The sequence below is a fragment of the Arthrobacter sp. APC 3897 genome (assembly GCF_030407495.1).
Taxonomy (GTDB): Bacteria; Actinomycetota; Actinomycetes; order Actinomycetales; family Micrococcaceae; genus Arthrobacter_B.
In genome coordinates, this window is the sequence record NZ_JASDDG010000001.1 from 1 (window position 1) to 115,343 (window position 115,343).

Annotated in this window: 95 protein-coding genes and 1 pseudogene (1 of these 96 running past the window's edge); 56 read left to right on the top strand and 40 right to left on the bottom strand. The window is 64.5% G+C overall.

All coding sequences use genetic code 11. The features are described 5' to 3' along the window. Both QMA10_RS00005 and QMA10_RS00010 read left to right on the top strand, forming a co-directional pair. Nucleotides 1–1,983 (top strand): beta-galactosidase (locus tag QMA10_RS00005; protein ID WP_356833015.1); only part of this gene is annotated, 1,983 nt, incomplete at its 5' end. 94 nt (nt 1,984–2,077) lie between these two features. Beyond that, the gene (locus QMA10_RS00010; RefSeq protein ID WP_290164906.1) at nt 2,078–2,968 is read left to right on the top strand and encodes a DUF3626 domain-containing protein; all 891 of its coding nucleotides are present in this window, start codon (nt 2,078–2,080) and stop codon (nt 2,966–2,968) included. Between the two features lie 27 nt (nt 2,969–2,995). Here the strand turns inward: QMA10_RS00010 and QMA10_RS00015 are convergent, their stop codons facing one another. Genes QMA10_RS00015 through QMA10_RS00045 form a run of 7 tightly spaced genes read right to left on the bottom strand, consistent with a single transcriptional unit; the run spans nt 2,996 to nt 10,286 of the window. After that, nucleotides 2,996–4,084, bottom strand: a complete 1,089-nt coding sequence (locus QMA10_RS00015) for a Gfo/Idh/MocA family oxidoreductase (protein WP_290165290.1) — start codon at nt 4,082–4,084, stop codon at nt 2,996–2,998. A 38-nt stretch (nt 4,085–4,122) separates the two neighbouring features. After that, on the bottom strand, nt 4,123–4,824 hold the full coding sequence (locus QMA10_RS00020) for a ThuA domain-containing protein (RefSeq protein ID WP_290164908.1): 702 nt from the start codon (nt 4,822–4,824) through the stop codon (nt 4,123–4,125). Between the two features lie 13 nt (nt 4,825–4,837). Then, the gene (locus QMA10_RS00025) at nt 4,838–5,842 is read right to left on the bottom strand and encodes a sugar phosphate isomerase/epimerase family protein (RefSeq protein WP_290164910.1); all 1,005 of its coding nucleotides are present in this window, start codon (nt 5,840–5,842) and stop codon (nt 4,838–4,840) included. Further along, the gene (locus tag QMA10_RS00030) at nt 5,839–7,083 is read right to left on the bottom strand and encodes a Gfo/Idh/MocA family oxidoreductase (RefSeq protein WP_290164912.1); all 1,245 of its coding nucleotides are present in this window, start codon (nt 7,081–7,083) and stop codon (nt 5,839–5,841) included. Before QMA10_RS00030 ends, QMA10_RS00025 begins: the two co-directional genes overlap by 4 nt. 44 nt (nt 7,084–7,127) lie before the next feature. Next, a complete protein-coding gene (locus tag QMA10_RS00035) occupies nt 7,128–8,018 on the bottom strand; it encodes a carbohydrate ABC transporter permease (protein ID WP_290164914.1) in 891 nt (296 codons plus the stop codon). A gap of 1 nt (nt 8,019) precedes the next feature. Then, a complete protein-coding gene (locus QMA10_RS00040) occupies nt 8,020–8,964 on the bottom strand; it encodes a sugar ABC transporter permease (protein ID WP_290164916.1) in 945 nt (314 codons plus the stop codon). Then, nucleotides 8,961–10,286 carry an extracellular solute-binding protein gene (locus tag QMA10_RS00045; protein ID WP_290164918.1) on the bottom strand — a complete coding sequence of 442 codons (1,326 nt, stop codon included), beginning with the start codon at nt 10,284–10,286 and terminating at the stop codon, nt 8,961–8,963. Before QMA10_RS00045 ends, QMA10_RS00040 begins: the two co-directional genes overlap by 4 nt. A gap of 235 nt (nt 10,287–10,521) precedes the next feature. On the opposite strand from QMA10_RS00045, the gene QMA10_RS00050 reads away from it, so the two are divergent. The 5 genes from QMA10_RS00050 (at nt 10,522) to QMA10_RS00070 (ending at nt 15,350) form a co-directional block, all read left to right on the top strand. Further along, nucleotides 10,522–11,565 carry a substrate-binding domain-containing protein gene (locus QMA10_RS00050; protein WP_290164920.1) on the top strand — a complete coding sequence of 348 codons (1,044 nt, stop codon included), beginning with the start codon at nt 10,522–10,524 and terminating at the stop codon, nt 11,563–11,565. A gap of 63 nt (nt 11,566–11,628) precedes the next feature. After that, the gene (locus tag QMA10_RS00055; RefSeq protein WP_290165291.1) at nt 11,629–12,777 is read left to right on the top strand and encodes a zinc-dependent alcohol dehydrogenase; all 1,149 of its coding nucleotides are present in this window, start codon (nt 11,629–11,631) and stop codon (nt 12,775–12,777) included. A gap of 14 nt (nt 12,778–12,791) precedes the next feature. Continuing rightward, nucleotides 12,792–13,391: a hypothetical protein gene (locus QMA10_RS00060; RefSeq protein ID WP_290164923.1), complete on the top strand. Its 600-nt coding sequence runs from the start codon at nt 12,792–12,794 to the stop codon at nt 13,389–13,391. A gap of 35 nt (nt 13,392–13,426) precedes the next feature. Further along, the gene (locus QMA10_RS00065; RefSeq protein ID WP_290164924.1) at nt 13,427–14,161 is read left to right on the top strand and encodes an AAA family ATPase; all 735 of its coding nucleotides are present in this window, start codon (nt 13,427–13,429) and stop codon (nt 14,159–14,161) included. Between the two features lie 124 nt (nt 14,162–14,285). Then, on the top strand, nt 14,286–15,350 hold the full coding sequence (locus QMA10_RS00070) for a tartrate dehydrogenase (RefSeq protein WP_290164926.1): 1,065 nt from the start codon (nt 14,286–14,288) through the stop codon (nt 15,348–15,350). Nucleotides 15,351–15,366: 16 nt separating this feature from the next. Here QMA10_RS00070 and QMA10_RS00075 read toward each other — a convergent pair whose 3' ends face one another. Beyond that, nucleotides 15,367–16,500 (bottom strand): tartrate dehydrogenase, encoded by a 1,134-nt coding sequence (locus tag QMA10_RS00075; RefSeq protein ID WP_290164940.1) that lies wholly within the window; start codon nt 16,498–16,500, stop codon nt 15,367–15,369. A 107-nt stretch (nt 16,501–16,607) separates the two neighbouring features. Here QMA10_RS00075 and QMA10_RS00080 point away from each other — a divergent pair, with 107 nt between their 5' ends. After that, nucleotides 16,608–18,236: a DASS family sodium-coupled anion symporter gene (locus tag QMA10_RS00080; RefSeq protein WP_290164942.1), complete on the top strand. Its 1,629-nt coding sequence runs from the start codon at nt 16,608–16,610 to the stop codon at nt 18,234–18,236. A 162-nt stretch (nt 18,237–18,398) separates the two neighbouring features. Then, nucleotides 18,399–19,241, top strand: a complete 843-nt coding sequence (locus QMA10_RS00085) for an alpha/beta hydrolase (protein WP_290164945.1) — start codon at nt 18,399–18,401, stop codon at nt 19,239–19,241. Between the two features lie 34 nt (nt 19,242–19,275). Here QMA10_RS00085 and QMA10_RS00090 read toward each other — a convergent pair whose 3' ends face one another. Then, the gene (locus tag QMA10_RS00090; RefSeq protein ID WP_290164947.1) at nt 19,276–20,085 is read right to left on the bottom strand and encodes a lysophospholipid acyltransferase family protein; all 810 of its coding nucleotides are present in this window, start codon (nt 20,083–20,085) and stop codon (nt 19,276–19,278) included. Nucleotides 20,086–20,228: 143 nt separating this feature from the next. On the opposite strand from QMA10_RS00090, the gene QMA10_RS00095 reads away from it, so the two are divergent. Further along, nucleotides 20,229–21,173 carry an alpha/beta hydrolase gene (locus tag QMA10_RS00095; protein ID WP_290164949.1) on the top strand — a complete coding sequence of 315 codons (945 nt, stop codon included), beginning with the start codon at nt 20,229–20,231 and terminating at the stop codon, nt 21,171–21,173. On the opposite strand, the gene QMA10_RS00100 is transcribed toward QMA10_RS00095, so the two are convergent. The 3 genes from QMA10_RS00100 to aztA form a co-directional block, all read right to left on the bottom strand. Beyond that, a complete protein-coding gene (locus QMA10_RS00100) occupies nt 21,155–21,928 on the bottom strand; it encodes a glycosyltransferase family 2 protein (RefSeq protein ID WP_290164951.1) in 774 nt (257 codons plus the stop codon). The two genes, QMA10_RS00095 and QMA10_RS00100, sit on opposite strands and share 19 nt — an antisense overlap. 102 nt (nt 21,929–22,030) lie before the next feature. Continuing rightward, nucleotides 22,031–23,386: a Na+/H+ antiporter NhaA gene (gene nhaA / locus QMA10_RS00105; RefSeq protein WP_290164953.1), complete on the bottom strand. Its 1,356-nt coding sequence runs from the start codon at nt 23,384–23,386 to the stop codon at nt 22,031–22,033. A gap of 70 nt (nt 23,387–23,456) precedes the next feature. Then, the gene (aztA, locus tag QMA10_RS00110; RefSeq protein WP_290164955.1) at nt 23,457–24,152 is read right to left on the bottom strand and encodes a zinc ABC transporter ATP-binding protein AztA; all 696 of its coding nucleotides are present in this window, start codon (nt 24,150–24,152) and stop codon (nt 23,457–23,459) included. 73 nt (nt 24,153–24,225) lie between these two features. Between aztA and aztB the strand changes: the two genes are divergently transcribed. The 4 genes from aztB (at nt 24,226) to aztD (ending at nt 28,735) form a co-directional block, all read left to right on the top strand. Continuing rightward, nucleotides 24,226–25,110, top strand: coding sequence for a zinc ABC transporter permease AztB (aztB, locus tag QMA10_RS00115; RefSeq protein WP_290164957.1), 885 nt, complete (start codon nt 24,226–24,228; stop codon nt 25,108–25,110). 62 nt (nt 25,111–25,172) lie between these two features. Then, nucleotides 25,173–26,411, top strand: coding sequence for a hypothetical protein (locus tag QMA10_RS00120; RefSeq protein ID WP_290164959.1), 1,239 nt, complete (start codon nt 25,173–25,175; stop codon nt 26,409–26,411). Next, entirely contained in the window at nt 26,408–27,358 is a 951-nt protein-coding gene (gene aztC, locus QMA10_RS00125; RefSeq protein ID WP_290164960.1) for a zinc ABC transporter substrate-binding protein AztC, read from the top strand. Before QMA10_RS00120 ends, aztC begins: the two co-directional genes overlap by 4 nt. Nucleotides 27,359–27,421: 63 nt before the next feature. Continuing rightward, complete coding sequence (gene aztD, locus QMA10_RS00130; RefSeq protein ID WP_290164962.1) at nt 27,422–28,735, top strand: zinc metallochaperone AztD; 1,314 nt, start codon at nt 27,422–27,424, stop codon at nt 28,733–28,735. Nucleotides 28,736–28,758: 23 nt separating this feature from the next. Here the strand turns inward: aztD and ligD are convergent, their stop codons facing one another. Continuing rightward, nucleotides 28,759–29,781 (bottom strand): non-homologous end-joining DNA ligase, encoded by a 1,023-nt coding sequence (gene ligD, locus QMA10_RS00135; RefSeq protein ID WP_290164964.1) that lies wholly within the window; start codon nt 29,779–29,781, stop codon nt 28,759–28,761. Between the two features lie 166 nt (nt 29,782–29,947). Between ligD and QMA10_RS00140 the strand changes: the two genes are divergently transcribed. After that, nucleotides 29,948–31,663, top strand: a complete 1,716-nt coding sequence (locus QMA10_RS00140; protein WP_290164966.1) for an alpha-glucosidase — start codon at nt 29,948–29,950, stop codon at nt 31,661–31,663. Here the strand turns inward: QMA10_RS00140 and QMA10_RS00145 are convergent. Beyond that, complete coding sequence (locus QMA10_RS00145; protein WP_290164968.1) at nt 31,650–32,291, bottom strand: response regulator transcription factor; 642 nt, start codon at nt 32,289–32,291, stop codon at nt 31,650–31,652. The genes QMA10_RS00140 and QMA10_RS00145 overlap by 14 nt on opposite strands. Then, complete coding sequence (locus tag QMA10_RS00150; RefSeq protein WP_290164970.1) at nt 32,288–33,607, bottom strand: sensor histidine kinase; 1,320 nt, start codon at nt 33,605–33,607, stop codon at nt 32,288–32,290. The genes QMA10_RS00145 and QMA10_RS00150 overlap by 4 nt, the downstream gene beginning before the upstream one ends. Nucleotides 33,608–33,785: 178 nt before the next feature. Here QMA10_RS00150 and QMA10_RS00155 point away from each other — a divergent pair, with 178 nt between their 5' ends. The 8 genes from QMA10_RS00155 (at nt 33,786) to QMA10_RS00190 (ending at nt 43,115) form a co-directional block, all read left to right on the top strand. Further along, the gene (locus tag QMA10_RS00155; protein ID WP_290164972.1) at nt 33,786–34,874 is read left to right on the top strand and encodes an ABC transporter permease; all 1,089 of its coding nucleotides are present in this window, start codon (nt 33,786–33,788) and stop codon (nt 34,872–34,874) included. 41 nt (nt 34,875–34,915) lie between these two features. Further along, nucleotides 34,916–35,641: an ABC transporter ATP-binding protein gene (locus QMA10_RS00160; RefSeq protein WP_290164973.1), complete on the top strand. Its 726-nt coding sequence runs from the start codon at nt 34,916–34,918 to the stop codon at nt 35,639–35,641. A gap of 70 nt (nt 35,642–35,711) precedes the next feature. Continuing rightward, nucleotides 35,712–36,623 (top strand): aldose-1-epimerase, encoded by a 912-nt coding sequence (locus tag QMA10_RS00165; RefSeq protein WP_290164975.1) that lies wholly within the window; start codon nt 35,712–35,714, stop codon nt 36,621–36,623. A 124-nt stretch (nt 36,624–36,747) separates the two neighbouring features. Continuing rightward, complete coding sequence (locus tag QMA10_RS00170) at nt 36,748–37,740, top strand: LacI family DNA-binding transcriptional regulator (RefSeq protein WP_290164977.1); 993 nt, start codon at nt 36,748–36,750, stop codon at nt 37,738–37,740. A gap of 109 nt (nt 37,741–37,849) precedes the next feature. Continuing rightward, a complete protein-coding gene (araB, locus tag QMA10_RS00175) occupies nt 37,850–39,565 on the top strand; it encodes a ribulokinase (protein ID WP_290164978.1) in 1,716 nt (571 codons plus the stop codon). After that, the gene (locus tag QMA10_RS00180) at nt 39,562–40,239 is read left to right on the top strand and encodes an L-ribulose-5-phosphate 4-epimerase (protein WP_290164980.1); all 678 of its coding nucleotides are present in this window, start codon (nt 39,562–39,564) and stop codon (nt 40,237–40,239) included. The genes araB and QMA10_RS00180 overlap by 4 nt, the downstream gene beginning before the upstream one ends. Nucleotides 40,240–40,277: 38 nt before the next feature. Further along, nucleotides 40,278–41,789, top strand: coding sequence for an L-arabinose isomerase (araA, locus tag QMA10_RS00185; protein WP_290164982.1), 1,512 nt, complete (start codon nt 40,278–40,280; stop codon nt 41,787–41,789). 69 nt (nt 41,790–41,858) lie between these two features. Then, nucleotides 41,859–43,115 (top strand): FAD-binding protein, encoded by a 1,257-nt coding sequence (locus QMA10_RS00190; RefSeq protein ID WP_290164984.1) that lies wholly within the window; start codon nt 41,859–41,861, stop codon nt 43,113–43,115. Nucleotides 43,116–43,117: 2 nt separating this feature from the next. Here the strand turns inward: QMA10_RS00190 and QMA10_RS00195 are convergent, their stop codons facing one another. The 3 genes from QMA10_RS00195 to QMA10_RS00205 all read right to left on the bottom strand — a co-directional run bounded on the left by QMA10_RS00195 (nt 43,118) and on the right by QMA10_RS00205 (nt 46,118). Then, nucleotides 43,118–43,384, bottom strand: a complete 267-nt coding sequence (locus QMA10_RS00195; RefSeq protein ID WP_290164986.1) for a GlsB/YeaQ/YmgE family stress response membrane protein — start codon at nt 43,382–43,384, stop codon at nt 43,118–43,120. A 51-nt stretch (nt 43,385–43,435) separates the two neighbouring features. Next, nucleotides 43,436–43,645, bottom strand: coding sequence for a hypothetical protein (locus QMA10_RS00200; RefSeq protein WP_290164988.1), 210 nt, complete (start codon nt 43,643–43,645; stop codon nt 43,436–43,438). A 136-nt stretch (nt 43,646–43,781) separates the two neighbouring features. Continuing rightward, the gene (locus QMA10_RS00205) at nt 43,782–46,118 is read right to left on the bottom strand and encodes a transglycosylase domain-containing protein (RefSeq protein ID WP_290164990.1); all 2,337 of its coding nucleotides are present in this window, start codon (nt 46,116–46,118) and stop codon (nt 43,782–43,784) included. A gap of 200 nt (nt 46,119–46,318) precedes the next feature. On the opposite strand from QMA10_RS00205, the gene QMA10_RS00210 reads away from it, so the two are divergent. The 3 genes from QMA10_RS00210 (at nt 46,319) to QMA10_RS00220 (ending at nt 49,595) form a co-directional block, all read left to right on the top strand. After that, nucleotides 46,319–47,038: a TetR/AcrR family transcriptional regulator C-terminal domain-containing protein gene (locus QMA10_RS00210; protein ID WP_290164992.1), complete on the top strand. Its 720-nt coding sequence runs from the start codon at nt 46,319–46,321 to the stop codon at nt 47,036–47,038. A 12-nt stretch (nt 47,039–47,050) separates the two neighbouring features. Beyond that, on the top strand, nt 47,051–47,800 hold the full coding sequence (locus QMA10_RS00215; protein ID WP_290164994.1) for an SDR family oxidoreductase: 750 nt from the start codon (nt 47,051–47,053) through the stop codon (nt 47,798–47,800). A gap of 205 nt (nt 47,801–48,005) precedes the next feature. Next, nucleotides 48,006–49,595, top strand: a complete 1,590-nt coding sequence (locus QMA10_RS00220) for an HNH endonuclease signature motif containing protein (protein ID WP_290164996.1) — start codon at nt 48,006–48,008, stop codon at nt 49,593–49,595. Nucleotides 49,596–49,701: 106 nt separating this feature from the next. Here QMA10_RS00220 and QMA10_RS00225 read toward each other — a convergent pair whose 3' ends face one another. Further along, a complete protein-coding gene (locus QMA10_RS00225; protein ID WP_290164997.1) occupies nt 49,702–50,511 on the bottom strand; it encodes an SDR family oxidoreductase in 810 nt (269 codons plus the stop codon). Between the two features lie 55 nt (nt 50,512–50,566). Further along, entirely contained in the window at nt 50,567–52,150 is a 1,584-nt protein-coding gene (locus QMA10_RS00230) for a fatty acyl-CoA synthetase (protein ID WP_290164999.1), read from the bottom strand. A gap of 165 nt (nt 52,151–52,315) precedes the next feature. Here QMA10_RS00230 and QMA10_RS00235 point away from each other — a divergent pair, with 165 nt between their 5' ends. Then, nucleotides 52,316–53,086 carry an enoyl-CoA hydratase/isomerase family protein gene (locus tag QMA10_RS00235; protein WP_290165001.1) on the top strand — a complete coding sequence of 257 codons (771 nt, stop codon included), beginning with the start codon at nt 52,316–52,318 and terminating at the stop codon, nt 53,084–53,086. A 53-nt stretch (nt 53,087–53,139) separates the two neighbouring features. Here QMA10_RS00235 and QMA10_RS00240 read toward each other — a convergent pair whose 3' ends face one another. Together QMA10_RS00240 and QMA10_RS00245 are read right to left on the bottom strand one after the other, a co-directional pair. Continuing rightward, the gene (locus QMA10_RS00240) at nt 53,140–53,367 is read right to left on the bottom strand and encodes a sulfurtransferase TusA family protein (protein ID WP_104054125.1); all 228 of its coding nucleotides are present in this window, start codon (nt 53,365–53,367) and stop codon (nt 53,140–53,142) included. Between the two features lie 67 nt (nt 53,368–53,434). After that, on the bottom strand, nt 53,435–54,505 hold the full coding sequence (locus QMA10_RS00245; RefSeq protein WP_290165003.1) for a YeeE/YedE family protein: 1,071 nt from the start codon (nt 54,503–54,505) through the stop codon (nt 53,435–53,437). 421 nt (nt 54,506–54,926) lie between these two features. On the opposite strand from QMA10_RS00245, the gene QMA10_RS00250 reads away from it, so the two are divergent. The 9 genes from QMA10_RS00250 (at nt 54,927) to QMA10_RS00290 (ending at nt 65,180) form a co-directional block, all read left to right on the top strand. Then, nucleotides 54,927–56,063 carry an acyl-CoA dehydrogenase family protein gene (locus QMA10_RS00250; protein ID WP_290165293.1) on the top strand — a complete coding sequence of 379 codons (1,137 nt, stop codon included), beginning with the start codon at nt 54,927–54,929 and terminating at the stop codon, nt 56,061–56,063. 1 nt (nt 56,064) lies between these two features. Further along, the gene (locus tag QMA10_RS00255) at nt 56,065–57,186 is read left to right on the top strand and encodes an enoyl-CoA hydratase/isomerase family protein (RefSeq protein ID WP_290165004.1); all 1,122 of its coding nucleotides are present in this window, start codon (nt 56,065–56,067) and stop codon (nt 57,184–57,186) included. Further along, entirely contained in the window at nt 57,183–58,208 is a 1,026-nt protein-coding gene (gene mmsB / locus QMA10_RS00260; protein WP_290165006.1) for a 3-hydroxyisobutyrate dehydrogenase, read from the top strand. Before QMA10_RS00255 ends, mmsB begins: the two co-directional genes overlap by 4 nt. Then, nucleotides 58,205–58,981, top strand: coding sequence for an enoyl-CoA hydratase (locus tag QMA10_RS00265; RefSeq protein WP_290165008.1), 777 nt, complete (start codon nt 58,205–58,207; stop codon nt 58,979–58,981). Before mmsB ends, QMA10_RS00265 begins: the two co-directional genes overlap by 4 nt. 102 nt (nt 58,982–59,083) lie before the next feature. Then, entirely contained in the window at nt 59,084–60,607 is a 1,524-nt protein-coding gene (locus QMA10_RS00270; protein ID WP_290165010.1) for an aldehyde dehydrogenase family protein, read from the top strand. A 27-nt stretch (nt 60,608–60,634) separates the two neighbouring features. Next, nucleotides 60,635–61,483: an enoyl-CoA hydratase/isomerase family protein gene (locus QMA10_RS00275; RefSeq protein ID WP_290165011.1), complete on the top strand. Its 849-nt coding sequence runs from the start codon at nt 60,635–60,637 to the stop codon at nt 61,481–61,483. Beyond that, a complete protein-coding gene (locus QMA10_RS00280) occupies nt 61,480–63,192 on the top strand; it encodes an AMP-binding protein (protein ID WP_290165012.1) in 1,713 nt (570 codons plus the stop codon). Before QMA10_RS00275 ends, QMA10_RS00280 begins: the two co-directional genes overlap by 4 nt. Continuing rightward, a complete protein-coding gene (locus QMA10_RS00285) occupies nt 63,189–63,698 on the top strand; it encodes a MarR family transcriptional regulator (RefSeq protein ID WP_290165013.1) in 510 nt (169 codons plus the stop codon). Before QMA10_RS00280 ends, QMA10_RS00285 begins: the two co-directional genes overlap by 4 nt. Nucleotides 63,699–63,755: 57 nt before the next feature. Then, the gene (locus tag QMA10_RS00290) at nt 63,756–65,180 is read left to right on the top strand and encodes a deoxyribodipyrimidine photo-lyase (RefSeq protein ID WP_290165295.1); all 1,425 of its coding nucleotides are present in this window, start codon (nt 63,756–63,758) and stop codon (nt 65,178–65,180) included. Nucleotides 65,181–65,240: 60 nt separating this feature from the next. On the opposite strand, the gene QMA10_RS00295 is transcribed toward QMA10_RS00290, so the two are convergent. The 4 genes from QMA10_RS00295 to QMA10_RS00310 all read right to left on the bottom strand — a co-directional run bounded on the left by QMA10_RS00295 (nt 65,241) and on the right by QMA10_RS00310 (nt 67,986). Continuing rightward, complete coding sequence (locus QMA10_RS00295; protein ID WP_290165014.1) at nt 65,241–65,795, bottom strand: hypothetical protein; 555 nt, start codon at nt 65,793–65,795, stop codon at nt 65,241–65,243. A 172-nt stretch (nt 65,796–65,967) separates the two neighbouring features. Beyond that, a complete protein-coding gene (locus tag QMA10_RS00300) occupies nt 65,968–66,279 on the bottom strand; it encodes a putative quinol monooxygenase (protein ID WP_290165015.1) in 312 nt (103 codons plus the stop codon). Then, the gene (locus tag QMA10_RS00305; protein ID WP_290165016.1) at nt 66,276–66,941 is read right to left on the bottom strand and encodes an SDR family oxidoreductase; all 666 of its coding nucleotides are present in this window, start codon (nt 66,939–66,941) and stop codon (nt 66,276–66,278) included. Before QMA10_RS00305 ends, QMA10_RS00300 begins: the two co-directional genes overlap by 4 nt. Before the next feature lie 151 nt (nt 66,942–67,092). Beyond that, the gene (locus QMA10_RS00310) at nt 67,093–67,986 is read right to left on the bottom strand and encodes an arginase family protein (protein ID WP_290165017.1); all 894 of its coding nucleotides are present in this window, start codon (nt 67,984–67,986) and stop codon (nt 67,093–67,095) included. A 117-nt stretch (nt 67,987–68,103) separates the two neighbouring features. Here QMA10_RS00310 and QMA10_RS00315 point away from each other — a divergent pair, with 117 nt between their 5' ends. The 5 genes from QMA10_RS00315 to lpdA all read left to right on the top strand — a co-directional run bounded on the left by QMA10_RS00315 (nt 68,104) and on the right by lpdA (nt 74,541). Beyond that, the gene (locus QMA10_RS00315) at nt 68,104–69,741 is read left to right on the top strand and encodes an ABC-F family ATP-binding cassette domain-containing protein (protein ID WP_290165018.1); all 1,638 of its coding nucleotides are present in this window, start codon (nt 68,104–68,106) and stop codon (nt 69,739–69,741) included. A gap of 146 nt (nt 69,742–69,887) precedes the next feature. Further along, nucleotides 69,888–70,112 (top strand): hypothetical protein, encoded by a 225-nt coding sequence (locus QMA10_RS00320; RefSeq protein WP_290165019.1) that lies wholly within the window; start codon nt 69,888–69,890, stop codon nt 70,110–70,112. A gap of 79 nt (nt 70,113–70,191) precedes the next feature. Next, nucleotides 70,192–71,361 carry a N(5)-(carboxyethyl)ornithine synthase gene (locus tag QMA10_RS00325; RefSeq protein ID WP_290165020.1) on the top strand — a complete coding sequence of 390 codons (1,170 nt, stop codon included), beginning with the start codon at nt 70,192–70,194 and terminating at the stop codon, nt 71,359–71,361. Nucleotides 71,362–71,534: 173 nt separating this feature from the next. Further along, nucleotides 71,535–73,052: a carboxylesterase/lipase family protein gene (locus tag QMA10_RS00330; protein WP_290165021.1), complete on the top strand. Its 1,518-nt coding sequence runs from the start codon at nt 71,535–71,537 to the stop codon at nt 73,050–73,052. An 88-nt stretch (nt 73,053–73,140) separates the two neighbouring features. Further along, entirely contained in the window at nt 73,141–74,541 is a 1,401-nt protein-coding gene (gene lpdA / locus QMA10_RS00335) for a dihydrolipoyl dehydrogenase (RefSeq protein ID WP_290165023.1), read from the top strand. Nucleotides 74,542–74,587: 46 nt separating this feature from the next. On the opposite strand, the gene QMA10_RS00340 is transcribed toward lpdA, so the two are convergent. Next, the gene (locus tag QMA10_RS00340; RefSeq protein ID WP_290165025.1) at nt 74,588–74,950 is read right to left on the bottom strand and encodes a VOC family protein; all 363 of its coding nucleotides are present in this window, start codon (nt 74,948–74,950) and stop codon (nt 74,588–74,590) included. A 288-nt stretch (nt 74,951–75,238) separates the two neighbouring features. Between QMA10_RS00340 and QMA10_RS00345 the strand changes: the two genes are divergently transcribed. After that, nucleotides 75,239–75,670: a hotdog domain-containing protein gene (locus tag QMA10_RS00345; protein WP_290165027.1), complete on the top strand. Its 432-nt coding sequence runs from the start codon at nt 75,239–75,241 to the stop codon at nt 75,668–75,670. Between the two features lie 397 nt (nt 75,671–76,067). Further along, nucleotides 76,068–76,918: pseudogene (locus QMA10_RS00350) on the top strand (SDR family NAD(P)-dependent oxidoreductase). Between the two features lie 31 nt (nt 76,919–76,949). On the opposite strand, the gene QMA10_RS00355 reads toward QMA10_RS00350, so the two are convergent. Then, nucleotides 76,950–79,343 carry a glycoside hydrolase family 3 C-terminal domain-containing protein gene (locus tag QMA10_RS00355; RefSeq protein ID WP_290165029.1) on the bottom strand — a complete coding sequence of 798 codons (2,394 nt, stop codon included), beginning with the start codon at nt 79,341–79,343 and terminating at the stop codon, nt 76,950–76,952. 153 nt (nt 79,344–79,496) lie between these two features. Between QMA10_RS00355 and QMA10_RS00360 the strand changes: the two genes are divergently transcribed. Continuing rightward, nucleotides 79,497–81,158 (top strand): AarF/ABC1/UbiB kinase family protein, encoded by a 1,662-nt coding sequence (locus QMA10_RS00360; RefSeq protein WP_290165031.1) that lies wholly within the window; start codon nt 79,497–79,499, stop codon nt 81,156–81,158. On the opposite strand, the gene QMA10_RS00365 is transcribed toward QMA10_RS00360, so the two are convergent. Then, the gene (locus tag QMA10_RS00365; RefSeq protein WP_290165032.1) at nt 81,152–82,474 is read right to left on the bottom strand and encodes an MFS transporter; all 1,323 of its coding nucleotides are present in this window, start codon (nt 82,472–82,474) and stop codon (nt 81,152–81,154) included. The two genes, QMA10_RS00360 and QMA10_RS00365, sit on opposite strands and share 7 nt — an antisense overlap. Nucleotides 82,475–82,638: 164 nt before the next feature. On the opposite strand from QMA10_RS00365, the gene QMA10_RS00370 reads away from it, so the two are divergent. Genes QMA10_RS00370 through QMA10_RS00380 form a run of 3 tightly spaced genes read left to right on the top strand, consistent with a single transcriptional unit; the run spans nt 82,639 to nt 86,192 of the window. Beyond that, nucleotides 82,639–83,520 (top strand): shikimate dehydrogenase, encoded by an 882-nt coding sequence (locus QMA10_RS00370; RefSeq protein ID WP_290165034.1) that lies wholly within the window; start codon nt 82,639–82,641, stop codon nt 83,518–83,520. 10 nt (nt 83,521–83,530) lie between these two features. Next, a complete protein-coding gene (locus QMA10_RS00375; RefSeq protein ID WP_290165036.1) occupies nt 83,531–85,438 on the top strand; it encodes a sugar phosphate isomerase/epimerase and 4-hydroxyphenylpyruvate domain-containing protein in 1,908 nt (635 codons plus the stop codon). Continuing rightward, nucleotides 85,428–86,192, top strand: coding sequence for an IclR family transcriptional regulator C-terminal domain-containing protein (locus QMA10_RS00380; protein ID WP_290165038.1), 765 nt, complete (start codon nt 85,428–85,430; stop codon nt 86,190–86,192). The genes QMA10_RS00375 and QMA10_RS00380 overlap by 11 nt, the downstream gene beginning before the upstream one ends. A gap of 16 nt (nt 86,193–86,208) precedes the next feature. Here QMA10_RS00380 and glsA read toward each other — a convergent pair whose 3' ends face one another. Genes glsA through QMA10_RS00395 form a run of 3 tightly spaced genes read right to left on the bottom strand, consistent with a single transcriptional unit; the run spans nt 86,209 to nt 90,320 of the window. Continuing rightward, nucleotides 86,209–87,159, bottom strand: coding sequence for a glutaminase A (glsA, locus tag QMA10_RS00385; protein ID WP_290165040.1), 951 nt, complete (start codon nt 87,157–87,159; stop codon nt 86,209–86,211). After that, a complete protein-coding gene (gene gadC, locus QMA10_RS00390; protein ID WP_290165041.1) occupies nt 87,156–88,919 on the bottom strand; it encodes a putative glutamine/gamma-aminobutyrate antiporter GadC in 1,764 nt (587 codons plus the stop codon). The genes glsA and gadC overlap by 4 nt, the downstream gene beginning before the upstream one ends. 18 nt (nt 88,920–88,937) lie before the next feature. Further along, nucleotides 88,938–90,320 (bottom strand): glutamate decarboxylase, encoded by a 1,383-nt coding sequence (locus QMA10_RS00395; protein ID WP_290165044.1) that lies wholly within the window; start codon nt 90,318–90,320, stop codon nt 88,938–88,940. A 288-nt stretch (nt 90,321–90,608) separates the two neighbouring features. Between QMA10_RS00395 and QMA10_RS00400 the strand changes: the two genes are divergently transcribed. The 4 genes from QMA10_RS00400 to QMA10_RS00415 all read left to right on the top strand — a co-directional run bounded on the left by QMA10_RS00400 (nt 90,609) and on the right by QMA10_RS00415 (nt 94,782). Next, nucleotides 90,609–91,019 carry an Hsp20/alpha crystallin family protein gene (locus QMA10_RS00400; protein WP_290165046.1) on the top strand — a complete coding sequence of 137 codons (411 nt, stop codon included), beginning with the start codon at nt 90,609–90,611 and terminating at the stop codon, nt 91,017–91,019. A gap of 9 nt (nt 91,020–91,028) precedes the next feature. Then, entirely contained in the window at nt 91,029–93,056 is a 2,028-nt protein-coding gene (locus QMA10_RS00405; RefSeq protein ID WP_290165048.1) for an MFS transporter, read from the top strand. A gap of 242 nt (nt 93,057–93,298) precedes the next feature. Then, entirely contained in the window at nt 93,299–94,543 is a 1,245-nt protein-coding gene (locus tag QMA10_RS00410; RefSeq protein ID WP_290165050.1) for an inorganic phosphate transporter, read from the top strand. Then, nucleotides 94,540–94,782: a hypothetical protein gene (locus QMA10_RS00415; RefSeq protein WP_290165052.1), complete on the top strand. Its 243-nt coding sequence runs from the start codon at nt 94,540–94,542 to the stop codon at nt 94,780–94,782. The genes QMA10_RS00410 and QMA10_RS00415 overlap by 4 nt, the downstream gene beginning before the upstream one ends. Nucleotides 94,783–94,863: 81 nt before the next feature. On the opposite strand, the gene QMA10_RS00420 is transcribed toward QMA10_RS00415, so the two are convergent. Continuing rightward, entirely contained in the window at nt 94,864–95,943 is a 1,080-nt protein-coding gene (locus tag QMA10_RS00420) for an alkene reductase (RefSeq protein WP_290165054.1), read from the bottom strand. 219 nt (nt 95,944–96,162) lie between these two features. Here QMA10_RS00420 and QMA10_RS00425 point away from each other — a divergent pair, with 219 nt between their 5' ends. Continuing rightward, the gene (locus QMA10_RS00425; RefSeq protein ID WP_290165056.1) at nt 96,163–96,765 is read left to right on the top strand and encodes a dihydrofolate reductase family protein; all 603 of its coding nucleotides are present in this window, start codon (nt 96,163–96,165) and stop codon (nt 96,763–96,765) included. Nucleotides 96,766–96,877: 112 nt separating this feature from the next. On the opposite strand, the gene QMA10_RS00430 is transcribed toward QMA10_RS00425, so the two are convergent. Beyond that, entirely contained in the window at nt 96,878–97,366 is a 489-nt protein-coding gene (locus QMA10_RS00430) for a hotdog fold thioesterase (protein ID WP_290165058.1), read from the bottom strand. Nucleotides 97,367–97,556: 190 nt separating this feature from the next. Here QMA10_RS00430 and polA point away from each other — a divergent pair, with 190 nt between their 5' ends. The 3 genes from polA (at nt 97,557) to rpsA (ending at nt 103,242) form a co-directional block, all read left to right on the top strand. Then, nucleotides 97,557–100,190, top strand: a complete 2,634-nt coding sequence (gene polA / locus QMA10_RS00435) for a DNA polymerase I (protein WP_290165297.1) — start codon at nt 97,557–97,559, stop codon at nt 100,188–100,190. A gap of 33 nt (nt 100,191–100,223) precedes the next feature. Next, nucleotides 100,224–101,549 (top strand): GNAT family N-acetyltransferase, encoded by a 1,326-nt coding sequence (locus QMA10_RS00440; RefSeq protein WP_290165060.1) that lies wholly within the window; start codon nt 100,224–100,226, stop codon nt 101,547–101,549. A 220-nt stretch (nt 101,550–101,769) separates the two neighbouring features. Beyond that, nucleotides 101,770–103,242: a 30S ribosomal protein S1 gene (gene rpsA, locus QMA10_RS00445; RefSeq protein WP_104054165.1), complete on the top strand. Its 1,473-nt coding sequence runs from the start codon at nt 101,770–101,772 to the stop codon at nt 103,240–103,242. A 120-nt stretch (nt 103,243–103,362) separates the two neighbouring features. On the opposite strand, the gene QMA10_RS00450 is transcribed toward rpsA, so the two are convergent. From QMA10_RS00450 to QMA10_RS00475, 6 genes are all read right to left on the bottom strand, one after another. Next, the gene (locus QMA10_RS00450) at nt 103,363–104,451 is read right to left on the bottom strand and encodes a Gfo/Idh/MocA family oxidoreductase (protein WP_290165299.1); all 1,089 of its coding nucleotides are present in this window, start codon (nt 104,449–104,451) and stop codon (nt 103,363–103,365) included. A 59-nt stretch (nt 104,452–104,510) separates the two neighbouring features. Then, a complete protein-coding gene (locus QMA10_RS00455; protein WP_290165301.1) occupies nt 104,511–105,485 on the bottom strand; it encodes a LacI family DNA-binding transcriptional regulator in 975 nt (324 codons plus the stop codon). A 114-nt stretch (nt 105,486–105,599) separates the two neighbouring features. After that, entirely contained in the window at nt 105,600–107,048 is a 1,449-nt protein-coding gene (locus QMA10_RS00460; RefSeq protein ID WP_290165063.1) for a GH1 family beta-glucosidase, read from the bottom strand. Continuing rightward, nucleotides 107,048–107,956: a carbohydrate ABC transporter permease gene (locus QMA10_RS00465; protein WP_290165064.1), complete on the bottom strand. Its 909-nt coding sequence runs from the start codon at nt 107,954–107,956 to the stop codon at nt 107,048–107,050. The genes QMA10_RS00460 and QMA10_RS00465 overlap by 1 nt, the downstream gene beginning before the upstream one ends. Beyond that, nucleotides 107,953–108,960, bottom strand: a complete 1,008-nt coding sequence (locus QMA10_RS00470) for a sugar ABC transporter permease (RefSeq protein ID WP_290165066.1) — start codon at nt 108,958–108,960, stop codon at nt 107,953–107,955. The genes QMA10_RS00465 and QMA10_RS00470 overlap by 4 nt, the downstream gene beginning before the upstream one ends. A 62-nt stretch (nt 108,961–109,022) precedes the next feature. Next, on the bottom strand, nt 109,023–110,336 hold the full coding sequence (locus QMA10_RS00475; protein ID WP_290165068.1) for an extracellular solute-binding protein: 1,314 nt from the start codon (nt 110,334–110,336) through the stop codon (nt 109,023–109,025). A gap of 400 nt (nt 110,337–110,736) precedes the next feature. Here QMA10_RS00475 and pulA point away from each other — a divergent pair, with 400 nt between their 5' ends. Beyond that, nucleotides 110,737–115,343 carry the 5' portion of a pullulanase-type alpha-1,6-glucosidase gene (gene pulA, locus QMA10_RS00480; RefSeq protein WP_356833134.1) on the top strand. The gene runs 1,585 nt beyond the window's last position, so only the first 4,607 of its 6,192 coding nucleotides appear in the window; it begins with the start codon at nt 110,737–110,739; its stop codon lies beyond the right edge, outside the window.

Genomic DNA, 115,343 nt, shown 5'->3' on the forward strand with positions numbered 1-115,343 from the left:
CGCTTGGCATACGGTGCCGACTACAACCCGGAGCAGTGGCCGCGGGAGACCTGGGACGAGGACGTGCGGCTCATGCGGGAGGCCGGCGTCAATGTAGTGTCCCTGGCCATCTTTTCCTGGGCCCGCCTGCAGCCCGCCCGCGGTGCCTGGGATTTCGCGTGGCTGGACGAAGTGATTGACCTGCTCCACGAAAACGGCATTGCCGTGGACCTGGCCACTGCCACCGCATCCCCTCCGCCCTGGCTGACCACTGAGCATCCGGAAATCCTGCCCGTCACCGCCTCCGGCGGAATCCTCTGGCCGGGCGCCCGGCAGCACTGGCGTCCCACCAGCCCGGTCTTCCGCGAACACGCGCTGAAACTCGTGACTGCCATGGCCGAGCGCTATAAGGACCACCCGGCAGTCTGTGCCTGGCATATTTCCAATGAGCTTGGCTGCCACAACATTTACGACTACTCCGACGACGCCGCCCGGGCCTTCCGCGGCTGGCTCGCGGAACGCTACGGCAGCATCGATGTTCTCAATGATGCGTGGGGTACGGACTTCTGGTCCCAGCGGTACACGGACTTTCAGCAGATTCTGCCGCCGCGCCAGGCCGCCTCACACGCAAACCCCACCCAGCAGCTGGACTTCAAGCGGTTCTCCTCGGACGCGCTCAAGCAGTACCTGCGTGAAGAACGGGACATTCTCAACGTCATCACTCCTGATATTCCTGTTACGACCAACTTCATGGTGATGGGCGAAACCAAGGGAATGGACTACGCAGACTGGGCCGGGGAGGTGGATTTCGTCGCCAACGACCACTACTTCGTCCCGGGACCGCAGGGCGTGGACGAGCTTTCCTTCTCTGCCAACCTCACCGGCAACATCGCCGGCGGCAATCCCTGGTTCCTCATGGAACACTCCACCAGCGCTGTCAACTGGCAACCCGTCAACACACCGAAAAAGCCGGGTGCGCTGCGCCGCGACTCTCTGACCCATGTTGCGCACGGAGCGGACGCCGTCTGTTATTTCCAGTGGCGGCAGTCCAGGGCCGGGGCCGAGAAGTTTCATTCAGCGATGGTTCCGCACGCCGGTGAAGACAGTCCCATCTTCCGCAGCGTGGCCGGCCTGGGCAGGGAGCTTGAGTCCCTGTCGGATGTTGCGGGGTCGCACCGCAGCCCGGCGTCTGCCGCAATCCTCTTCGACTGGAATTCTTGGTGGGCATCGGAGCAGGACTCCCATCCCTCGGACCGGCTGCGCTACAAGCAGGAGGCCCTGGACTGGTATTCAGCGTTCCTTGCCCTGGGCCTCCGCGTTGATGTGGTTCCCTCTGCGGCGGATCTGTCCGGCTACGCACTCGTCGTCGCCCCCATTCTCCATGCCGTTCCGGCGGCGCTGAAGGGACGCCTTGAGGACTATGTGCAGAACGGCGGGCACTTCGTCACCGGGTACTTCAGCGGGATTGCGGACGAGAATGACCACATCTGGCTCGGCGGCTATCCCGGAGCCTTCGCAGACCTGCTGGGGGTGCGCGTTGACGAGTTCGGGCCGCTGCTGGACGGTGAGAGCATTCAGCTGGACAACGGGGCGACAGCAACGCTGTGGGCGGACCGGGTGCAGCCTTCCGGTCATGACGTTGAGATACTCGCGCGCTACACCACGGGTGAGCACTCCGGTGATGCAGCCGTGACGCGCCGCGCCGTCGGCAACGGGAGCGCCGCATACATGGGGGCACGCCTCGGAGCGCCGGGGCTTGCACCTGTGCTCGCAGATCTGGCCGCGAGCGCGGGACTCAGCAGCGAACTTCCTGCCGAGCTGCGCGGCGCCGTTGAAATGGTGGTGCGCACCGACGGCCGTACCGACTATGTTTTCCTCATCAACCGCACCGACACAGCGGTGGACGTCACCGGTGTTGAGGGTGCCCCGCTGCCGGGCTGGGAGTCCAAGCTTGATCCGCGCTCCGTGTCAGTGCTGACAAGACGGGCAGCGGCTACGGGCTAAGGATCGTGTCGGAGCGCTCCGGGTACTGCGCCGTGCAGTGCCCGGAGCGCTCTTTCGGATGTACGTTCGGGCAGGAAGCCGTAGGGTGTGGGCCATGGCAGGACCAATGGCAGTTCTTCCGCGCCCCTGGCAACGCGCCGTCAGCTATGTCAGCAGCCGGACAGCGGGACCCCCGCTTGATCTGTCCCTGGACGTCACCGTTCATTTCCATCCTGACGCGCCGGTCAATGATTCCTGCCTGCTGGAATGCCTGGTGAAGGACGGGCTCTACCGGTCACAGTTTGAGACCGGCACAGGGAACGGCGGACTCACGGCATGGCCCGGCGGCGAGCGCTGGCGCTGGGAACAGCGCATGTTCGGCGGGGCGTATGACAGGGCCCCGGCAGCCGAGCGGCCAAAATACGGGTCGCTCAACTATCGCAGGCTCCCTGTGGGCGGTTCCGTTCGGTTTGGTTCCTCCCACTTCAGGCTCAAGCGCTCGGAATACGGGCGGCTAACGTTCTGCTTTCCGGACAGCAGCACCGAGCCGGAGCATTTTGGCACCCTGAACCGGATGCCGTTGGTCGGCATGGCGGCAAAGTACTCAGAGCAGTCCGGGCTCGATGTGCTGGATGACCATATCGAAGCGCACATCCACGGTCCGCTCCAACTCAGCAGCCACATCGCAGCGGTGGTGCTGGACCCTTCCTTCCGCGGTACGGAAATCGAGGCGGCAGCCCGCCGGCTGCCGTGCCCCCTCGAGTGGCATGAGGGCTTCCGCCTCAGCACCCGTGAACTGGACAGCCACACGGACTACCGGGGCCCGGCTGTCGTCTCCGCCGGTCGAAGCATCGCTGAAGACGGCTGGCTTGATCCCCGCATTATCGGCCGGGCCGTCAGGGAGCAGCGCTTCGACCGGCAGACACTGAAACGGGTCTGGCACTGCGTGGCGAGGTTCGGATACAACTGGGGTGCAGTTCCCCCCTCACCCCGCCGCTGCAGCTAATAGAACACGTGTTCGAATATGCTGTTTCTATGAACCGGAGACTGCCTCCACTCCCCCGGTCAGGGACAGTGCGACGGCGGGCGGGCGCTCGCAGGTGCTGCCGATCGGCAGCGCGGTTCCGGCTTCTGCGGATGCAAGGACTGCCTCCATGACCTCGAGAACGTGGAAGCCCATTTCCCCGCTGGCCCGGGGAAGTTCCCCTTCCGGCGTCCGGGCCAGGTCCTGGAGTCCGATCCCCCGTGCGGCGTCCCGGTAACCGGCGGATACAGGCAGGACCTCCCAGTCCTCGCCGTCGAGGCGGCGCACCTGGACTTCTCCGTCGAACCGGTTGGGGTCCGGCACCGCCAGTGAACCGGTTTCCCCGTGGATCTCGATGTTGGCGGCACGCGTTGCCACCGCGTCGAAACTCATCACCAGTGTGGACAGCGCACCGGAGGCATGGATAAGTACCCCCGTTACGTGCGTGGGTGTACTGACCGGAATCTCTTCCCCCGTCCGCGGACCGGAGCCAATGATGCGGGTACTGCGGGTACTGCTGGAGGCGCCGACGACGGAGGTTACCGGACCGAGCAGCGTCACCAGTGCGGAGACGTAGTACGGACCCATGTCCAGCAGGGGCCCTCCGCCGGGAACGTAATAGAAGTCGGGGTTCGGATGCCACCGCTCATGCCCCGGTGTCACCATGGTGGCAGTGGCCGAAATCGGTTTGCCGATCAGCCCGTCATCAATGGCTTTGCGTGCTGTCTGGGTTCCCGTGCCAAGCACCGTGTCCGGGGCTGAACCCAGGATGACACCGGCGGCCTGTGCAGCGTCCAGCATGGACTGCCCCTCTGCTGTGCCGGCAGCCAGCGGCTTCTCCCCGTACACGTGCTTTCCGGCCGCAATGGCCTTAAGGGCTACTTCTGCGTGGGCGGCAGGGATGGTGAGGTTCAGGACCAGGTCCACTGCGTCATCCGACAACAGCTCATCCACGGTGAGGGCACGGACACCCGGGAAATCTTCGGCGACCGCCCGTGCCCGGTCCATGTCCAGATCTGCGACAGCGGTCAGCGCCACCGCATCGAGCCTGGGAAAGGTCTCCAGGTACGCTGCACTGATGTTTCCGCAGCCCACCATGCCGATCCGCAGCGGAGCTGCACCCGGTGAAGCGCTGTTTAGCGGCTGGCCCACAGCATTCCCCTTTCGATGAGGGTGGAGACGTTTTCATCCTTCAGGATGTCCACGGAGTGACCCGGAGTGGCGACGAAGATCCGTCCTTTGCCCCATTGCCGCGTCCACACTGCCGGACAGGTGACGGGGCGGTTCCAGGCATCCCATTCCCGTGCCGGAAGCGTGGTGGCGGCAAGGACGTCAATGTAGTCATCCGTCAGGACCCAGTACTGCTCGGTGCGCAGGTTGAAATCGGAGAGCCCGGCGGTAACGGGGTGATCGGCGGCAGCCGGCAGCATGTTCACCGTGTAATCGATGAAGTTGTCAGATGCGTCTCCAGCGCGCTCGTCCGGATGCTTGCCGGGATGGCAGGCGAACTGCCCGCCGATCAGATGCAGGTAATCCGAATTGTTGCGGTAGGAATCGGCAATGCCGCCGTGCCAGCCGGCCATTCCCGTCCCCGCCTCGATGGCGGCGCGCAGCCCCTCGAACTCTTCCTGCTCAATGGTGTTCATGGTGTTGCATTGGACGATCAGGTCCACCCCGTCCATGTAAGAGGCGTCGGCGTAGATCTTGGTGGATTCCTCAATGCGGATGTCGAATCCGCTGTCCCTGAGGTGGGGCAAAAAAAGCTCGGTGGCTTCAACGGGCTGATGTCCGTCCCAGCCGCCCCGGACAACCAGGGCCTGACGTGTGGTGGTGCTCATGAAGGATGGTCCTTTACTTGGTTGCAAAAGCTGAGTCGAAGGCTGTGTCCGGCGGGTCGATCTGTGCCAGGGATTTCACCAGTGCCAGGGCGGAAGGACCGCCCACCAACCGGTTCATGCCGGCGTCCTCCCATTCCACGCTCGTCGGGCCTTTGTAGCCGATGGCGTTTAGCATGCGGAAAATGCGGTTCCACGGAACCTCACCCTGGCCTGCCGTAACAAAATCCCAGCCGCGGCGCGGATCACCCCACGGCAGGTGTGATCCCAGCCGTCCGTTGCGGCCGTCCAGCTGCGTCACTGATTCCTTGATGTGGACGTGGTAGATCCGGTCACGGAAGTCGTAGAGGAAAGCTGCCGGGTCAATGTCCTGCCAGATGAAATGGGAGGGATCAAAGTTCAACCCGAAGCCTTCCCGGTGGCCGATGGCTTCCAGGGTCCGGTGCGCCGTCCAATAGTCATAAGCAATCTCGGAGGGGTGGACCTCGAGGGCAAAGCGGACGCCTACCTCATCAAAAACATCAATAATGGGATTCCAGCGGTCGGCAAAGTCCTGATATCCGCGGTCGATCATGCCTTCAGGCACCGGCGGGAACATCGCCACCGTCTTCCAGATGGCCGATCCGGTAAAGCCCGTCACGGTTTTTGCTCCGAGGCGCGCTGCGGCCCGCGCCGTCATCTTCAGTTCTTCAGCGGCGCGGGTGCGCACACCTTCGGGCTCCCCGTCTCCCCAGACCCGGGCCGAAACAATCCCCTGATGCCGTTCATCAATTGGATCGTCACAGACAGCCTGTCCGTTGAGGTGGTTCGAGATGGCATAGACACTCAGATTGTTGCGCTTGAGGATGTCGAGGCGGTTCTGCAGGTATTCGTCATCCTCGACCGTCCGCCAAACATCCAGGTGGTCTCCCCAGCAGGCGATTTCCAGGCCGTCAAAGCCCCACTCGCCGGCCAGCCGGGCCACTTCTTCGAACGGAAGGTCGGCCCACTGGCCGGTAAACAGTGTGATGGGGCGTGTCATCGGATCTCCTCTGCTGTAGTTTTCACGGCGGCACCGCTGGAGTGCGCCGCGGCGTCCACCATTGTCCAGCGGCTTTCATCAGCTGCACTTTCTTCGACGGCGGCGAGAACCCGCTGGACCTGAAGGGCTTCGGCGAACGACGGCGTGGGCTGTGTACCGGCGGCGAGCGCCCCCACCAGGTCCGCCGCCTGGTGCGTGAAACCGTGCTCATAGCCCAGCCCGTGGCCCGTGGGCCACCAGTTGCCGACATAGGGGTGTTCCGGTTCCGTGACCATGATCCGGTGAAAACCCTGTTCCCCCGGGCGGTCGGTTCCGTCGTAGTACTGGAGGAAGTTCATGTCCTCGAAGTCGAAGGCCAGGGAACCCCGGGATCCGTTCACTTCCAGGCGCATGGCGTTCTTGCGCCCCAGTGCCGCACGGGTGGCCTCGAAGACGCCGATTGGACCGCCGTCGAAACGGGCGGTGAAGATGGCGGCGTCATCCACTGTCACGTCCCCCATGGGCTGGTCCTCTCCGACGGCGCCGTGGCCGCCGAGCCCAACGAAGTCACCGCCCGCCGGACGGCGCCGGGTAAAGGTTTCCATCAGGGCGGAGACCCCCGTGATCTGCTGCCCGGTAACAAACTGCGCTGCATCGATGATGTGCGCACCAATATCGCCCAGTGCGCCGGAACCCGAGACCTTCCGGTCCAGCCGCCAGGTCAGGGGTGCGTTTTCATCGCTGAGCCAGTCCTGAAGGTACTGGGCTCGCACCTGGCGGATCTTGCCCAGCCGGCCGTCGTCGGCCATGCGCCTGGCCAGCGCCAGCGCGGGCGTGCGGCGGTAGGAATAGCCGCACATGGCGAACACGCCGTTGCGTGCCGCTTCGTGTGCGGCAGCGGTCATCTCCTCCGCCTCGGCCACCGTATTGGCGAGCGGCTTTTCGCACAGTACGTGCTTGCCTGCCCGCAGGGCTGCAACGGCTATTTCGGCATGGGTGTTGCCGGGCGAACAGATGTCGATCAGGTCGATGTCATCCCGTTCGAGGAGTGCCCGCCAATCAGTTTCCGTGGAAGCCCAGCCCATGCGGGCTGCAGCTTCCCCGACAGCCGCTGCGTTACGGCCGGCCACTGCGGTGAGCTGCGGAGTCAGCGGCAGGTCGAAGAAACGGTGGGCCGTGCGCCATGCATGGGAATGGGCTGCTCCCATAAACGCGTAGCCGACCATTCCAATACGGAGCGGGGCAGGTTGTGCCTGGGGCATGGAACTTCCTTTCAGAGACTTTGTTGTTCGGAGGTGGAGTGCTGTCATTTGCTGAATCCGGCGGTCAGTCCGCTCAGCAGCTGCCGGCGTCCCACGATGTAGAGCACCAGGATGGGCAGCGTGGTGAGGACCACGGAGGCCAGCACTGCGGGGATATTGACGCTGTACTGTCCCTGGAAACTCCACAGTGCAAGGGGCAGGACGCGAAGGTCCGGGCTCTGTGTGAGGATCAGCGGAAGCAGGAAGCCGTTCCAGACCCCCAGGGCGTTGTAGATGCTTACCGTGACGATGGCGGGTTTGGTCAGCGGCAGAGCCAGGCGCCACATGGTCTGCCACTCACTGCAGCCGTCAAGGCGCATTGATTCGAACAGCTCGTTTGGCACGTCTCGGATGAAGTTGGACAGGATGAGGACTGTGAGCGGTATGGAGAACGCGATGGACGGCAGGACCAGCGCCAGCAGCGTGTCGTAGAGGTTCAGCCGGATGATCATCAGGTAGATCGGGATGATTGTGGCCTGCAGCGGAATGGCCAGGCCCAGCAGGAACAGGCCGTTGGAGAAACGGAGGAACCTGCTGTTGCCGCGCACAATGGCGAAGGACGCCATGAACGATACGGCTACCGCCGGCACGACGGCGCCGAGGGTGATGATGGCACTGTTCAGGAAGTACTTGGCGAAGTCCGCTTCAAGCACCATCCGGTAGTTTTCCAGCGTGGGCGAGGAGGGTACGGCCAACGGGTTCTGGGAGAAATACCCGGCTGAGGTCTTCAGGCTGGTGATCACCACGTAGTAAACCGGGATGATAATGATGGCCAGCCAGACCCAGCCTGCCAGTCCCCCTGCATAGTTCAGTTTCCGCCATCGTTTCCCCCGGCCGGAGGGGGTGGAGGCACGGGCCGGTACGGGAGCCTCCGGCTTGGTTGCTGTTGCTGTCATCTCACAGGCCTTCCAGTTGGCTGCCGCTGGAACCCTTGCCGCCCAGCCGCTGCAGCGCCAGCGCCAGCGCCAGTCCAATGAGCACCAGGATCACGGCAAGGACGCTGGCCGGTCCCATGAGGTTCGCCCGGAAACCGGTGAGGTACATGTCCAGTGCCAGGATGCGGGTGGAGTTGCCCGGCCCGCCCGCGGTCAGCACAAAGATGAGATCAAAGTAGGTCAGGGACCCCACCACCATCAGGGTGGAGGAGGTGATGATGGTGTATTTCAGCTGCGGCAGGGTGATGTGGAAGAACTGCTTCACCTTGCCGGCACCGTCAATTTCCGCGGCCTCGTAGAGTGACTTTGGTATCTGCCGCACGCCGCCCTGGTAAATCAGCGTGTGGAAGGGAACGAACTGCCACGCGATCACAAAGATGACGACGAAGAGCACCAGCTGCGGACGCCCCAGCCAGTCCTGTGCCAGGAAGGGCAGTCCCAGGCCTTCGGCGAGACCGAAGTTCGGATCGAGCAACGCCTTGAACGCAATGGCAATCGCCGCCGAAGACAACAGCAAAGGCACAAAATACAGAACGGCGAGGACAGCCCGGTACTTTTGGCTGCCGGCGGTAAAGACCCCCAGGAGCAGGCTCAGGGGTGTCTGGACCAGCCAGGAGACAATCATGATGACAAAGGTCAGCCGCAGGGCATTGTGCATCACGGGGTCACCCAGCACCGACAGCCAGTTTCCGATCCCTGCCACCGAGATGGCGCCGATTCCGTCCCAGTTGGCAAAGCTCAGGACAAAGACGCCAATGAGGGGAACGACGGCGAAGACCAGGAAGAAGAACAGGGCAGGCAGCACCAGCCACCACAGGGAACCGGTCCTGCCCCGGCTGACGCCCCGGACCGCGTTCCCGGAACCGCGGTCCGCCGGCAGCGCAGCAGGGGGAACGGCGGCGATCATGTACCCAGCGTCGCGTTCATGTTGTCGGCGAACTCCTCAGGGGTGATCGACAGCAGGAACAGCTGGTCGATATTGCTCAGGAGTGCTTCGGCTGCGGTGGGGCTGAGCGCCTGGTCCCATGACTGCTGGAAGTTGGGTGCATTCTTGGTCAGTTCATACTGGAACGTCAGGAATTCACTGTCGTCGGACTGCGCCAGCTTGTCCTCGATGTCCTTCACGATCGGAACCGACCCGGTTTCGATGTACGCATCGATTTCGGTGTCGGTAAGCAGCCCGTCCTTGAAGTACTTCTTGGCTGCCTCTTTTTCGCTCTCGCTGGCCTTGGAGGAGATGGACTGGTAGCCGGCAGGATTGCCCACAGTGTTGGCGGGATCGCCCGTTCCGCCTTCCACGGTGGGGAAATTGACCCAGCCGAGCTTTCCATCTTCAACGAAGCCGGCGCCGTCGTTCTTCATCCCGCCGTAGGTCCAGCCCCCGTGCAGCATCATGGCGGCTTTGTTGGTGTACAGCAGTGCCTGGTCCGCGTTGCTGTCGGCGGTGATGGAGGTGAAGCCCTTGATAAAGCCATTGGCTTTGACCAGGTCCTGGATCATGGTGGTGGCCTGGATGGCGGCGGGGTTGGACCAGGCATCGGGCTCGCCGTTATAGATGGCGGTAAAGACCTCGGGTCCGCCCACCCGGTCATACAGGTACTCCAGCCACATCATCGAGGTCCAGCGGGACTGGCCGCCCAGTGACAGCGGCGCAACCCCCATGTCGTTGAACGTTTTGGTCAGGGACATCAGGTCATCCCAGGTGGCGGGCGGCTCGGCCCCGGCCTGATCGAACAGCTCCTTGTTGTAGTAGAAGATGATCGGCGTGACCGTCTGGGTGGGAATGGCGTAAATCTTGCCGTCGATCGTGGCTGCACCGAATGTTGAGTCGAGCAGCCGGTCTTTGACGTCCGGATTCTCCTCGAACCAGGACGTCAGATCGTCCACCTGACCGGCCTCGGCGTAAGTGCGCAGCGTCCCGCCGCCCCACCCGTAAATGATGGTGGGTGCCTGTCCGGCTCCAATGGCTGTCTTGATCTTGGTCTTGTAGGCATCATTCTGGAAGTACGTGATCTTGATCCGGCTGTCCGAGTTAGCCTCGTTGAAGGTGTCCACGGTGGCCTGCCGGATCCCCTCGTCAGGCTGACCGCTCAGCGACCAAATGCTGGCCCCGCCGGCGGACGTGTCCCCGGGGCCGGAGGAGCCGCAGGCAGTGAGTGTGTAGGCAGCGATGGGCACCAGCGCAGCCAGCGAAAGGAAAGACCGGCGTGTTGCGAGCTTCTGTTCCATTCTTATCTCCATTGAAAAGAGCCGCGTCGCTGCGGCAGGGAATTTATTCAGCACGCACTGTGAGCGAAAACTTTCGAAATATTGGCGGGTGCTCTCCGCGTGTTGCCCTGTAAGCTACTGTGATCGCCATCACCCGTCAAGGGGTTTTGTCTTTTAGAATCATCCACTCTCGACACTCACTAAACTTTCCCGGAGGCATGTGGATGGTCGAAAACTTTCGCAAAGGAGCAGTGCCATGAACCGGGTCCACGCCAAGAAGCCCACCCTGGCTCAGGTGGCCGAACTGGCCGGGGTCTCAGTTCCCACCGTCTCCAAAGTCATTTACGGCCGTGATGATGTAGCCGGCCCCACCCGTGAACGGGTGCAGGCGGCTCTCAGCCGTGTGGGCTATGAGTCGCCTGTCCGGCGCCGGCTCCGCAGCAGCGCGCCGGGCCTGGTGGATCTGGTGTTCGACGGGCTCAATACGTCCTATTCGCTTGCGGTCCTGACGGGCATCACCGGTGCGGCTGCAACCGAGAATGTTGAGGTGGTGCTCAGTACGGTCACACCGGGGAAGCTCAAGAGCACGGACCATCGCCAGTGGTCCTCCCGCTTGGCTGCTTCGGGGCGCCGTGGACTCATTCTCGTGACCTCGGAGGTCACCACCGAGCAGCTGGAAGCTTTTGCACGGCGCCGCATCCCCGTGGTGGTGATCGATCCCCTGAATCCGCCGCCGTCCGGATTCGTGAGCATCGGCGCTACCAATTGGGCAGGGGGAAAATCGGCAGCTGAGCACCTGATTGAGCTTGGGCACCGGCGCATCGCCTATGTGGGGGGGCCGGACGCCGCCGAGTGCAGTGTTGCCCGGCTGCACGGTTATCTGGCAGCGCTGCGGGCGCACGGGATCGAGGTCCCGGATGAGTACATTGTCAGCGGGGCCTTTAACCGGAACTCAGGTGTCCGCGGAGCCGCACTGCTGATGTCGCTTCCCGAACCGCCCACCGCCATTTTCGCCGCCAGCGACCTCACGGCCCTGGGCGTGCTGGATGAAGCGCGCCGCCGCGGCATCCGGGTCCCGGAGGAACTCAGCCTGGTGGGTTTTGACGGAACCGACCTCACGGAGCAGTCCGTTCCGCGTCTGACATCGGTGAGCCAGCCGCTGCAGGAAATGGGACGCTCTGCGTTGCGCAGTGTCCTGCGCCTGGCCAACGGCGAAGAGCTGGAATCATCCCACGTGGAGCTTGCCACTTCACTGGTGGTGCGGGATTCCACCGCTCCGCCGCCCGTGAGCAGCCCTTGACGGCTGCGAGTCCCGGCAGGCAGGGTGGGAAATCCATCAGTATGCTTGCTAAAAGGGGAAATGATGCGCTCCATGGTGTACCGCGGGCCGTATAAGGTCCGTGTCGAGGAAAAGGACATGCCGGTCATCGAGCACCCGAATGACGCCATTGTCCGGGTGACGGCAGCGGCCATCTGCGGTTCCGACCTGCACCTGTATCACGGGATGATGCCCGATACCCGGGTGGGAACAACCTTCGGGCACGAGTTTGTGGGTGTGGTCCACGAGATGGGCCCCTCGGTGGAAAACCTGAAGGCGGGTGACCGCGTCATGGTCCCCTTCAATATCTACTGCGGTTCCTGCTACTTCTGCAGCCGCGGGTTGTACTCCAACTGCCACAACGTCAATCCCAACGCGACGGCGGTGGGCGGCATCTACGGCTATTCCCACACGTGCGGCGGGTACGACGGCGGCCAGGCTGAATTTGTCCGCGTCCCCTTCGCCGACGTGGGCCCGAGCCTAATCCCGGATTGGATGGACGAAGAGGACGCCGTCCTGCTCACGGATGCCCTGGCCACCGGATACTTCGGTGCGCAGCTCGGGGATATCCGTGAAGGCGACACAGTCATTGTGTTCGGTGCCGGACCGGTGGGGCTTTTTGCCGCCCGGTCCTCCTGGCTGATGGGAGCCGGCCGCGTCATCGTCGTCGACCATCTTGACTACCGGCTCGCGAAGGCCCGGACGTTTGCGCACGCCGAAACGTACAACTTCGCCGAGTACGAGGACATTGTGGTGGAGATGAAAAAGACCACTGACTACCTCGGAGCGGATGTGGTGATCGACGCCGCCGGTGCGGAAGCAGGCGGGAGTTTCCTCCAGAACGTGACCGCCTCCCAGCTCAAGCTCCAGGGCGGGTCACCGGTGGCACTGAACTGGGCCATCGATTCGGTGCGCAAGGCAGGAACCGTGTCCGTGGTCGGAGCCTACGGGCCCATTTTCAGTGCGGTGAAGTTCGGGGACGCCCTGAACAAGGGCCTCACACTGCGGATGAACCAGTGCCCGGCCAAGCGTCAATGGCCGCGGTTGTTCGAGCACATCCGCAACGGCTACCTCAAGCCCAGTGACGTCATCACACACCGGATACCCCTGGAGCACATCGCCGAGGGCTACCATATGTTCTCGGCGAAGCTCGATGACTGCATCAAACCGCTGATCATTCCCAACGCGTCTTGAAAGGCACCCGAACCATGTCATCCACAGCGAGCGCTGCCTCCCCGAACACGCCGTACGTTGCCGGCGTACCGCGCAGGATCCCGGCCGGGGAACTGCGGGCCCGCATCCCCGGATGGGGCGCAGACCTTGATCCTGCCGACCGGCCCTCGGTGCCCCGGGAACGGACCGACCTCAGCACCGGGGCACACTGGGTTTTCCCGGAGCAGCAGCCCGAACATCAGCCGCGGGAACGCTCTGTTGAGCATGCCTTCCTTACTCCGGTCTTTGGCAGTTCGGTGCCGCTGAAGGGGATCTCCGGTGCCATGCGCAGGTACGCGTACCGGTACAGCGAGGCCCGGGCGGCCCACTGGCTCATCCTGATGGCCGCCGACCGCGTGGATGCCGGAGGCAGCCACCTGCGTTCCCTCCTGACACCGCATCCGGATAACCCGGTGACGGAGACAGGTGTCCTGAGCGAGTTCAGCCGGCACGGGCTTTCCTCCCGCCTGGGCAGGAACCGGGCGGATGTGAAGGAACAGGCCGTGGTTCCCTTTGTTGCCGCGGGCCCTTGGGTCATGGCCGGCGTCGGCGGGTACGCGGTCTTCCGCGCGGTCCGGCGTGCGGTGGGGCGCTAAGCGGCTTTCCTCCGGCCGGGTGTCAGAATAAGGCCATGCAGGCAACCCGAGATGTGGACGATCAGCGGCTGATCCGCGAGATCCGCCCCCGCAAGGGAGCCGATGTTCCGCCGGACCGCTGGCCCGCCTCGATCCCCGCGGTCGCAGCCGTCCTCGCCGATGGTCTGGTCCTCCCGCCCGGCGTCACTTTCCTGGTCGGCGAGAACGGCAGCGGTAAATCCACCTTGGTGGAGGCAGTTGCAGCTGCGTACGGCCTGGGACCGGAGGGCGGCACTGTGCATTCGGCCCACACCACGCACGGCACCGAGTCCCCGCTTAGCGAGTGGATTACCCTGGTACGCCGGCCCGGAGCTGAAAAATGGGGATTCTTCCTGCGGGCGGAAACCATGCACGGGTACTACACGTTCCAGGACCAGGTTGGAGGCGGGCAGGATTTCCACTCCATGAGCCACGGAGAGTCCTTTCTTGCCCTCACCGAAACGTACCTGGACACCCGGGGCTTCTACTGTCTGGATGAACCCGAAGCAGCACTGTCCTTCGGCTCCACCCTGGCCATGATTGGAATCCTGGCTGATCTCGCTGCCAATGGCTCCCGGATCCTCTGCGCAACGCACTCCCCCGTGCTGGCGTCACTGCCCGGCGCCACCATTTACGAGACAGGTGAGCACGGCATAGCCCGCCGCGAGTGGGACGAACTGGACCTGGTCACACACTGGCGCTCCTACCTGAACGAGCCGGGCCGCTACCTACGTCACATCCTGGATCGCTGAGTTCCGCCGGCAAGCGCAGGCACCGCCGTCGCCCGCCGGTGCCGGGCGTGATGTGTCCCCCATGCCCTCCTCTTCCCTGACCGCCCGCTTTGACATAGGGGGCCGCTTACCGTGGGATTGCACCATGACCCAGACCTACCGCATTGCACTCATTCCCGGCGACGGCATCGGCCACGAGGTACTGCCGCCCGCGCGCGCCGTCCTCGACGCCGTCGCGCCCCGGCATGGAATCAACCTCACCTATGATGAGTTTGACTGGTCCTGCCGCCGGTATCTGGAAACCGGCGCCATGATGCCGGCCGACGGGTTGGACCAGATCCGTGGTCATGACTCGATTCTGCTGGGCGCCGTGGGCTGGCCCGGAGTGCCGGACCATGTGAGCCTGTGGGGGCTGCTGATTCCGATCCGCCGCGAATTCCGGCAGTACGTCAATGTGCGCCCCATCCGCGTTCTCAAGGGCGTTCCGAGTCCCCTGCGCGCTGACCTGACCGACCCGGGGGTGGACTTTGTAGTGGTGCGTGAAAACAATGAAGGCGAGTACTCGGAAATCGGCGGCCGCCTGAACCGCGGCCTGCCATCCGAAATGGCGATCCAGGAATCAGTTTTTACGCGTGAAGGTGTCACCCGCATCCTGGACTATGCCTTTGACCTCGCCGGCCGGCGGCGGGGTGTGCTGACATCCGCCACCAAGTCCAACGGCATCATCCACACCATGCCCTTCTGGGACGAACTGGTGGCAGAACGCTCCGCCGGCTATCCCCAGGTGCAGTGGACCTCCGAACACATTGACGCCCTTGCCGCGAAGGTGGTGCTGAATCCTTCCCGCTTTGACGTGATTGTCGGCTCCAACCTGTTCGGGGACATCCTGAGCGACTTGGCGGCAGCCATTGCCGGCAGCATCGGCATTGCCCCCTCCGCCAACCTCAACCCTGAACGGGAATTCCCCTCCATGTTCGAGCCCGTGCACGGCTCCGCTCCGGACATCTATGGTCAGGGCGCGGCCAATCCGCTGGGAGCCATCTGGTCCGCGTCCATGATGCTGGACCACCTCGGTCATCCCGAGGCCGGCGCAGAAGTGCTCGAAGCCGTCTTTGGCGTGCTTGCGGAGTCGCCGGTGCGGACCCGGGACCTGGGCGGCACCGCCGGAACAGAAGAATTCACCCGGGAGATCCTCGCCCGCATCGGCTAGCCAGGAGCCTGACCGGTCAGCCCGGCACCGGATCCGGCAGCTGCAGGCGGCCAAGTTCCTCAATCACCGCTGACGCCACCTCTTCCGTACCCGCGGATCCCCCGACGTCGCGGGTGCGGATGCCGGCGGCCGTCACCGCAGCCACGGCCGCTTCCAGTCTCCGGGCCGCCGCGGGCACGCCCAGATGGTCCAGCATCAAAGCGGCACTCAGGATGGCCCCCACAGGATTGCTGGTCCCGCGGCCGGCGATATCCGGAGCAGACCCGTGCACCGGCTCAAACATGGAAGGGAACCTCCGCTCCGGATTGAGGTTGGCGCTCGCCGCCAGGCCCAGGCTGCCGGCGAGCGCCGAGCCAAGGTCCGAGAGGATGTCGGCGAACAGGTTGGACGCCACCACCACTGACAGGTCCTCCGGCTGCAGGACAAATTTGGCACTCATGGCGTCCACCAGGACGCTCTCGGTCTGCACGTCCGGATACTCCGGCGCCACGCGCTTGAACACGTCGTCCCAGAGCACCGAGCCGTACTGCTGTGCATTGGATTTGGTGACGCTGGAAACCTTGCGCACCGTTCGGGTGCGGGCGAGGTCAAAGGCGAAGCGGATAATGCGCTCACAGCCCTTCTCCGTAAACAGCGCAGTCTGTACGGCCACTTCGTTGCCCGGCCCCCGGCCGGAGAGATTCCGCCCTCCCAGCCCCGCGTATTCACCTTCGCTGTTCTCCCGTACCACCACCCAGTCCAGCGGAGTCCGGTCCGCCTTGCGCAGCGGGGACTCGACACCCGGCAGGAACGTCACCGGCCGGACATTGGCCCACTGGTCAAAGTTCTGGGTGATATTCAGCCGAAGCCCCCAGAGGCTCACATGGTCCGGAACGTTTTCCCACCCCACAGCACCGAAATAGATGGCGTCGAAGCCCTGCAGCAGCGCAAGCCCGTCAGAATCCATCATGCGGCCGTGCTTAGCGTAATAGTCGGATCCCCACTGGAATTCCTCCCAGTCAAAGCCGAAGGACCTCCCGGCGCCCCCGCCCGGGCTTTCCCGGGACTGCTCTGCCAGGGCATCCAGGACCCGCCGGCCTGCGGCAATCACTTCCTTTCCCACTCCGTCGGCGGGAATGGCCGCTATTCGAAAGCATTTTTCTACCGGCATGATGTGCTCCTTTTGCATCTCTCGTCAAGAAAGTGCATATCAGGTTCTGGACGCAGCACAAGGTCCTCAGCCATAGTGAACGCATTCAACGAGGAAGGACCCCGATTGTGTATACGCAACAGCCGGCTCCAACCGAGGACCCGGGTGCCCCGCAGCCCACAGACGTCCGCGCAGCGCTTTTGGGAGGCACCACCTTCCGCAGTCTCAGCGAACAAACGCTTTCTCCCCGCGAGGAGAAGTTTGAACGCACCCGTCAGACGATAGGCCTGTTCCTCGCCCCCGTCGTCGCCGTCGTTTTTGCTCTGCTCCCCCTCAACCTGGATCTGCAGCAGCACATGCTCGCAGCCATCCTGCTGGGCGTCATTGTCCTGTGGATCTGCGAACCCGTGCCCATTCCGGTCGGCGGGCTCATCGGCGTAGCGGCGATTGTGATCCTGGGGGTTGCGCCGGCCAGTGCCGTCCTGGCCCCGTTCGGGTCCACCACCATCTTCACCTTCATTGGCGCCTTCATCCTGGCGCAGGCGATGCTCAAGCACGGCATCGCCCAGCGCCTGGCCCTTGCCGTGCTGTCCACTCCGGGCGTGGGTAAGTCCACCTACCGGGTGGTCATCGCCTTCGGCGTCATTACCTGCATACTTTCAGCCTTCGTTTCCAACACCGCCACCGTCGCCATGCTGATGCCCACCGCGCTGGGCGTACTGGTGGTCATCGCCAAACTGATGCAGGACCGCGGGATCGTCAAGGCGGACTTTGATCCGCTGCGGATGCGCGTGGGCGCCGCACTGCTCCTGATGCTGGCCTACGGCGCCAGCGTGGGCGGACTGCTCACTCCCGTCGGTTCACCGCCGAACCTCATTGGCCGCGGACTGATCGAGGAGGCCACCGGGGTACGCATATCGTTCGCACAATGGATGGCCATCGCCGCTCCCATCTGCCTGGCCATGTTCGTGGTGCTGGCCCTGGTCATGCTGCTGCTCAACAAACCCGAAATCCGCCGCCTCGAAGGCGTTGAAGAGTATGTCAGGGAACAGCGTGAAGCGCAGGGAAAGATGTCCCGGGCAGAGATCAACACGCTGATCGCCTTCGGAGTGACCGTCACCCTGTGGCTGGCCCCCGCGGTCGCAAGCCTGATCGGGGGCACGGAATCAGAGGCGTACATCTTCCTGGATGACCGGCTGGATGAGGGAATTGTGGCCGTACTGGGGGCTTCTCTGCTGTTCATCCTGCCGGTGAACTGGAAGCAGCGGCAGGCCACCCTGACCTGGTCCGACGCAGCCAAGATTGACTGGGGCACCATTCTGCTCTTCGGGACGGGCATCATTTTCGGTGCCCTGCTGGCCTCCACCGGACTTGCCGAGACGATCGGCCAGGGCGCGTCGGACAACCTGAACATCACCAACATTGTGGCCATCACGGCTTTCTCCGCCGTCCTGGCCATTCTGATCTCGGAAACCACGTCCAACACTGCTTCCGCGGCGGTGATCGTGCCCATCGTGATACCCCTGTGCCAGGCTATCGGCGTCGATCCGTTTGTTCCGGCGCTGGCGGCCACCTTTGCAGCATCGTTCGGTTTCATGCTGCCGGTGTCCACCCCACAGAATGCCATCGTCTACGGGACCGGAGCCGTGCCCATCACCCGGATGATCCGCACCGGGCTGCTCTTCGACATTCTGGGAGCCGTCCTGATCATCACCATCGTGCCCGTAATGATCTCCGTCGTCGGGATTGGAGGTTAGTTCCCGGGGCGGGCCGCGCCTTTTGCTGCGCCGGCAAGCCCTCACAGGATGCCGGGCTGCGGGTCCTGCCGACTCGCCGCCGCTGCCGGACGATGCTCTTGTGTGCGCCGGGGCACAGGGGAAATAATCGCTCCCACTCGTCAGTCCCCGAAAGGAACCGTCATGCCCCATGTCACTGTTGGAATCGAAAACACCGGAGACATCAATCTCCACTATCAGGACCAGGGGACCGGCAGGCCTGTCCTGCTGATCCACGGGTACCCCCTGGACGGTGACTCGTGGGAGCGGCAGACCCGGGCGCTTCTGGGCGGCGGCTACCGGGTGATTACATACGACCGGCGCGGATTCGGCCGGTCAAGCCACCCCAATTCCGGCTATGACTACGACACGTTCGCCGATGACCTGTCCACGGTCATCAATGAACTGGACCTGCGGGACGTGGTACTGGTGGGCTTCTCGATGGGCACCGGGGAGCTCGCCCGGTACATTGGCCGGCACGGGTCCGGACGGATCAGCGGGCTGGCGTTCCTGGCCTCGCTGGAGCCGTTCCTGCTGCAAACGGAAGACAATCCTGCGGGTGTACCGGCCGAGGTGTTTGAGGGCATCGCAGCTGCCGCGCAGGCAGACCGCTTTGCCTGGTTCAGCAGCTTCTTCTCCGACTTTTACAATCTTCCCGAAAACCTGGGTTCGCGCATCAGTGAGGAGGCCGTCCGCGGCAGCTGGAACGTGGCAGCAGGCAGTGCCCCCAGAGCCGCTTACGCGGTGGTGCCGTCCTGGCTTACGGACTTCCGGGACGACGTCGTGAAGGTCCGCGAATCAGGGCTCCCGGTCCTCATCCTGCACGGCACCGAGGACAATATCCTGCCCATCGACGCAACCGGGCGCCCGTTCGCGGAAGCGCTGCCGGACGCCCGCTATGTGGAGGTTGAGGGCGCCCCGCACGGTTTGCTCTGGACCCATGCCGATGAGGTGAACGCTGCGCTCCTGGACTTTTTGGAGAGCTGAGCAGGTGCCGCCCCGAGCTGCCGCTTCCCGCTGATTAGCCGGTGATCTTGTATTTTTCGCGGTCCTGTTCATCCAGGATGATCTGTTCTTCGACAGTCATGGCGCCGCCGCCCCGGCTGACGGGCATCCACCATGCGCCCGGCTCCGGCTTTACCGGATACGTGTCGATGCAGTGATCCATTCCGGCCTGCAGAGTCTTTTGCAGCAGTTCGGTTTGTTCAGGCACAGAGGCGTCCGGGGCAACGTGCATCATCGGGCTGACGTGGATGCGCACCGGATTCTTCCACAGAGTTTTCAGGCTGAGTCCGTGGCCGCCGCGGGTGAGCATGCGGTGGCTGCCCCACACGGAGACAGGGATGATAGGCACCCCGGCCTCGGCGGCCATGCGGACCGCACCGGTCTTGAGCTTACGCACGCCGAAACTGCGGCTGACGCCGGCTTCGGGAAGCACTGCCAGGTATTCGCCGCGGCGCAGGGCTTCCACAGACTCGGCGTACGCGGCCGCGCCGTTGGAGCGGTCCACGATGATGTGTTCGCACATCTCGCAAACAGCTTTGACAAAGGGCTTGCGGGCAGCCTTTTTGGTGACCAGGAAACGCATGTGTGCCCTAAGCTTCTTCCACACCAGATACTCGGCGAAAACAAAATCCAGATAGCCAAAGTGGGTGATGGCCACCACCGCCCCCTTGCCGGGAACTGCTGTCCGGGTAAGTCCGCGGATTTCTTCATCGCGCGGCAGGTTTTCCAGGCCGGAGGGCAGGACGGGCATCCGGAAGACTTTGGTTGCGGCGATCCCGGTCAAAACGATGCTGCGGTAGACGTACTTGTTGGGGGGAAACTTCAACGTCATCTCCTCGTGGATTATCCGGGCAGGACAACGATTCTATCTGCTTCAGAGCCGCACTCCCGAACGCGGTACTGCCGGTCACAGCGGACTTTTGGCCGCCCGCCCTGCCCCCGGGACAGGCTCCGTGGTTACTGTGGCGTATGGCATGGCGAAACCTGGCACGGGTGCGCGGAGGCAGGGGTGCCCTGAAAGCACACCCTGTGCTCCTCGACGAGGCCCAGCGGCTCGATGCCCGGCTGGGCGAAATCAACTGGGTTGTCCCTCCGGAAGGATCTGTTGACAGCACGTTTTCAGCGCCGAGCGGAACCCTGGCCATGCGGACCATGGGTGCAGCCACCGATCCCCCCGTAGTCCTGGTGCCCGGCGCGATGGGGTCCAAGGAGGATTTTTCCCTCATGATGCCGATACTGGCCGCTGCGGGATACTACGTGGTCAGCTTTGACCTGGCCGGGCAATATGAGTCAGCCGGAGCAGGGCCGGAGAACCTGAGGCCGCCGCAGATCCACTACGACTATGACCTGTTCGTGAATGACGAACTCGCAGTCCTGGATTCCCTCCGCGGTCCGGCACACGTGCTGGGTTATTCCTTTGCCGGCATAGTGTCCCAGATTGCCCTCGCCCGCCGCCCCGAGCTCTTCCGTTCCCTGTGCCTGCTGAGCTGTCCGCCGGTCCCCGGCCAGAGTTTCCGCACGGTGAGCCGGGTGGGCAGGTTCAGTCCCCTGGTAAACGACAAGATGCACGCCGGACTCATTGTCTGGGGAATCCGCAAGAACTTCGTCAGGGTCCCGGCGTCCCGCATGGACTTCATCCGTCACCGTTTCGAGTACACGCGCAATGACTCACTCCGGGACATCGTGGCCCTGATGAAGAAGTCACCGGACCTGCGGGCGGCGCTCAAGGCTCTTCCGCAGCCCAAGCTCGTAGCTGTGGGGCGCGCGGACGTGTGGCCGCAGTACCTGCACCATGCATTCGCGGAAGCCATCGGTGCCCGCTTCGCCGCCTACGGGGCCGGGCACGGTCCGTGCGAGGACGCGCCGCACCAGCTCAGCCGCGATCTCTTGGCGCTCTACGCTTCTGCCGGCTGATCCGGCGGAACCGTTCCCCGGGTCTGCAGGCGGGCACGACGGCGGGCGCGGCGGCGTGCCCGCGGAGACTCGCTGCGGAAATCCAGGTCAAAGGTCTGCCAGGCCATGACCAATCGGCGCTTGAGCCCGCTCCAACTGTCGAACGGACGGGCTGACACCCCCACCCGAAGGGCCGGGTCATACAGCACTGACATCCAGGGCCGGATCTGGTAACTCAGGTCCAGGTCATCATGGACCTCGTGCAGGTCCCGGTGGACCAGCGGCCGCAGCTGCGCCCACATTGAAGCGGACATGCCAAAGTTGGATCCGAAGAGCGGCGGGTGCCCCAGGAACGCTCCCACCACACGGATATAACCCGCAATGTAGATGTTCTGGCCTATCCAGCGGGTGAGCCGGTTTCCGCCGTAAAAGTCCCCCGGACCGGTCACCGCAGTCATCGGGCCCTGGACACTCAGGATCCGCTCCAAGCGTTCCACCCAGTCCGGCGGCGGGACCGAGTCCGCGTCCAACCGGCCCAACAGGTCTCCGGAAGCTGCGTCAAAGCCCGCCGCCGTTGCCCCGGCGATTCCGGGAACCGAGAGGAACAGGCGCCGAACTCCGGCAGCCTCACATACGGCGGCGGTGTCATCGGTGCTGCCGTTGTCCACCACCACCACTTCGTCGGGCATCCGGGTTTGCCGCTGCAGTGCGGCCAGGCAGGCAGCGAGCATGGGGGCGTCGTTGCGGGACGGAATAACCACTGAGAATGTCGTCATGGTGCTCCGACTGTAGCGGCGTCCGTCCCGGGCGGATACGCCCCGGCCCGTCGACTGCGGCCGTATCCGCAATTTTTCGGGCCGGGAGGGGTCCTGCCTGCCTTACCGGTCCTGCTGGTAGACGTCGGGGACGCCGTCGGCATCCGCGTCGACCTTTTCCTCTGCCTCCACGGCGCGGTAGTGGCGGTTGCGCGGAGTCAGTACCAGAGCAGCGAGAATCGCGGCCAGGAACGAGGCAACCAGGATGCCCACCTTGGCGTGGTCATTGGGAATGGTGCCGTGGCCGAAGCTCAGGTCGGCGACCAGCAGTGAAACGGTGAAGCCGATCCCTGCCAGCACTGCAACGCCGAGGAGATCGATCCATTTGAACGAGGTGTCCAGAGTGGCGCGGGTGACTTTGGTGATCAGCCAGGTGGTGCCCAGGATGCCGATCGGCTTGCCCAGCACCAGGCCCGCAATGATCCCCAGGGAAATGGGATCGGTCAGCGAGGAGACAAAGCCGTCCCATCCGCCCACGGCAACGCCGGCAGAGAAGAAGGCGAACACGGGAACCGCAAAACCGGCGGACAGGGGACGGAAACGGTGTTCGAAAATCTCGGAGAGCCCGGGACCGGCGTCGGGTCCGCCGCTGGCCTTGCTGCGGATGACCGGAACGGCAAAGCCCAGCAGGACGCCGGCAACGGTGGCGTGGATGCCCGAGGCATGTACCAGTGCCCAGACGACGACGCCGATCGGCAGCAGGATGAACCATGCAGCAGAGGCCTTAAGGCCGAAGAAACGGCGGTATTTCTGCGCGAGGAAGGTGTAGAGCGCCAGTCCGGCCAGTGCCAGCAGCAACGGGGTGATCTCGAGGTCTTCGGTGTAGAACACGGCGATGATGGTGATGGCCAGCAGGTCATCAACCACGGCCAGGGTGAGCAGGAAGATCCGCAGTGCGGACGGCAGATGCGAGCCGATGATCGCGAGAACGGCCACGGCAAAGGCAATATCGGTGGCCGTGGGGATGGCCCACCCGTCGAGGGTCTCCGGACTGCTCAGATTGATGACGGCGTAAATCGCTGCCGGAACCGCCACGCCGCCCACTGCCGCTGCCACCGGAACAATGGCTTTGCTGACATTGCGCAGGTCTCCCGCGACGAATTCACGCTTGAGTTCCAGGCCCACGAGGAAGAAGAAGACGGCGAGCAGGCCGTCGGCGGCCCAGGCGCCCAGGCTGAGCTGCAGGTGCCATGGCTCGTAGCCGATTTCGAAGTCGCGCAGGGCGAAGTAGCTGTCGGAAAGCGGTGAGTTGGCCCAGATCAGGGCAATAACTGCTGCTGCGACCAGCAGCATGCCTCCGACGGTTTCCTTGCGCAGGATTTCGCCGATGCGGACTTTTTCGCTGTAACTTCCGCGGCTGAAAACGCGCGGGCGGTTCGATGGGGTGGAAGCTGGTTCCGGGGACTTGCTGGACGGCACGGATGACTCCTGAAAAAGCGGTCGACAATGTTATTGCCGACCAGACTTCCCGGCGCACCTTCGTTCCACCTTACGGGAAATCCGGGCTCTGCTCGAACCGAATACCGTTGCCGGCCGACACATTCCGCGGATTTCCGTGCTCCGAAGCCTGGCCGCCGGCCAGCAGCAGGCAGTGCTCCGCAGCGCGTGCCCGGACCAGATCATGGGTGGCCTGGACCACCGTCACGCCCCGCGCCGCTTCGATCCGCAGCACTTCGGTGATGAGCTCCCGGGCGTACTGGTCCAGGCCGGCGTCCGGCTCGTCCAGCAGGAGGATCCGCGCTTCCTGTGCCAGCCCCTGGGCAACCAGTGCCCGCTGGCGCTGGCCTCCGGAGAGCTCCCCCAGCGGGTGGGCAGCAAGGGAGCGGATGTCCATTCTGTCCATCGCCCGCTCCACCGCCCGCCGGTCGCTGCGGGACAGCGGCCGAACCAGCCCTGCCCTTCCCCAGCGGCCCATGGACACTGCACCCCGCACTGTGACGGGAAAGGCAGCAGCGGCAGCCGATTGCTGCACCACCAGGGCCGGCCTGTCCGGCAAATGCGCCCGTACCCGGCCGGCGTGCGGCTTCTCGATTCCCGCCAGCAGGGACAGCAGCGTTGACTTCCCCGACCCGTTGTTTCCCACCAGTGCGGTCACGCCGGAGCGGTGGATGGTGAGGGAGAGGTCCCGGAACACCGGGCGGCCCGGATAGCCGAAAGCCACTGAATCTAGGGTGTACGCCTGCATTTTCCGCCTCCACTAAGATCTTGTGTGCTTATTGCAACTGATTCTCATTATCTATTGTAGGGTTTCATCCGTGATGACTTGGTTGCTTGAACCGTTCGCGGTCCTTTTTGTCCAGCGTGCCCTGCTTGCCGGTGTGCTGGCCGCCGCACTGTGCGCCGTCGCCGGCACCTGGATAGTTCTCCGCGGCATGGCGTTCCTCGGTGACGCGATGTCGCACGGGATGCTTCCCGGCGTCGCCGTCGCGGCACTCCTGGGCATCAATCCCCTGATTGGTGCTGCCGTCAGCGCCGCGGCCATGGCCGGTGGAATCAGTGCCGCGGGCCGCAGCCGCCGGTTGTCCCAGGACACGGCGATCGGCCTGCTGTTTGCCGGCATGCTGGCGCTGGGGGTCATTATCATTTCCCGGTCCGGCTCCTTTGCCGTTGACCTGACCGGCATCCTCTTCGGCGACATCCTGGCGGTGCGCCCGCGGGACCTGGCCGTCCTCGCAGCCGCGCTGCTGGTGACCTGCGTCCTGGCCGGGCTCTTCCACCGTGCCTTCACCGCTGCTGCCTTCGACGTGCGGAAAGCCGCGACCCTGGGGCTGCGCCCGAAACTCGCGCACGGGGTCCTCATGGCCATGATGATCGCCGCCATCTCGGCATCCTTCCAAGTCGTCGGAACCCTGCTGGTCTTCGGCCTGCTGATTGCCCCTGCCGCGGCCTCCCGGCTGTGGACCAGCACGGTGCCGGCAATGATGCTCGGTGCCGCCGCCATTGGTTCGTTCTGCGTGGCTGCCGGACTCCTCATCTCCTGGCATGCCTCCACAGCCGCCGGCGCAACCATCACCGCCGTCGCCGTCCTGGTCTTTTTCCTCTCCTCGGCATCACAGCCGCTGCTTGAGCGGGTGCGCCGCCGGGACCGGCGGCGGCCCGTGCCAACCTCTCCCCTGCCACTCTCCCCCACTACAAGGAGCTAGAACCGATGTCCCCTTCCTGCGTTCCCGTTCGGCGGGCCCCCGCGATACCCCGAACCGTGAGGATGATATGCACCGTCTCGGCTGCAGCCCTGCTGCTCACGGCCTGCGGCACCGGTCCGGAAGCCGGTACTTCGCCGGCGGAATCAGCCGCTGCCGAGACGGCTTCCGGCGGGCCCGGTGGAACGGAACCCCACGGTTACGTTCCCGGAGCCGAAGAAGCCGCCGAACCACAGGCACGGCTCACAGCTGTGGGTCCCGGCGGCGAGGTCACCGTCACCGATCCGGTCAGCGGAACCGTAACCGCCGTCGGCACGTTTCCCGGCACGGCCTCTGCCGCCGGAAGCGACCGGTTCGTTTTCCTCGGCAACCCCCGGCAGGATGCCGTGGTCATCGTGGATTCCGGAGGTTGGACCGTGCCGCACGGAGACCACAAGCACTATTACTCGGCGCCTCCCTCCGTTGTGGGAACCATCACCGGAGAGAACCCCGGCGCCGTTGTCACCAACGGCGGATCCACCGCCGTCTTTTTTGGCGACGGCACCGTGACGGCCGTGGATCACGCGGATTTGGCGGAGGGAACAATTGCCCCCACCAGCTTCAAGGTCGGCGCCCACCGCGGTGCAGCTATGCCGTTCGAGGGAAGTTATTTGGTGTCCCGCGCCGAACCGGGAGCGGAACTTGCATCCGGCGTCGGACTGTATGGTGCCGACGGCAAAGAACTGCCGCTGTCCGGAGCCGACTGCGCGGAACTCGAAGGCTACGCCGTGACCCGCACCGGAGTGGTGTTCGGATGCGCGGACGGCGCTCTGCTGGTGACGTCCGACGCCGGCCGGATCACGGCCGCGCATTTGCCTTACCCCACAACCGGAGTGCCGGCGGACGCCGGACGGGCTCACTCCTTTGACGCCCGCCCCGGCTCCACCGAGGTGGCAGCTGTGGCCGGGACGGCCGGCGCCTGGCATCTGGACACGGCCACCGGAACCTGGCGGCTGCTCGCCACTGATGAACCGCTCGCTGCCGCCGCGGCCGCGGGCGACGGCGCACGCGTCCTGGCGCTGGCGAACAGCGGATCCATGCTGTCCCTCCTGGTTGCCGGCGGCGCGCTTGAAGCCAGTACGGCACCGCTGACCGGTCCGTCCGCCGACACCTCGGCACCGGCACTGGAGATCAATCCCGAACGCGCTTACGTCCTCAACGAGGCAGCCGCCGTCCTGGAGATCGACTATGCGGACGGGCTGCGCACGGCACGGGAACTCGACACGGATGTGTCCGCCCGGCTGCTGGTGGAGACCGGACGATGAGGCTTCCACACAGCTCAGCGCACCTGCGCGCGGCCGCCCTTGCCCTGGCTGCCGGAACAGTGCTCAGCGGATGCGCAGTGCTGTCCGGAACCGGGGAGCCGCGGGCCACCGTCGTTGTCAGCACCAACATCCTTGGTGACGTGGTGGAGAACGTGGTCGGGGACGATGCCGATGTCGTCGTGCTCATGGAAGCCGGCAGTGATCCCCACTCCTTCGGTATCTCGGCCCGGCAGGCCGCGGAACTGGAGTCTGCGGAGCTGATTATTACCAACGGCCTGGGTCTCGAAGAGGGAGTGCTGCGGCATGTTGACGCCGCGGCGGACCAGGGTGTGCCGGTGCTTGAGGCGGCCGCGTCGCTGGATCCGCTGCCGTTCACGGCCGCTGGAACGGCAGCAGGAACTCCTGATCCGCATTTCTGGACCGATCCTCAGCGGGTGGGAGGCGCCGTGGACCTGATTGCCGCGGCCGTGAGCGAAAACGTGCCCGCGGCGGATGCAGCTGCGGTGCGCGGCCGGGCCGACGCGTACCGGACTCAGATTGAGGAACTGGACGCCTGGATGGAGACCGAATTCGCTGCCGTTCCCGTTGAGCGGCGCAGCCTTGTCACCAACCACCATGTTTTTGGCTACCTCGCGTCCCGCTTCGGGTTCACCGTGACCGGAGCCATCATTCCCGGGGGCAGCACGCTTGCTTCGCCCAGCTCCGCCGACTTGGAAGATCTGGCCGGCACGATCCGCACGGCTGCGGTTCCGGCCATCTTTACCGATTCCTCCCAGCCGGACCGCCTGGCCCGGGTGCTCGCCGAAGAGGCCGGATTGGATGTAGCCGTCGTCGGGCTGTTCACCGAGTCGCTGGGCGTCGAGGGATCCGGCGCCGAAACCTACGAGCAGATGATGCGCACCAACACCGAACGCATCGTTGCTGCGCTTACCCGCGACGTGCCCTGACACCCCGCGGGTTTCCACCAGCTTTTCCACCGAAAGCACCATCCCCAACCGAAAGAAGGACCCATGTCCCTGCCGGCCTTTTTCCTGCCCCGCGCTGTCCCCCGCATTGTCCCCCGTACCCTGCCCACACTGGCTGCACTCTCCGTCGCGGCGCTCCTGCTCGCCGGCTGCGGCTCCGGCCAGAATCCTTCCGCACAACCGGCGTCCGGCCAGGCGTCCGGCCAGCCGTCGTCGTCGGACGCTGAAGAGTCCCCCCATGCTGAACCCCGCCTTGTCACCACCTACGACGGCGGTGTCCAGGTACTGGACGGAGAAACCCTGCAGGTCCTGGCCGACTTCGAAATGACGGGATTCAACCGGATTAATCCCGCCGGCGACGGCCGGCACGTCATCATCTCCACCGCCAATGCCTTCAAGGTCCTGGACACCGGAGCATGGACCGACAGCGACGGAAAGCACCGGGTTGCGGAACCCGCACTGACCGGTCTTGAGTTCGCAGCCAACAAGCCCGGACACGTGGTGCACCACGCGGGACGCACCGTCCTGTTCAGCGACGGGACGGGAGTGGTGGAGTCGTTCGACACTGCCGACCTCACCGCTTCGAAGGACGGGGAAAAGCCGGAAACCGACATCCATACGGCGGCGGAAGCCCATCACGGCGTGGCGGTGGAACTGTCCACGGGCGAGCTGGTGCTGACCCTCGGCAATGACGGGGAACGCCCCGGCATAACCGTCCTCGACGCGGACCGCGGGGAGATCCTCCGCAACGAGGACTGCCCCGGTGTGCACGGTGAAGCCACGGCAGCGGACGAAGCGGTCGTCATTGGCTGCGAGACAGGCGTGCTGGTCTATTCCGACGGTGTCATTACCAAAATTGACAGCCCGGATTCGTACGGGCGAATCGGAAACCAGGCCGGCTCCGAAGAGTCGGCTGTGACACTTGGCGATTACAAGTCGGACCCGGACGCCGAGCTGGAACGTCCGGAACGGATTTCCCTGATCAACACCGCCACCAAGCAGCTGCAGCTGGTGGATCTGGGCACCAGCTACAGCTTCCGTTCGCTGGCCCGCGGACCTCACGGCGAAGCGCTGGTCCTGGGAACCGACGGCGCACTGCACACCATCGACCCGGACAGCGGGGCCATCACCGCGAGCACTCCGGTCCTCAGCCCCTGGGAAGAGCCGCTCGAGTGGCAGCAGCCCCGTCCCACACTGACCGTCGTGGACCACACCGCGTACATCACGGATCCGTCCGCAAACACGGTCACCGCCGTGGACATCGAGTCCGGCACCGTCACCGCCACCGGGGAGCTGGAACACACCCCCAATGAGCTGACCGGGGTCCCGGGAGTGCTGGAGGGCCACTCGCACAGCTAGCCTGCCGGCACGGGCCGGTGCGGTCAGTCCTTCTTCCGGGCCCTGCTGGGTTGGACGCGCATCGGCTCGCCGGGCATCTTGGGATAGTCCGGCGGGAAGGGCATCTCACCGAGCCCATTGTCCAGGTCCCGCTGCCACCACTGCAGCAGCACCCCGATGCTCCCCGGATTGGAGCCCATGTCCGCCCAGGGATCCCCCGATGTCCGCAGCCGCTCGGGAACCGTGAGGATGGTGAAGTCCCGCGGATCAGCTCCTTCGAGTTCGTCCCACGTCAGCGGGGCGGACACCGGCGCGTGCGGCAGTGCACGCGGACTGTAGGCACCGGCGATGGTCCGGTCCCGGTTCGCCTGGTTGAAGTCCACGAAGATTCTCTCCCCGCGTTCCTCCTTCCACCACGCGGTGGTGACCCGCTCCGGCATCCTGCGCTCCAGTTCACGGGCGGCGGCTATGACGGCATGGCGGACATCGAGGAACTCATGATCGGGGGTGATGGGTGCATAGACATGCAGCCCCCGGTTTCCCGACGTTTTGATGAACGCCTCGAGGCCTGCTTCGGCCAGGACGCTGCGGAGCTCGACGGCGGCGGGTACGGCGTCGTCGAAATCTGTGCCCGGCTGGGGATCCAGGTCAATGCGCAGCTGGTCCGGGTTGTCCGTGTTTTCGGCGCGGGAGGGCCAGGGGTGGAAGACCACCGTGTTCATCTGGACGGCCCACACTGCGGCTGCCGGTTCATCGAGGATCAGTTGGGGATGAGCGCGTGCACTTGGATAGGTCACGGTGACGGCGCGGATAAAGTCCGGCGCTCCCTTGGGCGGGTTCTTCGAAAAGAATTGTTCGCCCTCGATCCCTTCCGGGAACCTCTGCAGCGACACCGGCCGGTCTCCGTTGGCGGAGATGAAGGCCCCGCCAACTTCCACCAAATACTGTGCCAGGTCAAGCTTGGTCAGCCCCATATCAGGCCAAAGCACGCGGTCCGGGCTGGAAATCCGCATCTCGCGCTCGCCGTGGGGGCCAGGGACAGTCAGGGTGGTTGCTTTGCCGGCCATGGCCATAACCTACCCGCAAATGCCGGTGCCGTCACGAGCGGGGTCCGCCGGCCAACCGCGGGTTTTCTTCGTGCTCCGGACCCGGCCGCGCCCTCTCGCCCTGTTCTGACGACCGTGCCGGAATTAGGCTTTTAGACAATCCGGTTTGGGAAAGGACTGCCTCCGCATGAGGAACCCGTATCAGCCGGCGTGGTGGACCAACGCCGTCGTTTATCAGATCTACACGCGGAGTTTCGCGGACACCACCGGGGACGGGATCGGGGACATCCCCGGGGTCATTGAACATCTTGACCACCTCAGCGACTTGGGTGTGGACGTCATCTGGCTTTCCCCCATCCATGAGTCCCCCCAGCAGGACAACGGGTACGACATCTCCAATTACCGGCGCATCGATGAGTTGTACGGCACCGAGGAAGAGTTTGACCTCCTGCTGGCCGAAGTGCACCGGCGCGGGATGAAGCTGATTATGGACCTGGTGGTGAACCACACCTCGGACGAGCACTCCGCCTTTGTAGTCTCCTCATCCTCACTCATGAACGTTTCCCGGGACTCCTACTTCTGGCGCAATCCCCGGCGCGGGTTCTCACCTGATGAGCCCGGCGCCGAGCCGAACAATTGGGGCTCCATCTTCGGCGGCAGCGCCTGGACTTACCATCCGGGCACTAAGCAGTACTACCTGCACCTGTTTAGTCCGCACCAGCCTGACCTGAACTGGGAAAGCAGCCGCGTGCGCAGCGGCGTCTACGACATGATGAACTGGTGGCTGGACCGCGGCATTGACGGGTTCCGCATGGACGCCATCAATTTCATCTCCAAGCGGGCCTCCCTGCCGGACAGCCCGGTGGCAGGCGGCGGAATGTACGCCAACGGCGCTCCGTCCTATGTGTCCGGTCCGAGGGTCCATGAGTTCATCCAGGAGATGATGAGGGCCGTCTTCGGCTACCGGACCCGTGACTACCTGGTGGTGGGCGAGACCGACGGCGTGACGGTTGAGGAAGCCCTGCTGTTCACCGATTCCCTGCGCGGGGAACTGGATATGGTCTTCCAGTTTGAGCATATGCGGTTGGACTACGGCCCGGGCGGCAAATGGGATCACCTGCAGATGAACCTGTGTGATTTCAAGACGATCACGAACCGTTGGCAGCACTCACTGGCTGACCGCGGCTGGAACAGTCTGTATCTGGGAAATCACGACCAGCCCCGGTCCGTGTCGCGATTCGGCGATGACGCAGAGTACCGGTACGAATCAGCCACCCTGTGGGCGACAGTGATGTACCTGCAGCGCGGAACACCCTTCATTTTCCAGGGCGAGGAGATCGGCATGACCAATGCCGGCTTCACGTCCCTGGACCAGTACCGGGACCTGGAGTCGCTGGCATTCTACGAATATGCGCTGCGCAGGGGCATGGACGATGAGAATGCACTGGCCGCTCTGGGGAAGGCCAGCAGAGACAACGCCCGCACTCCCATGCAGTGGGATGACTCGCCCTACGCGGGATTCAGCACGGATAAACCCTGGATTGACGTCAATCCCAACTACCGCTCCATCAATGTTGCAGCGGACAGGGCCGCCGAAAAATCCGTGTTCCGCTACTACCGGCGGCTCATCAAGCTTCGGCATCAATCGGCAGTGGTTGCCCTTGGCGAATTTGAAATGCTGGCGCCTGAAGACACACGGCTTTTTGCGTTCCGGCGCACCTTGGGCGGGGAATCGCTGGGCATCATCTGCAATGTCTCCGGCGACATGCTTCCGGTGCCCCTGTCTTTCCGTGATCCCGATATGGAGCTGGTCCTGGGCAACTACAGCGACTCCGGTGACCGGGAGGTGCTGAGGCCCTGGGAGGCAAGAGTCCATGACCTCCGCGGTGTCAGCGCCGGATAATCCGCCTCTTCCGGGACTCATTGACGGCTGCCGTACGGTTGTCAACGCCCAGCTTCCCGTAGATGTGGACCAGGTGTGTTTTGACGGTGGCCTCGGAGATAAAGAGCTTCCGGGCTATGGCCCGGTTGGCTAATCCGTCGGCAAGCAGTTCCAGCAGTTCCAGTTCCCGCGGGCTCAGCGTGGTCTCGGGGCTGCGCAGCTGCCCGAGCAGGCGTCCGGCCACCTGTGGAGCCAACGCCGTTCGCCCCTGCGCAGCTGCTGCCACTGCAGAGCTGATGTCCTCCGGCTCCGCGTCCTTGAGCATATAGCCGGCGGCGCCGGCATCCACTGCCGCAAGGATGTCCGCGTCGCTGTCATAGGTCGTGAGAATGAGAACCGGCGGGCCGCAGGCAGCACGGATCTGCCGGGTAGCCTCCGCCCCGTCCAGGCCGGACCCCATCTGCAGATCCATCAGCACCACGTCAAACGGTGTGCCCAGCGCTTCCTGCCGGGCCACTTCGGCAACTGCCGAGGCGCCGTCAGCCGCTTCTGCCGCCACCTCCAACCCGTCGAAGTCACCGAGCAGGGCCCTCAGCCCGGCACGAACCACCGGGTGGTCATCCACCAACAGGACACGGATGACGCTCATATCTTCCTCCCGGAAACCGCGGCGGGATCCGCTGCAGGTTCCAGGGGCAGCCGCAATGCCACCACGGTCCCCTCGCCCGGCGTCGATTCCACGCTGAGGGACCCCTGCAGGTCGGCGATCCTCTCGCGCAGGGACAACAGGCCAAACCCCGAACCGTCCGGACGGGGCCCAGCGGGAAGCATGCCCGGGTCGAAGCCGGCACCGTCGTCGAAGACATCCAGCGCTACGGAATCCGGGGAGAACCCCAGGGTCACCACCGCACGGGAAGCTTTGGCGTGGGACTCGATATTGGCCAGCAGCGACTGCGCGGCACGCAGCAGGGTTGCCTCATAGGCCGGATGCAGGGGCACCGGGGTTCCGTCCACCCGGAACAGACACTGCAGTTGCCTCCCCCCGGCGGCTGCCCGCCGTGCAGTATCCGAGCACAGCGCGGCCAGGCGGGTGTCGAGGGAACCCCGCTCCAGCGGCGCCGCAGCGAGGTCGCGGACAAAACGACGCGCCTCCGCCAGGTTCTCTGCAGCCGTGTTCTGCACCAGGGCCAAACGTTCCCTGGCCAGCGAATGGTCCCCCGACTCCAAAGCAGTACCTGCGGCACGGGAGAGCAGCACGATGCTGGAAAGCCCCTGGGCCAGGGTGTCGTGGATTTCACGGGCCAGCCGCTCGCGTTCGGTGAGCACGCCCGCGAAGTGCTGGGACGCGGCCAGTTCACCGCGTGTGCGGTGCAGTTCGGCAAGCGCAAGGCGCTGGTTCAGGCTTTCACGGTGGAGGGCCGAATAGGCGCTGCCCATGATGACGGCAAACAACGCACCTATGACGGGGCCGAGCAGGGCAGCGGCGCTGGGCTGGCCGGTGCGTGCCCACTGGGCGAGAACCACGGCGGCCGTGGTGACGAGGACGGCAGCGAGCGCAGGCACGGTTCGCAGCAGCTGAAGGTCCAGGAAAAACAGCGGAAAGGCCAGCCACGAGAATTCCGGGCTGATTACCAGCAGGCACAGCCATAACAACGTCACGACGCCCAGCCACGCCGCACCGTACCGGCGCGGCTCCGGTCCGCTGCCGGAGGAGGCATGCCGGCTCTCAGCGACGGTGCCCGCCAGATAGACCCCGGCCAGCAGTGCGCTGAGGACGTAGGCGGATACACGCGCCGGCCAGGGCAGCGCCGTCAGGCTCATCTGGATGACTGCCAGCAGGAGCAGGCCGCCGAACGCCGTGTGCAGGGCAATCCGCAGTGCCTGCAGCACCATGTCTCCCGGGGAAGCATCGGGAACCGCAGGTCGCGGAACCGGCCGCCGCTGGGTAGGAATCCGGGCACTCATATCTTCCAGCCTAGGCCGCCCGGTTCCTCCGCACATCAACCGTTTGGTGGAGCGCGGCCTCAGCCCAACAGCCGGCACGGATAGACCGTCCGCCCGATGGAACGGCTGGGCTTTCGCGGGACGGTGGAACAAGGACACCCGGCCGGACATCCCGGCCGATGATCTGAAAGGAAGCATCGTGTATCTCGCACTCCGTGACATCCGCTTCGCCAAGGGGCGCTTTGCCCTGATGGGCAGCGTGGTGGCACTGATCTCCCTGCTGCTCGTGCTGCTCTCCGGGCTCACCGCCGGGCTGGGCAACCAAAATACTGCGGCCGTGGCAGGGCTTGCGGACCAGGGGATCAGCTCCGTTGCGTTTGGCGCTCCCGGCGACAATGAGCCCAAGGCCTCCTACACCGAGTCCGCGGTGACCGCCGGGCAGTTGCAGCAGTGGCGCAGCAGTGAAGGCGTGGGCCACGCGGAGCCGCTCGGCATCACCCAAACCCGGGCCGTGGCCGGGTCCACGGCCAATGTCGCCGTTTTCGGCGTCGAGTCCGGTTCGGCGCTGGCTCCGTACAGCGTGGACGACGGCGGTGTGATCCTCGGTTCCTCCACGGCCGAAGATCTCGGCGTGGAGGTGGGCGGCACAGTTGCCCTGGCCGGCCGGAGCCTGACCGTGAGCGCGGTCACCGGAGACTCCTGGTACAGCCACACCCCGGTGGCGTGGACTTCGCTGAACACCTGGCAGCAGGTGGCCCATACCGATGATGCGTCCCTGTCCGAACCGCCGGTTGCCACCGTCATCGTCGCCGACGCGGATGACGCCGCAGCGAAATCCGCTGACGCTGCTGCCGGGACGGTCTCCACTGACGTCCGCGGCTCCTTCAGCGCCCTGGGCTCCTACACCTCCGAAAACGGATCGCTGCTCCTGATGCAGGCGTTCCTCTATGGAATTTCCGCGCTGGTGATCGTGGCGTTCCTGACCGTCTGGACCGTACAGCGCACCCGGGACATTGCCGTGCTCAAGGCGCTGGGCGGTTCCTCGTCCTACCTGCTCAGGGATGCGCTCGCGCAGGCAGCCATTGTCCTGGTCAGCGGTGCCCTCCTGGGCGGCCTTTTGGGTGTGGGAATCGGTGCTGTTGCAGCACAGGTTGCCCCGTTCCTCGCCAGCACAGCCACCACGGTGCTGCCCATTCTGGGAATCATCGTGCTGGGGCTGGCCGGGGCTGCGCTCGCCGTCCGCAGTGTCACCAAAGTCGACCCGCTGACCGCCCTGGGCGGGAACTGACGATGCCCGCCTCAACAAACCCCTCCCGAAAGGACCACTCCATGCCTGTATCCGCTGCTCTGTCCCTGACCGGCGTCACGCTGGAATATCCCGACGGTGAAGGAACGCTCAAGGCACTGGATAATGTCAGCCTGCACGTTCCGGCCGGCCGGATCCTCTCCCTGACGGGCCCCTCAGGCTCCGGCAAATCGTCTCTGCTGGCAGTGTCCGCCACCCTTATCCGCCCCACGGCCGGCCGGGTCGAGGTGGCCGGCGTGGACACTTCAACGCTGGACGACGCCGGCCGCACAACCCTGCGGCGCGGCAAAGTGGGCTTGATCTTCCAGCAGCCCAATTTGCTGCCTTCCCTCACCGCGGCGGAACAGCTGATTATCACCGACCGGCTGCGCGGTGTGCACGCGTCCGCGTCCGCCGCGCGGGCAATGGAATTGCTGGACCTCGTGGGACTGGCTTCGGCAGCGAACAAGCGCCCGCACCAGCTGTCCGGCGGCCAGCGGCAGCGGGTCAACATTGCACGCGCACTGATGGGAAGTCCGGCGCTGATGCTGGTGGATGAGCCCACTGCAGCCCTGGACCATGAACGCTCCGAGAGCATTGTGAAGCTGCTCGTGCAACTGACCCGGGAATTTGGCTTCGGGACGGTTATGGTCACGCATGACACGGACTTTGTCCCGCTCACCGATGCCGTGGCGGTCATGCGTGACGGCTGCCTTAGCGCCGGTGTCATGACGCCCGCCGCGGCGCAGGGGTATGGTCTGCACAGGTAAACTCCAAAGTGCGCGGAGAATGCGCCCTTCCCGCACCTTCACATCCCGCCCCGCCCTGACAGGAATCGCCTTGAAACGTGCAATCAGTCCCAATGGAAGGATCATTTCGCTGGAGGCCGGTCCTTATACGGCTGGAATCGCAACCGTGGGTGCCGGCATTCAAAGCCTCACCCACAGCGCGCGGTCCCTGGTGCTGCCCTTTGATCCGGACAAGGTGCCGCATGCCTATGCCGGGAAGACGCTGGCTCCGTGGCCCAACCGGATTGACGGCGGCAGGTACGTTTTTCGGGGCCGGAGCTATGAGGTTCCGGTCAATGAGGCTTCCACCGGTACCGCCCTTCACGGCCTCGTGGTCTGGGACGAGTGGCAGGTCGTTTCGGAGTCTGCCGAATCAGCCGTGCTGGCCAACACGCTGCACGGGCAGCCCGGCTATCCGCACCAGCTGATGCTGGAGGCTGAGTTCTCCCTGACTGCGGATACCGGCCTCACCGTGACCATCCGGGCTACCAATGCGGGCAGCACGGCAGCGCCGTACGGCGTTTCATCGCATCCGTACCTCACCGCAGGAGACAAAGCGGTGGACGACTGCGAGGTCAGTTTCACCGCAGCACAGGTCCTGATGACCGATGACCGGCTCCTGCCGCTGGAACTGAAGGAAACCGCGGGGTCGGAGTTCGATTTTTCCCGTCCCCGCGTCCTGGGCGGAATGAGCCTGGACCACGCGTTCACGGGATTGCCCGACGACGGCTGGCAGGTCACGCTGCGCGATCCCGCCACCGGCGCGGCCACTGTTCTCTCGGTTCCGGCCGGCCCGGAGGGATCCGCCTGGCTGCAGGTCTATTCCGGTGAGGAGCTCGGGCGGCGCGGCATGGCCGTTGAGCCGATGACGTGCCCGCCGGACGCCTTCAACACCGGTACGGACCTGATCGTGCTGGAACCCGGGGATGAACACAGGTTCTCGTATTCGATCAGCGCCGGATAACTCCTTCGCCGGACCGCCACCCCAAATCCGCACTGGATGACAGCCACCGGCTGATTCCGGCTGCGCCAACCGGAAGATATCAATGCCCCCGTCACGCCGCGCCCCATCCCGCTCTGTCCCGACAATGGAAGACGTTGCCCGGGTTGCCGGTGTCTCCCACCAGACAGTTTCACGGGTGCTGAACGATCATCCCAACGTCAGGCCGGACACCAAGGAACGGGTAGCGGCTGCCATTGATGAACTGGGGTACCGGCGGAACGCGGCGGCCCGGTCACTTGTGACCCGCTCCTCCAGGGTCATTGGCGTGATCATCACGGAACTGGAGCAGTACGGACCGGCGAGCACTCTGCTCGGACTGCAGGAGGCGGCCTTCCGCAACGGATACTTCGTCAGCGTGGCCGGGCTCCGCGAGATGACCCGCACCGCAATGGTGGAATCTGTGAACCATCTGCTCAACCAGGCCCCGGACGGCATAGTGGTGGTGGCTCCCGTCCAGGCCGGGGTGGATCTGTTCCGCACCCTGGAACTGAAAATCCCGCTCGAGATTGTAGCCAGCGGTTTGGCGCCCGAGGGCAGCCAGGAGCACGCCGCACGGATGGCCGTGGCCCACCTGGCTGATCTGGGACACCGCTCCATTGCCCATCTGGCCGGTCCTGCGCAGTGGATGGATGCCCAGCGGCGGGCCGCGGGATGGCGGGACGAACTGGAGGAACGCGGGTTGGCCGCCGACACCCCCGCCGCCGGTGACTGGGGTGCGGAATCCGGCTACCGGATCGGCCTCGATTTTGATGCGACAGCGCATACCGCGGTCTTCGTGGCCAATGACCAGATGGCTCTGGGCTTCATGCGCGCCCTGCATGAACGCGGAATCAGCGTGCCCGGGGACATCAGCGTGGTGGGGTTCGACGACCAGCCCGAGGCGGCGTACTTCCTGCCGCCGCTCACCACCATCCGCCAGGATTACCGCCGGATGGGCAGCTACTGCATCGACCTGCTCCTGGAGGAGATCAATGCGGGCGGCACCCCGGAAAAGCGGACCTCCGAGGGGCACGGCATACCGCTTCCTGAGCTTGTCATCCGGGCCAGTACCGCTCCCCCGCGGCCCCGGCAGAAATAGGAGCCCCCACCCCGGCCTTGACATCGTGACGCAGCCCACGTCTAATTGTTAGCGCTAACACGACCGGATCAATGACGATTTCTGCGGACCACCCGCACCAGGAGGCACCATGACCAACCCCCGACCGGACGAGAAATACGTGATGGGGGTCGATTACGGCACCTTGTCCGGACGTGCCGTGGTGGTGCGGGTCTCGGACGGAACTGAAATCGGCTCCGCAGTCCATGAGTATCCGCACGCGGTCCTTACCGAAACCCTTCCCGGCTCGGACATCCGCCTTCCGCCGGACTGGGCACTTCAGGTTCCGCAGGACTATGTGGAGGTACTGCAGAGCGCTGTTCCGGCAGCCCTGCGCAGTGCCGGCGTGGACGCCGGGGATGTCATTGGCATCGCCACCGATTTCACTGCCTGCACCATGGTTCCCGTCCTCGAAGACGGAACACCCCTGAATGAGCTCCCCGAATTTGCCTCCCGGCCCCACGCCTTCGTGAAGCTCTGGCGCCATCATGCCGCCCAGAGCCAGGCTGTCCGCATCAACACCCTCGCCGCCGGGCGGGGCGAGCCGTGGCTGGGACGCTACGGTGGCCTGATCTCCTCTGAGTGGGAGTTCGCCAAGGGCCTGCAGGTTCTTGAAGAGGACCCCGGGGTGTACGCCGCCATGGATCACTGGGTTGAGGCTGCGGACTGGATTGTCTGGCAGCTCACCGATACCTACGTCCGCAACGCGTGCACTGCCGGCTACAAGGGCATCTACCAGGACGGCCGGTATCCCTCGGAGGAGTACCTGGCCGCCCTCAACCCGGACTTTGCCGGATTTGTCCGGGACAAGCTGGAACACCCCATCGGCCAGCTCGGCTCCGCCGCCGGAACACTGTCCGCCCGTGCCGCAGGCTGGACGGGACTCCCCGAGGGCATTGCCGTCGCCGTCGGAAATGTGGATGCCCACGTCACCGCTCCCGCAGCCAACGCCGTGCAGCCGGGCCAGATGGTCGCCATCATGGGCACCTCCACCTGCCACGTAATGAATGCCGGGGAGCTCGCCGAAGTCCCCGGTATGTGCGGAGCAGTGCAGGGCGGCATCGTGGACGGTCTCTGGGGCTACGAAGCAGGCCAGAGCGGAGTGGGGGACATCTTCGGCTGGTTCGTAAACAATTGCGTTCCGCCGCGGTACGTGGAAGCCGCAGCTGAAGCCGGCCTCGGTGTCCACGAGTACCTGACCGAACTGGCTTCCGCCCAGGCCATCGGCCAGCACGGACTGGTGGCACTGGACTGGCACAGCGGCAACCGCTCGGTCCTCGTGGACCACGAACTGTCCGGCGTCTTTGTCGGCCAGACTCTGGCCACCCGTCCCGAGGACATGTACCGGGCCCTGCTGGAGGCCACGGCCTTCGGCACCCGCACCATCATCGAGGCATTCAACGCCAGCGGTGTTCCGGTCACAGAGTTCGTGGTGGCCGGCGGCCTGCTGAAAAACCCCCTGCTGATGCAGATCTACTCCGATGTCATCAACCTGCCGCTGTCCGTCATCGACTCGCAGCAGGGACCGGCCCTCGGGTCCGCCATCCACGCCGCCGTTGCCGCTGGAGCGTACCCCGACGTCCGCACGGCCGCTGCCGCCATGGGCCGGGTCAAGCGCGGGGTCTACCAGCCCATCCCCGAAAACGTTCAGGCCTATGACGCCCTCTTCACGGAATACAAGACGCTGCATGACTACTTTGGCCGCGGCGCCAATGACGTGATGCACCGGCTCAAGGCCATCCAGCGCACGGCAACTGCCGGCCATGCCCCGACCGCTGCTTCAGAAGAAATGGAACCTGCACTGTGACGGCCACCTCCGACGTCCTCGGCACTGTCGACCGGCTCCGCCGTCAGGTCAGTGATCTGCACGCAGAACTGACCCGCAATGAACTGGTGGTGTGGACCGCAGGCAACATTTCCGCCCGCGTCCCGGGCCGGGACCTGATGGTCATCAAGCCCTCCGGCGTTTCCTACGACGACCTCACCCCCGAGAACATGGTTCTCACCGACCTTTTCGGCACCGCAGTCGACGGCGGGGGCTCGCCGTCGTCGGACACTGACGCCCATGCCTACGTTTACCGGCACATGCCGGCGGTCCACGGAGTGGTGCACACCCACTCCACCTACGCCACGGCGTGGGCCGCCCGCGGAGAGCCTATTCCCTGCGTCCTGACGATGATGGCCGACGAATTCGGCGGAGAGATTCCCGTGGGCCCGTTTGCCCTGATCGGTGACGATTCCATTGGGCGCGGCATCGTGGACATCCTGGACGGCCACCGCTCCACCGCCATCCTTATGCAGAACCACGGGGTCTTCACCATCGGCAAGGACGCCCGGTCCGCCGTGAAATCCGCCGTCCTGTGCGAAGAAGTAGCCCGTACGGTTCACATCAGCCGCCAGGTCGGTGAACTGCTGCCGATCCCGCAGGCGGACATCGATCATCTGTACCAGCGCTACCAGAACGTTTACGGCCAGAAATAGCGCCGGCGCCCTTTTCCCTGCTCACGAAAGACACCACCATGACTCTAGACACTGCCCCCGCCCGCGAAATCTGGTTCCTCACCGGAAGCCAGGGACTCTACGGAGAAGACACCCTGGCCCAGGTCCGCGAACAGGCCGGCGACATTGCCCGTCAGCTGGACGACGCCGACGCCGTCCCCTACCGCATTGTCTTCAAGCCCGTCCTCAAGGACTCGGACGCCATCCTGGAGACCATCCTGGAGGCGAATTCCTCCGAGGCCTGCATTGGGCTCATCGCCTGGATGCACACCTTCTCCCCCTCGAAAATGTGGATCCGCGGCCTCACGAAGCTGCAGCGTCCGCTGCTGCACCTGCACACCCAGCACAACGTCGAGCTGCCGTGGGCGGACATTGACATGGACTTCATGAACCTGAACCAGGCCGCCCACGGCGACCGCGAGTTCGCCTACATGGCCTCCCGCCTGGGCATCAGCCGCAAGACAGTAGTAGGCCACGTCTCCAGCCCCCGCGTTCAGGCCAAGATCGATTCCTGGGCGCGTGCCGCAGCCGGCTGGCATGAAATCCGGAACCTCAAACTGGCCCGCTTCGGCGACAATATGCGCAACGTCGCCGTCACCGAAGGTGACAAGACCGAGGCCGAGGTGAAGTTTGGGGTCTCCGTCAACACCTGGTCCGTCAACGAGCTCGCCGAGGCCATGGACGCAGTGACCGAAGAGGCCATCGACGCCCTGGTTGCCGAATACGAAGAAAAGTACGACGTTGTTCCCGAGCTCCGGCGCGACGGCGGCCGCCACAAGTCCCTGCGCTACGGCGCGCGCCAGGAGCTGGGGCTGCGCTCTTTCCTGGAGAGTGGCAGCTTTGGTGCCTTCACCACCAACTTCGAGGACCTGGGCGCCCTGCAGCAGCTCCCCGGCCTGGCCGTTCAGCGGCTGATGGCCGACGGTTACGGATTCGGAGCCGAGGGCGACTGGAAGACCGCCGTCCTGGTCCGCATTGCCAAGGTAATGGGTGAGGGCCTGCCCGGCGGAGCGTCCCTGATGGAGGACTACACCTACAACCTGGTTCCCGGCAGTGAAGTGATCCTCGGCGCCCACATGCTGGAAATCTGCCCGTCCCTGACCAGCGCCAAGCCTGCCCTGGAAATCCACCCCCTGGGCATCGGCGGCAAGGATGACCCGGTTCGCCTGGTGTTCACCGCGGACCCGGGCCCCGCCGTCGTCGTCTCCCTGGCAGACATGCGCGAGCGGTTCCGCCTCACCGCCAACCTGGTGGAGAACGTGCTTCCCGAGCAGGATCTGCCCAACCTGCCCGTGGCCCGCGCGGTCTGGAAGCCGGCACCGGATCTCGAGACCTCTGCTGAGTGCTGGCTCTCCGCCGGCGGCGCGCACCACACCGTCATGTCCACGGCTTTGGGACGGGAAGTGTGGGAGGATTTCGCGCAGATCGCAGATGTGGAGCTGGCCATGATCGATGACTCCACCACCACGTCCGCGTTCGTCAACGAATTGAAGCTGAACCAGGCGTACTATCGCCTGGCGCAGGGATTCTAGGTCTGCACCACCCTATTTAGCAGCTGCATCAGTCCGGGTTGCCGGCCTGCACAGACGAAGGGCATCACCATGCTTGAGGAATACAACTGGGCCGGCAACCTGCGCTACTCCGCTGCCGAGATTGCACAGCCCGCCACCGTGGAGGAACTGCAGGCCCTCGTGGCTTCCGCGCCGTCCGTGCGGGCCGTCGGCACCCGGCACTCGTTCAACGACATAGCGGACTCGGGCTCTCTGATGATCAACTTGGAGAAGCTAAACGGCGCTCCGGTGCTGGATGAGGCTGCCATGACCGTAACTGTGCCGGCCGCTATCCGGTACGGGGATCTGGCCGGTTTTTTGGTCGAACGCGGGTATGCCCTGCACAATCTTGCCTCGCTGCCGCACATCTCCGTTGCCGGGGCAATAGCGACGGCGACGCACGGATCCGGAAACGGGAACGGTAACCTGGCCACCGCCGTGGTTGCACTGGAGCTGGTGACCGCCGGCGGCGAGCTCCTGCAAGTGGATAAGTCTGCCCCCGATTTCAACGGCATGGTGGTCTCGCTTGGCGCGCTGGGCGTCGTTACCCGGGTAACGCTCAGGATTGAACCGGCCTACGAGGTGCGCCAGGACGTTTTTACCGATGTGCCCTGGAGCTCGGTGGAAGAACACTTCGAGGAGATCACGTCGGCGGCTTACAGTGTGAGCATCTTCAGTTCGCTGGCCGGCCCGAACGCTTCCCAGGTGTGGCTCAAGAGCCGCACGGATGCCGAACTGCCGTACGCCGGGAAACCGGACTTCTTCGGCGGAACCGCCGCTGCCGAACCGATGCACCCGCTGCCGGGTATCAGCGCCGTGAACTGCTCGCAGCAGATGGGCGTGGCCGGCCCCTGGTCGGACCGCCTGTCACATTTCCGGCTCGCCTTTACTCCCAGCAACGGGGACGAGCTGCAGAGCGAGTACCTGATGGACCGGCGGTTTGCCGTGCAAGGGATCGAAATCCTGCGCGCAATGGCTGGGGAGATCGCTCCCCTGATTCAGGTGTGTGAAATCCGGACGATGGCCGGTGACGATCTGTGGCTCAGCACGAACTACGGACCGGATTCGGTGGCGTTCCACTTCACGTGGAAGCCGCTGCAGGCGGACGTCGAGGCTCTGCTGGCGCGAATGGAGGCCGCACTTGCTCCGCTGCAGCCGCGGCCGCACTGGGGGAAGCTGTTCACCCTCCGTCGGCCGCAGCTGGAGGAACTCTATCCGCGCTTCGAGGACTTTTCCGCCCTTGCCCGGCGCATGGATCCGCAGGGCAAGTTCGCCAATGCGTTCCTGACGCGGACTGTTCTCAGCTGAAGCTAGCGGCGGACCTGGCCTTTGCCGCGGCCGGACATGCTCTCAGCAACGCCGATCAGCAGGACTGCCGCAATCACGGCAACAATGAAGCCGAAGATATTCAGCTCAAAAATGTCTCCGGTGCCCACGAGGTTGGCGATCACGCCGCCGATCACGGATCCGGCGAGACCGAGCAGCAGCGTGGCCAGCAGGCTCAGGTTCTGCTTTCCCGGCTTGATCAGGCGAGCGAGGGCGCCGATAACGAGTCCTGCAACAATGAAACCGATCATGGTGTCTTCCTTTACTGAGGGGTCCGGACCCCGCGGAGCCTCCGTAGGGTACTAAGTGCCCTGACCATCGTATGTGCTGCCGGACCCGGGCCACGAATGGGGGTTGTTGGTAGCCAGTGCCCCCACCGCCACCGCGCCCACGGCAGCAACTTCCAGCGAGAGGGCACCGATGGTCAGAGTCCCGGCACTGACGGCGGGCAGCACGAGTCCCCGACTCACGGACGGGCTGGGCAAATCGCCATGGTGCCGCATGAGTTTCATGCCTCCAGAGTGCGGGGAGTTCCACCCCGGCACAAGGGCAGACGTTTCCGCTCGTGTGGGCACAGCAAAATGCTCCGCAGCCCTGAGGCTGCGGAGCATTCGTTGATGACTGGTGCTGCGGTGAGAAGTGGTGCTGCTAAGGCCCGGTAGTCGGTGAAACCGCCGGTGCCGGCTCGACAGGCGGCTCCGCAGGCGCCGGACTCAGCGTGGGGGCCGGGGCTGCCGGCTCCGACGGTTCCGGGGTCTCCGGGACGGCGGGAGCTGCCGGTTCACTGGTTGGAGCCGGGGCCGGCTCAGGCTCCGACGGAGTCTCCGGGGAAGGCGCAGGATCCTCCCGCGGCTGTTCCTGCGGTGCCTGCCACTGTTCCGGCAGCGGAGACCGAACCGGGACCCGGTTCGGATCGGTCAGCTCACCGGTGGAATAAAGCCCAGCCACGGCCCGCATGTAGTCAGTCCACTGGGCGCCTGCAATAGTGGAGCCGTCCACATAGCTGCGCGCAACGCCGTTGATAGGCAGGTTGTTCAGCGATGCATAGGACGTCCAGTTGCCCACCCATGAGGCGGTCGAGATGCCCTGGGTGTAACCCACGGTCCAAGTCTGCTCGGAAACGTCAGTGGTGCCGGTTTTGGCAGCCGCGGGGACACCCAGCGGCTCCAGGGCGCCGGGGCCGCTGTTCACCAGGTTCTGCAGCGGTTCGGACACTTCCCGGGCGATCTCTTCGGAGATGGCGCGCTCGCACTGTTCCTCGGGGACGGCGTAGGCGTTGCCCCGGGAATCGCTTACCTGGGTGAGGGCGATGGGTTCGCAGTACTCCCCGCCGCTGGCGAAGGTGGCGTAGGCGGCCGCCATGGTCAGCGGCGACACTTCCTGCCCGCCCAGGACGAAGGACGGATTATTCACTTCCAGGGCTTCGCCGTCGACGGCGCGGTGCACGCCCATGCGCGTGGCGGCGTCACGGATGTCGCACAGGTCCAGCTGAGATGCCTGTGCCACTGTGGCCGTGTTGGCAGACCAGGTCAGTCCGTCACCGACGGTCATGCTGCGTTCATAACCGTCCTGGGCGTTCTTGAATTTCCATTCATCGAAGTACGCGTCCTCCGGCAGGCAGCTGGCGGTCCAGTCATAACCGGCGGGATACGTGGTGCGTGAGGCATCAATGACGTCGTCAATACTGCCGCCGGCCTCAAGCCACGCAACCGTGGTGAACGGCTTCATGGTGGAGCCGGGCTGGAAACCGTACGAGGTCCCGCCCATATCCGAATCTACGTTGAAGTTCAGCTGAGTGTTGCCGGCGCCTTCCTCAGGGGTGTAATTGGTGTTCTGGGCCATGGCCAGGATCTTTCCTGTGCCCGGTTCCACAGACACCATGGCGGAACCCGCTCCTGAGGCGTCGCCCACGGGAACCTGGGCCTCAATCTGGGTCTGGGCCTGTTCCTGGAGCCGTGAGTCCAGTGTGGTGGTAATGGTCAGCCCGCCGCGGGCCAGCAGCTTGGCGCGGGCAGTTTCATCCACGCCGAACTCCTCGGAAGACAGGATGACCTGCTCCACGTAGCTGCAGAAGTAATCGGCCATATTGGCTCCCACGCACCCTGAGTCCGCTGCGGGCTGGGGGTTCAGCTGCAGATCGGAGGCAACGGCGGCGTCGTACTCCTGCTGGGTGATTTTCTCGTAGCGCAGCATTGCTGCGAGAACGGTGTCACGGCGGTCCCGTGTGCCCTCCGGGTTCGTAAAGGGGTTGAAGTTGTTCGGGGACTGGACCATTCCGGCGAGCATGGCTGACTGCGCAATGTTGAGGTCCGCGGCGGGGATGCCGAAGAAGTTCTGGGCCGCTGCTTCAATGCCGTAGGTGCGGCCGCTGAACAGCACGATGTTCAGGTACCCCTCCAGGATTTGGTCCTTGGAGTACTCATTCTCGACAGCCAGGGCGAGCTTTGCTTCACGGAGCTTGTCGGTGATGTTCTTGGTTCCGCTGATGGTGAGGTCATCACCGCTCTTGCCTTCCGCAACACCCTGGTCAATGAGGACGTTGTTGACGTACTGCATGGTCAGCGTGGAGGCACCCTGGGTGCTGTCCTTGGTCAGGTTGGAGGCCAGTGCGCGGGCAACGCCCTTGGCGTCAACTCCGCCGTGCTCGTAGAACCGGTTGTCCTCAATGGCGATAATTGCGTCCTGCATGGCCGGTGAGATCTTGTCCAGCGTGACCGGGATCCGGTTCTGCGCGTAGAAGGAGGCAAGCAGCACACCGTCAGCAGAGTAGATCTTGGAGCCCTCGTCCAGCGGTCCGTTTTGGAACTCGTCGGGCAGGTCTTCCATGGCGTTCAGGACAATGTTTGCGCCGGAGGCGCCGACGGCTGCAGTGGGAATGAAAATTCCTGCCACTAGCGCTCCGCAGAAGGCGCTGACCAGCAGGAACAACACCAGCCGGCCGGAGGTGCCGAGTCTGCCCAGCATGGAGGAGTTGTTTTGTCGCATCCGCCCAAGATACAACGCGTTTCTGTGGATTCATCTTGACGCAGGCCGTGTTGCGGATGTAGAACCTTGCCCTCTTTCGTTGCCCCGCATGCGTTTCCCCGCTGACAGACGGTGCTGCAGCGACACGGTCCTGAGAAAAAGATCACATTGAGGTGCCGGGTCCGGCGTGATTGAGGGTCTTTCAGGTATACGCTGTATACATGTCGACTTCCGAGCAGCGCCGCCCTGAGCTGTCTGCGCAGGCCATTGCTGCGTGCGCAGTCACCCTGGCGGACCGGGAAGGGCTCGAGTCCGTCTCCATGAGGCGTGTTGCCGAGACCCTTGGCGTCTCTGCGATGGCCCTGTACCGCCACGTCGAAAACCGCGAAGCACTCCTGCTTGCCATGGCCGGCCAAACCGCCCGCCGGTCTGCACTGATCCCGCTTCCACCGGCGTCCTGGCAGGAGATGCTCCGCCGGCTTGCGGTATCGCTCTGGGAAGGATTCGTTCAGCATCCCTGGCTGCTGCAGATTGTCCTTGGACCCAGCCGCCTACTCGACATGGCTCCAACGGCTGAGCTGGAACATCTGCTGAGTGCACTGCAGGACGCCGGGCTGTCCTCCGAGGAGTGCTTCGACTGCGTCGTGGGCATTTCCGCCGTCGTGATCGGGACTTCCACTCTCGCTCTCGCTGCCAACCCCGGACCCGGTGTGAACCGGCCCTCGCGGCCCAACGCCGTCGTACGCCTGGAAGGCGACGTCGGCAGCGCCGGAGACAAGGGCGAAGCCGATGCGGGTCTGGCCGCCGCCTTTCGCAGGCGCGGCATCACCTTTGACGCATCCCGCAGGTCCCTGAACTTTGCCGTGGACAGTTTTTTGCGCGGCATTCAGGCACGCATCGAACAACCCCGGGCAGCGCAACAGCCGCCGTCCGCCCACTAAGAAGGAGCAACAGTGAAACTGAGCAACAAAACGGCCATTGTCACCGGCGGAGCCGGCGGGATCGGTCAGGGCATCGTCCGGCATTTCCTTTCTGAAGGTGCCAAGGTGGCGATCGTCGATATTAACCAGGAACAGGGCGACAAGCTGGTGGCGGACCTGGCGGAACTGGGTGAAGCCATCTTCATCTGCAAGGACATCTCGCTGCCCGAAAGCGCTGCGGAGATTGTGGCCGAGACCGTGGAGCGGTTTGGCCAACTGGACATCCTGGTCAACAATGCCCATGCCTCCAAGCAGGCACCCATCCTGGAGACCACTCCGGAAATCTGGAACCTTTCCTTCGGCACAGGAACCATGGCCACCCTGTACCTGATGCAGGCAGCACACCCCGAGCTGAAGAAGACCCGCGGCAGCATCGTCAACTTCGGCTCCGGCGCCGGTATCAAGGGCCTGCCCAACCAGGTTGCCTACGCCGCCGCCAAGGAAGCTATCCGGGCAATCACCCGGACGGCCGCCAACGAGTGGGCCGCAGACGGTATCCGCGTCAACGTTGTCAGCCCCGTGGCGCTCACTCCCGGCATTGTCCAGTGGAGCAAGGCCTACCCCGAGGCTTACCAGGAAGTTGTCAACGGTGTTCCGCTGGGACGCCTGGGCGACCCGGAAACGGATATTGCTCCCATCGTGGCGTTCCTGGCCAGTGATGAGTCCCGCTACCTGACGGGTCAGACCCTGATGGCCGACGGAGGCAGCATCAAGCTGTACTAGCAGGTCCTTTTCCGCCTTCTTGCGGGCTCCCTCCGGGGCCCAGGTAGTTGTATGGAAAAGACGGGTATGTGAAGGCCCCGAGAATGCCCTGTCAGGGGGATTTTCGGGGCCTTTTCTCGCCGGAAATGTCGGTGCCGGGTGAAAGCCTCAAGACATGGATCAGGACGGATCTTTCCGACGCGAAGGCACAGGAGTGGGTGCGAGCTTGTCAGTTTTCACGGCCGGGCCAGCCACCGCTGCGCGGGGAACCGAGAACATTCACCCGGGTGCGTCTAACCGTGACGGGTTCACGGGTTCGCTGGCGGTGCAGGGTGTTCAGTTCCTAACCCAGGATGAGGCCGGGGCGGTGTTGTCCCGGTTGGATTCCCTGACCCGGTGGGCTCAGGCCCAGCAGGCTAAAGTCCTGCACCGGATGGAAATCCTCTTCCGCGATGATCTGCTTCAGGAAGTGGGCCGGGAGGATCCGGCCCTGACCTTCAGTCTGGCAGCGGAGGAAGCGGCCGCGATCCTGCATGTGCCCACGAACACCGCGAAAATGTTGATGAGTGACGCCGGACGGCTGTGCACCACCCACACCGCCTCCCTGGGCCGGTTGGAGGAGGGGGTGCTGGGGTACGGGCAGGTCCAGACCGTGTTGGACCAGTCCCTGAATGTTCCGGCGGCTGAGCTGGCCGGTTTTGAGGCGGATCTGCTGGAGCTGGCAGCGGCGGGGCAGACAGTGTCGCAGTTCCGGGTGAAGGCCCGCAGGTTGCGGGAGGGCCGGTACCCGGAGACTATCCCGGTCCGGCATAAGAGTGCGTTCGAGGCGCGGCGGGTGTGTTTGGCGCCGGATGAGGACGGCATGTCCTGGCTTTCGGCGTTGTTGCCGGCAGCACGCGCCCAGCTGATCTTCACGCAGTTGAGTACTGCGGCGCGGGGTGAGCAGGGTGCTGGGGATCGGCGGGGTGTGGATCAGTTGCGGGCTGACATCCTCACTGACCTGCTCGAGGGCGACAGGGATGAGGATGCCAGCGGTAACGGAGACAGCCGTAACGAAGGCAGCGGAACCGAAAACAACGGAGACGAAGACGGCGGTATTGAAGGCAGCTGCAACGAAGGCAGCCGTGCCGGCGGCACGGCCGCGGGCAGGAAGAACAAGGCCCATGCCCGGGCGCGGGCGCGGGCTGAGATTCTGGTGCTGATCACCGCCGAAACACTCTTCGGTGCCGATGAACAGCCCGCGGAACTGCACGGATACGGACCCATCACCGCCGAAACCGCCCGCCGGCTGGCCCGGGAAGCAGCCCGCTGGACACCGGTGGAACGGCACCCGGACACCCATGAGGTTCTGCGGGTCGGACGGCGGCGGAAAGTTCCTCCCGGGCTGCAGCGCTGGCTCCGGGCCCGGGACGGGACGTGCCGGTTCCCGGGATGCCGGACCAATGCCGTGATCTCCGAGATTGACCACACCACACCGTGGTCCCGCGGCGGGGCCACGGACCACGACAATTTGGAGTATCTGTGCCGGCGGCATCACATGTTCAAGTCCCGGGGTTTCTGGAAAGCCCGGCAGCGTGTCCCGGGGATTATTGAGTGGACGTCGCCCGGCGGGCTGACCTACCGGACCGATCCGCACCTCACCCTGGCCGCCGCCGGAACGACCACGCGACCAGCTACGGGACCGACCATGCGATTGGATACCGGATCATGCCGGGAACCGGACAAAGACGCCGCGAAGCCCGCACTTATCCCGATGTCGGGCTGGATCCCTGCCGACGAGCTCCCTGACGACGGCGACGACCCACCACCCTTCTAGGCCTGGCTCATGACCCGCCGAACGGATGGCCTGTCACCCACCTGATCACTTGTTACAGAGCTGAGCGCTTACCTGCTGTAACAGGGGCGAACACTTAGCCGGCTGCTCAGCGGAACCCGCCGTCACTGGTCAGTATCTGTCCCACCATCCACCGTCCCTCATCGCTGACCAGCCAAGCAATGAGCCGTGCCGGGTCATCCGGTTCACCGAACCGGCCGCCGGGAAACCGCGAAAGAACCTCGGCAAGGACTTCGGGGGAACGGTCGGCGGTCCCGATGTCCAGATAGCCGGTATTGACCGGACCCGGGTTCACGGTATTCAGGACAATCCCGCGGCGAATCAGGTCCGCAGCTACGGACGGTGTGATTCCGGCCAGAGCGGCCTTCGACGTTGCGTAGGCAATCTCGTCCTCCATGACCCCGCCGTTAATCTGACCCGACGTCATCCATATAACCCGTCCTCCGGGGCGCCCGTCGTGCTGACCGGAAAACTCGCGGGTGGCCAGAAGGGTGGAACGGGTATTGACCTGCCAGTGGGCATCGAGCGTATCGGCTGTCATCACTGCCAGCGGGCCGTCACCGCCGCTGCGCGCATGGTTGCAAATCAAGATGTCCAGATGACCCATCGCAGCGGCAGCGTCCCGAATCAACTGTTCGGCACTCCCGGGATCGGCCAAGTCGACGCTGGAGTGTTCCATGCGCGCCCCGTCGGTGAGGTAACTCTGTAGTGCGCCGATGACGTCGTCAATCGAATCCGCACCCCAGGGCTGGTCCGCATCGTGCGGAGAATAATGCGCCAAATAGAGGTTCGCACCCATCCGGGCCAGCCGGGAAGCTACGGAAAAGCCGATCCCCTGCCGCCGGCTGACCCCGGTGATGACCGCCGTGCGGCCGGTGAACGGAAGGGGTGTAGTCAAAGACTCAGCCGCCATCGAGCGCTAACCTGATCCTCGCGGTGATTGCGTCCGGGTTTCATGCCCCAACAGTACCCAGTCCCGTGTGCTGGTCCCGCAACTGCCGTTTGACGATTTTGCCGCTGGGGTTTTTAGGAAGCGACTCGGCAATGATCACGTATTTCGGTGTCTTGTACCCGGCCAGCAGGCTGCGGGTGTGTGCCATCACGTCCTCCGGCATCATTTCCACGCCGGGCCGCGGAACCACCACCGCGGCAACGGCTTCCACCCAGTGCGGATGGGGGACCCCAAACACTGCAGCCTCGGCAACTCCCTCAAGGCGGTAGATGGCCTCTTCCACCTCACGGCTGGCTACGTTCTCTCCGCCGGACTTGATCATGTCCTTCTTGCGGTCCACCACGCTCAGGTAACCTTCGTCGTCGAAATATCCCAGATCGCCTGAATGGAACCAGCCGTTGGCGAAAGCCTCGGCGGTGCGTTCTGGGTCGCGGTAATAGCCCAGGGTGGCGTGCGGACTGCGGTGGACGATCTCGCCGACCGTTCCGGCAGGCACGGGACGGTCCTCGTCATCAACCACGGCGGTTTCCACGTTCAGGGACGGCCGGCCGGCTGACCCGGCATGGGCCAGCTGGTCCTCCGGACCGAGAATGGTGGCCACCGGCGCCATTTCCGTCTGGCCGTAGAAGTTCCAGAACCGTACGTCCGGCAGACGCTCCTGCAGCTCCTTCAACACCTGGACGGGCATAGCGGATGCCCCGTAATAGCCCTTGCGCAGAGAGGACAAATCGGCCGAGTCGAACAGGGGCGAGCGCAGCAGGGAGATCCAAACCGTCGGAGGAGCGAAGAATTTGGTGACCTTTTCCTGTTCGATGGTCGCCAGGATGGCCGTCGGATCGGGAGCCGGAAGGATGATGCTGGTGGCACCGAGATATATGTCCGGGCCCAGGAAACAGTCCAGCTGGGCACAGTGGTACAGCGGCAAAGTGTGCAGATCAACGTCATTGGCGGTCATGCTGCCGTCGACCACCGCGGAGACGTACTCCCACATCAGCGACCGGCTGGACATGAGCGCTCCCTTGGGCCGTGACTCGGTACCCGAGGTGTACATCAGCCGCACCGGATCATCATCCGCCACCAGGGGAGGCTCCACGGTCCCGCGGTCGAATTCGAACCAGTCCTGCACGTTCTCCCAGCCGGCCGGAACCGGGCCGCTGCAGATGCTGGAGCGGACAACGACGACGTCGGTTTCCGCGGCTTCCATGGCGGCTTCGGCCACCGGAACCAGCGCATCCTGGGCCACAAATGCTGTGGCACCGCTGTGGTCCAGCACGTACGCCACTTCGTCCGCTCCGAGCATGAAGTTGATCGGCACCAGGACCACACCGGCGCGGGCCGTGGCAAAGGCCAGCGCCGCAAACTGCCACGTATTGCGCGAGAGCAGGGCCAGGCGGTCTCCCGGCGCCATGCCGCGGGACTGGATGGCGGCTGCAGCCGCGGCTACCGTGCGCTCGAAATCCGCGAAGGTGAGACGGGTGGTGCCGTCAACGACGGCGGTCCGGGTGGGGAAGCGCCGGGCGCTTCGCCGGGGGAGATCGCCCAGCGTCTGGCTGCGGGACAGTGAAACAAACGGACTGACGGACACACGGAACCCCCATAATCGACTGCTTGCCGCGTCGGCACCCATGCGCTTCCGCGGACCTGTTGGCCCACATTCTGTCCCAGCCGGCGGCCGGGGGGAAGATGCTGTCCGCCCCGGTTAGACTGGCACGCAGCCGGATGACCGCCCACACACGAGGAGAACTGCCGCATGACCTACCGCCATCTCACGCTCGAGTACGACGGCGCGCTGGCGCGGCTGACGCTGAACCGGCCGGACCAGGCGAATGCCCTTGGCCTGGTCCTGGCAGAGGAGCTGTGCGCGGCCCTCGCTGAGGCGGAAACCCGCGCGGACTGCCATGTCCTGCTGCTGCAGGGCAGCGGCAGGTTCTTCTGTGCCGGAGGAGATGTGGCTGCGATGGCGGCCGCTGCGGATCAGAGCGGGTTCCTGAAGGAGCTGGCAGGCAAACTGCACGAGGCAGTCATGGCTCTGGTTAAGTCGCGGCTGATCAGCATCGCGGTGGTGAACGGCCCGGCAGCCGGTGCGGGCCTGGGCCTGGTGCTGAACTCGGATTTCATTCTTGCCTCGCCGCGGGCCCGGTTCCTGAGCGCCTATGCCGGAGTGGGACTGACACCTGACTGCGGGGTGTCCTATCTGCTGCCCGAACTGGCCGGGCCGCGCCGCGCTGCCGAAATGTGTCTCACGGGACGGGTGGCCAACCATGCCGAAGCCCTGGAATGGGGCCTGATTAATGAAGTGGCGGCCGCTGAGGACCTCGCCGGCCGGGCAGAGGAGCTGGGACGGCAGCTGGCCGCCGGAGCCGTTGCCGTGCTGGGGCCCACCAAGCGGCTGCTGCGTGCGCGGAGCCTGGCAGGCTATGAGGCGCACCTGCAGGAGGAAGCTGAAACCATCGCGTCGATGGCCGATTCAGCGGACACCCGGGAACGGCTTGCAGTCTTTGCCGCTCGGTCCAGCACCTAGAACCGGCTGCGGCACCCCGGGGTCCCGGGGTGCCGCACCGGAGTTCAGGAGGCTCAGGCCTTTTGGACCGTGATGGACCATTCCGCCGGACCGATCTTGGAAAAATCGGTGACCGGATAGTTGTTTTCAGCGGCCCAGCGCGGAATGGCGTCGGTGGCCTGGGTGCAGTCGAAGTTGATCACCAGTTCGTCGCCTGCCGCCAGGGTGGTCATGGCGTCCTTGGCTTCGACGAGGGGGAAGGGGCAGACCTGTCCGTTGGTTTCGAGGGTTACCTGTGCCATCGGGATACTTCCTTTCGGGAACCGCCGGTTCAAGGGCGGGTTGGTTGTTGTCGGGGGATTTAGCGGATTAGCTGCGTGCTGCGGTGGGGGCGGGAACCCTTGCCTGGCCGGATCCTGAGGATGGCCGGCGGTTCATGATGGTGAGCCGCGCACCCAAACCGGTGCCCAGGATCATGAACACCATCGCCGTCCAGCCCTGGAAGCTGAACTGTGCGGTCTCCACCATGGCGTTGCCGATGGTGCAGCCGCCTGCCAGTGCGGCTCCGATACCCATGAGGGCACCGCCGCCCAGGCTCTTCAGCACTGTGACCGCGTCGGGAACCCGGATACGGAATTCTCCGCTGCCCTTTGCGGCGATGTAGGACCCCAGCAGGATGCCGGCAACCAGCAGTACGCCCCAGTCCACAAGTTCTGGATCTCCTGTGACCAAGTAATTGACCGCGTTGGAGGAGGGCGTGGTGATCCCCAGCCCTGCCTCCCGGCCGGTGGCCCAGCTCAGCGGCCACGCCGCAATGGCGATTAGTCCAATGACCACTGCGGTGGCAAACGCATTCCACGGCTTTTCAAACAACAGGTGTGCCAGTCCCGTTTTTGAGGCCGGCGGTGTGGCCATTTTGAATTGCGGTTTGTTCAGGTGATGGCGGACTGCCAGGGCAACGCCAGCCACCAGAAGGGCGACAAAGAGCCAGGGTGAAACATTGAGCACTGAATAGAAGTTGCTCTGTTCAACGGTCACCGAGCGCATGGAGGTATTGAAGCCGGACAGCGGTCCCGTCTTCATGACGGCGGCAAAGAGCGCATAGGTGATGAGGGCGAGCCAGCTCCCCACCAGGCCTTCACCGGCACGGTAATACGTACCGGTGGCACACCCGCCGGCCAGAATGATGGCAAATCCGAAAATGAAACCGCCAACAATGGTGGCCAGCCACGGGAACGGGCCGGAATTGAGGGAAATGACGCCGGCGGCGTCCAGAGCGAAAACACCTACGCTCTGGACCGCAACCACCACCAGAAAGGCGGTCAGCCAGCGCGTGTTGCGCGTGACCCAGATGTCCCGGAAGGCACCGGTGACGCAGAAGCGCCCTCGCTGCATGACAAAGCCCAGGGCCATGCCGACAAAAAGGCCGGAGATAAGCATGGGTACTCCTTTTGCGGGGGAGGTGAATCCCGGGGGATGAATTCCAGCGGGGTTCCTGAGGCTGCGGGAGAACTGCCCGCAGCTTGGCAACGCTAGGCCCGGAAGCGGGGGCACGCCAAGGATCATGGCGCCGCGTGAACGCGCATGAAGCCCTGTGACAGGGCGGGAATAAGGAGGAAATTCAGAACGTTTAGGGGCCGCACTCAACGGCGGCGCGCAACGTAATTCCGGCAGTAACAGCCGGTTCGGGAATTCTTGCAGACGCTGCCGGTGGCGGTCCAAATGTGACGCCGGCTGGAAAGAAACATCAGTTAATTCGAGACGGGGCACAGGGGCCCGGAAGAAAGAGTCCTTGGAACCCCTAGTAATTACTAGGGAGTCCAAGTATGTTGGGCGTCACGGCACCAATGAAGGGCGGACCATGTTCGAACTGACGCAGGACCAGCAGGCCATTAGGGATATGGTTCGGGAATTTGCTTCCGACGCCCTCGCCCCAAACGCGGCGAAATGGGATGAAACGAAGCATTTCCCGGTGGACGTCCTGGCCCAGGCCGGAGAACTTGGCATGGGTGCCATCTACGCAGCCGAGGAATACGGCGGATCAGGCTTGTCCAGGTCGGATGCCGTCCTGATTTTCGAGGAACTTTCCAAAGCGGACCCTTCCATTGCCGCCTACATTTCCATCCACAACATGGTGGTGTGGATGATCGACACCTTCGGCAGCGCGGATCAGCGCGCCCGGTGGATTCCGGAGCTGGCCTCCATGCAGTCGCTGGGAAGCTATTGCCTGACGGAACCCGGTGCAGGCTCGGATGCGGCGGCGCTCGCCACCAAGGCTGAACGTGACGGTGATGAGTACGTGCTCAACGGCGTCAAACAGTTCATTTCCGGGGCCGGGTCCTCCAGCTATTACATTGTCATGGCCCGCACCAGCGGGGCCGGTCCCCGCGGCATCAGCGCGATCGTCGTGCCGGCTGACACACCGGGGCTTTCCTTTGGGCCCTCCGAACGCAAGATGGGCTGGAACGCGCAGCCCACCGCCCAGGTGATCTTTACCGATCTGCGGGTGCCGGTAGCCAACCGGCTCGGCGAAGAGGGCGCCGGTTTCGGCATTGCCATGAAGGGCCTGAACGGCGGACGCCTCAACATGGGAGCGTGTTCCCTGGGCGGAGCCCAGGCAGCGCTGGACAAAACCGTGGCGTACCTGAAGGAGCGCACGGCTTTCGGCAAACCGCTCATTGAACAGTCCTCCCTCATGTTCCGGCTGGCGGATATGGAAATGGATCTGCAGACGGCACGCACCATGCTGTGGCGCGGCGCCGACGCGCTGGACCGGGGTACTGACGACGTCGTCAAACTCTGTGCCATTGCCAAACGGGTTGCCACTGACAACGCATTCAAGGTCGCCAACGAGGCTTTGCAGCTGCACGGGGGCTACGGGTACCTCTCCGAATACGGCCTGGAGAAAATTGTCCGGGACCTGCGGGTCCACCAAATACTGGAAGGCTCCAACGAGATTATGCAGCTCATTGTCGGGCGAACGCTGGCGGAGGCCTGAGATGGCCGAAACACCCAGCGCCGCTGAAACATCCCGGTCTTCCGAGCCCGAGGTCCGCCTCGAACGCCGCGGGCATCTGGGCCACATCATCCTCAACCGGCCCGGGGCAATCAACGCGCTGACGGCCAATATGGTCTCCCTGATCGCGGGCGCCCTGGACGAGTGGGAGCACGACGACGGCGTGGCCACCGTCCTGCTGTCCGGTGCCGGAGAGCGCGGGCTCTGCGCAGGCGGTGACATTGTGGCCCTGTACCGGGATGCCGGCAACGGGGGCAGGGAATCGGCGAGCTTCTGGGCCGGGGAGTATCAGCTCAACGCCCGGATCAGCAGCTACCCCAAGCCGTATGTGGCCCTGATGGACGGCATTGTGCTGGGCGGCGGCGTCGGCGTGTCCGCACATGCCCGGCACCGGGTTGTTACTGAACGCACCAAAGTGGGGATGCCGGAAACGGGAATCGGCTTTGTGCCCGACGTCGGCGGCACCTACCTGCTGTCGCGGGCACCCGGTGAGCTGGGCACTTACGCTGCCCTCACCGCGGGAACCATGACCGGAGCCGACGCCCTGCTGTTGGGCCTGGCAGACATTTATGTGGACAGCTCCCGGCTTGGGGAACTCTCAGCTGAGCTGGAGCACCGGCAGGCTGAGGACGTCCTGCGGGACTTTGCGCAGGAGCCCCCGGAGGCCCCGCTGGCTGCAGCCCGGGAATGGATTGATGAGTGTTTCGCCCACGAGGATGTGGAGACCATCGTTGATGCACTGCTCCGTTCGGAAACCGGGGAGGCGAAGAAGGCTGCCGCCGTCGTGCTGACAAAGTCCCCGTCTGCGCTCAAGGTAACGCTGCAGTCACTGCGCCGGGCGCGGGAACTTCCGGAACTGCGCAGCGTGCTGGAGCAGGAGTACCGTGTTTCCCTCCATGCCCTGACTGCACCCGACTTCGCCGAGGGCGTCCGCGCCCAGGTGGTCGACAAGGACCGCAACCCGCAGTGGACCCCGGCTACCCTCGCGGAGGTTCGCCAGACGGACGTGGATTCCTACTTTGCCCCGCTCGACGGCCCCGACCTGTGGGAAAAGCAGCAAACCAGTGGAAGCAGCGACGAATTGATCAGCCAGGAGCAGCGATGACGGACAAGCAGGGTACGCAGATGCAAGGGCAGGGCCCGCAGATAGGTTTCATCGGGCTGGGCAACATGGGCGGTCCCATGGCCGCCAACCTGGTGGCCGCCGGTTATTCCGTCACCGGCTATGACCCGGTTCCGGCCGCAGCGCAGAAAGCCGCCGCGGCGGGGATTCGCATGGCTGCCTCCGCTGACGAAGCGGTGTCCGGTGCCGGCGTCGTCATCACCATGCTGCCCACCGGAACCCATGTGCTCAATGCACTGTCCGGAGACGGCACCATGGTGGGTCTGCTTGCGGCAGCAGCTCCCGATGCCCTGTTCCTGGAATGCTCGACCATATCGGTGGACGACGCCACCACGGCCCACGCCCTGATGCTGGAGACCGGCCACCGCGGCCTGGACGCTCCGGTGTCCGGCGGGGTGGTAGGTGCCGAGGCCGGAACCCTGACCTTCATGGCGGGCGGCGCGGAGGAAGACTTTGCAGCGGCGCTTCCCCTGCTTGAAGTCATGGGCGGGCGCGTGGTTCACTGCGGCGGTCCCGGAGCCGGCCAGGCAGCAAAGATCTGCAACAACATGATTCTTGGCGTATCCATGATTGCCGTCAGCGAAGCGTTTGTCCTGGGTGAAGAGCTCGGCCTGACGCACCAGGCACTGTTTGACGTTGCCTCGGCGGCATCCGGCCAGTGCTGGGCGCTGACCACCAACTGTCCGGTTCCCGGTCCGGTTCCCACCAGTCCGGCCAACCGTGATTACCGGCCGGGTTTCGCCGCGGCCCTGATGGCGAAGGATCTGGGGCTGGCCGCCGATGCGCTGGACTCCACCGGTGTCCGCGCCGAGCTGGGCCGCAGAGCCGGTGAGATTTTCCGGGAACTGACGGAATCCGGCAGCGGGGGAGAAGACTTTTCAGCCGTCATCAAGACCATTCGTGCAGGCACCGGTGACATGAGCAGCAGCGACCCCAACAGCAGCAGCGACCTTAACAGCAATACCGCCGGTCAGCAGCCGGCAGAACAGAGCGGAGCAGTATGAACGAGTACGAAAACATCCTCCTGGAGCGCAGCGGACGGGTAGGCATCATTACGCTGAACCGGCCCAAGGCGCTGAACGCCCTGAACTTCGGGATGATGCAGGACGTGGTGTCTGCCGCGACGGAGCTGGACAATGATCCGGACATTGGCGCCATTGTCATCACCGGATCCGAACGGGCTTTTGCCGCCGGCGCGGACATCAAGGAAATGTCCGAAAAAACGTACATGGACATGTATCTGGGCAACTGGTTCCGCGGCTGGGATACCCTCGCGGCCGTGCGCACCCCGGTGATCGCCGCCGTCGCCGGCCATGCCCTGGGCGGAGGCTGCGAACTGGCACTGCTGTGTGACTTCATCATTGCCGCCGAAACAGCCAAGTTCGGTCAGCCTGAGATCAAGCTCGGCGTGATCCCCGGCATCGGCGGCTCGCAGCGGCTGACGCGTGCCGTGGGCAAGGCCAAGGCCATGGAAATGATCCTCACCGGTCGAACCATCGGCGCCGAAGAGGCCGAACGCGCAGGGCTGGTCTCCCGTGTTGTGCCTGCCGCCGACCTGCTCGACGACGCCCGGTCCACCGCCGAGACGATCGCCTCCATGTCAGCTCCCGTGGCCATGCTCGGCAAGGAACTGGTGAACGCCGCCTTTGAGACCAGCCTGGACTCCGGCATCCGCCTGGAGCGCCGCGTGTTCCATTCCGTCTTTGCGCTCGAAGACCAGAAGGAAGGCATGGCCGCGTTTATTGAGAAGCGCAAGCCGGACTTCAAGAACCGCTAACCGCCGGCAGGCACCACCAGCAGCAGACACCACCGCCAACTGACACCACCGCCAACTGACACCGCCGGTTTCCCCGCCCCTCCCACTCGAGAACGAGGCATCATGACCCAGCTCAACATTCCGTCGGATTCGGCGGCCCCAGCTCACGAGACTTCGGACTACAGCTCGTTTCTGTCCGGCGTCGACCAGCCCATGTGGATCGGCGGAGAACCGGTGGAAGCCGCCTCCGGTGAATGGCGGGACGTGATGAATCCCGCCAAGCGGGAAACCGTCATCGCGCGGGTTCCGGCCGCGGGCCCCGAGGACATTGACCGGGCGGTGAATGCCGCGCGGGAAGCGTTTCCCGGCTGGCGCAACGTCCACTTCACCGCCCGGGCGCGGGCGCTGTCCCTGATCGCGGACGACATCGAAGCGCGGGCCGAGGACTTTGCCCGGCTGACTGCCCTGGATACCGGCAACGCCCTGCGCACCCAGGCCCGTCCGGAAGTCACCACGCTGGTGGCGCTGTTCCGCTACTTTGCGGGCATCTCCGGTGAGGTCAAGGGCGTGACGCTGCCGGCCGGGGACGGACAGCTGCAGTACACGCGGCTGGAACCGCTGGGCGTTGTGGCCTGCATCCTTCCGTGGAACTCTCCGCTCATGATTGCCGGCTTCAAGCTGCCGGCTGCCCTGGCAGCCGGAAACACTGTCATCCTGAAGGCCGCCGACGACGCACCGCTCACCATCCTGCTGCTGGCCGAAATCTGCTCGCGGCACCTTCCGGCCGGAACCGTCAACGCCGTCACCGGCCGCGGAAGCGTCATTGGCGCGGCCCTGGCTGAGCATCCCGGCGTGGACAAGGTCTCCTTCACCGGTTCCACCGAGGTGGGCCGCGGCGTCGCCCGGACCGCCGGTGAACGGCTGGCCCATGTCTCGCTGGAACTGGGCGGAAAGAACCCCTCGATCGTCTTTCCCGATGCCGTCGATGAGGACCTCATTGACGGGCTGCTCCTGGCCTCCCGCTTCACCCGGCAGGGCCAGAGCTGCACCGCCGGGTCCCGGCTGTTCCTGCACGAAGACATCTACGACGAAGTCCTGGAACGGCTCACCGTCAAGCTGGGCGCCCTGGTTGTGGGCAACCCGCTGGATGAGGCCACTGACATGGGCGCCATCATCAACAACAGCCAGTTCTCCTCCATCAGCGGTTATCTCGACGACGGCCGGAGCTCAATGAAGACCCTGCTGGGCGGTGACGTTCCCGCTGAAGGGCCGCTCACCGAGGGCTACTTCCACCTGCCCACCGTCTTTGGCGGAGGACGCAACGATTTCCGTCTGGCACAGGAAGAGATTTTCGGACCGGTGCTTGTCGCCATTCCATGGCGGGATACCGAGGACGTGATCCGGATGGCAAATGATTCGCACTACGGGCTGGCGGCCTACGTCTGGTCGCACAACCTGGACAACGCACTGAACACCGCCCACCGCGTGGACGCCGGCTGGGTGCAGGTGAACCAGGGCGGCGGCCAGGTGGTCGGCCAGTCCTACGGCGGCTACAAGCAGAGCGGCATCGGCCGTGAAGTGTCGCTCGAGGGCATGCTGGCAGGGTTTACCCAGACCAAGCAGATCAACGTTAAGCTGCGCGGCTGAGGCGTTGGGGAACGGGCGGGGAACTCCATGAGCAAAGGTACTCTGCAGGTTGCGGTGGACGGCCCGGTGGCCACGGTCAGCATGTCCAACCCGGGCCGCCGCAACGCCCTGACCTCGCGGATGTGGCGGCAGTTCGCCGTCGTGCTCGCTCCGCTGGCGGATGACCCCGCCGTCAAGGTGGTCATCATCCGCGGCGGCGGAGATGATTTCTCTGCGGGTGCGGATATCTCCGACCTGAAGGCCATCCTGCACAATCCGGACAACGGACTGCACGACGGCGGCGACGTCACGGCGGGGGAGGAGGCCATTGCCTCGTTCCCCAAGCCGGTTGTTGCCGCCGTGGACGGTTATTGCCTGGGCGGCGCCTGGCAGGTCGCCGGAGCCTGTGACTTCCGGCTGGCTTCGGACCGGGCCGTTTTCGGCATCACTCCGGCCAAGATCGGCATTGTCTATCCGCTCTCCGGAATCGAGCGGCTGGTCCGGCTGGCCGGCCCCGGTGCCGCCAAATACCTGTTGTTCAGCGGAGACTTTGTCCCGGCCGAACAGGCACTGCGGCTGGGCCTGGTTGAGCGCGTTATTCCGCAGGCCGATTTTTGGACCGACGTTGCCGCCTTTGCCCAACGGCTGGCCGGCCGGTCCCAGCTCTCCCTGCAGGCCATGAAGGAACTGGTGGACGTTATTGCGGCCCCCGGCAGCAGGACCGCGGTGGAAGAGGCCAGCAACCGGTGGCAGACGCACATGGCGCAGGCACCGGATCCGGTCATCGGTGTCCGCGCCTTCCTGGCCAAGGAAGAGCCGGAGTTCACCTGGACCGGGCCGGACCGCACACCAAAAATCACAGCTGACACCCCCAAAGACGAGGAAAAAGCACGATGAACCAGAACAGTGCCACCACAATGTTCCGTACTGCGCGTGACGAGCTGCTTGCTTTGACCGGCAGCTATGAAAAGGCCGTGGAATCATTTTCCTGGCCGCAGCTGGAAGGGCCGTTCAACTGGGCTGTGGACTGGTTTGACGCCATGGCCCGCGGCAACGATGCGTGTGCCCTGTGGATCGTTGAAGAGGACGGATCGGAGCAGAAGTACACCTTCGATGACATGGTGCGCCGCTCAGACCAGGCAGCCGCCTGGCTCTCGGCCCAGGGGGTCAGGCAGGGCGATCCCGTGATGCTGATGCTGGGTAACCAGGTGGAACTGTGGGAAACCATGCTCGCGGCCATGAAGCTGGGCGCCGTCATCATGCCAACGGCCTCTGCCGCCGGAAGCACGGACCTTGCGGACCGGATCAGCCGCGGAGGAGCACGCTGGGTGATCGCCAATGCGGGTGATGCAGCGAAGTTCGACGACGTGCCCGGGTCCTTCCGGAAAATCCTGGTGGGCGGAGGGGACGCTGCGGCGCCGGACAGCGGATGGCTGGACTACGCGCAGGCCTACAGCGCCGAGCCGGTTCCGCTGGAAACTGTCACCGAGGCCGCGGATCCGCTGCTTTTCTATTTCACCTCCGGAACCACCAGCCGGCCGAAGCTGGTGGAACACACCCAGATCTCCTATCCGGTGGGGCATCTGTCCACCATGTACTTCCTGGGACTGCAGCCCGGGGACGTCCACCTGAACATCAGCTCCCCGGGCTGGGCCAAGCACGCCTGGAGCAGTTTCTTTGCCCCGTGGAACGCAGAGGCCACAATCTTCATCTACAACTACGCACGGTTCCGTCCGGCGGCACTGCTGGAACAGATGCACCGGGCCGGGGTGACGAGCCTGTGCGCTCCGCCCACGGTGTGGCGGATGATGATTCAGTCCAGCCTCGGGGAACGTCCCGAACACCTGCGGGAACTCATTGGTGCCGGCGAGCCGCTGAACCCGGAAGTGATTTCCAAGGTGCAGGCGGCCTGGGGGCTTTCCATCCGTGACGGCTTCGGCCAAACCGAAACCACCGCCCTGGTGGGGAACACTCCCGGCGCCGAGCTGCACCCGGGCTCCATGGGGCGTCCGCTGCCCGGCGTTCCGGTGGTAATCATCGATCCCGCAACGGGCCAGGCGGCAGACGAGGGCGAAATCTGCCTGGACCTCGCCGGAACCCCCTTGAACCTTATGACCGGATACCGGGGCGATCCGGAACGCACCCAAGCGGCGATGGAGGGCGGATACTTCCACACCGGAGACATGGCAGTCCGCAACCCGGAGGGCTACATCACCTATGTGGGGCGCACCGACGACGTGTTCAAGGCCTCTGATTACAAGATCAGCCCGTTTGAACTCGAAAGTGTCCTGATCGAGCACCCGGCGGTGGCCGAGGCCGCCGTCGTTCCCGCTCCCGACGAGCTGCGCCTGGCGGTGCCGAAGGCCTACGTAGCGCTCGCTGAGGGATGGGAACCGAACCGGGACACCGCGTTGGCGATCCTGGGGTATGCCCGCGAACATCTGGCTCCGTACCTGCGGGTGCGGCGGCTGGAATTCCACGAGTTGCCTAAAACCATGTCCGGGAAGATCCGCCGGGTTCAGCTGCGCGCCCTGGAGAACGACGGCGGCGCCGACCGGACCGGGATTGAGTACCGGGATGATGAGTTTCCGGAGCTGCGCGGGTGACACCGAAACCGCTGGGTCAGGACCCCGTCGCCGAGGCCCGGCGGCACTGGGAGGAACACGGGTGGGGTGATGCGGCCGCCGGCATGGCCGCGGTGACTGCCGTGATGCGCACGTCCCAGATCCTGCTGACCCGGGTCGAAGGCGTCCTCAAGCCGTTTGGCCTGTCCTTCTCCCGCTTCGAATTGCTGGCCCTTTTGAGTTTCACCGCCACCGGGGCACTGCCGATGGCGAAGGCGGGGGCACGGCTGCAGGTGCACCCGACATCGGTCACCAATGCCGTGGACCGTTTGGAGCAGGCAGGGCTGGCCGCACGGCGCCCGCACCCGTCCGACGGGCGGACCGTACTGGTGGAAATCACTCCTGCCGGCAGGGAACTTGTGCCTCTGGCCGCTTCGGCACTCAACGAGGAAGTGTTTTCCCGCACGGGGTTCGACCAGGAGGATCTCACGGCACTGATCGGCATCCTGACCCGGTTTCGGCGCCGGGCGGGAGACTTCGATGAATGATATTGAGGGCCGGGTCGGGGCGGCGGCGGGTAGTGTCGTGGTATCCAAGGAAAGGACCTGCCCGTGGTCTCCATCGTCTGGCTCCGCGATGATCTGCGCACAGCGGACAACCCGGCTTTGCTGGCCGCCGTCCACGGCGGCGAAGCGGCAGCGCTCTACGTTCTGGATGAGGAATCCCCGGGCATTCGGCCGCTGGGTGCGGCCGCAAAATGGTGGCTGCACCACGCACTGAAGTCCCTGCGGGAGGACCTCGACGCCCTGGGCATTCCGCTGGTACTGCTGCGGGGACCTGCCGGCGAGGTTGTACCGGCGTTCGTGCAGCAGTCCGGTGCGGAACAGATCTTCTGGAACCGGCGCTACGGCGGCCCGGAACGGGAAGTGGACACAGCGGTCAAGGAGCGGGCTGCAGCGGAGGGGGTGCATGCGGAGAGCTTCCAGGCTTCACTGCTGCACGAACCCTGGACCGTGCGGACCGGCAGCGGGGGGCCGTACCGCGTGTTCACCCCGTTCTGGCGGACCGTCTCGGCCATGGATTTCCGGGCGCCGCTCTCGGCCCCGGAGCCAGCCGCAGCTCCGCCGGCCGGCATCCCCTCCGGAGTGGACCTGGATGACTGGAACCTGCTGCCGCAGCACCCGGACTGGACCGCAGGACTGGCGGAAGCCTGGATTCCGGGTGAAGAAGCCGGAATGTCCGCCCTCAGTGATTTCCTGGGCGGCCCGGTGGAGAATTACGACGACGGCCGCGACCGTCCGGCGAAGCCCGGCACCAGCAGGCTTTCCCCCTATCTGCGGTGGGGGCACGTGAGTCCCTTCCAGGTTTGGCATGAGCTGTCCCGGGTGCGCGGGAAAGGACCCGGACCGGACGTGTTCGGCACCGAGATTGGCTGGCGCGAATTCTGCTGGCACCAGCTCTTCCACAACCCGGATTTGGCCACCAAAAACCTGCGGCCGGCTTTCGACGGGTTTCCCTGGGACCATCCGGAGGGAGCAGGGCCCCGGACTCCGGCGATCCTGCGCGGAAAGCAGGCGCAGGCACCGTTGGAATCCCGGCCGGAAGAGCTGGACCCCCTCGATGCCTGGAAGGCCGGAAGAACGGGCATTCCGCTCGTCGACGCCGGCCAGCGGCAACTATGGAGCATAGGCTGGATGCACAACCGTGTGCGGATGGTCACCGCCAGTTTCCTGATCAAGAATCTGGGCATCCACTGGCGGGTGGGCGAGGAATGGTTCTGGGAGACCCTGGTGGATGCAGACCCTGCGAGCAATCCTGCCAACTGGCAGTGGGTTGCCGGTTCCGGTGCGGACGCCGCACCGTTCTTCCGGATCTTCAATCCGCAGACCCAGGCCAAGCGCTTTGACCCCGACGGCGCCTACATTGCCCGCTGGGTTCCCCAGGCACTGACTCCCGCCTACCCCGAACCACTGGTGGACCTCACGGAGTCCCGCCGGCACGCCCTTGAGGCCTACGAGAGCATTCGCTGAGCGGCAGCAAAATGCTCAGCGGCAGGAAGATGCCCAGCGGCAGGAAGCCCCGGGACGGGCTCAGCTCTCCTCGCGCGGTCCTTCGGCGGCATAGCAGGCCCACTGGGCGAGTGCAGCTTGGATCACGATGTACCGGTCGTCAAAAGTGTCGGCGCGGTAGTCGTCGGAGAGATTGTGATCGAGTGCTGCCCGGAAAGCTGCGGCATAGTCGGCCGTGGGGCCGATCACAAACCTGCGGTCGGGGCCGCTGCGGACCACCGCCCAGCGGGTGTCCGGGGCGGCTGCGGCCGCGGCGGCAGTGTCGTAGTAGTCCACGGCCAGGCCAAAGTGCCCGTCCCACTCAACGCCCTGCAGCGACACTTCAGCCGGCGGCTGCTCTTCTTCGGCGGCAGGGCGCCAGTCCACCACGGTGCGTTCGCCGTCGAGCACCAGTGTGAGGCGCGGCCGGGCAGCAAGATTGGAATTGAGAGGCACAGCGAGGGCCAGGGACCGCGGCCGGATGTTGTCCGGCTGGGTGCGGAACGTTCCGTCGGCCGTATGCAGCACATAGCTGCTTCCTCCGTGCTCCGAAGGCTGGCCGTAGTCAATGCGGCGCAGGGTGGTGGTGAGGTCCAAGGGCTCCTGACTTTCATCTGAATCCAGGCTTCTTCTCCCTCATTTTATCGGGCTGCGCGTGGACTGGCAGAGGACCTTGATCACACCGGATGCCTGACGTTGCCTTCGACATGAAAAGGCCCCGGAAACTCCTGAGCAGGGGTTTCCGGGGCCGTCAACTAGGCGGCTGCGGTTAAACCTGGCCCTGGCCGGGAGTGCCGGCCGGATGGGGCTGAAGGATCTGGACATCCATGTCCTGTGCCATCTTGCCGTCAAGTGCGGCGGTCAGGGCCTGGAACGCCGGGCTGACGGAATGAGCCTGCAGGTCTTCCTGGCTGGCCCATTTCTCGATCATGACCAGGCGGTCGCGGCCTTCGTTCAGGCTGTAGACCTCACAGCCGGCATCTTCGGCATGGACGCGCGCAATGATTTCGTCCAGCGTCGCAATCACTTCGTCCCGGAACTCCGGCTTCGGCACCATCGTGGCAACTACAACAAGACTCATGAGTTCTGCTCCTTCAAAGCGTCAAGGGCGGCGTCGACCGGGACCGAACCGTTGTTAAATTCGATAGTCTGCCCGATGGTGGCGGGACGGTCCAGCACGGCGGCGGCGACGAGCGCCACGTCCTCGCGGGATACCTGTGTGCCCTCGACGCCGGGGCCGGTTTCGATCTTTCCGGTGCCCGGATCCAGGGTCAGGGCGCTCGGTCCCAGGATGGTCCAGTCCAGTCCGCTGCTGCGCAGGTATTCATCAGCCGCAGCCTTGGCATCGGCGTAGGCGTAGAAGCCGTCATCTTCCGGAACTCCGTGGTCGGGTCCGGCACCGAAGTAGGACACCATGACATAGCGCGACACACCGGCAGCCTTGGCGGCGTCCATGGAGCGGATGGCGGCATCGCGGTCCACGGCGTAGGTGCGTTCAGCCGATCCGCCGCCTGCGCCGGCAGACCACACTACAGCGTCCTGGCCAGCGAGCTTCTGCGCAATTTCGTCTGTGGAGAGGTTTTCGACATCGGCGACGACGGCGGCGGCTCCGGCGGCTTCAACATCGGCCGTGTGATCGGGATTCCGGAACAGCGAGGTGACCTGGTGGCCGTTGGCGCTCAGGTCCCTGGCGAGGTGCAGGGCAACCTTGCCGTGGCCTCCAATGATGGCAATGCGTGACATGGTGAGTCCTTTCGTGGGGATCAGTGTCGGTCCCCACCATAAGCACGCTGATGGTTGCCCTGCCCACTTGTTCCGCTATGCGCGGAGTGTCCCGTGAACTGCGGTGAGCCGGGAATAAAAACGGAGGTGCCGGTGCAGCTTATGGTGCAGCTTATACGGGCAGATCCCGCAGCAGCCCCCCGAGCCGCATCAGTTCCGTCGGAATGTGCTCGGTCAGGCTGAGGCCGACAATATCCGCCGCCGCGGCGGCGTCGTTCACCAGGCTGACGACGTCGGACATCCGCATCCCGTCAGTGTTTTGGCCCACCGAACCCGTGAAATCGCGGCGGTCAATGACGTCCAGGTCAATGTGAACGGCCAGCTGCTGTGCGCCGGTGCCGGCGATCCATTCCAGCACCCGGCGGTTGTCGCGGGGAGTGCCGGTCATGCCGGCGGTCTGGATACCCAGACGCTCCTTGACCGCAATGCCCTCGTCATCCCAGTGCCGAAGTCCGACCTGCAGGATGTTTGCCGGGGGTATCAGTGCGGGCAGTTCAGCGATAATCCCGGCATCCCCCTCGCCCGCCAGGGTAGCCAGTGCCATGGAACGGAATCCGGTGTAGGTGTCGCCCGGGACGCCGGTGTCCGAGTGGGCATCGATCCACAGCACCGCAAGACTGTCACCGTACACAGAGGCCAAATGGCTGAACGGAGCCACGCTGACCGAGCACTCACCGCCGAACGTCACCACCGACCTCGGTTCCGCATCCCGCAGAATCTTCAGGGCTTCCCGCAGCTGGCGGACCACGGCATCGCGCGCGTAGATGCCGTTGACCGTTGCCAGGGCCTCATCCGCGGTGTCCGTGCTGACGGGCACATACGCTGTGGGCCCGTCATGGTCCGGAGCCATGAGCTGCAGGAGGGCGGGGCCAAGGTTGTAGGTCAGCTGGGTGTCATGCGCGTCCACCCCCCGATGCAGCTGGTGGGCGGCGGGCCCTGAAGCACCCTGCCACTGCGGAAAGATCAGGCGCAAGGCGCCGGGACCGGCGGGAGAGGTCGAGTTCATGGGCCCAACTTACGCCGGACGGCCGCCGCGGATAAGGGTGCGGCGGCGGGCGGGCAGGCAATACGGCAAAATTCACCGCCGAAAAACCGGCGGCCGCAAACAAAATAGGATGGAGGTATGACTGCAACACTCGTAGCCCGGGATCTGTCCGGCGGCTACGCACACCGCACCCTTTTCTCGCATTTGAATCTGACTGTCGCCCCGGGCGACGTCGTGGGCGTGGTGGGCTCCAACGGCGCCGGGAAATCCACCCTCCTTCGCCTGCTGGCCGGTGCCGCGGAACCCCTGGCCGGCAGCGTGTCCACCGCACCCGCCGACGCCTTCATTGGCTGGCTTCCCCAGGAGCACGAACGCGTGGAAGGCGAGACCGTGGCCGGCTACATTGCGCGCCGCACCGGTGCTGCGGCCGCCACGGAAGCGATGGAAGCTACGGCGGAGGGGCTCGGATCCGGTGCCAAAGGGGCCGACGACGCCTACGCCGTCGCACTGGACCACTGGCTGGCCAGTGGTGCCGCGGACCTCGAGGACCGGATTCCGGCTGTGCTGGCCGAGCTTGGACTGGACGTGGGCGCAGAGGCGCTGATGACGTCGCTGTCCGGCGGACAGGCGGCACGGGTGGCGCTCGCGGCCCTGTTGCTGAGCCGGTTCGATATTGTGCTGCTGGATGAGCCCACCAATGACCTGGACCTTGCCGGGCTGGCCCGGCTGGAGGAGTTTGTTCAGGGGCTGCGCGGCGGCGTCGTCCTCGTCTCGCATGACCGGGAGTTCCTGGCCCGCTGCGTGACCACGGTGGTGGAACTGGACCTGGCGCAGAACAAGGTTGCGGTGTACGACGGCGGGTACGACGCGTTCCTGGAGGAGCGCAGCGTTGCGCGCCGGCACGCCCGCGAGGCGTATGAAGAATTCGCTGACAAGAAAGCGGACCTGGTCTCGCGTGCCCGCACCACCCGGGAATGGAGTTCCCAAGGTGTCCGCAATGCTATGAAGAAATCTCCGGACAATGACAAGATCCGGCGCCGGGCGTCGATGGAATCCTCCGAAAAGCAGGCACAGAAGGTGCGGCAGATGGAATCCCGGATCGCACGCCTGGACGAGGTGGAGGAACCGCGGAAGGAATGGCAGCTGCAGTTCACCATCGGAGCTGCCCCGAGGTCCAGCTCCGTCGTCGCAACCCTGAACAACGCGGTCGCGGAGCGCGGATCATTCACGCTGGGACCGGTTTCAGTCCAGATCAACGCCGGGGAACGGATCGGCATCACCGGCCCCAACGGTGCCGGAAAATCCACCCTGCTGGCGCTGCTGCTGGGACGTCTGGAACCGAGCGATGGCAGTTCATCGCTGGGCTCCTCCGTGGCCGTGGGGGAGATTGACCAGGCCCGCGGACAGCTGCGGCATGATCTCTCTCTGGGGGACGCTTTTGAGGCGGCCGTTCCTGAAATGAACAGCGCCGAGGTCCGCACGCTGCTGGCCAAGTTTGGGCTCAAGGCAGATCAGGTGACCAGCCGGGTGGCCTCCCTGTCCCCGGGCGAGCGGACCCGGGCGTCCCTGGCGCTGCTGCAGGCCCGCGGAGTGAACCTGCTGGTGCTCGACGAACCGACCAACCACCTGGACCTGCCGGCGATCGAGCAGCTGGAAGAGGCGCTGGAGAGCTACGAGGGAGCCCTGCTGCTGGTGTCCCATGACCGGCGGATGCTGGAAAATGTTCGGCTCGATGCCCGCTGGGATGTCACCGGAGGATCCGTCACCGTTCAGTGAGGCTTCCCTGAGTACCAGCCATCCGCGGAATTGTGATAAATGTAACGGACGGTGTGTGTCCGGACAGGCGACACAACCGCATGGTCTCGGTCTTTGGGGGGAGTAGTTATCATGGCGTCACAGCAGCTGCTTGAAGGACCGGAACAGTGAAGGCCCTGCGTATCATGGACATCCCTGTCCTGCTGAGCGTCTGGGTCCTGTGTGTCACCACTGACTGGTCCACCGGCACCAAGGCAGCCCTCAACATAGCCGCAGTTGCCCTCCTGTGTTTCAAGGAGTTCCGGGTTCACCGCCGGTTACAGCGGACGGCTGCCGCCGCGGCGCGGCCGGGCGCCTCCCGTTCCCGCGAACTGGCTTTCGCCGCCGCCTAGACGTACCGCAGGCCAGCGCGGTGCAGGGCGTAGTCTGAGTAGCCCCGGCATCTTGCCGGGTGAAACTTGGGGAGTACGCATGAGCAGCACAGCTACGGACAGCTCGTTGAGGACTCTGGGGGTCATTGCCACCTCGCGCAAGACTGATGAACGGCGACTTCCGCTGCATCCGCGCCACCTGGAACGGATCGATGCGGATCTGCGGTCGCGGATCATCCTTGAACAGGGCTATGGCGAGCGCTTTGGCCTCGGTGATGATCAGCTGGCTCCCTTGGTGGGCCGGGTGGCCCCGCGCGCCGAGGTCATCGCCGCCTCCGATGTGGTTCTGCTGCCCAAGCCGCAGGCGCAGGACCTGCGTGAACTCTCTAATGGTCAGGCGCTGTGGGGCTGGCCCCACTGTGTTCAGGACAGGGTCATCACCCAGCTGGCCGTGGACAAGTCGCTGACACTCATTGCCTTTGAGGCAATGAACCACTGGAACGCGGACGGCGGATTCGGGCTTCATGTATTCCATAAGAACAATGAACTGGCGGGTTACAGCTCGGTCCTTCACGCCCTAGGACTTGCCGGTGCCACCGGAGACTACGGCCGGAGGCTCAGCGCCGTCGTCATCGGGTTCGGAGCCACTGCCCGCGGAGCCGTCACCGCCCTGAACGCCCTGGGAGTCCATGATGTGCAGGTGCTCACCAACCGGGACACTGCCGCCGTGGGTTCGCCCATTCATTCCGCCCGGATCCTGCACTTTGAGCGGGACGCCGTCCTGTCCCATCTCAGCCACGTGATCACCGACAACGGCCGCGAAGCGCTGGCGCCGTACCTCGCGGGTTTCGACCTGGTGGTCAACTGCACGCTGCAGGATCCCAACGCCCCGCTGACCTATCTGCAGGAAGACGATTTGGCCGCCTTTGCTCCGGGCAGCCTGATCGTCGACGTTTCCTGTGACGAAGGCATGGGCTTCTCCTGGGCCAAACCCACCACTTTCGCTGAGCCCGTGTTTGAGGTGGGGAACGGAATCCGCTATTACTCCGTGGACCACAGTCCGTCTCACCTGTGGGACTCGGCCACGTGGGAAATCAGTGAAGCCGTGCTGCCGTTCATCCGTACGGTGATGTCCGGCCCTGACGCCTGGGAGAAGGACTCCAGTGTGCGGCGTGCGATTGAAATCCGGGAGGGGCGGATCCTGAATCCGGCGGTCCTGGCTTTCCAGGGCCGTTCCGCGGATTACCCTCACGCAGTGGCTGCAGCCTAGCGCACCATCTTCCGGCAGGTCCCGCGGTTCGCAGCTGCGGGACCTGCCGTTTTTTAAGTGTTGGGCAGTTGGTGACTCCCGGCCCCGGAGCGGTGCCGGGCTCTAGGAGCCGAGCGGGGAACAGGTCTAACGTAAAAGGTCGCACCTGACTCCCTCCAGGAATCGAGCGGTTCATGAGCACTCACATGGAACTCCTGCTGATCCCCACGGATAACGGCATGGTCCGTGGAATTGTGGCAAACGGCGTACGCACGTGGCGGGGGATCCCCTACGCAGCACCGCCGGTGGGGGAGCTGAGGCTGCGGTCCCCGCAGCGGCCGGACCGCTGGAACGGTGTCTTGGACGGCAGTGCTTTCGGTTCGGCGCCGCCCCAGTCGCGGAACCCCTCACTGACCGGTTCCCGGCGGCGGGCTCCGATGGACGAGGACTGCCTGACACTCAACGTCTCGGCTCCGCTGGAGCAGGCACGGGACAGGCTTCCCGTCCTCGTCTATTTTTACGGTGGAGCCTTCAGCTCCGGCTCCTCGATGGTCAAGACGTACCGCGGTGCCCACCTGGTCCAAACCGGGGAAGCCCTTTATGTCTCCCTGAACTACCGCATCGGTGCCCTGGGCTTCATGGATTTCAGCTCGTTCTCCGGTCCCCGGAGGGTGTTCGATTCCAACCTGGGACTGCGGGATCAAGTGGCGGCGCTGGAGTGGGTTCGGGACAACATCGCTAATTTCGGCGGTGATCCGGAAAACGTGACCATCTTCGGTGAGTCTGCCGGCGGGATATCCGTGACATCGCTGATGTGCATCCCTGCGGCAAGGGGTCTGTTTCACCGGGCCTACGCGCAGAGCGCAGCACCCTCCAGCGCATACTCACCGGAACTGCACGCCTCCTGGGCGCGGGACCTGCTGCAGATCCTCAACGTACCTCTCTCGGATGCCGCCGAGGCCCTGTCAACCCTTCCGGCTTCAGCCCTGGTGCGGGCCACCAACCACCTGACATCCAAAATCGGTCCGGCAGACAAACCTGGATCGCTCAGTGTCTCACCCGTGGTCGACGGCGATTTCCTGCCCGAGCATCCACTGGACATCTTCATGAAGGGCAAATCGGCTCCCGTGCCGCTGGTGCTGGGAACCATGGCCAGGGAAGGGGCGTTGTTCGCCAAAATCGTGGACATTCTCCCCTCCACCCCGGACCGGATCGAGAAAATGTTCGCCGGCACCGATCCGTCCGCTCAGTCCCGGGTGCTGGCCGCCTATCCGGGATATCCGTCCAAGGAACGGTCGGTGGAGATCAGCGGAGATCTGGTCTTTTGGTATCCCTCCACCGTGGTTGCCGAATCGCACTCCCTGGTGGCCCCCACCTGGTCTTACCGGTACGACTTTGCGACGCCGATGATGAACCTGCTGGGTTTCGGCGCGACCCACGCCATGGATGTGCCCGTGATGTTCGGCGAAACCCGCGAGCCCATCACCCGTGCGTTGTCCCTGCTCGGCGGTGCCGCTGCTTTGCGGGAACTCTCGGCGCGGTTCCAGGGAACCCTGCTGAGCCTGGCAAAAACGGGTGATCCGGGGCCGGACTGGCCGCCTTACGAGCCGGTGGAGCGGCGGACCCGGATTTTCGACCGTGAAGACCGGATTGAATCCGATCCCTTTCCCGAGCGCCGCCGTGCCTGGGCCGGCTACCGCGGCTATTTGTGATGGAGTCCGCAGACTCCCTGTGGGAGGGTTAACCCAGCTTTAGTCCCGTCCTCGATCCACAGCAGTGTGCATAAGGAGAGTTGGCAGCATGAGTGAACATTACGACGTCGTTATCCTGGGAGCCGGTCCGGGCGGCTATGTGGCGGCGATCCGAGCCGCGCAACTGGGCCTGAGCGTGGCAGTGGTGGAAGAAAAGTACTGGGGCGGAGTCTGCCTCAATGTGGGGTGCATCCCCTCCAAAGCGCTCCTCCGCAATGCCGAACTGGCCCAGATTTTCACGAACCAGGCGAAGACGTTCGGCATGAGCGGCGACGTGAGCTTCGATTTCGGTGCTGCCTTTGACCGCAGCCGGCAGGTGGCGGACGGGCGGGTCAAGGGCGTCCACTTCCTGATGAAGAAGAACAAGATCACCGAATACGACGGGCACGGCGTGTTCACCGATGACCACACCGTGGAGGTCTCCCTGTCGAAGGGCGGCTCCGAGACCATCACCTTCGACAACGCGATCATCGCCACCGGAACCTACGTTCGGCTGCTGCCCGGCGTCGAGCTCTCGGAGAACGTGGTGACCTACGAAGCTCAGATCATGGACCGGGACCTGCCGAAAAAGATGGTCATCGTCGGCGCCGGCGCCATCGGTATGGAGTTTGGCTATGTGCTGCGCAGTTACGGAGTCGATGTGACCATCATCGAGTTCCTGGACCGGGCGCTGCCCAACGAGGATGCCGACGTGTCCAAGGAGATCACCAAGCAGTACAAGAAGCTGGGGATACCGATCCTGACCTCCACCAAGGTGGAAACTGTGACCGACAACGGTTCCTCGGTGACCGTGACGTATAAGGACAAGAACGGCAAGGACGGATCCATCGAAGCGGACCGGGTCATGCTCTCCATCGGTTTTGCGCCGCGGACCGAGGGCTACGGCCTGGAAAAGACCGGTGTGCAGCTCACTGACCGCGGGGCCATCGCCATTGATGACTACATGCGGACCAACGTTCCTCACATCTACGCCATCGGCGACGTGACGGCGAAGCTGCAGCTCGCCCACGTGGCCGAGGCCATGGGTGTTGTGGCGGCGGAAACCATCGGCAAGGCCGAAACCATGCCGCTGGGGGATTACCGCATGATGCCCCGGGCCACGTTCTGCCAGCCGCAGGTGGCCAGCTTTGGACTCACCGAGCAGCAGGCCCGCGACGAGGGCCATGACGTGGTGGTGAGCACCTTCCCGTTCACGGCCAACGGCAAGGCCCACGGGCTGGGGGAGCCGGTTGGCTTCGTGAAGCTGGTGGCGGACAAGGAGCACCTCGAGTTGCTGGGCGGACACCTGATCGGGCCGGATGTGTCCGAGCTTCTGCCTGAGCTGACGCTTGCGCAGAAATGGGACCTGACCGCCTATGAGCTGGCGCGGAATGTGCATACGCACCCGACACTGAGTGAGGCGCTGCAGGAGGCGTTCCACGGCCTGACCGGGCACATGATCAACTTCTGATCCGGCGGGAACTGCGCAGGGAGAGTGGTGATCGCGGGGAGACCGGTCAGCCGGTCCCGAGGATGCAGAATTCATTGCCCTCGGGATCGGCCAGCACCGTCCAGGTGACGTCCGGGCCCTGGCCGACGTCCGCGCGGACTGCGCCTAAATCCAGCAGCCGCCGGACTTCTTCGGAGGCGGTGGAGCCCGGGGCCCGCAGGTCCAGATGAAGGCGGTTCTTTACTGACTTGTGCTCCGGCACGGCCAGGATATCGATCGGCGGGCCGTCGCCGTTCTCGGGGACCAGACTGATGACCCCCTCCTCTTCTTCTTCCCCGTCAATCCGGTAGTTCAGTGCCTGGGTCCAGAATTCGGCCAGGCGGCGGGGATCCACGGCGTCCAGGGCAATCTGTGCAACGGAAAGGGTCATGGGGGGGCTTTCTTCCTGCGGGCCTGCGCCCAGGTAGGCCAGGGCGGTTGTGAAGCCTGAAACTAACACCGGGTCCGGGCCCGGTCAACAGTGGAAAACGCATCCTCCGGAGGCAAACCATGGCCGGCGGAGAAGAGTTCCGGGCCCGTGTTTTTAGTCACCGGGCGATGAGGAAACGCCGCAGTGCCGCGGCACCAGGCATTTACCGGCGTGACGGATGCGACAGCCGTCCATCGGGGCCGTCACAGCAGGCCGTCCCCGCCCGCAATACGTGACTAACCTTGAAATATGGATCTCCAGAATATCAATTTCAATACCCGGAAATGGGTCCGTCCTGAAGACCTGAACGCCAACGGCACACTGTTTGGCGGCAGCCTTCTGCGATGGATCGACGAAGAAGCAACCATCTACGCCATCCTGCAGATGGGCAACGGCCGCGTGGTCACCAAATTCATGTCGGAGATCAACTTCGTCAGCTCCGCCCAGCAGGGCGACCTGATCGAAATGGGTTTGCGCGCCACCAAATTCGGCCGCACGTCACTGACCATGCGGGCCGAGGTGCGCAACATGGTGACCCGCCGCAGCATCCTGACGATCGACCGCATTGTCTTTGTGAACCTTGGCGCAGACGGCAATCCCGCCCCGCACGGATTTACCGAGATCACCTATGACCGGGACCGGCTGCCTGCTGAGCACCTTCCCGTAAGCCTCGACGCCTAACAGCCGCCGGCCGCGGCTGCGGTGCGTTTTTGCCGTATCGGGCTGCCTTTGCGGTCCGGGCAGGAGCCGCAGGACAGCCCCCGTGGGATATTCGACAAAACATCGTAGCCCATGGATGCAAGGTGCGGCTGCGGCGGTGGGCGGGGCCGCCCCCCCCTTCCGGGCCATGGCTGACGCCGCTCGGAACGGAGCTTTGATACCGGATCCCGCACCACACCTCAGCACTGAATCCCTGATTGGCGACTGGCTTGACCACCCCACGGGGCGCTCCGTCCTGATCGACCTGCTGGACCGCCGCAGTCCTGACGCGCGGGCACTGTATGCGATTCGCATGCTGCCGCTTTCCACCCTGGTGTCGCTCAGTAACGGCGTCATCACAGAGGAAGTTCTGGACCGCATGGTGGAAGCCGCCAACCGGCTCATCGATCAGCCGTCGGTTCATCCGGCAACGGCCCACCTCTTTCCGTCTGCCCCGCCTCCGGCGCCCAATGACTGGCAGGAACCCCTGGTCGAAGGCCGGTTTGCGGGCAAAACAGTGGTGGTGACCGGCGCCGGGTCGGGAATTGGCCGGGCTACCACGCTGCGGGTAGCCCGGGAAGGCGGTCATGTGCTGGCCGTTGATCTCAGTACCCTGCGCATGGAAGCGCTGCTGGAGCGCAACCTGGACCTGGACATTGCCGGCGTCGTAGCGGACATCTCTACCCAGGCCGGTGTGGACAAGATTGCGGTGGAGGTGGGAAACCGGCTGGACGGACTCGCCATCGCGGCGGGAATTGCCGACAACATGGTTGCCCTGCACGAAGTGGAAGACGACCTGTGGGAGAGCGTTTTCCGGATCAACGTGGATGGACCGTTCCGTTTATCGCGGCGCTGCTTCCGGTGATGCTTTCCCGGGGGTCCGGGTCCGTCGTCAACGTGTCCTCCCAGGCCGGGCTCCGCGGATCGATTGCGGGTGCTGCCTATACTGCCTACAAACATGCGGTGATTGGACTGACCCGCAGCGCGGCCTTTAGCTACAGTCCGCGCGGCATCAGGGCCAACGCAGTCATCCCCCGGCCCACCACTGCAGCACTTGAATCGAACTACGGGTCCCTGGGCGATGCCGGCCCGGTTCCGTCACTGTCTCTGACATCACCGGACATCGAGTCGGCGCAGATCGCTTCGCCGATGACTTATCTGCTGAGCGACGACGCCGCCAATGTCACGGGCGCGATCCTCCCGGCAGATGAAGGCTGGGGCATCGCCTAGAAGCTGGTTCGCGCGGGAGCATCACTTCACATTACTGATCACCGCCGGTGCCCTGCAGCCACCCTTCCAGCTGCTTCAGCAGATCCGCCGTTATGGGACTGCCCGGAAACCGTGCCATCCGGTTCAGCGGCATGTTGCCCACCAGCGCCAGCGAAGCCGCCAGGCCGCCGGCGTAATCCATGCTGCCGCCGCTGTCCTGGCCTGCACTGTCCCGGCCTGCAGCTTCCATCCCCGTCCTGGCCGCGGCTGTCAGCGCGGACACCAGTTCCGCGGCAGCGGCAGGGTCGGCGAGCCACTCCTGAATGGAGGAGGCCGTGCTTAGGGGCGGCTCGGGAACGGTCCCGTCGAGTGCGGCAACCCCGGCCAGCCGGAGGTCGCGGGAAGACGCTCCCACCTCAATGCGGTACTCCCCGGCGTCGGCCACCCATGACATGCTCAGCGGATCAAACCGCGACAAAGCGCGGGGATCGAGGGAAAAACTCAGACGGCGGGATTCCCCCGGAGCCAGGTGCACTTTTTCGAACCCGCGCAGCTCCCGCAGCGGACGCAGCGGACGCTGCTGGGCGGCGTCGTCATCCGGAGCACCGACGTACAGCTGCACCACGTCGCTGCCGCCGCGGCTGCCCGTATTGGTGACGGTCAGTTCCACGTGCACCTGCTGGTCCCCGCCGGCTCCGGTGCTGCGGATCGCCAAATCCGTGTACCCGAAGCTGGTGAAGGAGAGTCCGTGCCCAAAGGGGAAGGCGACCTCCAGCTGCCGGGTGTCATACCAGCGGTAGCCCACCAGCACCCCTTCGCCGTACCGCACGGTGCCGTTTTCGCCGGGGTAGTTGCTGTAAGCGGCGGTGTCCGACAACCGGACGGGAATCGTTTCAGCCAACCGTCCGCCGGGGTCAGTGCGACCAAGCAGGACATCGGCCAGGGCCGACCCGCCGGCTTCACCCGGCAGCCAGGCTTCCAGGAGCGCGGGAACATTCTGTGCCCAGGCCGTGGTCACCACCCCGCCGTTGGAGAGCACCACCACGGTCCGCGGATTAGCTTCCAGGACGGCGGTGAGCAGCTCCAGCTGCTCGTCGGGCAGGTCCAGGGTGGTGCGGTCATAACCTTCGGACTCCGCCGCGTCGGGCAGGCCCAGGAAAACGACGGCGGTACCGGCAGCTGCTGCCGCCGCCGCGGCTGTTTCCATCAGGTCCGCCGGCCCGGCCCCGGGCTGGCTCACCAGAGCGGTTGCGGATTCCGGATCCGGACCGGCCGGGAGCGCGTATCCGGGTTCAAACAGGAGTTCGGGCAGGTCATGCTGCAGGGCATCGAGGGGACTGACAAGGCGAACCGGGTTCACCCTGGAGGATCCGCTTCCCTGGTACCGGGGGGTGCGGGCCAGCTCGCCGATCACGGCCACGGAGCCTCCGGCCTGCAGTGGAAGGAGGCCGCCGTCATTCTTCAGCAGCACCATCGATGCTGCTGCTGCCCGCCGTGCCAGATCGTGGCTGGCCGCATACACTGCCGCGTCGCTGCCGGCCGTCCCTGCTGCGCCGGCCGTTCCTGTTCCTGCGCCGGTCCGGGGCGGCATGCGGTCCACGAGGCGCAGGATCCGGGCAGCCGCAGTGTCGATCTGTTCCTCAGTGACCATCCCTGCGTCCAGTCCGGCGGTAATTTCCCGGGCGCCCAGGCCGCCGCTGGAGGGCATTTCCAGATCGAGTCCGGCAGCGAGCGCGGCCGCACGGTTGGTCACAGCACCCCAGTCCGACATGACGGCTCCCTCATAACCCCAGGTTCCGCGGAGCACCTCCCCGAGCAACCACGGGTTTTCAGCGGCATGCAGTCCGTTGATCTTGTTGTAGGCCGCCATGATGGTCCACGGTTTTGCCGTCCGCACCACAATCTCGAACGCGCGAAGGTAAATCTCATGCAGGGTGCGCTGGTCCACTACGGCGTCCACCCGCATCCGGTCCGCCTCCTGGTTGTTGGCGGCGAAATGCTTGGGGCTGGTCCCTACACCGGCCGCCTGGACCGCCGCCGTCCATGCGGCACCCAGCTCCCCGGCAAGGAGCGGATCCTCGGAAAAATATTCAAAATTGCGGCCGCACAGGGGAGTCCGCTTGATGTTGAGCCCGGGTCCGAGCAGGACGTCCACGCCCTGGAGCCGGGCCTCGCGGGCGACGGCGGCGCCAAGTTCGGCGAGCAGGCTCCGGTCCCAGGAGCAGGCGGTGGCGCATTCGGCGGGAAAGCAGGTGGCCGGAAGGGACTCACCCAGGCCCAGCACGGCTTCGCCTGACGGCCTCCGCACGCCGTGCGGACCGTCCGAAAGCACCAGGGGGCGGATTCCCCGTCCGGGCAGGGCAACCGTTTCCCAGAAACCAGCTCCGGACAGAAGTGCAGTCTTGTCCTCCAGGCTCAGGTCCCGGAGTACGGCTGGAATATCCATGATGGCTCCCTCATCCGCGGGTTCAGAGTCTAAAGCGCGTGCCTGGGGCTGGAAAAGGGCAGGTGCACCCTGTTAGAAGCTCCCCGGCCGGCCGTAGGGTTTCAACTACGGTTGCAGTCTGCCATGACCTGCCTCCGGGACGGGAGCCCACGCATGAAGACCCACCTCGACCGCTACCGGCAGATCGCCGAAATCCTGTACCGCAACGGCTTTGGCTACCTGGTTGCCGCCTCGGGACTGGAAAACCGGCTGCCTTTCCGGCGCAGGCCGCAGGCAACAGACCGGCCGCAGGGCTCCGCCAATGCCCCTGAGTACCTGCGCCGGGCGCTGGAGGAGCTGGGTCCCACGTTTGTGAAGATAGGGCAGCTGCTGTCCACCCGGCAGGACCTGCTGCCGCCCAGATACCAGGAGGAACTGGCTAAGCTGCAGGATGAAGCTGGCCCCGTGCCCTGGGAAGAAATCCAGCCGGTGCTGCAGGCGGAACTGGGCTCGGACGTGATGAAAAAATTCTCCGCCTTCGACACCACGCCGCTGGCCAGTGCCTCCATTGGACAGGTCTATGCCGCCCAACTGCGCAACGGTGCCGACGTAGTGGTGAAGATCCGGCGTCCGGGGGTGGAGGAGGAGGTGAATGAGGACCTGGATATTCTTCAGGGGCTGGCCGGATATGCCGGCAGGCACTGGGAAGCGGCACGCGACTATGACCTCAAGGGTTTGATGGACGAGTTCGCCGAGACCCTGCGGGAGGAGCTGGATTACCAGCAGGAAGCCCGCAACACCAACCGGTTTGCCCTCAACTTCCAGGACAGTCCCGTGGTGCAGATTCCCGTGGTGTATTCCGATGTCAGCACCTCCAAAGTCCTGACCCTGCAGCGGCTGTACGGGCTGAAAGTAACTGACACCGCCGCCATCGACGCCGCCGGGATAGACCGCAGGGTGCTCGCCGCCGATGCGGCCAACGCCGAAATGAAGATGGTGTTCGAGGACGGGTTCTTCCACGCTGATCCGCATCCGGGAAACATCTTCGTGGAAAAGGGCGGCCGGATCGGACTCATCGATTTCGGCATGGTGGGGGAGGTGGATGACCGGCTCCGCACCCAGCTCTCGGCGCTCTTTGTGGCGGTAATGCGCAAGGACGCGGAACGGATGGCTTCGGCGCTGATCCGGATGTGCCCCATGTCCCGCCGCGTGGACCGGATCCAGCTCCGGCTGGACCTGCAGCAGCTGATCCGGCTCTACGCGGGCAAGACGCTCGGCAACGCGCCGGTGGGACGCATCATCAATGCAGGAATGGCGATCATCCGCACCCATCATCTGCAGCTGCCCCGGGAGATGGCCCTGCTGCTGCGCATGCTGATCATGACTGAAGGCATGGGAGAGGTGCTCGATCCCGACTTCAGCATGGGGGAGACCCTCGCTCCGTACGCCCGGCGGATGACCATGCGGCAGATGAATCCGATCACCTTTGTCCGGCGCCTGGGACAGGCGGGCGTCGAGACGCTCGAGCTCAGCGCCGAACTCCCGGATCAGGTCCGCCGGCTCCTGACCACGCTGGACTTTGAAGGCCTGGAGATCCACTTGCGCGCCGAAGAACTCGCCCCGCTGGTGGTTCGCTTGGAGAAAGTGGGCAATCGGATGGTTGCTGCCATTTTTGCGGCCGCCTTCATCCGCGGGGTGGGGGAGCTGGCGCTGGGGGACGCTGAGCGCTGGAAGTCCTGGCAGGCTCCGCTCATGACAGCCGGCCTGGCCTCCACCGGGGCACTGGGCGGCTACCTGGCCTGGACTGCCCGTAAACAGCGGCTGGCGAGCTACTGACGCGCCGGCCGGGCCGCCCCCAGGTCTGCCGTGGGGGTGCGGTAGGTCTCGCGTGCCGTCAGGGCCGAGATTGAAGCAATAATGCTGATCGCTGCGGTGAACAGACTGATGACCACCCAGCCTCCGGGTTCCAACCCGCCCAGTGCTGCCACGATGGACGGCGCAAATCCGGCCATGAGGAATCCCAGCTGGGTGCCGATGGCCAGCCCCGAGAAACGGACCCGGGCGCTGAACATTTCGGCGTAGAACGAGGGCCATACCGCGTTGGCAGCTGCATAGCCGCAGGAGAACACCGTCACGGAAAGCACAAACTGGAGCAGGGTGTTACCCGATTCCATGGACAACAGGTAGAACGGCATCACTGCGGCCGAGGACAGCGCGCCGTAGATGAATACGGGCTTGCGGCCGATCCGGTCGGCCAGCATTCCGAACAGCGGCTGCGTTCCCAGGGCTACCACGTTGCCGGCCACGACGAGCCACAGCGTGATGCTGGCATCCACCTCGCCCACGTCCGTGCCGTACTTGATCGCCAGCGTGCCGTAGACGGTGGACACCGCGGCGATGAACGCACAGCAGATGACCCGCAGCACGTCCCGCCAGTGGTGGGCCAGCAGGTCTCCCACGGGCAGCCGGGAGATTTCGTTGTTGGCCTTCGCGGCGGCGAAGGTGGGCGTTTCATGCAGCGAGCGCCGGATGAAATAGGTCACCAGGACCACCACTGCGCTGAGCCAGAACGGAATACGCCACCCGATGCCGTACTTGATGTCATCAGGGAGGGCCAGTACCGGGATGAAGACCAGCGCGGCGAGGATCTGCCCGCCCTGGGTTCCGGTGAGGGTCCAGGAGGTGAAGAAGGAGCGGCGGTTGTCCGGGGCATGTTCAAGCGTCAGGGAGCTGGCTCCGGCCTGCTCGCCGGCGGCCGACAGGCCCTGCATCAGGCGGCACACCACCAGCAGTGCCGGAGCCCACCACCCGATGACGTCGAACCCGGGAAGGCAGCCGATCAGGAAGGTTGACGCTCCCATCAGGACCAGGGTGAACATGAGTACTTTCTGGCGGCCCACCCGGTCGCCGAAGTGGCCGAGCACCACGGCGCCCACCGGACGGGCAACGTAGGCAAACCCGAACGTTGCCAGGGACATGATCGATGCCTGCGTGCCTGAGTCCGGAAAGAACACGTAGGGGAAGATCAGGGCCGCGGCGGATCCGAAGATAAAAAAGTCGTAATACTCAACCGCGCTGCCCATGAAGCTGGCTGCCGCCGCCTTCTTTGGTGTCTTGGCGTGGACTTTGTCCGCTGGGACAGTCTCAGTCATGGGGGTCTCCTGTGCCGGGAAGTGTGCGCTGTTCGCACACGTGTGCAGAGTTCGAACAGTTCCAGTAATGTAGCTCACAGCTGTGGACCCCTGCAATGTCTTTACGCGGCTGTGTCATGTCTCTTCGGAGCGGGAAGCCCCGCCCCCGCGAAAGGAAAAGTTTCGTGAGTACACCATCGGAATCCTTTGTGGTTGGCCTCATTGGGGAGGGTGTTACCCCCTCCCTCTCGCCGCCCATGCATGAGCAGGCCGCTGACCGGCTGGGGCTGCGGTATATTTACCGGCCCGTGGATCTGACGGTACTCGGGGCCGGTGAAGGCGTCGAGGCCAGGCTGAAAGCCCTGCTGCACGGCGGCCGTGACCTCGGCTTCAACGCCTTCAACATCACACACCCGTGCAAACAGCTCGTCCTGGACTGCCTGGACGCTGTGTCCGACGACGCCGCCCGGCTGGGGGCCGTGAACACCGTCCTGATCAGGGACGGCCAATTCATCGGGCACAACACTGACTTCTCCGGCTTCGCCTCCGCGCTGGCAGCGGGCCTGCCGGGCGCGGTCCTGGACCGTGTGGTGCAGCTGGGTGTGGGCGGCGCAGGTTCCGCCGTCGCGTACGCCCTGCTCAAGGCGGGCAGCACCCATCTGACGCTGATCGACACCGACTACTCCCGCGCTGCTGAGCGGGCACGGGCGCTGGGCAGGCTCTTTCCCGGACAGGCAGTGGCCGCCGCGCAGAGCGGTGACCTTCCCGGCCTCCTGGCCGGGGCGGACGGCTTTGTGCACGCAACTCCGGTGGGAATGCACTCCCACCCCGGCCTGCCCCTGGACCCGGACCTGCTGTCACCGCGGCACTGGGTTGCCGACGTCGTCTACCGCCCGCTGGAGACGGAACTGGTCCGGGCCGCACAGGCCCGGGGCTGCGCCGTGCTGGACGGGGGCCAGATGGCAGTTGGCCAGGCGGTGGACGCCTTTGAGCTGATTACCGGGATTCGACCGGACCCGAACCTCATGCGGCAGGATTTTCTCGACCTCATCAAACGCGGACTCTAGGGGGAGCACTGTGCGGACATCCATTGCGACGGTGTGCCTGAGCGGCACGCTCGAGGAAAAGATGAGGGCCTGTGCGGCCGCCGGATTTGACGGCATTGAGATCTTTGAACAGGACCTGATTGTGTCGCCGGACAGTCCGGAAGAGATCCGGGACCTGGCTGCTGAGCTTGGCCTGAGTCTGGACCTGTTCCAGCCGTTCCGCGATTTTGAGGGTGTCACGGAGGAACTGCTCCGGGAAAACCTCTACCGCGCCGAAGCCAAGTTCAGGGTGATGAACCGGCTGGGTATCGACACCATGCTGGTTTGTTCCAATGTGGCCACGGCCACCGTGGATGACGACGGCGTCGCGGCCTCCCAGCTGCGCCGCATGGGTTCGGCCGCCGCCCGGTACGGCATCCGGCTGGCGTATGAGGCGCTGGCCTGGGGAAAATACGTGAACGATTTTGAGCACGCGCAGCGGATCGTGGATCTGGCGGACCACCCCAACGTGGGTACCTGCCTGGACAGCTTCCACATATTGTCACGCGGCGCGAATCCGGCCGGGATCGAAAAGATACCGGCGGAAAAGATCTTCTTTGTCCAGCTGGCCGATGCTCCGGAACTGTCCCTGGACGTGCTTTCCTGGAGCCGGCACTACCGGGTGTTTCCGGGTGAAGGCGCCTTTGACCTGACGACCTTCATGGCCCACCTGGTCCGCAGCGGCTACAACGGGCCGGTGTCGCTGGAGGTCTTCAACGACGTGTTCCGGCAGACCGCCGAGGAACGGACAGCCGTGGACGCCAGGCGCTCGCTGATGTGGCTCGAAGAGCGGACCTCCGTGTCCCTGGCGGAGGATGGCGAGGTCCGCGCATACCCGATGGATCTTGCCACCCTTCCGGTAGTTGCCGAGCCGACAGGCTTCAATTTCGCGGAAGTGAAGGCTGAGGATACCGGTGCCGTGGAAAAGCTGCTGTTCCAGCTGGGTCTGCACTGCGAAGGCAGGCACCGGACCAAGCCGGTACAGCTGTGGAGCGCCGGCCGGGCACGTGTGATCATTAACCAGCAGCAGGCCCGGGGGATGCCGGCTATTTCGGCACTGGGCCTGGACGTGCAGGACCCGCAGGCTGCCGCCTCCCGGGCCGTCCAGCTCAAGGCACAGCCGGTCAGCAGGCGCAGCCAGGCGGATGAAGCCGTCCTGCAGGCCGTCTCGGCTCCTGACTCCACTGAGATCTTCCTGTGCGAGGCCACTGAGGACGGCACCGTAGCGTGGGCGGACGAATTCGCTGTCCCCCCGCGCCCGGCGGGGGGCCAGGGCGGGCACGGCCCAGGCGTCGGGGACGAGCCGCTGATCACCCACATTGACCACATCAACCTCTCCCAGCCGTGGCAGCACTTCGACGAGGCCGTCCTTTTCTACGAATCGACCCTCTCCCTGCTTCCGCGCGCGTCGCAGGAAGTGCCCAGCCCCATGGGCCTGGTCCGCAGCCAGGTGATGCGCAGCAGTGACGGCGCCGTCCGGCTGGCCCTGAATATTGCACCCATGGTCCTTGAGCAGCAGCCGGGACGGCACGGGTCCGCGGAGTATCCGCAGCATGTGGCGTTTGCCTGCCGTGACGTGGTGGCACTGGCACGCCGGGCGCGGGAGCGGGGACTGGATTTCTTGCCGGTGCCGGCGAATTATTACGAGGACCTGCAGGCACGGTTCCGGCTGGAGGATGATCTGCTGGCTCTCCTGCAGTCCCTCAACCTGCTGTATGACAGGGACGGGGACGGTGAATTCCTGCATTTCTATACGGCGACGGTGGGCAGCGTGTTCTTCGAGGTGGTGGAGCGCCGTGGCCGGTATGACGGCTACGGGGCGCCCAATGCGCCGGTGCGGCTGGCCTCGCAGTATCAGCGGGAGGGCGCCGGCAGACGGGACGGACGGCATGGGGTCTGAAGAGGGGTACTACGTCAAGTCGACGGAAAAGACACTGGCGGTCCTGAGTGCTTTTACGCCGGAGCATCCGCGCCTGAGCGTCAGCGCCGTGGCGGCGGCCGCGGATCTCAGCCGGGCCGCAGCACGGCGCTTCCTGCTGACCCTGCGCGATCTGGGATACCTGCGCAGCGACGGCACGCTGTTCGAACTGGCGCCGCGCTCACTGGATATCGGGTCAGCGTTTCTGGCAACGCTGTCCCTGCCCTCGGTGGCGGAACCTCATCTCAAGGCTCTGGCCTCTGATCTGGGTGAAACCACGTCCCTCTGCGTGCTCGACGGCATGCACGTGGTGTATGTGGCACGCTTTACCGCGCCCCGGCTGGTTCACGTCTCCGTGAACGTGGGCACCCGCTTTCCGGCGTGGGCAACATCCATGGGCCGGGTCCTCATCGCAGCCCTGGAGCCCGACGAGCGCGAAGCCCACCTGAGCGCCGTCGAACTCCGCCCGCTGACGCCGCACACCGTCTCCAGCCTGGAAGAGCTGAGGTCCGAGGTGGAGCTTGCCGGCCGCCGCGGCTGGAGCCGGGTCACTGACGAGTTGGAAGGCGGACTGCGCGGGGTGGCGGTTCCGGTATTCCGCGCCGGCACTGTGGTAGCCGCCGCGAACGTGTCCCTGCAGACCCACCGGGATCCGAACGAGTCCGTGGAAGAAACCGTGATTCCACAGCTGAGGTCGGCGGCTGAAAGAATCACCGCCGACCTCAACGTCAGGTAACTGCTGCCCGGACCCCTTAGCCGGCGTAGTCCGTAGCGTTGTAGATGTTCAGATTCAGGGCAGCAGCCACCTGCGCCACCGCCTTCTGTCCCCGGACGCTGTTGCCCACCGGATCCAGCGGGGGAGAGAACGCCGCAATGGCCAGGGTGCCCGGCATGATCGCCAGGATCCCGCCGCCAACGCCGCTCTTGCCCGGCAGGCCTACTTTGTAGGCCCAGTCCCCGGAGGACGTGTACATTCCCTCCATGGTCATTTCCGCCAGGATCGGAGGAACCAGGGATGCATCGAACACCTGCTGTCCCGTAACCGGATTCCGGCCCCTGGCGGCCACGGTGGCTCCCATCGTTGCCAGATCCCGGGCAGTCACCAGGGTGGAACACTGCCGGGTGTAAACCTCGCAGGCTTCCATTGGATCCGAATACATCGTTCCACCCGAGTACAGCAGCCATGCGATGGCGCGGTTGTGGAAATTGGTGGACTGCTCGGAATCATTGACGGCATCACTGATGTGGATTTCCCGGCCGGCGAAGGCGCTTTGCATGGCCAGGATTTTCTGCCAGCGCTGATCCGGTGAATCCGCCGGAATCAAGGAGACCGTGGACATGGCCCCCGCATTCACCAGCGGCGAAACCGGCTTGTTGTCGTGCATCGCCACAGCCATCACCGAGTTGAACGGCTCCCCGGTGGGATCCGCGCCCACTTTGTCATGGAATTCCCGCAACCCCACGTCCTGCATCGCCAGGGTCATGGAAAACACTTTGGAAATGGACTCCAGGGCAAACTCGAATCCGGTGTCCCCGGCTTCAAACAGGTCACCGTCGGCCGTCACCACGCACACGCCGAACAGGGACGGATCCACTGACGCCAGATACGGAATGTAACTGGCATTGGCACCGCCGGTGTCTCCGGTATGGTCCTTGTAAGCGGCCTGGACGGCCCGGGTAATAGCTGATTTGTCCGGCATCATAGCGCTGCGCTCCCGCCCACGGCAGGCCCGGGGCGGGGCCTGAGCGGCGGTTTGCCTGCGCCTCCGGTCCCGCCCGGCTGCGCTGCGGAGTCACCCGCTGCCGTGCCGGTTGCCGTTCCGGCTGCGGCGTCCGCACCGGGCGCCGCCGCCGATGTGCCGGCAAGCGCCTGTTCAACAAGCACTGACGTCGGAACGGAGGACTTGGACACCGTGCCGGGATGGGTGTGTTCGATTTCCCAGGTGAACGGCTCGAAGTTGCTCTCAGGATCCCGCCAGTGCGGCTTGCGCAGAGCGTAAATCACCAGTGGAAGGATCACGAAGACCACCGCACCTCCGATCAGGATGCCCACGTACACTGCGGGGGATCCGACCGAAATCTGGTCCGGGGGAATGAAGCTGAAGACGAAAGCCATCAGGGACCCCAGGAAACCAACCCCGCCAATAAGCCACATGCCAACGTTTCCGCCCGGAACCCGGTAGGGGCGCGGCCGGTTCGGCTGGCTGAACCTCAGATAAATGGCGCCGGCGAACATCAGCAGGTACATGATCAGATAAAGGATCACCGTGAGCTGGCTCAGGATCTGATATGCGGCCTGCACCGACGGAAGAACAACGTAGACGACGCCCAGCCCGGTCACCGCGAAGGCCTGGAAGAACAGGATATGGGTACCCATGCCGTGCTTGTTGGTGTGCTGCCAGAAGCGGGGCAGGTAGCCTGCCCTGGCGACCGTGAGCAGCCCCGTTGAAGGACCGGCCACCCATGTGACCACGCCGGCCAGTACACCGATCAGCAGCATGACTGCGACGATCGGGCCCGCCCATCCGATTCCGGCCCACTCGAACATGTCGTTGTAGGACGTGAGCAGGCTTTGGGTCAGGTTGATATCCGCCTGCGGAACCACAAACGCAATGGCGAGGGTGCCCAGGACAAAGATGATCACCGTTCCGGCCGCCGCAATGAGCACGGCAATCGGATAATCGCGGGTTGGGTTTTTCACCTCCTTGACATGGATGGCATTCATCTCCATGCCGGCATAGAACAGGAAGATGCTCGCCGCCAGCACCACGTTGGAGAAGTTGGAGAAATCAGGGATGAGTTCGCCCCAGCCCATCTTGATCTGCGGGGTGTTGCCGGCGAAATAGTAGGAGAACCCAAGAACAATGAGGATGCCCGCCGGAATGATGGTGCCGACGATTCCGCCCCACTGACTGACCTTGGAGAAGGCCGCTGCTCCCCTGAAGGCAATGAACGTGGCGAGCCAGTACACCACCAGCACCACAGCCAGCACAAAGACCTTGTTGCCAGCCAGCTGCGCGTCTATGTTCTGGTTTTCCCCGGTATAGGCCAGTGACACCGCGCCAAAGGTCAGCACGGTGGGGAACCAGATGGTGACTTCGATGAACAGCATGAACATGGCCAGGAAGGCCCAGCGCGGCCCGAAGGCCTCACCGACCCAGCGGAAGACACCGCCGGTTTCCGGCCAACCTGTTGCCAGCTCCGCGGCTACCAGGGATACCGGTATCAGGAACACGACGGCGGCGAGCACGTAGTAGAAGATTGAGCTCAGTCCGTACTCTGCTTCCGAGGGCAGGCCCCGGAGACTGACCACCGCCACAATGTTCATGACGGCCAGGGCGCCGATGGTAATGGTGGCGGCCTGCTTGGATTTTCTTGATGTCTGAGCCGGCGCAGGTGTCTTGGAGCCGGAGGCACCCGAACCCGCCGCTGATGAACCGCTTGATGCAGTGGGATCACTCATTCCACTCACCTCCCGAGCTTAGTGATGGAAGCCAGGCTGTGCTGACTCCTGCGGCATCGGCGATTCAAGCCGATCGAGGTACTCGGTTTCCTTCCGGATGTCATCCAGGAGATTGTCTGCAAGATCCATGCTGAGACCGTTGCGGACCACGATGCGTTCCACGGTCAGGTTCTCCAGGTTGCTGGGCATGGGGTAGGCCGGCACCAGCCAGCCTTTGGTCCGCAGCCGTTCGGCCAGGTCATACAGGGTCCACTTATCCGTGTGCCCTTCCTTCAGCCGCCAGGCGAACACCGGTATGTCGGTGCCGTCGTTCCATAGCTCAAACGCGCCGATTTCACTGATGCCCGAGGACAGGTAGACGGCCACATCCTGACAGGCCTGCTGGACCTTGGCATAACCCTCGCGTCCCAGCCTCAGGAACAAGTAGAACTGCAGGACAACCTGGGCGCCCGGCCGTGAGAAGTTCAGGGCGAACGTCGGCATGTCCCCGCCCAGATAGCTCACGTAGAAGATCAGGTCTTCCGGCAGCCACTGGCGCTCGCGCCAGACGACCCAGCCCAGTCCCGGATAAACGAGCCCGTACTTGTGGCCCGAGGTGCTGATGGAATGGACCCGGTCTATCTGGAAGTCCCACTCCAGGTCCGGCTGGATGAACGGTGCGATCATCCCGCCCGACGCTCCGTCCACATGGATGTAGATGTCCAGTCCGGTGGACGCCTGGATGTCATCAAGCTTGGCGGCGATCTGCTTTACCGGTTCGTACATGCCGGTGTAGGTCACGCCCATGATCGCCACCACGCCAATGGTGTTTTCATCGACGTATTTCTCCAGCTCGAAGCCGTCCAGGCACTTGTGCTCCTCGCTGATGGGCACCAGCCGGGCCTCGACGTCGAAATAGTTGCAGAACTTCTCCCAGCACACCTGGACGGCCGAACTCATGACCAAGTTGGGCTTGTCCGTTGGCTTCCCGTCCGCTTTGCGGGCGTTCTGCCACAGCCGCTTGAGCGCGAGTCCGCCCAGCATGCAGGCCTCCGAGGAACCCACAGTGGAGGTGCCGATGGTTCCTTCGGGGTCCGGCGAGTGCCACAGGTCGGCAAGGATTTTCCAGCAGTTCTGCTCAATCTGGGCGGTCTGCGGATACTCGTCCTTGTCGATCATGTTCTTGTCATACGTCTCGGCGTACAGCCTGTTGGCGTGATCGTCCATCCAGGTGCTCACGAACGTTGCCAGGTTCAGCCGGGCGTTGCCGTCCAGCATGGTTTCGTCATGAACAATCTGGTACGCCGTTTCCGGCAGCATCTGTCCGTCGGCCAGCTTGGTTTTCAATGCAACCGTGTCTTCTCCCGGGCGGGCAAAGACCGGATTTACTGACAGCGTGTTTTTGTCCCGTGGTTGTGCCATGAGTTGTGACCTTTCATCGTTGATACCGAGACCGGCATCGGGCCGAAGTGAACGGCAGTCAGGAATCCCCCAGAGGCGCGCACTAAAAACACTACGCACGGCAAAATGGGGTTACCAGACCCAAGGCCCACATCGCCGCGCCGGAGGGGTTCATTGTTTGTTCCGGTGATTCGGGCGCCCGGAAGGGGCCGGACGGTTGAGCGGGAAACCATGCCGCGCGTAGCGTGTGAATGGTGTTTCACACACGGAGTTTTCTCTCGCATCATCAAAGCTGCAAGGAGATATCCCATGGCTTCACTAGCGCGGCGTGACCGGTTTGAACTGCCCGAACCGGTCCGGAAGTTCTTCGAGGGCGACTGGGAGGTGCCGGCGTTTCCGGTGGAGGAATACCGGGACGGTTCCAGCATGGTTGTGAGGGCGGAGCTGCCCAACATTGATCCGGACAAGGACCTTGATGTCTCTGTCAGTGACGGTGTCCTGCACATCAAGGGCGAGCGCCGGGAGGAGTCCGAGCACAGGGACAAAAACGGTTACCGCAGCGAATTCCGCTACGGGTCCTTCACCCGAGACATCCCCCTGCCTGCCGGCTCCAGCCAGGACAACGTCACCGCGTCCTATAACGACGGCGTCCTCGAGGTCAGGGTGCCGGTTCCGGAGGCCGGACCATCCACCACCAAGGTACCCATCTCCCGGGGCTAGCAGCACTCCGTGGCCAGCGCGCCTCCCAAGCCGGCCGGCGCCGGCAACCCAGGCAGCCGGCGCAAGTATCCGGACTGGATCATCATCGCCACGCTTGCCAGCGGCGGCATCGCGGTTTCCCTGGAAAAGACGGCGGTGGTCCCGCTGCTGCCGGAGTACCCGCGGGTCTTCGGGGTCACGGGCGACGACGTCTCCTGGCTGGTCACCGTCACGCTCCTGACCGCTGCCGTGGCGACGCCCATTGTGTCCCGGCTGGCGGATATGTTCGGCAAGCGCCGGATGCTGCTGATTGCCATGGCGATGATGATTGTCGGCGCATTCACCGCCTCCCTGGGCGGAACGTTTTTCTGGGCACTGGCGGGACGCGCCATCCAGGGGTTTTCCGGGGCCGTGATCCCGGTGGGGATCAGCATCCTGCGCGACGCGCTTCCGCAGAAAAAAATTGCCGGGGCCGTGTCCCTCATGAGCGCGAGCTTCGGCATCGGCAGCGCGCTGGGACTGCCTTTGTCGGGCTTCATCTACGAAAACCTGGGATGGCAGGCGACATTTTGGGTTGTGGGCCTGATCGCGCTGGTGATTTTCACCGCCGTCGTGATCTTTGTGCCGGAATCGCGGGTCCGGACGCCCGGACGCTTCGACTACGAGGGTGCACTGGTGCTTTCGGGCGCAATGACGGCCCTGCTGCTGGCAATCAGCAAGGGCGGTGTGTGGGGCTGGACCAGCGACGCCATCCTTGGCTTGTTTGCCGCCGCCGCCGTGCTTCTGGCGCTCTGGTTTCCCCTGGAGCTGCGCAAGGGACAGCCGCTGGTGGATCTGCGGACATCGGCACGGCGTCCGGTGCTGCTGACCAACGCGGCCACCGTCCTGGTGGGATTTTCCATGTATGCCAACATGCTGGTCACGACCCAGCAGCTGCAGCTGTCCAGGGAAAGCGGTTTCGGTTTTGGGCTGAGCGTGCTGGTGGCCGGGCTGACCATGATCCCGGCCGGGCTGGCCATGGTTGCAGCGGCACCGCTGTCCGCCTTTGTCACCAACACCTTCGGTGCCAAATCCACCATGGTTCTGGGCTGTGCCGTCATGGCGGCGGGCTACATGTCCCGGGTGATGCTCGTCCACACCGTCACCGGGATCATCATCGGCGCCGTGATCATTTCCGTCGGAACCGCCGTCGCCATGGCAGCCATGCCGACTCTCATCATGAGCAATGTTCCCCTGACCGACACGGCCGCAGCCAACGGCGTGAATACCCTGCTGAGGTCGGTGGGTACGTCAACCTGCAGTGCTGCCGTCGCCACCATTCTCGCTTCCGTCACCATGAGGGTGGACGGCACCGTCTTTCCCGGAGTGGACGCTTTCCGGGCGATCTTTGCGATGGCCGGGTGTGCCGCGCTGCTGGCCACGGGCATTTCCTGCTTTATCCCCCGGGCCGTGCGACGGGAGGCAACCCACCCGGCGCTGCATGCTCAACCGGGCCAGACCGAGCCGCGCGCGGTCGACGCCAGGCAGGAGATCATGGTGACCGGAACGCTGCTGGCGGACGACGGGCGGACGCCGGTTCCCGGGGGCGTGGTGCTGGCCACGGACCGCCGGGGCCGGCAGGTGGACTGGGACCGGGCCGATGACCGGGGCCGCTACGCCCTCGTGCTCCCGGGGGACGGCCGGTACCTGCTGATTGCCACCCAGCACCAGTGGCGTCCCGTATCCGAGACCCTCACTCTGCCCGGAGTGCCGCCGGGCCATGACATCCGGTTCACGTCACGCCTCACCCTGACCGGAAAAATCACCCAGGACAACCGCCCGGCAGCCGGGGCACTGGTGGTCCTGGTGCGGCCGTCGGTTGGGGAGACGGTTGCCGTGCAGTCGGACGAGGCCGGCAACTATGAATTGCCGCTTCCCCGTCCCGGAACGTACATCCTGACCGTCGTGGAGCCGGACGGAGCCACTTCCCACACACGCCGGGTCACCCTGCCGGCGCCCAACACCGTCATCGACGTGGAACTCGGAACGGCGCCGCCCACCACGGGGCTGCGGATCTAGGAGCCGCGAATTCACGGGGCGAACGCGGCCGCGAGACCAAACACACATTTCCGGCTTTGGGTCCTGATTGGTTCAGAGCATAGTATCTATCTGGCGTATTCCGGGTTTGGTTCCCGCTGAGGGGCCGGTCGGCGCCAACAGGCCTAAAATGCGACGTCGTCCGCTGTCTAGACCGCCCCGGACAAAGCCTCGAACATTTTGACGGACTCCTTTTTCCTTTTTCATTTCAGTTAGGGTACGTGGTGGACCTCACCCTCATGGTGGCGCTGGTGATCGCGCTCGCATTATTCTTCGATTTCACCAATGGCTTTCACGACACAGCCAACGCAATGGCAACCCCCATTGCCACAGGCGCTATAAAGCCGAAGAACGCCGTAGCCCTGGCTGCGGTGCTAAACCTCGTGGGGGCTTTCCTGTCCACCGAGGTAGCCAAGACCATCTCCGGCGGCATCATCCGGGAGGGCGACGGCGGTATCCAGATCACGCCGGTCATGATCTTCGCCGGCCTGCTCGGCGCCGTGATCTGGAACCTCATCACCTGGCTGCTGGGCCTTCCCTCCAGCTCGTCCCATGCTCTCTTCGGCGGCCTGATCGGTGCCGCGGTAGTGGGTGCCGGTTTCGGCGCGGTGGACTACTCGGTGCTGATGTCCAAGGTCATCCTGCCGGCGTTCATTGCACCGGCCATCGCCTTGTCCGTGGCCTATCTGGCCACCAAACTCGCCTACTCCATTACCCGCCGGCATGATCCGGATTCCGGCGACAAGCTGCCCCGCAAGCGCGGGGGTTTCCGTTATGCACAGATCTTCTCTTCCTCACTCGTGGCCCTGGCGCACGGCACCAATGATGCCCAGAAGACCATGGGCGTCATCACGCTGGTACTGATCTCCGGCGGTTTCCAGACGGTGGGAACAGGCCCGGTGTTCTGGGTTGTCGCGGCCTGTGCCTTCGCTATTGCCGCCGGCACCTATGCCGGCGGATGGCGGATTATCCGCACCATGGGCACCGGTCTGACGGACGTCAAACCGGCCCAGGGCTTCGCGGCGGAGACCAGCACGGCGGCAGCCATCCTGGCGTCGACGCACCTGGGCATGGCTCTGTCCACCACGCAGGTGGCCTCGGGTTCCGTCATTGGTTCCGGCCTGGGGCGCAAGGGTGCCGAAGTCCGCTGGGGAACGGCGCGCCGTATTGCCGGCGGCTGGCTGCTGACTCTTCCCGCCGCAGCTGTCATGGGAGCTGCCGCTGCCGCCGTGGCCGCCACGGGCATGATCGGAGTCACCGTTGACGCCGTCCTTGGACTGGCCATCATCCTCTTCATTTTCCTCTGGTCCCGCCGCAACCGGGTGGGCCATGACAATGCCGTGAGCAACATCGACAATGCCGGCGGCGCCGTGCGTATCAAGAAGGGCAAGTCCCGCTCCAGGAGCTCGGCTTCGGCCGAAGCCCGGAAGGAAAACGCCCGGACCAAGGATAAGGAACATTCCAAATGAGCATTGACTGGTTTGCCTATCTCGTGGTGGCCCTGGTCACTCTGGTGGCGACGCTCCTCGTTGTCGGGCTGTATTCAACCGGCGTACGCCTTTACGCCATCTCGTCTGATGCCGGGCCGGGCCCCGCAGCTCAGGGCAGGCCCACGCTGGTCAGGGCCGGCGCCTACGCGTGCTTTGCACTGTGCGCTGCGGCGGTGCTGTTCGGGGTGTACCTGATCGTCCCGGCACTTCACTTTTAGCAGGAAAACACCAGCGCCCGGCGACGGCGGCCACCGAGGTGACCGCCGCCGCCGGGCGTTTCTTTAATGTTCGCGGTGTCCTTAGACGGCGTCGGCGTACGCGGGGTAGTCCGTGTAGCCGGCAGCGCCGTCTGTATAGAAGGTACCCGGGTCAGGGGTGTTCAGTGGCAGGTCTTCCTGCCAGCGGCGCACCAGGTCAGGATTCGCGATGGCGGGCCGGCCCACCACCACGCCGTCGCACAGGTCATCCTCCATCATGCCAAGGGCCTCTTCCCGGGTCGTGATGACGCCGAAGCCCGAGTTCAGGAGGACCGGGCCGCCGAAGCTGCGGCGCAGTGCCTGCACCATGATGTCCGAGGGATCCTGGTGCAGGATGCTCAGGAACGCCGGCTTCAGGGGCGCAATGCCCTCCACCAGGGCGGTGTACGTCGCCAGAACGTCTGCGGGCTCGGTTTCCAGGGCACCCTGAACGTTGTGCTCCGGGGAGATGCGGATGCCGGCGCGGTCGGCACCGATGGCCTCTGCCACGGCCCGGTAGACCTCCACGACAAAGCGGGCACGGTTCTCGGGAGTTCCGCCGTAGCTGTCCGTTCGCTGGTTGGACTCCGCGGACAGGAATTCGTGCAGCAGGTAACCGTTGGCGCCATGCAGTTCCACGCCGTCGAACCCTGCCTTCATGGCCGCACGCGAACCGGCAACGAATTCGTCGATGATGCCCGGCAGTTCGGCTTCGGTGAGGGCATGGGGCACAGGGAACGGCTGCTTGCCGTCATAGGTGCGGGTGACGCCGTCAATCGCGACGGCGCTGGGAGCCACCACCTCGCGGCCGCCGTTGGTTCCCGGATGGGTCACCCGGCCGGCATGCATGACCTGGGCAACAATGCGCCCTCCGGCGGCATGGACGGCATCCGTCACGTTCTTCCAGCCGGCAATCTGCTCATCCGTCACCAGGCCGGGCTGACCCGTGAACCCCTGTCCGGCAAACGAAGGGTAAGTTCCCTCGCTGACGATCAGGCCCAGGGAGGCGCGCTGGCTGTAATGCTCGGCCATCAGCGCCGTAGGTACTCCGTCGCGGCCGCTGCGGGTGCGTGTCAGCGGAGCCATGATCAGGCGGTTGGGCAGTTCAATGCCGCCGAGGGTCAACGGTGAAAAAAGGTTCACAAAAAAGTCTTTCTGTAGATCGCGCCGAGCTGCCCGCAGGCAGGTCCGGCGCTGGGAATTGCGCTGTTCTCCAGTAATTGCCAACCGGCGGGGAGGGTGAGGTATTCCTCAGCGGGATTTTGCGGGATCCGGCGGTGCAGGGGCGGATTCAGCGGTGCAAGGGACGGAGGCCTGCGCCGGGGCCTGTGCCTGCGGCGCCGCGCGGCTAGCATGGGCCGCATGGCCGGAACTATTTACTATGTTGCAGCGTCGCAGGACGGGTACGTCGCGCAGGGGCGGGGGCCGCGGGAATGGATCCGTGCGTTTGCAGGTGCCCCGGGGATTATGGATGGCCCGGCGTTTGCGGATTCAGGGAGGTCTGCGGATTCGCAGGAGTCTGCGGAGGCGCTCGTCTCAGAGTTCCTTGCCTCGGCCGGTGCCGTGGCGATGGGGGCGGAAACCTACCGCTCTTTTGCGGGAGCTCCCGGGTCCTGGCCGTTGGGAGACATTCCCGTCTGGGTCTTCACCCATCACGAGTTTCCGGGGATTTCAGGGGCGGACATTACTTTTGTGCGCGGAGATGTGGCTGAATTCCATCCGGACATCCTGCATGATGCCGGCAAGGGGGATGTGATGCTGACCGGGGGAGGAAACCTCGCAGGCCAGTTTCTGGATTCCGGGCTGGTGGATGAATTGGTGGTCACCGTCCTGCCGGTCTCCCAGGGCGGCGGTCTCCGGTTGCCGCACGTGGTGGAAGCTGTTGATCCTGCCGGTGTGCAGGGGCGTTTCTTGGACAGTGCCGTGCTGCAGCGGCGGTACGGCCTGCGGCGGCAGATGCGCTGATGAGCCGGAGAATGTGCCCCAGTCAGGCATCTCGACCACATCCCGCCCCGGCCTATGAGCGGCACAGCCGCCGCCAACAACGTGCAGGGATTGTGCGGGGCCGGCGGGAATCTCAGCGGGCGTCCCGGATCATGTTCGTGATGCGGGCCGTGCTGAGGCGGCGGCCCTCTTCGTCGGTCATGACCACTTCATGCGTCACCAGGGTGCCGCCCAGATGAACGGCAGTTGCCGTCCCCGTAACGGTGCCGGAAGCGATGGCACGGTGATGGGTGGCACCTATTTCGATGCCGAGGGCCTGCCGCCCGGGGCCGGCGTGCAGCGCTGCGCCGAAAGAACCCAGAGTCTCAGCCAGCACCAGATGGGCGCCGCCGTGCAGAATCCCGGCCACCTGCTCGTTGCCGGCCACGGGCATGGTGGCCACCAGCCGCTCGGCACTCATTTCCGAAAACTTGATACCCATCTTCACGACCAGCGGCCCGACACCGTTGGCACTGAGCCAGCTGTGCATTTCAGGCGGAACTCCCGCCTCGTTCAACTGATCGGTGTACTGGTTGGCTTGCTCGGCCGGTGCGCCGGTGCCCGGCGTGAAAATGTCGCTCATGCCAACTAGGCTTACACCTGTGAGTGAATCTACCAAACTGGCCGATATCCAAGCCGAAACCGCTGCTGAAACCCCTGCTGAAACCGTCCCGGAACAGGCCCCCGTCTCCGAGGGCACGGCCGTCCCGGAAACGCTCGGAACCGTTTCCGCCGGCGGACACAGCAGGCTGTTGGTGATCGACGGCCACTCAATGGCCTTCCGGGCCTTCTACGCCCTGCCGGCGGAAAACTTCTCCACCGACACCGGTCAGCACACCAACGCGGTGTACGGATTCACCTCCATGCTCATCAACCTCATCAAGGAGGAGAAGCCCACCCACGTGGCGGTGGCGTTCGACCTTGACACCCCCACCTTCCGCTCCGAGGAATACACGGAATACAAGGGCGGCCGCAATAAGACTCCTGAGGAGTTCCACGGCCAGGTGGACCTGATCATCAAGGTCATGGAAGCCATGCGCATCCCCACCCTTTCCATGGACGGCTACGAGGCGGACGACATCCTGGCCACGCTGGCGGAAAAGGCCTCGGCCCGAAACTGGGACGTCATGGTGGTCTCCGGAGACCGCGACGCCTTCCAGCTCGTGGATGACCGCGTCACCGTGTTCTATCCCAAGAAGGGCGTCTCCGATCTGCCGCGCATGGACGCCGCCGCGGTCGAGGCAAAGTACCTGGTTCCGCCGGATAAATATTCGGACCTCGCCGCCCTGGTGGGGGAGTCCGCCGATAACCTTCCCGGCGTTCCGGGCGTTGGCCCCAAGACCGCTGCAAAGTGGATCAAACAGTACGGCGGGCTCGAGGGAATCCTCGAGAACCTGGACAATATCAAGGGCAAGGTGGGGGATTCCCTCCGGGCGAACATCGAGGACGTCAAGCGCAACCGCCGCCTGAACCGCCTGCTGCGGGACCTTGACCTGCCGGTGGACCTGGATGCCATGGCGGCACAGCGCCCCGACCGCGAAGCTGTCGAAGAACTCTTTGACGCCCTGCAGTTCAACGCGCTCCGCAAGCGCCTCTTCGATGTCTACGGCGAAGAGGAAACTTCTTCCGCCGGGAACGAACTGCTGCCTCCGGAACACGCGGTCATCACGGATGCTCCCGCGCTGAAGGCGTGGATCGATTCCACCAACCAGGCCAAAACCGCCGTGCAGCTGGTCACCGAGGGCGCGGCGGCAGGGCGCGACGTCGTCGGGCTGGCTTTGGTTACCGCCAATGCTGCCGCCTATATCCCGCTCACGGAAATCGATGCGGACACTGAACAGGTCCTGGCCGCCTGGCTTGAGGATTTGGATGCACCCAAGGTGGTCCACGATTTCAAGGAAAGCTATAAGGCACTGGCCGCGCGGGGGCTGCACCTGGCCGGAGAGGTGGATGACACCGCCATCTCCGGGTACCTCATCCAGCCCGACCGCCGCAGCTATGACCTGGCCGACCTGAGCCAGCACCACCTGCGGATGTCGCTGACGCCGGCCGCTCCCGGCACCAACCAGCTCCAGCTGCAGCTTGAAGAAGAAGACCACGCGACGCCGGCCGTCACGCAGGCCTTCGCGGCACTGCAGCTGAGCGAGCACTTCGCCGGGCAGCTCGTGGACCGCGGCGCCAATCAGCTCCTGGGCGGACTCGAACTGCCGCTGTCCGAGGTGCTGGCCGAAATGGAACTGGCAGGCATTGCAGTGTCCACCGAAAAGCTGGACCGGCTGCTGGACGATTTCAGCTCCACCATTGCGCAGGCCAGCAGTGAAGCCTTCAGCATCATCGGCAAGGAAATCAACCTTGGTTCGCCCAAGCAGCTGCAGGTGGTGCTCTTCGACGAGCTGGGACTGCCCAAGACCAAGAAGATCAAGACCGGCTACTCCACCGACGCGGACGCCCTCTCAGACCTGATCATCAAGACCGGCGGCCATCCGTTCCTCGCCAACCTGATGGCCTACCGTGACGCCACCAAACTGCGCCAGACCGTCGAGGGGCTGCGGAAGGCGGTGTCCGATGACGGGCGCGTGCACACCACGTACGTTCAGACTGCGGCAGCCACCGGACGCCTGTCTTCCACCAATCCGAACCTGCAGAACATTCCCATCCGGTCCGAAGAAGGCCGCCGGATTCGGGAAGTCTTCACCGTGGGCGAGGGCTACGAAACCCTCCTCACCGCCGACTACTCCCAGGTGGAAATGCGGATCATGGCGCACCTGTCCGGCGACGAAGGCCTGATCCAGGCCTTCCGCGACGGCGAGGACCTGCACCGCTTTGTCGGCTCGCACATCTTCGGCGTCCCGCCGGAGGAAGTCACCAGCGCCATGCGCTCCAAGGTCAAGGCCATGTCCTACGGCCTGGTCTACGGGCTGAGCTCCTTCGGGCTGTCCAAGCAGCTCGCCATTCCCGTGGACGAAGCCCGCACCCTGATGCGGGACTACTTCAGCCGTTTCGGTGCCGTGCGCGACTACCTCCGCGGCGTCGTCGAGCAGGCACGCAAGGACGGCTTCACCTCCACCATTGAAGGCCGCCGGCGCTACCTGCCGGACCTCTCCAGCGACAACCGGCAGCTGCGTGAAATGGCAGAACGCGCCGCACTGAACGCACCCATCCAGGGCTCCGCTGCGGACATCATCAAGAAGGCCATGCTCGGTGTGGACAGGGAATTGAAGGCACAGGGCCTGAAGTCCCGCATGCTGCTGCAGGTCCATGATGAACTGGTGCTCGAAGTGGCCGCCGGGGAACGGGACGCTGTGGAAAAGCTGGTCCGGGAGCAAATGGGCTCGGCAGCGGATCTGTCCGTTCCGCTGGACGTCTCTGTTGGCATCGGCGTCAGCTGGCACGAGGCAGGCCACTAAGGAGCACCACACTCGAACTCAAGCGGGGGAACAATGAAGCAGGATGCGGCACTGGGCAATGGGCTGAGCGGCGATGTGGAAGGCGGTCTGCGGACGGAGTCCTTCGCGCCGGGGAATGACGACTCGCGGACCGCCAACTGGTTGGAAGCGGTCGACTTGGGGTTCCATGAACAGCGGGGCGACGCCAAGCACCTCCCCGCCGTGGTGGACGCCTATCAGCGGGACGGCCGCATCCTGACCGCCGTGTATGACGACACAGCCCCGGAATCCGCCTGGGACCCGGCCGTTCCGGTGGCTACCTACGCCACCATGGTCAATTCGCTGAACGTAGGCGGCGGGCGCCTCCTGCCGGCGCACCTCGTCACAGCGGTGACGGTGCGGCCGACGCACCGCCGACGCGGAATCCTCCGGACCATGATCACCAGTGACCTGCAGCGGGCCAGGGAAGCCGGGCTCGCGTTGGCGGGGCTCACGGCCTCTGAAGCGACAATCTACGGCCGCTTCGGATTCGGGGCCGCCACCTCAACGGCGGAGATCAGGCTGGACACCCGCGGCGGCCTGGACTTCACTGCCGGCGCCACGGGAAGCATCGCCGTGGCTGACAGCGCAAAGCTGAAGTTCCTGGCCCCGGACATCTACCGCGCCCACCTGCATCGGACCGACGGTGCGCTGGGCCGGCAGTACGGGTACTGGATGCGTGCTTCCGGCGACTGGAGCGAGGAGAGTTTCGAGCCGGACAAGGCTTTGCGCGGTGTTCTTCATTACGACGCCGACGGCGTCCCCGACGGCTACGCCGCCTACAAGTCCCTGGGCTGGCGGACCGAGCCGCACACAGTAAAGGTCACTGACCTGGTGGCGGCAAACGACGATGCCTACCGTGAACTCTGGCGCTATCTCGGCTCCATGGACCTGGTGGACCGGGTGACCTTCGATGCGGCACCTGTTGCTGATCCGCTGCCGTGGATGCTGGCGGACCGCCGCCGCTACTCTGTTACGTCAGTGGATGACGTCCTGTGGCTGCGCATCCTGGACACGAAGGCGGCGCTTGAAGCGCGGCATTACCCGGGGTCCGGCACTATTGTCCTCAGCGTTCGGGATCCGTTGGGACTGGCCGGCGGCGTGTGGCGGCTGGAAGTTGACGGCTCAAATGCGGAAGCCAGTCCGGTTGAGGCCGGATCCGCTCCGGCGGGAGCGGAGGCCGAGATTGACGTTACGGCCCTGGGATCCCTGTATTTGGGCGGTGTCAGCGCGCCCACGCTGGCGGCGGCGGGCGGAATACGCGGCAGCCGGGCGGCGTTGGAAGTCCTTGATGCACTCTTTACCGCCGGCCCGGCACCTTACTGCAGCACGCATTTCTGATCCGGCATCGGACTACTTCCGACAAAGTAGTCCCGGTGCTTTGACCTGAGTTGCAGGCTGCGGCTAGACTGATCTGGCGCGTAATTGCGCAGTAAGTTACCAATTCTGTCCATCTCCGGACAAACAAGCACTGTCTTAAGGCAGGCCTGAACGGCTGCTCTGAGTTCGGTGGGAGCGCATCCGGAATACAAAACAACTTCCACATCGGAGTCCCAACTACATGACCATCACCACCACCGAGAAGTCCGGTACCCCGCAGGTCGCCATCAACGACATCGGTACTGCCGAGGACTTCCTCGCCGCCATTGACGCAACGATCAAGTACTTCAACGACGGCGATCTCGTCGAAGGTACCGTCGTCAAGGTTGACCGCGACGAGGTCCTGCTCGACATCGGTTACAAGACCGAGGGTGTCATCCCTTCCCGTGAGCTCTCCATCAAGCACGACGTTGATCCCGGAGACGTTGTCTCTGTCGGCGATCAGGTCGAAGCTTTGGTCCTCACCAAGGAAGACAAAGAAGGCCGCCTGATTCTCTCCAAGAAGCGCGCACAGTACGAGCGCGCCTGGGGCGACATCGAGAAGGTCAAGGAAGAAGACGGCGTCGTTACCGGTACCGTCATCGAGGTTGTCAAGGGTGGTCTCATCCTGGACATCGGCCTGCGCGGCTTCCTGCCGGCCTCCCTCGTCGAGATGCGTCGTGTCCGCGACCTGGCTCCGTACATCGGCCAGCAGATCGAAGCCAAGATCATCGAACTGGACAAGAACCGCAACAACGTTGTTCTGTCCCGCCGTGCCTGGCTTGAGCAGACGCAGTCCGAGGTTCGCTCCACGTTCCTCAACAAGCTGGAAAAGGGCCAGGTTCGTCCGGGCGTTGTTTCCTCCATCGTCAACTTCGGTGCATTCGTGGACCTTGGCGGCGTAGACGGTCTCGTCCACGTTTCCGAGCTGTCCTGGAAGCACATCGACCACCCCTCCGAGGTCGTTGAAGTTGGACAGGAAGTCACCGTTGAGGTTCTGGAAGTTGACCTCGACCGCGAGCGTGTCTCCCTGTCGCTGAAGGCTACGCAGGAAGATCCGTGGCAGACCTTCGCCCGCACCCACGCCCTGGGCCAGGTTGTGCCGGGTAAGGTCACCAAGCTGGTTCCGTTCGGTGCGTTCGTTCGCGTCGAAGACGGCATCGAAGGCCTCGTCCACATCTCCGAGCTGGCAGTCCGCCACGTAGAGCTGGCCGAGCAGGTTGTTTCCGTTGGAGACGAGCTGTTCGTCAAGGTCATCGACATCGATCTCGAGCGCCGCCGCATCAGCCTCTCGCTGAAGCAGGCCAACGAGGGCGTAGACCCCGAAGGCACCGAATTCGATCCGGCTCTGTACGGCATGGCCGCAGAGTACGACGAAGCCGGCAACTACAAGTACCCGGAGGGCTTCGACCCCGAGTCCAACGAATGGCTCGAAGGCTACGAGACCCAGCGTGCAGCTTGGGAGCAGCAGTACGCTGACGCCCAGGCCCGTTGGGAAGCCCACAAGAAGCAGGTTGCACAGCACGCTTCCGAGGACATCGCAGCTGCTTCGGAGACTTCCGAATCCGGCACCACGAGCTACTCCTCCGAGCCGGCTGTTGCCGAGACGGGTGCCGGCACGCTGGCTTCCGACGAAGCACTTGCCGCACTGCGCGAGAAGCTCACGGGCAACTAACTTTCTCCGGTTGAACCAACCGGCTGAAACAGCCTGATAAGAAAGCCGGCCCCCACCTCGGTGGGGGCCGGCTTTTTGTGTCCGCGGTGAACAGCTGACCCGCAGGGGTGACGGGTTTTGTTATCCCGTGGCAGCGTCAGCGTGTGAGTCGTTGGCGTAGCGCAGGCCCAGCTGGGCCCGGACGCCGTCGAGCAGTTCCAAGGTCCGCAGGGTGTCCTCCAGCGGCATGGCGGGGGATTCCGTCAGGCCCTGCTGGATGCAGCGGGTTACCTCGCGCAGCTGATAGGTATAGCCGGTGCCCGCCCGGTCAAAGCTTTCCACCCGCACGCCGGCGGGTCCGCTCACGTGCAGCTCGCCGGGATTGTAGAGGTCTCCGCCGCCGGTGCGGAGCCACCCGGCGCTGCACGCAATGGTGGCGGTCCCCGGCCCTGAGGCAGCGAGTGAGGATGTCAGCTGCGCGTGGCGGCCGTCGTCGTAATGCAGAGTCAGGGCGTTCTGGATGTCCACGCCGTGCTCGTTGAGGAGACCTGACGCCTTGATGTCATCAGGCCAGCCCAACGCTGCCACGGCCCAGGTGAGGGTATAGACCGAGAGATCAAGCAGGGCCCCGCCGCCGGCTGCGGGGTCCCAGATCCTGGCGGCCGGATCAGCCGGTGCAGGGAAACCCAGGTCTGCCTGTACCCAGGACGGTGTGCCAAGCTCGCCGGAGGCCAGGATGTCCCAGGCCCGGTTGGCACTGGGCAGGAACCGGGTCCAGAGCGCCTCCATGAGAAACAGGTTCCGGTCGCGTGCGATCCTGATCAGCTCGGCAGCTTCAGCGGCGTTGACCGTGAGCGGCTTCTCGCACAGGACATGCTTGCCGTGTTGGAGGGCGCTTCTGGCCACGTCAAAATGCTGGGCGTGCGGCGTGGCAATGTAGACGACGTCGACCGCCGGGTCCGCGAACATCTGTTCAAAACCCGAGGGCCCGCCGTCGGCGTCGAAGTAGGAAGCGGCGAACCCGAAACGGTCAGCGAACTCGGCTGCCCGGGCCTGGCTGCGCGAACTCACTGCGTGCAGGACCGAGTCCTCCAGAAGGGAGAGGTCTGCGGTAACGGTACGGGCAATGCTGCCCGTGGCCACGACCGCCCAGTTCAGCGGCCGGCCGGTGGAGGCCAGGGGAGAGGCCGCGCCCTGCTGTGCGCCGGGAGGACGGACAAAGCGCCGGATGCCGGTAACAGGGGCGGCGGTGACGGGGTGGCCGGCAGGAAAGGACAACGGAGTGGCTCCTAGGCGGATTCTCGGACAACAAGGGATGTGGGCAGACGGTGGATGCGTTCAGCCGGCCGCCCTTCAATCAGTTCCACCAGGAGCTCGGCCATTTTCTCGCCGAGTGCCGCGATTGGATGATGGATGGTGGTAAGGGCGGGGCTGACGCTGGTGGCATAGTAATCGTCATCAAACCCTACGACGGCGATGTCCTCCGGGATGCGAAGCCCGCGTTCCTTGATCACAGAGTATGCACCGGCTGCCATCTGGTCATTGGCCGCAAAGACTCCGTCCAGCGGTTTCCCGCGGCCCAGCAGGCGGCGCATGGCGGCGGCCCCGGACGTGACGGTGAAGTCGCCGGTCTCCACCAGTGCATCATCCAGGCCTGCTTCCAGCACAGTGGTCCGCCACCCTGCCAGCCGGTCCACGCCCGGAGGCATGTCCTGGGGCCCGGCGATGGTGGCGATGTGGCGCCGCCCGCTTTCCACCAGGCGTGCAGTGGCGGCAACGGCCCCTTCCTCGTTGTCCACCTCCACGAAGTAGCTGTCTTTGGCGTTGATCAGCGGCCGCCCCGCAAACACCAGTGGAAGTGACCCGTTCAGGTGTGCCCAGGAATGGTCGCCGGTGTGGTGGGACACCACCAGGACGCCGTCCACGTTCCCGCCCATCAGATAGCGCCGGGTCTTCTCGGGGTTGGCTTCGGAGGACGTGACCATGTTCAGCATGTACTCGGTGGTGTTGAGGTACCGGGCAACACCTTCCACAACGGTTGCGAAAAACGGATCGGCGAAAACCTTCGACGTCGATTCCGGGACAAGCAGAGTGACCGTGTAAGTGCGGCGGCTGGCCAGGGTCCTGGCCGCCCGGTTGGGTACGTAATTCAGCGTGCGGACTGCTTTTTCCACGGAACTGGCCAGCTGCGGGTCAACTGACGGGGCTCCGTTGACCACACGGGAGACCGTGGCCCTGGAGACACCGGCCAGGGCCGCCACCATTTCCAGGGTGGGAGCAGGCGTGGCCTGGCCGGATTCAGTGCTCAAGAGTCTTCTCCAGGTATGTTCTGCCTCTGCAGGGGATGGTCCGCGGCGGTTTGTCCATCTTAGGTCGGCTTAGACTACAGGTGCCACGGACCGCGTACTGCGGTCCCCGGAGCGCGAGGCCGCAATGAGCCGGCTGTAGGCGTGGCCGCTGTCCTTGACGGTGCGGGCAAGGGTGTCATAGTCCACCCGCACAATCCCGAAACGCTTGCTGTAGCCCCAGGACCACTCGAAGTTATCCAGCAGGGACCAGACAAAGTAGCCCCGGACATCCGCTCCTGCCTCAATGGCCCGTCCGACTGCGGCAATGTGGTCCAGGATGTACCGGGTGCGTTCCGTATCCGGAATGCTGCCGTCTGCGAGAACCTCGTCGTCATAGGCAGCGCCGTTTTCGGTAACGTACAGCGGCGGAAGGGAAGGAAACTCCTCACCCAGGCGGACCAGCAGCTTGCGCAGTCCGTCCGGGTTGACCTCCCAGTCCATTGCGGTGCGGGGCAGCCCGCGGCTTGGGAAGGTGATGTGTTCGGCACCGATCCACGGGGATGCCGGCTGGCGGCCGGAGCCGCCGGAGTGGCCGTCGCCTCCCGTGCTGTCCGGATGGCCGCTGATCAGGTCATCGTGGTAGTGGTTGACGCCCAGGAAGTCGATCGGAGCACCGATGGTCTCCATATCGCCCGGAAGAATCACGTCATGCAGGCCGAACCGTTCAAGGTCCCGCAGGGAGTCCTCCGGGTAGGCTCCGCGGAGGATCGGGTCCAGGAAAATACGGTTTTGCAGGGAGTCGAAGAGCCGGGCGGCCTCAAGGTCGACGGGATCGGAGGCATCCCTGGGGATGGCATTGCTCAGGTTGAGGGTGATGCCCAGCTGCTGCGCGCCGCGGTCGCGCAGATGCGTGACGGCGAGTCCGTGGGCAAGATGCTGGTGGTGAACCGCAGCGACGGCTGCCCGGGGTTCCTGCCTTCCGGGTGCATGCACGCCGGAGCCGTAGCCCAGCAGCGACGAACAGAACGGCTCATTGAAGGTGGTCCAGTGCTGCACCCGGTCGCCCAGGGCCGAGTAGACGTCATCCGCGTATTCCAGGAAGCGGTGGGCCGTATCGCGGTTGGCCCAGCCGCCTGCCTCCTCCAGTTCCTGCGGCAGGTCCCAGTGGTAGAGGGTGAGCCAGGGGAGGATGCCCGCTTCGAGAAGCTCATCCACCAGGCGGGAGTAGAAGTCCAGACCGAGGGCATTGGTGCTTCGTCCGCCGGGGCGTACCCGGGCCCAGCTGGTGGAGAACCGGTAGGAGTCGAGTCCAAGGTCCTTCATGAGGGCAACGTCTGCCGGCATGCGGTGGTAGTGGTCAACGGCAGTCTCGGGGGTGTCTGCGTTCAGGATATTTCCCGGCGCACCGGCGAAGGCATCCCAAATGGAGTCTTCCTTGCCGTCCGTCCGGGCAGCACCTTCAACCTGGGCTGCAGCTGTGGCTGATCCCCAGATGAAGCCGTCCGGCCAGTTGTTCCCCGGGGGTGTTGTGGTGGTCATTAGCCCTTCACTGCTCCTTGCATGATTCCGGAAATAAGTTGTTTGCCCGCGGCCGCAAAAAGGACCAGCAGGGGTATGGTCGCCAGGACCGCGCCGGTCAGCACCACCGAATAGTCCACGTAGCGGGCTGATGAGAGCTGGCTTAGTGCGGTTTGGAGTGTGGGATTGCCGGCGGTGAGAACCAGCAGCGGCCAGAGGAAATCGGTCCAGGCCATCATGAAGGTGAACAGGCTGAGGATGGCCATGGCCGGCTTGGCTGCCGGCAGGGCGACATGCCAGAAGGTCCTGATCATGTTGGCGCCGTCCATGCGTGCTGATTCGATCAGTTCGTCAGGGATCACATCCACCAGATACTGGCGCATGAAGAACACACCGAAGGCCGTGACGAGGCTGGGAATAATCACCGCACCGATTTCGCCGGTCCAGCCGAGCGTGCGCATCACCATGAACAGCGGAATAATGCCCAGCTGGGTGGGAATGGCCATAGTGGCCACCACCGCCACCATAAGAACGGTGTTGCCGCGGAACCGCAGTTTGGCGAAGGCGTATCCCGCCAGGGTGGAGAACGTCACCACCGACACGGTGATGATCGTGGAGATGAGGATGCTGTTCCAGAGGGCTGTCCAAAACGGGATGGTGTCAAAGACCTCCGAGACGTTGTTCCAGAAGTTGCCTCCGGGCAGCAGCGGGGGCCAGTCCAGCCCGAGTGCTTCATTGGTTCGGCTGCCGACGACGACAGACCACCACAACGGATAGGAGGAACCCAGGAAGAACGCCAGGAGCAACCCGTAGGTCAGATAGCCGGGCTTCAGTCCATTGCCGAAAATGCGCTGGCGGAGCGGACGCCGGGCAGGTCTGCCGGATACCGGGGAGTCTTTCCGGGCTGTGCCCTTTTCGAGGAGGCTCATTTGCGTTTCCCTTCGGCGCGGCGCTGTGCCCGGTTGCCGGGCTTCTTGGTATCAGCGGACGCAATCTTCCTGGAGAGGGAGAAGTTGATGAGTCCGATGATCACGATGATCAGGAAGAGCAGCCAGGCAATGGCAGAGGCTTTGCCGAAGTTGTTCCGCTGGAAGCCCATCTCCCAGAGATAGAGCACGGTGGTTTGGAAGTTGCGCTGCGGGCCGCCCGGATCGGTCGGATCGAAGAGCCGCGGTTCCGCGAAGATCTGCAGGCCGCCAATGGTTGAGGTGATGATGACAAAGATCATGGTGGGCCGGATGCTCGGCAGCGTAATGCTGAAGAACCGCCTGAAGGCACCGGCTCCGTCGAGTGCGGCCGACTCATAGATATCGCGGGGAACAGCCTGCATGGCTGCCAGGAGAATCAGTGCGTTATAACCGGTCCACCGCCAGTTGACCATGGTGGCGATAGCTATGTGGCTCGGCAGGGTATCGGTCCGCCACTTAATCGGCTCAATGCCGAAGTTGCCCAGCAGATTGTTGATCAGGCCCGGGTCCTCGCCGAACATGTTGGTGAAAATCACTGCTACGGCCACGGGAGTGACAACGTAGGGGAGGAGGACGCTCATGCGCCAGAACGTCTTGGCCCGCAGGTTCTGATCAAGCACCGCGGCAATGAACAGGGCGCCGATGAGCTGCGGGATAGCGGAAAGCAGGAAGATGCTCATGGTGTTTCCCAGCGAGTTCCAGAAGAACCTGTCCTGGAGGACGTTGGTGAAGTTTGCCAGCCCAACAAACTCGCCCTGGCCCTTGAGCAGGTGCCAGTCATGCAGCGACACCCAGAACGTGTAGAGCAGCGGGAAGAGGCCCACCAGTGCAAAGAGCAGGAAGAAGGGGGAGATGTACAGGTAGGGGGAGAATTTCTGGTCCCAGGCGCTGAGGCGGTGCCTGAACGGGGACACGGCTCCGGTGGGCGGCGCCGCGGGCGCGGGGCGTTTGAGAGTTACGGTCATGGCGATTCTCGCAGTCCGTCTGGGGACCTCCGGAAGTTCCGGAGGCCCCGTTCGACTAGTTGCTAGTTGTTGACTACGAGCTCGTTCAGGAGCTTCATGGCCTCGTTCCAGGAGCCTTCGCCGTCAGTGGTGCCGGCATCAAGCTGGCCCAGCGCGGGGCTGAAGACCTTGTCCTGGATGACAGAGTCCTCCGGACCCTTGAACTGTGCGGTGACGCCCTCGGCGCGTGATGCGAGGATCGCCCCGGTGGGTGCGTTGTTGAAGAGTTCATTGGGTGCTGCCTCTGCGGCGAGCTGTTCCTGGGCTTCCACGGTGCTGGGGAAGTTGTTTGCTGCTGCCGACTGCTTTACCTGCTGCTCCGGGGCCGTCAGCCAGGCCGCCAGCTTCGCTGCTTCCTCCTTGTGCTCGGAAGTTTCCGGAACGGAGAGGAAGGCGCCGCCCCAGTTCGAGGCGCCGCCGGGGAAGACATCGGCGAAGTCCCAACCGGCCTCCGGGCCTGCTCCTGCGGATTCCATCTGGGTTTGAATGGTGCCCAGCATCCAGCCCGGGCAGACGAAGGTTGCGAAGGATCCGTCGGCGAAAGCCTTGCCCTTGCCCCAGTCCCACTTCTTCTCATTGGCGGACAGTCCGGCCTCGGTGCCCGCGGCGAGCTGCATGAACTGTTCCTTCATGGCGGCGTTGTCTTCGATGTTCAGCTCGCCGTCGGGTGTGTAGTAGCCCTCCTCCATCTGGTTCACCATGGAGTTCCACACGAAGCCCGACTGGTCGTACCAGGCCAGGCCGGTCTTGTCGTGATACTGCCGGCCAATTTCGAAGTACTTGTCCCAGGTGGCGTCATCTCCGCCGAACAGTTCAGCGACCGCCTCACGGTCGCTCGGGAGCCCGGCGTCCTCGAAGAGCTTGCCGTTGTAGCACAGGCCCTGCGGGCCAATGTCGGTCCCGTAACCAATGACGCGTCCCTCGGAGTCGGTGCCCTGCTTGAACTTCCAGTCGACCCAGTTGTCCTTGATGTCTTCGGCCCCGTATTCATTGAGGTCAACGAACTGGTCGGACACTTCCATGATGGACCCGAGCCAGCCCTCTTCAATGGCAACCACGTCACTCAGACCGGACCCCGCGGACAACTTGGTGAAGGCATCTGTGCGTGCGTTTTCGCCGCGGTCGATGTTATTGGGGTTGATTTTGATGCCGGGATTGGCGTCTTCGTATTCGGCGTAAAGGTCGTCGTAGCCAAAGGTGCCGAAAGTCGTCACGCTCAGTTCGACGGGATTGTCGGGGCTTGCCGCTTCCTGGTCGCCGCCGCCGCAGCCTGAGGCGAGCAGCGCCACGGCAGCGGCACCTGCAATTGCCGCTGCGGGAAATCGGAAATTCTTCACGGTCACTCCTTTGTGTACGGATAGAGCAGTGGAATCCCGGAGCAGCGGACCGTGCCTCTTATCTGGGCAGGCTTGATCGACGGAAGCGGGATGGAAAAAGCACATAAAAGCTGGAACAGAGTCTTGCGCTCCTGGCCGTCCTATCCGGGCCGAGAGAGCGCTCTCTTGACGTTCGTTTCACTGTAGGAGTGATGGGGATCACTGTCAAGAGAGCGCTCTCTCGAATGTGAAAAGTATTCCGTCGTCCGGCCGCAGGACAACAAGTGCGCATTGGGGCCGGCATTGCCCACCGAATTCGAGGGGCATAGGCATTGCGGGCATTGGCAGCTCCGCACATACGTTGCTAGTGTCACCTGCATTGTCGGTGGCACGGTGCCGTGCCCGAAAACGGGAGTCAATGGTGACTAGGGATACGCGCACGCGCGGCTGGATTGCTCAGGGAATGATCGCCGCGCTTGCCATCGCCGGACTGACAGTGCTGCCGGTCAGGGAAGCGGCGGCTGACGAGGGACGAACGTTCGCCCTGACGGGCAGCCTGCAGTCTGAACTCGGCTGCGCCGCCGACTGGGATCCGGCGTGTGGGGACACTGAACTGGCTCCCACCGATGTGCCGGGTGTCTATGCGGCGGAGTTCACCCTTCCCGCTGGCAGCTATGAGTACAAGGTGTCAGTGAATGACGCCTGGGACGAGGCCTACGGACTGGACGGCGGGGGAGACAATATTCCGCTGTCCGTCGCAGGGAGCTCCCGCATCCGCTTCGTGTTCGATGACAACACGCACCGCGCCGGGCTAACGCCGCTGGACCTGCGTGACGCCTATTCGGCGGACGACGACGGACTGACAGCACCCCCGGTCCGCCAAGCCGGCGCGGACAACGTCTTCTACTTTGTGATGACCGACCGCTTTGAGAACGGAGATCCCGCCAATGACACCGGCGGTGTCACCGGAGACAGGCTGGCCACGGGCTACGACCCCGCCAGTACGGGCTTCTACAACGGCGGAGACATTGCCGGCCTCCGTTCACAGCTGGATTACATCCATGACCTCGGCACCACGGCCATCTGGCTGACGCCGAGTTTCAAGAACAAGCCGGTGCAGGGGTCCGGGGCCGACGCCTCTGCCGGATACCACGGCTATTGGATTACCGACTTCACCCAGATTGATCCGCATCTGGGGACCAACGCCGAACTGGAAGCACTCATTGCCGAGGCACATGCCAAGGGCATGAAAGTGTATTTCGACATCATTACCAACCACACCGCCGACGTGATTTCCTACCAGGGCGGCCAGTATTCCTATATCGACAAGGAAACTGCCCCGTACAGGGACGCCGCCGGCATGGTGTTTGATCCGGCGGATTACGCGGGAACGGGGGACTTCCCGGAGCTGGACCCGGCGACGAGCTTCCCGTATGTGCCCGTGGTGGCCGACGCCGAGAAGGACGTCAAAGTTCCGGCCTGGCTCAACGATCCCGCCGTCTACCACAACCGCGGTGACTCGACCTTTGAGGGCGAGTCCACGACGTTCGGCGATTTCTCCGGGCTCGATGATCTGATGACCGAAGACCCGGCCGTGGTGGACGGATTCGCCGACGTCTATAACCGGTGGATTGATCTCGGGATCGACGGCTTCCGCATCGACACCGTCAAACACGTGAACTTTGAGTTCTGGGAGGAATGGACCACCCAGGTGAAGGATTACGCCGCATCAGTGGGGAAGCCGGACTTCTTCATGTTCGGTGAGGTCTATGACGCCGATCCAAAAAAGACGTCGCCCTACGTGCGCAGCACCGATATGGACTCCGTGCTGGACTTCACGTTCCAATCCCAGGCTGTGGGCTACGCGTCAGGGAATTCGGCCCGGGGCCTGGCGAACCTCTTCGCCGGCGACGACTACTACACCACCCCGCACAGCTCCGCTACGGCGCTGCCCACCTTCCTGGGCAACCATGACATGGGCCGTGTCGGATACTTCCTCCAGAACACGGACAACGCACTTCAGCGGGACGTGCTGGCCCACGAACTGATGTTCCTCACCCGCGGCCAGCCGGTTGTCTACTACGGCGACGAACAGGGCTTCGCCGGCGCCGGCCAGGGCAATGACCGTGCCGCGCGCCAGTCCATGTTCGCGAGCCGGGTGAGCGAATACACGGACCAGCTGCTGATTACCGGCGGGCAGGCCGGTTCACGGGACCGCTTTGACAAGGCCGCACCCCTCTACACGTCCATCGCCGGGCTTGCCGCCCTGCGTGAAGCCCACCCGGCACTCTCCGCCGGAGCGCAGATTGAGCGCTACGCAGATGACGGCCCGGGGGTGTACGCCTTCTCCCGGGTGGACCAGACGGAGAAGACGGAGTACCTCGTGGCCGTCAACAATTCGGCGCAGGCCAAGACGGTGAGCGTGCCGACGCTGACCGGGCAGGCGGCCTTCACCCCCGTGTACGGCACTGAGTCAGCGGTCCAGTCGGATGCCGGCGGCGTTGCCTCCGTTACCGTTCCGGCCCTCGGATCTGCAGTATGGAAAGCCGGCACCACAGTGACCGTTCCGGCGGCCCCCGAAGCCATCACCGTGAGTGTTCCGTCCGCCGGCGCCGGCATCAGCGGCGCCAGTGCCGTGGAAGCCGATGTCCCGGACAGCACCTGGCACCAGACGAGCTTTGCCTGGCGGGAGGTCGGCAGTACCGAGTGGACCAATCTCGGCACGGCGGAAACAACGGCGCCGCGTGTCTTCCACGACGTGGACGCGCTGCCCGCCGGCACGCTGCTGGAGTACCGGGCGGTGACCACGGACGCGGCGGGCGGGCATGCTGCGGCGTCGACCTATGCATCGGTGGGCAACGCGGTGACCACCGTTGTGGTGGAGCCTGGGGAACCGGAGATTAACCTGGTTACCGTTCCGGGGAGCCACAACAGTGAAATGGGCTGTGCCGGAGACTGGACACCGGCGTGTGAGGCGGCGAAGCTCACCAAGCGTGCCGACGGGATCTACTCGGGCACCTTCGACCTGCCGGCCGGAGACTACGAGTACAAGGTGGCCATCAACGGCTCGTGGGATCTCAGCTACGGCGCCAACGGGGCCGTGGACGGTCCCAACATCGCCTACACAGCACCCGGCGGTCCGGTCACGTTTTATTTTGATCCCGTGACCCATCAGGTCCAGAACACTGCACAGGGTCCGGTGATTACCGCTCCCGGCAGCTACCAGAGCGAGATCGGCTGTCCGGAAGACTGGCAGCCGGACTGCCTCGCGAGCTGGCTGCAGGACGGCGACGGCGACGGCGTCTACGAATGGTCCAGCGACCGGATCCCCGCGGGCAGCTATGAGGTGAAGGCGGCTCACGGTCTTTCCTGGGACGAGAACTACGGTGTTGGCGGAGAGGCCGGCGGCGACAACTATTCCTTCACAGCGGTGGACGGCGAGCTTGTCACTTTCCGCTATACGCTTGCCACCCGCGAACTGGAGATTGTGCTGGCCGATCCGCCGGTTGCCGGTTCGGGTGAGCTGCGTGCCCACTGGGTGAGCGCGGAGACAATCGCCTGGCCGGTGTCCCTGCTGGGCGAAACGGATCCGGCGGAGGCGAGCTGGACGCTGCACCACTCAGCAGAGGCCGGCATCGCACCGGATGCGGCAGCTCCGGCAGGTGTATCCGGCGGCGGGAGCGTGAAGCTGCGCTATGACCCGTCAGGACTCTCCGCCGGGGAAAAGGCTGCCTTTCCCGCGTTGGCCTCATACGCGGCCCTGCGCCCGGAAGGCCTGAACCGCGCGGCGGTGCAGAGTCTTCTGACTGAACAGCTGCAGGTTTCCCGGTCGGACGGCAGCGGGCTTCAGGCCCTCACCGGTGTCCAGATTCCCGGTGTGCTGGACGACCTGTATGCCGAGAACCTGGACTCCGCTGCGCTGGGGATCAGCTGGCAGTCCGATGTTCCCACCCTGCGGCTGTGGGCACCCACCGCCCGCGATGTTTCGCTGGAAGTCTTTTCCGGCGGCGGGTCCGGTGCGCCGGCAGTGCTTCCCGCTGAGTGGAACGCCTTCAGCGGAACCTGGTCGGTGACGGACCCGGCCATTTCCGAGGGAACCCAATACCGTTGGTCGGTGCGTGTCTACGCGCCCTCAACCGGCGCCGTCGAAACCAACTCGGTGACCGACCCGTACTCCGTGGGCCTCACGCGAAACTCGGAACGCTCCGTGGTGATCAACCTCGACGCCGACCGCTGGAAACCGCAGCTCTGGGAAGACACCCCGGCCCCCATCGTCAACAAGCCGGCCGACCGCTCCATCTACGAGCTGCACGTGCGTGACTTCTCGGCCGGTGACCCGGCGGTTCCGGCCGAAGAGCGCGGAACCTACCGCGCCTTCACCAGAGAGGGCGCCGGAACGCTGCAGCTGCGCCAGCTCGCGCAGGCAGGCATCAATACGGTGCACCTGCTGCCCACCTTCGATATAGCCTCCATTGACGAGGACCCGCAGGCCCGCCGGGAGCCGGAGTGTGACCTCGCAGGCTACGGACCGGATTCTCCGGAACAGCAGGCCTGCATTGCTGCATCAGCGGACGCCGATGCTTTCAACTGGGGTTACGATCCGCTGCACTACTCGGTGCCGGAAGGCTCCTACGCCGTTGACCCGAACGGCGGGGAGAGGGTTTCCGAGTTCAGGGAAATGGTGGGTGCCCTGCACGCCACCGGGCTGCAGGTGGTGCTCGACCAGGTCTTCAACCACACGGCTGAGGCCGGCCAGGGCGCCAAGAGCGTGCTGGACCGCGTGGTGCCCGGGTACTACCACCGGCTGAACGCGGCCGGCAGCGTGGAAACCTCCACCTGCTGCCAGAATGTAGCCACCGAGCACGCGGCAGCCGAAAAGCTGATGGTGGACTCCACGGTGCTCTGGGCCAGGGCCTACAAGGTGGACGGCTTTCGCTTTGACCTGATGGGACACCATTCCAAGGCCAACATGCTTGCGGTCCGCGCAGCCCTGGATGAGCTGACGCCCGCCGCGGACGGCGTCGACGG

What these genes read in the sequence shown, in the direction of transcription:
- QMA10_RS00010 (WP_290164906.1), top strand. Translation starts at nt 2,078, where the DNA reads ATGGCAGGACCAATGGCAGTTCTTCCGCGCCCCTGGCAACGCGCCGTC.
- QMA10_RS00015 (WP_290165290.1), bottom strand. Translation starts at nt 4,084, where the DNA reads ATGGTGGGCTGCGGAAACATCAGTGCAGCGTACCTGGAGACCTTTCCC.
- QMA10_RS00020 (WP_290164908.1), bottom strand. Translation starts at nt 4,824, where the DNA reads ATGAGCACCACCACACGTCAGGCCCTGGTTGTCCGGGGCGGCTGGGAC.
- QMA10_RS00025 (WP_290164910.1), bottom strand. Translation starts at nt 5,842, where the DNA reads ATGACACGCCCCATCACACTGTTTACCGGCCAGTGGGCCGACCTTCCG.
- QMA10_RS00030 (WP_290164912.1), bottom strand. Translation starts at nt 7,083, where the DNA reads ATGCCCCAGGCACAACCTGCCCCGCTCCGTATTGGAATGGTCGGCTAC.
- QMA10_RS00035 (WP_290164914.1), bottom strand. Translation starts at nt 8,018, where the DNA reads ATGACAGCAACAGCAACCAAGCCGGAGGCTCCCGTACCGGCCCGTGCC.
- QMA10_RS00040 (WP_290164916.1), bottom strand. Translation starts at nt 8,964, where the DNA reads ATGATCGCCGCCGTTCCCCCTGCTGCGCTGCCGGCGGACCGCGGTTCC.
- QMA10_RS00045 (WP_290164918.1), bottom strand. Translation starts at nt 10,286, where the DNA reads ATGGAACAGAAGCTCGCAACACGCCGGTCTTTCCTTTCGCTGGCTGCG.
- QMA10_RS00050 (WP_290164920.1), top strand. Translation starts at nt 10,522, where the DNA reads ATGAACCGGGTCCACGCCAAGAAGCCCACCCTGGCTCAGGTGGCCGAA.
- QMA10_RS00055 (WP_290165291.1), top strand. Translation starts at nt 11,629, where the DNA reads ATGCGCTCCATGGTGTACCGCGGGCCGTATAAGGTCCGTGTCGAGGAA.
- QMA10_RS00060 (WP_290164923.1), top strand. Translation starts at nt 12,792, where the DNA reads ATGTCATCCACAGCGAGCGCTGCCTCCCCGAACACGCCGTACGTTGCC.
- QMA10_RS00065 (WP_290164924.1), top strand. Translation starts at nt 13,427, where the DNA reads ATGCAGGCAACCCGAGATGTGGACGATCAGCGGCTGATCCGCGAGATC.
- QMA10_RS00070 (WP_290164926.1), top strand. Translation starts at nt 14,286, where the DNA reads ATGACCCAGACCTACCGCATTGCACTCATTCCCGGCGACGGCATCGGC.
- QMA10_RS00075 (WP_290164940.1), bottom strand. Translation starts at nt 16,500, where the DNA reads ATGCCGGTAGAAAAATGCTTTCGAATAGCGGCCATTCCCGCCGACGGA.
- QMA10_RS00085 (WP_290164945.1), top strand. Translation starts at nt 18,399, where the DNA reads ATGCCCCATGTCACTGTTGGAATCGAAAACACCGGAGACATCAATCTC.
- QMA10_RS00095 (WP_290164949.1), top strand. Translation starts at nt 20,229, where the DNA reads ATGGCATGGCGAAACCTGGCACGGGTGCGCGGAGGCAGGGGTGCCCTG.
- QMA10_RS00100 (WP_290164951.1), bottom strand. Translation starts at nt 21,928, where the DNA reads ATGACGACATTCTCAGTGGTTATTCCGTCCCGCAACGACGCCCCCATG.
- aztA (WP_290164955.1), bottom strand. Translation starts at nt 24,152, where the DNA reads ATGCAGGCGTACACCCTAGATTCAGTGGCTTTCGGCTATCCGGGCCGC.
- aztB (WP_290164957.1), top strand. Translation starts at nt 24,226, where the DNA reads ATGACTTGGTTGCTTGAACCGTTCGCGGTCCTTTTTGTCCAGCGTGCC.
- QMA10_RS00120 (WP_290164959.1), top strand. Translation starts at nt 25,173, where the DNA reads ATGATATGCACCGTCTCGGCTGCAGCCCTGCTGCTCACGGCCTGCGGC.
- aztC (WP_290164960.1), top strand. Translation starts at nt 26,408, where the DNA reads ATGAGGCTTCCACACAGCTCAGCGCACCTGCGCGCGGCCGCCCTTGCC.
- aztD (WP_290164962.1), top strand. Translation starts at nt 27,422, where the DNA reads ATGTCCCTGCCGGCCTTTTTCCTGCCCCGCGCTGTCCCCCGCATTGTC.
- ligD (WP_290164964.1), bottom strand. Translation starts at nt 29,781, where the DNA reads ATGGCCGGCAAAGCAACCACCCTGACTGTCCCTGGCCCCCACGGCGAG.
- QMA10_RS00140 (WP_290164966.1), top strand. Translation starts at nt 29,948, where the DNA reads ATGAGGAACCCGTATCAGCCGGCGTGGTGGACCAACGCCGTCGTTTAT.
- QMA10_RS00145 (WP_290164968.1), bottom strand. Translation starts at nt 32,291, where the DNA reads ATGAGCGTCATCCGTGTCCTGTTGGTGGATGACCACCCGGTGGTTCGT.
- QMA10_RS00150 (WP_290164970.1), bottom strand. Translation starts at nt 33,607, where the DNA reads ATGAGTGCCCGGATTCCTACCCAGCGGCGGCCGGTTCCGCGACCTGCG.
- QMA10_RS00160 (WP_290164973.1), top strand. Translation starts at nt 34,916, where the DNA reads ATGCCTGTATCCGCTGCTCTGTCCCTGACCGGCGTCACGCTGGAATAT.
- QMA10_RS00170 (WP_290164977.1), top strand. Translation starts at nt 36,748, where the DNA reads ATGGAAGACGTTGCCCGGGTTGCCGGTGTCTCCCACCAGACAGTTTCA.
- araB (WP_290164978.1), top strand. Translation starts at nt 37,850, where the DNA reads ATGACCAACCCCCGACCGGACGAGAAATACGTGATGGGGGTCGATTAC.
- araA (WP_290164982.1), top strand. Translation starts at nt 40,278, where the DNA reads ATGACTCTAGACACTGCCCCCGCCCGCGAAATCTGGTTCCTCACCGGA.
- QMA10_RS00190 (WP_290164984.1), top strand. Translation starts at nt 41,859, where the DNA reads ATGCTTGAGGAATACAACTGGGCCGGCAACCTGCGCTACTCCGCTGCC.
- QMA10_RS00195 (WP_290164986.1), bottom strand. Translation starts at nt 43,384, where the DNA reads ATGATCGGTTTCATTGTTGCAGGACTCGTTATCGGCGCCCTCGCTCGC.
- QMA10_RS00200 (WP_290164988.1), bottom strand. Translation starts at nt 43,645, where the DNA reads ATGAAACTCATGCGGCACCATGGCGATTTGCCCAGCCCGTCCGTGAGT.
- QMA10_RS00205 (WP_290164990.1), bottom strand. Translation starts at nt 46,118, where the DNA reads ATGCGACAAAACAACTCCTCCATGCTGGGCAGACTCGGCACCTCCGGC.
- QMA10_RS00210 (WP_290164992.1), top strand. Translation starts at nt 46,319, where the DNA reads ATGTCGACTTCCGAGCAGCGCCGCCCTGAGCTGTCTGCGCAGGCCATT.
- QMA10_RS00235 (WP_290165001.1), top strand. Translation starts at nt 52,316, where the DNA reads ATGACCTACCGCCATCTCACGCTCGAGTACGACGGCGCGCTGGCGCGG.
- QMA10_RS00240 (WP_104054125.1), bottom strand. Translation starts at nt 53,367, where the DNA reads ATGGCACAGGTAACCCTCGAAACCAACGGACAGGTCTGCCCCTTCCCC.
- QMA10_RS00245 (WP_290165003.1), bottom strand. Translation starts at nt 54,505, where the DNA reads ATGCTTATCTCCGGCCTTTTTGTCGGCATGGCCCTGGGCTTTGTCATG.
- QMA10_RS00250 (WP_290165293.1), top strand. Translation starts at nt 54,927, where the DNA reads ATGTTCGAACTGACGCAGGACCAGCAGGCCATTAGGGATATGGTTCGG.
- QMA10_RS00255 (WP_290165004.1), top strand. Translation starts at nt 56,065, where the DNA reads ATGGCCGAAACACCCAGCGCCGCTGAAACATCCCGGTCTTCCGAGCCC.
- mmsB (WP_290165006.1), top strand. Translation starts at nt 57,183, where the DNA reads ATGACGGACAAGCAGGGTACGCAGATGCAAGGGCAGGGCCCGCAGATA.
- QMA10_RS00265 (WP_290165008.1), top strand. Translation starts at nt 58,205, where the DNA reads ATGAACGAGTACGAAAACATCCTCCTGGAGCGCAGCGGACGGGTAGGC.
- QMA10_RS00270 (WP_290165010.1), top strand. Translation starts at nt 59,084, where the DNA reads ATGACCCAGCTCAACATTCCGTCGGATTCGGCGGCCCCAGCTCACGAG.
- QMA10_RS00275 (WP_290165011.1), top strand. Translation starts at nt 60,635, where the DNA reads ATGAGCAAAGGTACTCTGCAGGTTGCGGTGGACGGCCCGGTGGCCACG.
- QMA10_RS00280 (WP_290165012.1), top strand. Translation starts at nt 61,480, where the DNA reads ATGAACCAGAACAGTGCCACCACAATGTTCCGTACTGCGCGTGACGAG.
- QMA10_RS00300 (WP_290165015.1), bottom strand. Translation starts at nt 66,279, where the DNA reads ATGAGTCTTGTTGTAGTTGCCACGATGGTGCCGAAGCCGGAGTTCCGG.
- QMA10_RS00305 (WP_290165016.1), bottom strand. Translation starts at nt 66,941, where the DNA reads ATGTCACGCATTGCCATCATTGGAGGCCACGGCAAGGTTGCCCTGCAC.
- QMA10_RS00310 (WP_290165017.1), bottom strand. Translation starts at nt 67,986, where the DNA reads ATGAACTCGACCTCTCCCGCCGGTCCCGGCGCCTTGCGCCTGATCTTT.
- QMA10_RS00315 (WP_290165018.1), top strand. Translation starts at nt 68,104, where the DNA reads ATGACTGCAACACTCGTAGCCCGGGATCTGTCCGGCGGCTACGCACAC.
- QMA10_RS00325 (WP_290165020.1), top strand. Translation starts at nt 70,192, where the DNA reads ATGAGCAGCACAGCTACGGACAGCTCGTTGAGGACTCTGGGGGTCATT.
- QMA10_RS00330 (WP_290165021.1), top strand. Translation starts at nt 71,535, where the DNA reads ATGAGCACTCACATGGAACTCCTGCTGATCCCCACGGATAACGGCATG.
- lpdA (WP_290165023.1), top strand. Translation starts at nt 73,141, where the DNA reads ATGAGTGAACATTACGACGTCGTTATCCTGGGAGCCGGTCCGGGCGGC.
- QMA10_RS00340 (WP_290165025.1), bottom strand. Translation starts at nt 74,950, where the DNA reads ATGACCCTTTCCGTTGCACAGATTGCCCTGGACGCCGTGGATCCCCGC.
- QMA10_RS00345 (WP_290165027.1), top strand. Translation starts at nt 75,239, where the DNA reads ATGGATCTCCAGAATATCAATTTCAATACCCGGAAATGGGTCCGTCCT.
- QMA10_RS00355 (WP_290165029.1), bottom strand. Translation starts at nt 79,343, where the DNA reads ATGGATATTCCAGCCGTACTCCGGGACCTGAGCCTGGAGGACAAGACT.
- QMA10_RS00360 (WP_290165031.1), top strand. Translation starts at nt 79,497, where the DNA reads ATGAAGACCCACCTCGACCGCTACCGGCAGATCGCCGAAATCCTGTAC.
- QMA10_RS00365 (WP_290165032.1), bottom strand. Translation starts at nt 82,474, where the DNA reads ATGACTGAGACTGTCCCAGCGGACAAAGTCCACGCCAAGACACCAAAG.
- QMA10_RS00380 (WP_290165038.1), top strand. Translation starts at nt 85,428, where the DNA reads ATGGGGTCTGAAGAGGGGTACTACGTCAAGTCGACGGAAAAGACACTG.
- glsA (WP_290165040.1), bottom strand. Translation starts at nt 87,159, where the DNA reads ATGATGCCGGACAAATCAGCTATTACCCGGGCCGTCCAGGCCGCTTAC.
- gadC (WP_290165041.1), bottom strand. Translation starts at nt 88,919, where the DNA reads ATGAGTGATCCCACTGCATCAAGCGGTTCATCAGCGGCGGGTTCGGGT.
- QMA10_RS00395 (WP_290165044.1), bottom strand. Translation starts at nt 90,320, where the DNA reads ATGGCACAACCACGGGACAAAAACACGCTGTCAGTAAATCCGGTCTTT.
- QMA10_RS00400 (WP_290165046.1), top strand. Translation starts at nt 90,609, where the DNA reads ATGGCTTCACTAGCGCGGCGTGACCGGTTTGAACTGCCCGAACCGGTC.
- QMA10_RS00415 (WP_290165052.1), top strand. Translation starts at nt 94,540, where the DNA reads ATGAGCATTGACTGGTTTGCCTATCTCGTGGTGGCCCTGGTCACTCTG.
- QMA10_RS00425 (WP_290165056.1), top strand. Translation starts at nt 96,163, where the DNA reads ATGGCCGGAACTATTTACTATGTTGCAGCGTCGCAGGACGGGTACGTC.
- QMA10_RS00430 (WP_290165058.1), bottom strand. Translation starts at nt 97,366, where the DNA reads ATGAGCGACATTTTCACGCCGGGCACCGGCGCACCGGCCGAGCAAGCC.
- polA (WP_290165297.1), top strand. Translation starts at nt 97,557, where the DNA reads ATGGCCTTCCGGGCCTTCTACGCCCTGCCGGCGGAAAACTTCTCCACC.
- QMA10_RS00440 (WP_290165060.1), top strand. Translation starts at nt 100,224, where the DNA reads ATGAAGCAGGATGCGGCACTGGGCAATGGGCTGAGCGGCGATGTGGAA.
- rpsA (WP_104054165.1), top strand. Translation starts at nt 101,770, where the DNA reads ATGACCATCACCACCACCGAGAAGTCCGGTACCCCGCAGGTCGCCATC.
- QMA10_RS00455 (WP_290165301.1), bottom strand. Translation starts at nt 105,485, where the DNA reads ATGGTGGCGGCCCTGGCCGGTGTCTCCAGGGCCACGGTCTCCCGTGTG.
- QMA10_RS00460 (WP_290165063.1), bottom strand. Translation starts at nt 107,048, where the DNA reads ATGACCACCACAACACCCCCGGGGAACAACTGGCCGGACGGCTTCATC.
- QMA10_RS00465 (WP_290165064.1), bottom strand. Translation starts at nt 107,956, where the DNA reads ATGAGCCTCCTCGAAAAGGGCACAGCCCGGAAAGACTCCCCGGTATCC.
- QMA10_RS00470 (WP_290165066.1), bottom strand. Translation starts at nt 108,960, where the DNA reads ATGACCGTAACTCTCAAACGCCCCGCGCCCGCGGCGCCGCCCACCGGA.